Here is a 115343-nt window from a genome sequence, read left to right as displayed (position 1 = left end):
GTAGGTGGCGTGAAGGTAATGGAGACCAGTGCAGATTTGGCACTGTTGCTCGCGGTAGTCTCCAGCTTTCGCGACCGGGTATTGCCGCAGGATTTAATTGTGTTTGGAGAAGTGGGTTTATCGGGAGAAATTCGCCCGGTACCCAGTGGTCACGAGCGTTTGCGCGAGGCCGCCAAACATGGTTTCAAACGTGCCATAGTGCCGTTTGCCAATGCCCCGCGTGATAAACAGTTGGGTATAGAGGTGGTGGCGGTAAAAAATTTGCAGGAAGCTTTAGCGGCGCTGTAAGGCTACAGCGCGCGCCTTATTACTCGTGGCCGTTTTCAATTAAGGTGATGAGTTCGTATAACAACGTCTTATCGGCCGGCGTATCCGGCTGAAATTCAAAGCCGAGAATATGTTCGCGCACATGTACTATGCGGCCATGCAAATCCAATCGCTTTTTATTTGACGTAACCAAATTCAAATTTTCCAAATCAATATGTACGCGCAGTGCATCGCCTTTTTGCAGAAGGTGTTCATCCAGCAGCGCAAGGCGTGCTCCGCTTTCGGATAAGTCCAACACATGGGCTTCCCAGGTTTTGGTGGAGTACTGCAAGTCAGCATAGGCACGCAAGGGAAAGCGCGGGAATCGGCGTTTGTCCTCGTCAGTTAAATCGCTGGTTTCCAGGTCATTAGGCATCATGGTTATGATTTCCTTCAGTCATAGTTAACGGGGCGCAGAATTAATAATCGCTGATTAATTCAGACAGCTCGCGCTCGGCAGCTGTTGCGTCACCCAAATTCAGTTCGATCAGGCGGCGCAAGTGGCTTACGCTGTCGATGTCAATCGAACTGCAGACCAACCCTGTCTGCTGGTGATGTTGATGCGCTACAGTGACCGACATAGCAATGGTTGTATTGTCGGACAGTAATATTTTTACCAGCGCCGGTTCACTTGTGGATACTTCCTTGGGAAGTGGTTGCTGCAGCAATAATCCTTTGAGTGAAATATCCAGCAAGGTGGCGCGCCAGTGGAAATCGCCTTGCGCTAATTCGACATGGGCATCAAATAGAATACGACTGAATTTTCGGCGTTCACTGGCAGAGGTGGGTGTTGATTGTATGTTAGAGCTTGGTTGATCGTTCATAAATAATTAATCGGCAGGGCATGGATATGCACTAGAGTCTAGCTCCCGCTCGCCAAATCGCCATTTTTTTGTCGCTGCTAATTGTTAATTTCTGTACTCAATTGCTTCGCTTGCCAAGCGCCACCTATAATTTCGCAGCAATAACCAACAAATAGATAACGGATTGATTTTTATGACTGAATTTCGCATTGGTATCGACTTGGGCGGGACTAAAACAGAAGTGATCCTGCTCAATGGCGATAGTCAGGAGCTGTTTCGTACACGCATCCCCACAGTGCGCGATGATTACCCCGCGACCCTGCGCGATATAGCCGGTTTAGTGGCGCAAGCTGAAGCAGCCGCAGGTCAGAACCATTTGCCGGTGGGCATTGGTATTCCCGGCACTGTTTCGCGTAAAACCGGTTTTGTCAAAAATGCCAACTCCACTTGGCTCAATGGTAAGCCGTTCCAAAAAGACCTGTCTGCTTTTTTACAGCGCGATGTCAAAGTCACTAACGATGCGAATTGCCTTGCCGTATCCGAGGCGACTGACGGCGCCGGGCGTGGTTACGATCTGGTATTTGCCGGTATTCTCGGCACGGGTTGTGGTGCCGGTCTCGCCTTTAAGGGGGCTCCGATTGTCGGCCCCAACGGCGTTGCTGGTGAGTGGGGGCACAACCCCTTGCCCTGGACTAGCGAGGCCGAATTAAATGCACGCCCCTGTTATTGCGGTAAGGCGGGTTGTATGGAGACGTTTTTATCCGGCACCGGTTTATGTCGCTCTTATCATGTTGCGGGTGGAGAAAAAATCAAAGGCCATGAAATTGTCGAGCGCGCGGCGCAAGGTGAAACCATGGCGCAGCAGGTATTGGCAAATTATTACGATCAACTTGCACGCGGCTTGGCAACCATTATCAATACGCTTGATCCGGATGTGATTGTGCTCGGTGGCGGGGCATCCAATATCGCAGCAATTTATACCGAAGTACCCAAGCGATTGCCGAAATACGTATTTGGCGGTGAATGCGATACACCTTTAGTAGCTGCAATCCACGGTGATTCTAGCGGTGTGCGCGGTGCTGCTTGGTTGAATCCACTTTAAGATGAAACTATTTGCAGTGTTTCAACTGATTGATTTTCCTCTTGCCGGTTTTAAAAGCGCGCTGTGCGAAAAAGTTGCGTCTAAAAAGCCCATCCAGTTTGCGATGGGCTTTTTGTTGTCGATTTTATCGAGCCTGGTTTATTCACAAACAACGCTCACCGCACTCACAACCCCAATAGCACCGCAGCGAATTGCTTCACTCAACATTTGCATCGATCAATTACTCTGGGAGCTCGTGCCCCACGAACGATTGGTATCAATCAGTTATCTCACCGCCGACCCCATCTGGTCGCCAATTGCCGAACAAGTCAAAGGCATGCCAGTGAACCACGGTTTGGCTGAAGAAATTGTGCCACTTAAACCCGATGTCATCTTTGCGGGCGAGTTTGATGCGCCCACCGCGATAGAGTTATTAAAAAAGCTGAATCTGCGCGTTGAACGTTTGCCTTTACCGCGCACGCTGGGGGATATCAATACTCAAATTTTGCAATTGGCTGAATTGGTTGGCACGAACGAAAAAGCGCAACAGATGGTGAACAACATCGACCGGCAGGTTGCCGCTTTACAAACGGTCAATAACGGAAAAACACCACTCACGGCTTTTTGGTATTCGGCTAATGGTGTTGTGATTGGCGATGGCACTTTGGAGCACGAATTAATGCAACTCGCCGGTTTGCGTAACCTGGCCGCAGAGCGCGGCATGTTTGGTTTTAATCAGCTTGATCTGGAATTACTGCTCAGTGCCAAACCGCAAATTTTAATTGTGGAGCGGGGCAGTGACGATGCTTATTCACTTGCGCGTGAATATCTTTCACACCCTGCATTGCAGCATGCTGATTTTAACGTGGTCACCTTGCCGGCAGGGTTATCGGGGTGCGCGGCCACTGTGATCAGTGATGTGGCCGCCCAATTAAAAAATTCTCTGGCGAAATAAATTACTTAACAGGTATTCACCTTTGCAGACCAAAATCTCATTTACATCCTTAACCTGCTTGCTGGTACTGGCTACTGCAATTGCATCGGTAATGGCGCTCAACACGGGCCTTGCCGATATTGACGTCATCAAAGGCTTGCAGGATTTTTTAAACGGCGAACAAACCCTCGCGGCAAATGTGGTTGGGCAAATTCGCTTGCCGCGGTTGATTCTCGCGTTGGTGATTGGTGCAACCTTGGGAATGTCGGGCGCTGCTATGCAGGGTTTGTTGCGCAATCCGCTGGCTGATCCTGGGGTATTGGGGGTGACCAGTGGCGCTGCTTTTGGTGCTATTTGTACTTTGTATTTTGGTGTGGCGGCCAGTGCCTGGTATTGGTTGCCGGGTGCGGCGATTGTCGGTGCGTTATTTACCTTATTTATGGTGTATGTGCTCGCCGGTTTGCACAGCAGTATGCTCGCGTTAATCCTTGCGGGTACGGCCATGAGTTCGATTATGGTGGCTTTGATTGCTGTGACTTTAAATTTTGCGCCCAGTTTGTACGCCATGCAGGAAATTGTATTTTGGCTATTGGGTTCGCTTGCGAATCGCCATTTTGATCACGTAAGTATCGCCCTACCACTCGCGCTGATTGGTTGGGTGATGATGCTCAGCCGCAGCCGTTTTTTAGACGCGCTCAGTTTGGGTGAAGACAGCGCACGTTCGCTCGGTTTTAATAATCATCGCGAGCGCGGAATTTTATTGTTGGGTATTTCTATCGCAGTTGGTGCCTGTGTGGCAGTGAGTGGCGCGATTGGTTTTATTGGTTTGGTCATTCCGCACTTGTTGCGACCGTTTGTGGGTTATCGCCCTGGCCGCTTAATGCTGGCCAGTGCTCTCGGGGGTGCTTTGTTATTAGTGCTGGCCGATATTCTGGTGCGTCAGTTTGACAGTGCGCGCGAATTAAAAATTGGTGTGGTGACCTCCTTAATCGGCGCACCGTTTTTTCTGTTACTTATTTTAAAAACCCGTTCACGGTGGGCCTGATATGAATCCGCTACCCGGCACACAACCTAACGCACAACTTAGTACAGAACAGGTCTGCCTCAAACGCGATGGCAATTCAATTTTGGTGGATGCCAGTGTGCAGCTTCATGCTGGCGAATTTGTGGGTTTAATCGGCCCCAACGGTGCCGGTAAAAGTTCACTGCTACGCGTAATGGCCGGATTGCAACAACCGGATACCGGCACAGTGAGTTTGGCCATCGCCGGCGAAACATCACTGCAACCGCTTGCGAAAATTCCAGCACGTGAGCGCGCACAAATTCTTGCCTATTTGCCTCAACAGGAAACACCGGCCTGGCCGCTGCAGGTAGAGCATTTGGTCGGGCTCGGGCGCGCGCCTTGGCACAAACCCATGAGTGGAAAATCAACGCGTGATAAAAGTGCCATTGAACATGCGTTACAGATAACGGAATTGACGGATTTTCGTCAGCGTATCGTCACCACATTGTCTGGCGGTGAATTGCAGCGCACACTGCTTGCGCGTGTATTTGCCGGTGAGCCCAAAATTATTTTGGCCGATGAACCTATCGCGGCGCTCGATCCTTATCACCAGTTGCATATGATGGAATTACTGGCCGAACATTCACAGCAGGGCGGTACGGTGTTTGCCGCACTCCATGACTTAAGTTTAGCGGCACGTTTTTGTTCACGCCTGGTGCTCATGCACCATGGGAAAATGGTTGCGGACGGTGAACCGATACAAGTGCTTACCACAGAAAATTTGCAACAGGTTTATGGCATTAGCGCCTATGTGGATTGCCGTGAAGATGGTGTAGTTATAGTCCCGCGTAAGCGGGTGTTTTAAATATAGCTTCGCGCAGGCGAGTTTTTTAATTCCTATTTGGAAGTCGTGGGTTGAAAGGGCTTGCGAAATTATTGTTGCGACAATCGGAGACATGGATGTCGACGGTTAGCCTACAGGGACGTATTTACGGCGTGTCGCAACAATAATTTCGGAAGACCTGAAACAGGCCCCTTGCTTATGGAACGCAAAAAAATGAAAGCAGGATTTTTAAAATTTATTGTCAACAGCTGGCCGCCATTATTTTTTGCTGGCATTAAAGTCACCTACCTCGCGGCTGATTACCGCGAAGCTCACGTCACGTTAAAATTGCGCTGGTACAACCGCAATTATGTGGGCGTGCAATATGGCGGTAGCTTAATGTCCATGACTGATCCCTGGTATATGTTGCTGTTGATGCACAATCTGGGCAGCAATTATTTTGTGTGGGACAAACACGCGGAAATAGATTACGTCGCCCCGGGTAAAACCCATGTGCACGCCCATTTTAAAATCAGCGACGAAACTCTGGCGGAGATTCGTGAAAAAACGGCCAATGGTGAAAAATATATTCCTGAGTTCAGTGTGGATATTCTCGACGATCACGACAAACTCGTCGCCCGTGTTAAACGCCGCGTCTACATAAAGTTAAAACCGCGTGCGCGCGCGAATTAAAACCCTGTTCACACGCCCAGCAAACGATCCAGTTCATTTCCCTTTTATTTGGTAATTCTTATGCTCAATGTCGCACTTTGTTCTTATGGTATGTCAGGCAAGGTTTTCCACGCGCCGCTTATCGCCGCCGAGCCAGGCTTGAACCTGCACACGATTTTGCAGCGCAGTGAACCTACCGCACTGGCAGATTACCCACAGGTTAATATCGCCAAAACCTTTGAAGAAATAATCGCCAATCCCGTTATTGATTTAGTAGTAGTGAATACTCCCAATGAATTGCACTACCCAATGACCAAAGCCGCGCTGCTTGCCGGTAAACATGTAGTGGTGGAAAAACCCTTTACCCTGAGTTTGGATGAAGGCAATGAATTAATTGCATTGGCACAGCAACAGCAAAAAATTCTCTCGGTGTTTCAAAATAAACGTTTGGAAAGCGATCACCTGGATGCGCAGAAAATTATCGCGTCGGGTGCGCTGGGCCGCATTGTGGAAGTGGAATGGCATTACGATCGCTACCGCACCAACATCACCCACAAAAAATGGAAAGAAGACAAACTGCCAGGCTCCGGTACCTGGTTCGATTTAGGTATACACATGGTAGATTCCATGCTTTGCTTGTTTGGCAAGCCGGGCGCCGTGTATGCGGACATGCGCAGCTTGCGCCGCGCGGAAGGTTCTACCGATTATTTTAATGTTTGTTTTCACTACGACGACATGCGCGTACTGCTGCGCTCCAATACTTTTGTTAGCGAAAAAGGCGCAACCGTTTCCATTCATGGCGATAAAGGTTCATTCCTGAAGTTCGGGCAGGATGTGCAAGAAGGTCAGCTCATGCAGGGTGTTATTCCCGGAAAGTCTGGTTGGGCACAACCCGGTGACGATAACTACAGTGTGCAACATACCCATCACCACGGCGAAACAAAACGCCAGGTTGTAGCGGGTGAGCGTGGCTGTTATGAAAAATATTATAGAAATATTGTGGAGGCGATTTTAGATAAGGCGCCGCTGCTGTTTTTACCGGAGCAATCATTGCTCGGTGTGGAGCTGTTGTTGGCGGGGGAGGAAAGCGCGCGCAACGGGGTGCTTATTTATTTGACCAGCGACTCTCAGCAGAGAAAAAGTTATGACCCAAGATATCTCCCGTAACGCCAATCGGTTTGTTATTTTCAGTGTCTTTTTTTCGGCGCGTGCCTATTACCCGGTATTGGCGATTTTATTTATCGACCTGGGTTTAACACTCGATCAATTTGTGATGCTCAATTTAATTTGGGCGCTGACGATTTTTTTATTTGAAGTTCCCTCTGGCGCATTGGCAGATACGATTGGGCGACGCAGGTTATTAATTGCCGCTTCAGTGTTAATGATCGTGGAGATGCTTTGTTTGTTATTCGCGCCGCGCGATGCAGGGCTGCTGTTATTGGTGTTTTGCATTATCAATCGCATTTGCTCCGGGTTGTCGGAAGCTTGCGCGAGCGGGGCAGATGAGGCGCTGGCTTACGATTCGTTACCGGCAGAAAATCGTGCTCATGCCTGGGATCACTTATTGGCTAAAGTAATGCGCTGGCGTTCGCTGGGTTTTGTGGTCGCAATGATTGTGGGTGGTTTGCTCTACGATGCCCAAGCAGTAAATTTACTGCTACCAGCGGCATGGCATATAGATTCAACCATCGCGCACCGCCTGCCGGTTATTTTGGTGTTGTTACAGGCGCTGGTATGTTTGGTTATTACCCTGCGCATGGTGGAACCTCACCACTCTGCGGCGGGTTCACCGCTCGCTCATGCGTTTAAACTCACGGTAGATACCGCGCGTTGGGTTTTTACTAATCCCAAAACTCTGGTGGTGATTTTAGTGGGCGTAGCGCTTGATTCCATTGTGCGCAATTTTGCGACCATCAACAGCAGCTACTATCGTCTGATTGAATTACCTGAATGGACCTACGGTTTTTTTGGTGCAGCTTTAGGTGTGCTGGGTTGGTTTGTGCCGGGCATTGCCAAGCGGTTAAATGCGCGTTTTTCCCTGCTCACCAATTTGGGGCTTATTGCACTGCTGACGCTAATTGGTTTGCTGGCATTGGTGCCTGCATGGCGTATTTATGGGGTGGTTCCGGCGCTGTTGCTGATGACCACAATGGGCTTGCTTGGGTTTACTGTCAGCCGTGTATTGCATCAGGAGGCTGACTCTGCGCGCCGTGCAACAGTACTGTCGGTAAAAGGGCTGATTTTTAACCTGGGGTATGGTTTGTTTAGCCTGGGTTTTTCATTGCTGCTTGCCAGTTTCCCTGCTACACCTGAGGGAATGGCACTGCGCAATGCGCTGTTATGGCAGGCGCCACTCTTTGCGCTGCTCATTGGAGCCCTGTTGATTTGGGCCTTTTATCGCCTACGCGCCAAGCCAGGTTTACGGGGTGATGATCGTTAATCCCCGAAGCTTTTGGCGTAAAAATCATTAAGGTGTCGGATAAATTTACAGTTTTGATGATTTGCGTGCCAAATTAAAACTGAAATTCTTTAAGAATCATTGTGTTGTGTTTGATATTTATTTTGGCATATTTCATGCTTTGGTTGTGACAAGTGTGGATTGTGTCACATTTTAAAATCAAATTTTAAGGAGACCGCCGTGTTGCAGTCATTGATCAAGTCTGGAGTTGTTGTTGCAGTAGCAAGTTTGTGGAGCCTGGTAGCTTCAGCGGGAAGCATTACCTGCGGTAATCAATATCGTACCGCTACCCTGACCTCGGCCGAATTGTGCGAAGTGGGTTCCGGCAATACCAAAGAATCTGATATTGAGAGTTATTTTGGCGGTGACTGGGATCACCTGGGTGGTGTTGCCGGTGCAAACGGTACTGGCGGCAGCTTGAACTCTGGTTTTTTAACGGTGACCCTGCTGTCAGGTACTTGGGGCAGTGGTGGCCCAATCTCTGGTACTTGGGCTATCGATGAAGATTTCTGGACTGTGTACGGCAAAGCGGCGCTGTCTATTCATGTTGGTAATGGTAAATACGATCCAGACCATTTCGCCTGGTCAATCAGTGAAGGTAATACCTCCGGTACCTGGTCTTATGAAAAGCTCAGTGGTAATGGCGGTGGTTTGTCGAATATGCATTTGTGGGGTTCAGGCGAGCCTGCGATACAAGTATCAGAAGCAAACATCGGCGTATTGTTGATGTTGGGTTTACTGTCTATGTTTGTTGCACGTCGTCGCGTGTAATTAAACCGGAAGTAAAAAAACCGCAGTTACCGCTGCGGTTTTTTTTGCGCTGAATTTAGTGATTCCAGATTAGCGGCGGGATTGCAGCAGTTTGTTTAACCCGTAAACACTTGCACTCCACAGTGTAATCAGCAGGGCTACCAACAGCAGGGCGATAAAAGCAAAAATATCCGGTGCTTTCATCAAGGTAGTCATCAGCGATTCTTCATAATAAAAAAACCACTGGTGCCCTTCGGGAAAAACTTGCACATGCAGCCAATAGAACACGGCGGTGGGGCCGATCAGCACTATTGCCAGTGCAATTACCAAGGTGGCCGCTAAAAAACCTAACAGGATATGTTTGCTGGCAGGTGGCACCAGTCTCTGCCAATAGGTCAGTGCGATTAACCCCAGCCACATAAACAGACAGCTCACGCCGGTTGCATAAAACACATCAATTAAATTAGCGACATCTTGCAGGTGCACAACTTCTGCCTCGTGCATCAGTGGCGTTGTTTGCCCGCTCGGCAATGGGTAGCGAATATCTCCCAAGCCTTTACCGCTGTTTTGCACTGCATCAGTAATTTCACCAAACAGGCGCCAGTGGTCTGCGGGCGTGGTGGATTCAAACTGCTGTTTGTAGCGATTCTGCGGAGCATATTCGGCAATATGCTGATCCAGATTTAATAGTGTGTAGCCCGCTGGATACGCAAAATGAAACTGTGCCAGCAAATGCCAACTGACCAGCGCCAGCGCGATTAATTGGCAGGTAAAAAATAGCGGCCACAATAAAAAGTGTTGTAGTTGTTTCATCTATTTACGCATCCGGTTTTTGTAAAACACAGGGGCTATTTTTTGTAAAACACAAAGACTATTTTTGTAAAACACAGGTGCTATCAGGTCAACAATTTTTCCAGCGTGCGCTCATAAATCCCCGTGAGTTTATTTAAATCATCGGCGCTAATACATTCGTTTACTTTGTGGATAGTGGCGTTGATTGGCCCCAGCTCCACTACTTGCGCGCCGGTAGGGGCGATAAAACGGCCATCGGAGGTGCCGCCGGAGGTTGAGAGTTCTGCATCCAAACCAGTTTCGATTTTGATCGCATCCACCACCGCATTGACCAAATCACCGCGCGGTGTCAGGAACGGCTGGCCGCTCAGTATCCATTGCAGGTCATAGGTAAGCTGGTGTTTGTTTAAAATCATCTCCGTGCGCTCGCGCAGTATTTGGTCAGTGAGTTCGGTAGAAAAACGGAAATTGAATACCACTTCCACTTCACCGGGAATCACGTTAGTCGCACCGGTGCCGCCATTAATATTGGAAACTTGGAAGCTGGTGGCGGGGAAAAATTCGTTGCCGTTATCCCAATGTGCGCCAGCCAACTCCGCCAATGCCGGCGCCAGTTTATGAATCGGGTTGTCGGCCAGGTGCGGGTAGGCCACATGCCCTTGAATGCCTTTCACTTTTAAAATTGCACCGAGCGAACCGCGACGGCCATTTTTAATCACATCACCAACGTGTGCAGTACTTGAGGGCTCGCCCACAATGCACCAGGTGATTTTGGTATTGTGCGCTTCCAGCCACTCCACCACTTTTACCGTGCCGTTGATGGACGGGCCTTCTTCGTCGCTGGTAATTAAAAAGGCGATACGGCCTTTATGATCGGGATATTTGGCGATGAAATTTTCGCAGGCCACCACCATACAGGCGAGTGAACCTTTCATATCGGCCGCGCCGCGCCCGTGCAGCATGCCGTCGATAATTTGTGGTTCAAAAGGCGGATTATTCCAGTTGGCTTCGGGGCCGGTAGGCACTACATCGGTATGGCCTGCAAACGCCAAAATCGGGCCGCTCGCGCCGTCGCTGCCCTCGCGAATACTCCAAAAATTATCCACCTCACCAAAACGCAAACGCTCGGTTTTAAAGCCAATCGCTTCAAGGCGTTGAATCATCATTTCCTGGCAGCCATCGTCCTCTGGTGTTACCGAACGGCAGCGAATTAAATCAGTAGCAAGTTGCAATGTGGGTGTTAAGGCAGAAGTCATGGCGATATCCAGAAAGAAGAGGCCGCAAAATAAGATGCGATTAAAGATGGCGCCGATTCTACAGGTTTGCGACGGGTGGCTCTAGCAAGGCAGGTTTAATGGCGGGCAGAAAAAAGCCCTCCAGTGGAGGGCTGTGCGGGTTTAGCTGGCTTTGTTATTGATACTGATGCGTTTACTTTCACTCGGTGGCAGCGCTTTGCGCGGAATAGTGATCTCCAGCAAACCGTGATTCATGGACGCGCTTATCTCGTCCTGGTTGCAATCCTCTGGCAGGGTGAGTACACGCTGAAAACTGCCAAAAGAACGCTCCATCCGGTAGTAGTGTTTATCGCTGGATTCTTTTTCCTCTTTTTTCTCACCGCGAATAGTGAGCACACCTTTATTGATTTCCAGATTGATGTCCTTCTCGGTCAAGCCGGGTGCCTCCAGGCTGATCTGGTAACTCTTGTCATCGCTTGCAACATTTAATTTGGCCTGAAACCCGGTGATGTTAAATAACCCATCTTTTGGCCAGCGGTTGTTGAGCGATGGCATATTAAAATCGCGAAAGGTTGCATCAAATAAGCGATCAATTTCCCGTTGCAAACGCAGCATGGGATGGCTGCCGGTGGTGTTGTCTTTTTCTTCATTACTGACACTGGTTGTAGCGGGCGCTTGTTGCCCCGCATCTTCATGTTTAAACCAGTTCCAGGGGTTGAGTTGCAATCTGTTCATAAGCACCTCCTGTTGTGGTGAATCATCGGTAGTTAAGTGCGCTGACATAACTGTCAGTAACAGCCTAGCGCCAATGACCCGCTGCACATTTGTGTTGGATCAAATAGCGCGGTTAATTATTAACTAAGGCTGGAATTGCCTGACTTCAAGCCATGTTGCTAGATGCTTTTTCTATAAAAATAAATGCCAACATAAATTTGTTTTATTAACCTGTGCCTATCCTTTTTTATGGGTTTTTCATGGTCATTAAATTTTTTTATCTGGTGCCTTGAACTTTATTTATGGTGTCCTTATCTAAGGCCGCAGCTTCGTTAGCTACGATTGTTTTGTGGGAATAATCCCGTTACTGAGGAAAAAACAATGTATAACGCGAACCTTATTCATAACGCGGTTATCCAACTCTCGCTTTTGTTTTTTGCGCGCTTCTGGCGCCCCCCGCCCATATTTCTTGCGGTTTAACGCACTGTATTTCTAACTGAATTCTTGTTGTTATCTTTCGTCCATTAATCTGGAGGCTTTTATGCTGGCAGTGTCAAAACTCAAGCGAGCCTACGGCGATTTTGTGGCGGCCGATGAGGTCAGTTTTACTATCGCCAAAGGTGAAATCGTAGGTTTGCTTGGCCACAATGGGGCAGGCAAAACTACCGTCATGAAAATGTTAAGCGGTTATTTGGAGCCCAGTGCAGGAACCATTCAGTTTCAGGGGCTGGCTCTGGCGGATAATCTCAAAACCTTGCAGCGTAAAATTGGTTATTTGCCAGAAAATTTACCGATTTACCCTGAAATGTCGGTGGCCGCTTATTTGGATTACGCGGCCGAGCTTAAAGGTTTGCAGGGCGCGGAAAAACAGCGCGACATAAAGCGAGTGATTGACGCGACTGACATAAAAAATAAATTGCTGGCGCCCATTGCCAGTTTGTCGCGCGGTTACAAACAGCGCGTGGGGGTAGCACAAGCATTGCTCGGTCGTCCCGCACTGTTAATTCTGGATGAACCCACCAACGGCCTGGACCCACAGCAAACCCTGCAAATGCGTGAGTTAATTCGCACTATTGCGCAGGAGGCGACAGTTATTTTATCCACCCACATTATGCAAGAAGTGGATGCCTTGTGTGACCGCGTATTGATGATGCGCGCGGGGCGTTTGGTATTGGATGAAAAATTGTCGGAGTTGCGCCGCGCCCGCTCCTTGTTACTCACCACCAATCAATCCGGTGCTGAACTGGAGCCAGTGCTGCGCTGTGTAACTGGCGTAAAAACAATTGAAACTCTCGGTAAAAATGCACATGGCGAGCAGCTGCGTATTCACTTGGGCGATGCCGCTGACGTGCAAGCCACTACGGCTGCGCTGGCGCGTTTAGTATTGGAAAACAACGCGGAGTTATACCAGCTGCAACCCGAAACCCGCGACCTGGAAAGCCTGTTCCGCGATATCAACAATGCCACGCTGAGCGCGAAAGAAACGCAGGAGGTTGATCGTGCTGCCTAACACTACGATTACAAAAATTGCCAAAAAAGAAATCGGTTTATTTTTTTCCTCGCCGATCGCCTATTTATTTTTAGCCGCTTTTGCGGCTGTCAGTTTATTTGCGTTTTTTTGGGGAGAAGCTTTTTTTGCCCGCAATATTGCCGATGTACGCCCGCTGTTCGAATGGATGCCGCTGCTGCTGATTTTTTTGTGCAGCACTATCACCATGCGTTTATGGAGTGAGGAACGCCGCAGCGGCACGCTTGAGCATGTACTTACCCAACCCGTGCCGCTGTGGCATTTTGTGGTGGGTAAATTTTTGGGCTGCATGGTGTTGTTGGTGATTGCACTGGCGATCACTTTGCCGCTCCCCATTACTGTTGCAGTGCTGGGCGATTTGGATTGGGGGCCGGTAGCAGCGGGTTATGTGGCAACCTTACTGTTGGGTGCTGCTTACTTGAGTATGGGTTTGTTTGTATCTGCGCGCAGCGATAATCAAATAGTCAGTTTGATTAGCACCGTGGCACTCTGCGGGTTTTTTTATTTGTTGGGCAGCAGTGCAATTACCAATTTTATGGGCAATAGCGCCGCCGAATATTTACGTTTGCTGGCTACCGGTGCGCGTTTTGATTCTATCGCCCGTGGGGTGATTGATCTGCGCGATTTGTATTTTTATATCAGCCTGGTGTTGGTGTTTCTCGCCTTAAATACCTACGCTTTGGAGCGCGAACGCTGGGCGGCCACCGGCAACAAAACCCATCATGGTCGCTGGCGTTCTGTTACCGCGCTGTTGTTGATTAATGCCTTGGCAGCCAATCTCTGGCTCGGCCAAATTAATAGCCTGCGTATTGACACCACTCGCGGCAATCAATATTCCATTTCTACTGCAACCGAACACTATTTGCAGCAACTGCAAGAACCCTTGTTACTGCGCGGATATTTCAGCGGCAAAACCCATCCGCTGTTATCACCGCTGGTGCCGCAGCTGCGCGACTTGATGAAAGAATATGAAGTGGAAGGCAAGGGGTTAGTGCGCGTGGAATTTGTAGACCCGGTAACTGACCCGGAGTTGGAGCAAGAGGCGAATCAGAAATATGCCATTCAACCCGTGCCCTTCCAAATTTCGGATCGCTACCAAGCTTCGCTGGTAAATTCCTATTTCAACGTATTGGTCCAGTATGGCGATGAATATCAAGTGCTGGGCTTTCGCGATTTAATTGAAGTAAAAAGTGCTGGCGAAACCGATTTGGATGTGCAATTGCGCAACCCCGAACACGATTTAACCCGCGCGATTAAAAAAGTGCTGCATTCTTATCAAGCGGGCGGCAATTTGTTTGACACAGTAAAAGGCGAGCTGCGTTTTACTGCCTATGTGTCAGCGGATAATCGCCTGCCTGAGGCGCTTAAAAACTTTAAGGATCTGGTTAGTGCTGAGGTGAATAAACAACGCGAAAAATCGGGCGAGCGTTTGCAGTTGGAGTTTCTCGACCCGGATGCTAATGGCGGTGAATTGGGGCAGCGCATCGCTCAGGATTATGGTTTTAATCCTCTGGCGACCAGTTTGCTCAGCAATGAACGTTTTTATTTTTACATGACCTTGGCGCAGGGTGAGCAGTTGGTGCAGATCCCGCTGGATGATATGAGTGCGGCAAGTTTTGAGCGCAACTTTAACGCCGCCCTGAAACGATTCGCTTCAGGTTTCACCAAAACCGTAGCGCTGGTGACTCCAGCGGCGGATATGGGCGGCTACTATGGTGCTCCGGCGGGGCCGCAATTTAATCAGCTGCAGGAATTTCTCGGTGCAGAATTAAATGTGCAACGCGAGGATTTGTCCGACGGCAGTGTGAGCGGTGAGGCGGATGTATTATTGCTCGCAGCCCCCAAAGAATTGGGCGAAAAAGAATTGTTCGCGGTGGATCAATTCCTTATGCAAGGTGGCACGGTAATTATGGCCAGCTCGCCCTACAGCGCCTCGGTCAGCCAGCGCAGTTTGAGTTTGCAAAAACACAACAGTGGTGTGCAGCAATGGCTTGCCCATCACGGTATTCGCATGGAAGAAAAGTTGGTGATGGATAAACAAAACTTGCCTTTCCCAATTCCCGTGAGCCGCAATCTGGGTGGTTTCAGTGTGCAGGAAATGCGTATGGTGGATTACCCTTATTTTGTGGATGTGCGTGGGCAAGGTTTGAATGCGGAGAACCCTATCACCAGTGGTTTGCCACAGGCGAGTCTTGCATGGGCTTCACCTATCGCGCTGGATGCTGACAAAAATCAGCAGCGCCGAATTACCGAATTGCTACGCAGTTCGGACAGCGCATGGCTGAGTGGCGATATGAATATAGTGCCGCAAGTCAACAGCGATGGTTTGTCACGCTTTATTCCCGTGGGCGAACAAAAATCCCATTTGTTGGGTGTGATTAGTCAGGGCCGTTTTGATTCTTTTTTTGCCGGAAAAAATTCGCCCTTGCTGGTCAATACAAACGCAAACACAAACGCTGATGCAACCGCGGCAGGAGCCTCCGAGGCTAAGGCAAATAATGGCGATGCGGCTTTATCTACTACGCAAACAGTGAGCAGTGTTATTCAACACTCTCCGGAATCTGCACGCATTATTTTATTCGGCTCCAATGATTTCCTGAGCGATGCCGTCATCAATATGACGGGTATGGCCACCGGTGGGCAGTATCTTAATTCGGTGCAATTGCTTGCCAATACGGTGGATTGGGCGCTAGAGGATGAAGGGCTGGTAAGTATTCGCGCGCGCGGCAATTTCAACCGCACTCTGCCCGCTATGGAACAAACAAGCCAAGCTTTTTGGGAGTATTTAAATTACGCATTAGCGCTGGGTGCGCTGTTGTTGGTGGGGCTGGTGCAGCGTCAGTTTAAACGTCGTCGCGAACAACAGTACCAGCAGTGGCTGGCGAACTAATCACACTCACTATTGACCAGAAAGAGGTGAATAATGAACCAAGCAGTAACCATTAATGTTGCCCGGAGTAATAGGGTAGAAACCATGCGGGATATGGAGCGCTGGCAACAACGCCTGTGGCTCTTGTTGGTGATTCAAGTGTTATTGGTGGTGGGAGTTTATGCCTATCAACAGAACTCCCGTGCAACACCAACGGCGGTACCCTTGTTGCCAGTGTCTACCCACTTGATTAATCGCATTGAAATCGCTGATGCGACAACTAGTGTGCACCTGAATAAACAAGCGAATCGCTGGCAACTCACGCAGTCGTCCTTACCGGTAGACAATGAAAAAATCACCGCATTGTTGGAAAAGTTAAACGGATTGCGGTTGACCTGGCCGGTTGCCAATACCGCATCCAGCCACGAGCGGTTTGAAGTAGGCGAACAAAAATTCCAGCGCAAATTGCGCCTTTATGAAGGTGATAAATTGCAGGCGGAATTTTATTTAGGTAGTTCACCTGGTTTCAAAAAAGTGCATTTGCGCCGTGCGGGTGATAATCAGGTCTACAGCGTTGCGCTCAGCACTATGGATGCAACCACCAGTGGTGATGATTGGTTGAATAAACAACTGCTCACCACTACCAATCCAGTCAACATCAAAGGGCGTGATTACGAGCTGCAAAAGCAAGGTGAAAACTGGCAATTAGTTGGTGAAACCGGCGTGTCATTAAACACCGAAAAAGTCACGGCCTTGGTGAAGGCGTTGGCTAGTTTGCAGGTGCAGTCTGTGGTGCAAGAAGCACCGAAGGGCGAGCCCATTACTCTCGCGGTAAAAAGTGCAGAAGGCAATTGGCAGTATGACTTTATCAAGACCGACGCTGGGCATGTTGTTAAACGCAGTGATCGCGAGCAATACTTTTCACTGAGTCAGTATGAGTATGAACGTATCGCTCAGGTCGCGCGTGAAAGTTTATTGGCGCCGGCGACTGCCACGCAGACAAGTCCGACAACCTCAAACTCTGCCGCGACCAATCCGGTAGAGGCTGTTGTGCAAGAAGCGACTAAAGGTTTGTTAGGGAATTGATCTAACTAAAAACAAACAGCCCGGCATATGCCGGGCTGTTGCTATTTGTATCTATGTTTCTAGCTATCGTTATTTTGCTTTTCGTTCAACGGTGCTTAACCCGCCAAACCAACATAAACTTCATGTACATCGTCGTCGTTATCAATCGCGGCGAGGAATGCTTCAACTTCTGCCAACGCTTCATCGCTCAAGCTGACGGGGTTTTTAGGTTTGTAACCCAGCTTGGCAGATACCACCGTAAAACCGTGGTCGGGCAGGGCTTTTTGCACTAAATCCAAATCGGTTAAATCGGTGTAAAAAGTGACGGTGCCGTCTTCATCCAATTCAAAATCCTGTGCGCCTGCTTCAATCGCCGCCATTTCTGCGTCGGCATCGGCGTTGGCAGCTGTGGCTTCGATAATGCCCAGGTGATCAAAATCCCAGGACACTGAACCGGAAGTACCCAACTGGCCTTTGCGGAATAAACCGCGAATATTGGAGATGGTGCGGTTGACGTTGTCGGTAAGGCATTCAACGATCACGGGCACCTGATGCGGTGCGTAACCTTCATAGGTGACTTTTTCGTAGCTGGCGGCGCCGTCGAGTTGGCCCGAGCCTTTTTTAATCGCGCGCTCCAATGTCTCGCGTGTCATTGAGGCTTTTTTGGCTTGGACGATAGCGAGGCGTAGGCGCGGGTTCATATCCGGGTCTGCACCCGAGCGTGCTGCGATCATAATTTCTTTGGTGAGTTTGGTAAAAATTTTACCTTTTGCGCTCGCAGCTTCTTCTTTATGTTTTGCTTTCCATTGTGCGCCCATGATTATCGCCTCGTTGTTTGCACAAACCCATTGTGCCTGGTTTATCGGTAGGGGCAGCTGCTTGCTGCGCCCGTTGAATGTAAATTATTTTGTATTCATCAGGGCACAATAAATTGCGCCCGAACCAATCAAATTAATTGGCGTGCAATGCAGTATTTAATTGCAACGCACTTTTATTGGTAACCACTTCCACGCGGCCCGTGATGGAATTGCGGCGGAATACCAAATCATTCACACCGGCAAGTTCGCGCGCTTTGATAGTTTTTACTTCGTTGCCCGCATCGTCCAATACCACCACTTTAGTTCCAGCGGTAATATAAAGGCCAGATTCTACTTTGCAGCGATCGCCCAGTGGAATACCAATACCGGCGTTAGCGCCAATCAATGACTCTTTACCAACAGAAATGACAATGTTCCCGCCGCCCGACAAGGTGCCCATGGTGGAGCTACCGCCGCCCAAATCCGAACCGGCACCGACAAATACACCGGCAGAAATACGGCCTTCAATCATCGCCGGGCCTTCAGTGCCCGCATTAAAGTTAACGAAACCTTCGTGCATGATGGTGGTGCCTTCGCCCAAGTATGCGCCTAAACGTACCCGCGCCGTGTGCGCAACACGTACACCTTTAGGCACAACGTAGTTGGTCATTTTGGGGAATTTATCCACGCAGGATACTTCCAGTTCTTCGCCATTTAAACGCGCCTGCAATTGACGTGCAGGTAATTCGTTTACATCGATCGCACCTTGATTAGTCCAGGCAACATTGGGCAGTACGCCAAAAATTCCGGCGAGTACGGTGTTGTGTGGTTTCACCAATCGGTGCGACAACAAATGCAATTTCAAATAGCCTTCAGGAACCGATGTGGGGTTGGTATCGGTTGCGAGCAGTGTGGCGACCAATGGACGTTTGCTTGTCGCCAGTGATTTTGCCAGCTCGGCTTGCGCGCTGTCGCCAGCAATGGTGAGTGCTTGGGCGATTTCATTGGCTTGATTGGTGGACAGTGCAATCGCTTGATTGCCATCGGTATAACCCACAATGGTGGCAATCGCGCGCGCAACTGCTTCTGACGGTGCGAGTACTGGCTGTGCATAAAACACTTCCAGCCATTCACCTTTTGCGTTCTGTGTGCCTATACCTAAACCGAGTGCGTAGAGTTGAGTCATGTTTTTTTCCTGACAATAGTGCAAATAATTAATTAAAAATGGCGCCGTATTCGGTGTCTTTAAAACCGACGTGTTTTTGTTTGCCGGTATCGAGCAATGGGCGTTTTATCAATGTCGGGTTGGCACTGATCACCTTTGCTGCAGTGGCTTCACTAAAATTATTTTTGATTGCATCGTCTAATTCTTTCCACGTAGTACTGCGTTTATTCACCAGTGCATCCAAACCGATTTCAGCAATCCAGGTTTCTACTTGTGCGCTGGTTAAACCATCGGCACGGAAGTCGTGAAAGCGGTAATCTACTTTATGTTGTTCAAGCCAGCTACGGGCTTTTTTGACGGTGTCGCAGTTTTTAATGCCGTATAAGGTGGTCATATTCTTTCGTCGTGTGAAGAAGGTTATGGTTTCAAAACAATTTTTGGTTTCTTGCGTTGCGGATAACAGGTTCTGCAAATATCGCATACTGTGCCATCACAACCGCGTGCGGAGCAAAACTCGCGCCCGTAATAAATGATTTGTAAATGCAATGCGTTCCAGCTGCTTTGGGGAAAAAGACGTTTTAAATCTTTTTCGGTTTGCACCACATTTTTACCGTTGGTTAAACCCCAACGCTGCGCGAGGCGGTGAATGTGGGTATCTACCGCAAATGCGGGTACACCAAATGCCTGGCTCATCACTACGCTCGCCGTTTTATGGCCTACACCTGGCAAGCGCTCCAGTGCCGCCCAATCCTGTGGCACCTGACCATTATGTTCTTCCACCAGCATTTTGGATAACACCGAAATCGCTTTGGATTTTTGCGGTGATAATCCACAGGGGCGAATAATTTCCTGAATTTTTTCAACGGGCACTTTGGCCATGTTGTATGGATTATCTGCCAACTCAAACAAGGCGGGCGTAACAGTATTAACCCGTTCGTCTGTGCACTGGGCGGACAGAAGAACTGCGATGAGCAATGTATAGGCATCTTTGTGATGCAAAGGTATTGGCGGGTTAGGATAAAGGCTTTGCAATCGCTGCAAAATAAATTCAACCCGCGCGCTTTTGCTTAAGTTTTTTAACACTTCACTCATAGCGATTTTACAAAAGCTTTGATTCGTTCGGCCGCTTCAATGCATTCCGCTAAAGGCGCAACCAAGGCGAGGCGCACATAATATTCGCCGGGGTTCATGCCATCGGTTTCGCGCGCTAAATAACTGCCGGGCAAGGTAGTTACCTTTTGTTGGGCAAACAATTGTTGTGCAAACAATTCACCTTTAATGGGCGTTTTTGGCCAGAGGTAAAAACTCGCATCCGGTTTTTGTACTTCCAGGCAACCATCAAGCACTTTTAATACCGCATCAAATTTTGCACGGTAGGCATCCCGGTTGGCGATTACGTGTTGCTCATCCTGCCATGCGGCCACACTGGCAAGTTGTGTTGGCACTGGCATAGCGCAACCGTGGTAGGTGCGATAGAGCAAAAACTTTTCCAGAATTTTGGCATCGCCACCCACAAAACCAGAGCGCAACCCCGGCAGGTTAGAGCGTTTGGATAGGCTGTGAAAAACTACGCAGCGGGCAAAATCATCGCGGCCGAGCTCTGCACAGGCTTGCAGTAATCCAACGGGGGGATTTTGTTCATCAAAATATAATTCTGAGTAACATTCGTCGGAGGCGATAACAAAATCGTATTGGTCGGCAAGTGCAATCAATTCTTTGAATTGCGCAGAGCTCATTACCGCGCCGGTTGGGTTGCCCGGTGAACAAATAAATAATAATTGGCAGCGCTCCCATATTGATGCGGGGACGGCGGCAAAATCCGGAATAAAATTATTGTCTGGTGTGCAGTTTAAAAAATAAGGTTCTGCACCGGAGAGAATCGCTGCACCTTCGTAAATTTGATAGAAAGGGTTGGGCGATACTATTAACGGATTGGTTTTGCTGCGATCAATAATCGCTTGTGCAAAGGCAAATAACGCTTCCCGTGTACCGTTTACCGGCAGCACATGATTCTCTGCAGTAAAACTACCAGCGTTGAGTTGAAAACGTTTGGTCGCCCAATTGGCGATTGCTGTGCGTAATTCTGGCAAGCCTTTGGTGGTTGGATAATTCGATAATTTAGGTAAATTATTAACGAGAGTATCCAATACAAACGCCGGCGGCTCGTGTTTGGGTTCACCGATGGATAGCATAATATCGGTTAGTTCGCGCGGTGCAGATACGGCCGCTTTAAGTGCTGCTAATTTTTCAAAAGGGTATGGATGAAGCTGGTTTAAATCCGGGTTCATAGTTAAATCAACAATAATTAGTGTTTATCAACGCGCTTATCGAGTTGCTCGCGAATTTCTTGCTGCAGTTTTTCGCACAGTGCAACATCGCCCAAGGGTTTTCCATCGTTATCAGCAATGAAAAAAATGTCCTCTACTCGCTCACCCAGGGTGGCGATTTTGGCATTGAGCAGTTGAATGTCGTAATCCATAAAGATTCGCCCTATGCACGCAAGCAAGCCCGGTCTGTCGGGGCTTATAACTTCCAATACGCTGCAATTGCGAATGGTATCGGTACTGAGTGAAGTGCGGGTGGGTGATGCAAAGTATTTCAGGCGGCGCGGTGTGCGGCGGCCAATAACATCGCGGTAGTTATCCACCAAACTCAATTCTTCCATCAACCCCTGCTGGATTTTTTTAAGTAGGGTTTGATTGTTACCGAGTGGTTCGCCGTTTTCATTGAGCACAAAAAAGGTATCTATGGTGTAACCGGATTTTGAGCTGTAAATCTTGGCGTCTTGAATGCTGAGGTTTAATAAGCTCAGCGCCGTTGCAGCTGCGACAAATACATTTTTCTGGTTTTTGCTATACACAAAAATTTGTGTGGCACCAGCCAACTCTTTGCTGGTGGTTTTTTTAATCAAAATTAAAGGCTTGTCATCGGTGCGTGCCGCAATCGCCTCGGTATGCCAGGCAATATCGGTAAAGTTTTCGCGTAGAAAATAGTCCTCATCCATATCGCCCCACAGGGCAATGACTTGTTCTTTGCTTAAGCCCTTGCGCGCCAGTTTACGAATCGCGGCCTGCTGGGTTTCCTCAATCAAATCGTGTTTATCGACAGTGTTTTCCAAACCACGACGCAAGGCGCGGCGGGTATCCAGATATAAATTGCGCATTAAACTCGCGCGCCAGGTATTCCACAATTCTTTGTTGGTGCCGTTAATGTCAGCCACCGTGAGGCAATAAAGGTAATCAAGGTGTAACTGATCGCCCACGGTGAGGGCAAAATTATGAATAATATCCGGGTCTGAAATGTCCTGCTTTTGTGACACTTGCGACATCAGCAAATGTTTTTCCACCAGCCAGCAGATCAAGCGGGTTTCGCGCGGTGAAATACCGTGGCGGGTACAGAACTCTTCTGCATCCACCGCACCCAGTGTGGAGTGATCGCCACCGCGGCCTTTGCCAATATCGTGATACAAGCCTGCAATATACAGCAGCTCCAATTTTGGCAGGCGCGTCATAATCGTTGCGGCAACCGGAAAATCTTCTTTCGCGGATGGCAACAAAAAGTTACACATGTTTTGCACTACTTTTAGCGTGTGTGCATCCACTGTGTAGATATGAAATAAATCGTGCTGCATTTGACCGGTTACTTGACCAAACTCCGGTAAATACAAACCGAGAATGCCGTAGCGCGACATCCGCTTTAGTTGTTCAACCAAACCTGCAGGGTGTTGCAATAGTTTGATAAATAATTGGGTGTTTTTGGGGTTGCTGCGGAATTGGTCATCAATAAGATAGCGACTCTCGCGAATCCAGCGGATAGTAGAGGCGCGCACCCCCTGAATCTGTGGGTTTTGTGCCATAAGCACAAATATTTCTAATAAGGCAGACGGGTTTTCTTCAAATACGTAGGTGTGCGTTGCCTCGATAAAATTATCGCGCAATTGAAAGCGTTCATTGATAGAAACAACATTTTTGGTTTTGCCTTTTTGTAGAATCGCTTCCGACAAAAATTGCAGCACTACGTCATTTAATTCGCGCAGGGCAAGTACAGTGCGATAGTACTTGTGCATGAACTGTTCTACTGCCAGCCCTTCGTGGTTGTCGGTGTAGCCAAACAGTTTGGCAATTTCCCGTTGGTAATCAAATAGCAGTCGCTCTTCCGGGCGTTTCGCTACCATATGCAATGCATAACGCACGCGCCATAAATATTCTTCGCCGGAATTGATAAGTGAAAATTCTTCGTCGGTAAAAAAACCTTTACCTTCCAGTTGTTTGATGGTGCGTACACCAAAGTAACGTTTGGTCACCCAATTAATAGTTTGGATGTCGCGCAGCCCACCGGGCGCATTTTTGATATTGGGTTCCAGGTTGTATTCGGTGTCGTTATATTTCTTGTGGCGATCCAGTTGTTCTTGATATTTTGCACTGAAAAAATCTTCAATCGGCCAGATTTTATCGGGCGCGGCTTCTTTCATTAATTCGTGACGCAGTGATGCATCTCCCACCAGCGTACGCGACTCCATGATGTTGGTGGCGACGGTAATGTCGGTGCGAGCTATATCAATCGTTTGTTTGACAGTGCGCACGCTGCTGCCAATTTCCAAGCCTATATCCCACAGCAGTGTGAGAAATTTTTCGATATTTCCTTTGCAGCTTTCAAATACATCCGGGTGATGCAAAATCAATAGATCGATATCGGAACCTGGGTGCAGTTCACCACGGCCATAACCGCCAACTGCTTCCAGGCTGATACGCGCGGGCCAGCGGAATTGGTGCCAGGCGTAGTGCAATACGCAATCAATAAACAGTGCGCGTTCATACACCAAACTGCGAATATCTTCGCCCTCAATAAAACGGCGGTTGGCTTGGGTGCTTGCTGCATTAATTGCGTCCTTGAAGACGCCAATGATAGGTTTTTCTGTTAACGCGCGGCGAAAGCGGCTCTGGTCAAAAAAGAATAGCGGCCGCTCGAAGTAGGGGACTTCCTCCATGGATACCGGGGTATCCATCGGGATGGATTCTGCACTATCGCTGCCAGAGGTATCCGTTTGGGGAGATTTGTTAAAAACGCGCGCGATAAAATCAGAAATGCTCATAAATTAAAATACTTCGCCGGTACGTGCGGTAAAAACCTCGACACCATTGCTGGTGACTACCATGGTGTGTTCCCACTGCGCCGAGAGTCGGCCGTCTTTTGTTTCCACTGTCCAGCCATCGCTTTTTAATTTGGTGTGGGGTTTGCCCGCGTTAATCATGGGTTCGATGGTGAAGCACATGCCTTCTTTTAATTCCATACCGGTATCAGGGCGACCATAGTGCAGGATTTGCGGATCTTCATGAAAAACCTTGCCTATGCCATGGCCACAGTATTCGCGTACTACCGAGTAATAATTCGCTTCAGCATGCTGTTGGATAACGTGCCCAATATCACCCAAACGGCAGCCAGGCTTAACCAGTTTAATGGCTTTGTACATGCATTCCTGGGTGACTTGTACCAACCGCTCCGCGTGGGGGGCAGGAGTGCCCACAAAATACATGGCACTGGTATCGCCGTGATAGCCCTCGTGGATCACTGTCACATCGATATTGATGATATCGCCTGACTTGAGCACTTTTTTCTCGGAGGGAATGCCGTGGCAAATCACCTGATTGACAGAGGTGCAAATGGATTTGGGAAAGCCGCGGTAGCCAAGGCAAGCGGGAATAGCTTTTTGTACATTCACTATGTGGTCGTGACAGATCTTGTCCAGCTCGGCGGTAGTTACGCCGGGTTGTACGTACTGGCCAATCATTTCCAATACTTCGGCGGCCATGCGACCAGCAATGCGCATTTTGGCGATTTCTTCGGGGGTTTTGATAGTAACTGACATGAATTCAGGGTATCCCGGCGGGTGAATAAAAGTTGCGGCATTCTAAACGATTCTGAACCGCTTTGACCAAGATCAATCCTTTATTGGCTCTATAGCTGCTGCTTCTATTATGCGCGTACTGGGTATAGCACCTGAAAAGTAAAGTTGGGCGGTGTAAAACCGCCCTGCGGAGGTGGGCTATTTGGTGAGGTAATGGAGGCCGCGAGCGCGAACCTGGGTCAGTGCGTGAATGACACCGCGCAACTCTGCCAAGCCTTTCATTCGCCCGGCGTAAGAGTAACCGGGATTGATGCCAGGCTTGCCAATTTCATCGCCCATTAGATGGCCGTGGTCTGGGCGCATGGCGATTGCAGGGAGTTTGCTACCTTGCTGTTGGCGACGGCTTTCCTCTTCTAAGAGCGCATCTATCAGGCCGACCATATCGTTATCGCCATCCAAATGATCAGACTCATAGAAGGAGCCATCGTCTTCACGTTTAATGTTGCGCAAGTGTACAAAGTAGATGCGCTCGCCAAACTCCTGCGCCATGGAGACCAGATCATTATCGCAGCGTGCACCATAAGAGCCGGCGCAGAGTGTTAATCCATTCGATGGGCTGGGCACGGCCTTGAGCAAGGCGCGAGCGTCATCGGCGGTAGAGACAACCCGGGGTAATCCGAACAACGAAAATGGTGGGTCATCCGGGTGGATGCACATGCGCACGCCCGCTTCTTCAGCGACGGGGATAATCTCGCGCAGGAAGGCAAACAGGTTGGCGCGCATACCTTCATCGCCCATCTTGATGAAGAGATCGATAGCGGCGCGAATCCCATCGCGATCATAAGAGCCCTCACCGCCCGGCAAGCCGGCAATGATATTTTTTTCCAGCAGTGCTTGCTCTTCGCTGCTCATGGCATCAAGGCGAGCCTTGGCTTTGGTGAGTACCTCGGGCTGATAGTCCTGTTCGGCACCGGGGCGCTGTAGGATATAAACATCATAGGCTGCGAAATCGCTCATCTCAAAACGCAGTGCGCGGGCGTTGTTGGGCAGGGTGTAGTTGAGGTTGGTGCGGGTCCAATCGACGACCGGCATAAAGTTGTAGCAAACATCGTAAACACCGGCTGCACCCACATTGCGAATGGACTGCTTGTAGTTGTCGATGTATTGCTGGTAGTTACCAGTGCGGGTCTTGATATCGTTGTGGAGGGGGATGCTTTCGATAACAGCCCATTCAAGCCCTTGATCTTCAATGACTTTTTTGCGTTCTAAAACTTCCTCAAGGGGCCATACGGCACCTGTGGGTATGTGGTGTAAGGAGGTGACAATGCCCGTTGCGCCTGCTTGTGCAATGCTTTGCAGGCTTACGGTATCTTTGGGGCCGAACCAGCGCCAAGTCTCTTTCATGGTGGTCTCGCTACTAGAGTGGGTTCATCTAAGATTAATGCGACTAGTATACAAGTTGGATAATGCTTGGCCTAGTGGATTTGCCAGATTTTCTCGACAGGGTGCGTTCTGAAGCTCGATTTACTTTCTGGTTTATTATGTCTGTTGTTTGTGATATAAAGCGCGCCTCTTTTTGCTGGGAATAGTCTCAAGCACAAAGAAAATCCGTTTTTAAATGTAATTTACCAACGTCACATATATACCGACACGCAAAACCTGGGTGCCCAATGTTCGTTTTATAGCGTTCATGATGGTTGGTTAGCGGGGTATATAGAGGCCTAACCCAGTAGGAATACTAAAATGCCACAAGTAAGCATGCGCGATATGTTATCTGCCGGTGTCCACTTCGGTCACCAAACCCGTTACTGGAACCCAAAGATGGGCAAATACATCTTCGGTGCGCGTAACAAGATTCACATTATTAACCTTGAGCACACTGTGCCTGCGTTCAACGAAGCTTTGGCTTTGATTCAACAAATGGCCTCTCAAAAGAAAAAGATTCTGTTTGTTGGTACCAAGCGCGCGGCGCAAAAGACCATCAAAGAAGAAGCAATCCGTGCTGGCCAGCCGTTTGTTAGTCATCGCTGGTTGGGTGGTATGCTCACCAACTACAAAACCATCCGCGCATCTATCCGTCGCTTGCAAGAGCTGACTACCCAGAGCGAAGATGGTACTTTTGCCAAATTGACCAAAAAAGAAGCTCTGATGCGCACCCGTGACATGGAGAAGCTTGAGCGTTCAATTGGCGGTATTAAAAACATCGCTGGTTTGCCTGATGCCATGTTTGTAATCGATGTGGATCACGAGCGTATTGCAATTCAGGAAGCCAACAAGTTGGGTATCCCTGTTATCGGTATCGTGGATACCAACAGCAACCCTGAAGGTGTTGACTACGTAATTCCAGGTAACGACGACGCCATTCGCGCGATCAAGTTGTATGTATCTGCAATTGCTGACGCTTGTTTGGATGGTGCTAAATCTGCTTCTGCAGTACCAAACAAAGATGAATACGTAGCTGCCGAAGGTGCTGCTGAGTAATCTCGCGAAGTAATCAAACGACCATAAAACTCTGTTAGCTTGCATTCAAGCGCAGAGTTGTCGGAAGAGGGGGCTTTGCCCCCTTTTTTCAAATTTGAATTCGAACATTTATTGAGGACACATCCATGACAGCTGTTACTCCTGCTTTGGTAAAAGAACTGCGCGACCGCACTGGTTTGGGCATGATGGAATGTAAAAAAGCGTTGGGCGAAGCCAATGGTGATATTGAATTGGCCATTGAAAACCTGCGTAAGGTTTCCGGTTTGAAGGCGGCCAAAAAAGAAGGTCGCACGGCGGCAGATGGCGTTGTTGCTGTGAAAGTGGCTCCGGATAACAGCTACGGTGTTGTTATTGAAGTTAACTCTGAGACTGACTTTGTGGCGCGTGATGCTGGCTTCCTGGCTTTTGTAAATAGCGTATTGGATAAGGCATTCACCACCAAGCAAACCGATGTAGCGGTTGTTATGGCGGGTGAGTTGGAATCTGCGCGTGAAGCTTTGGTGCAAAAAATCGGCGAAAAAATCAGCGTTCGTCGCATTAGTTTGGTTGAAGGTGGTGTTGTTGGTGGTTACCTGCACTTGAACAACCGTATTGCGGTGTTGGTTCAGTTGGAAGGTGGCAATGAAGAGACCGCTAAAGACGTTGCTATGCACGTGGCTGCTGTTAACCCGCAAGTGGTTAGCTCTGACCAAATGCCAGCTGACGTGGTGGAGAAAGAAAAAGAAATCATCCGTGCTCAGCCAGATATGGCTGGCAAGCCAGCTGAAATCGTTGAGAAAATGATTGTTGGTCGTATCAGCAAGTTCCTGAAAGAAGCTAGCTTGGTTGATCAGGCTTTTGTTAAGAATCCTGAGCAAACTATTGCTCAGTTCGCTAAGGCAGCTGGTGCAACTGTTAAGAGCTTTGTGCGTCTGGAAGTGGGCGAGGGTATCGAAGTTGCTGTTGTAGACTTTGCTGCTGAAGTTGCTGCTCAAGTAGCTGCTAGCAAGGCGTAATTCATCGCCTGATAAGGTGCTGGGTGACACGAAAAAGAGGCCGGGTGGCAACACCCGGCCTCTTTTTTTCTGTTACACTGCACCAATTTTTCGGCCCTCCGACAGGTGTGGGCATTCGCGGCTAACTCATTGTTTTGGAGAGCATTTATGTCCAGCCCCAGAGATAAAAAGTACAAGCGTATTTTATTGAAGCTCAGCGGTGAAGAGCTGATGGGTACAGAAGGGTTTGGTATCGATCCTAAAGTGCTCGACAAGATGGCCCTGGAAATTGGCCAGCTGGTCGGCATAGGTGTACAGGTAGGTTTGGTGATTGGTGGTGGCAATCTGTTTCGCGGCGCTGCCTTAAGTGCTGCCGGTCTCGATCGAGTAACGGGCGATCACATGGGTATGCTGGCTACAGTGATGAATGCATTAGCCATGCGCGATGCGCTTGAGCGTTCAAATATATCTTCCCGCGTTATGTCAGCGATTCCAATGAGTGGAGTGGTTGAACACTATGACCGCCGTCGCGCAGTTCGTTTCTTGAATTCGGGCGAGGTCGTTATTTTCTCTGCCGGTACTGGCAATCCCTTTTTTACTACTGATTCTGCTGCCTGTTTGCGCGGTATTGAAGTTGATGCGGATATAGTGCTCAAGGCAACCAAAGTTGATGGCGTCTACTCTGCAGATCCTAAAAAAGATCCGACCGCGACCAAGTATGACCGTCTCTCTTATGACGAGGTGCTCGACAAAAAATTGGGTGTAATGGATTTGACGGCGATTTGTTTGTGCCGCGAGCACGACATGCCGGTGCGCGTATTCCGTATGAATAAAGCAGGTGCGTTGTTGAATATTGTGGTTGGCAGCAACGAAGGTACTTTGATTGAAGAGGATAAATCATGATTAATGATATTAAAAAAGACGCCGAAGCGCGTATGAAAAAAGCGGTTGAAGCATTGTCGAACAACTTCAACAAGATTCGCACTGGCCGCGCACACCCAAGCTTGTTGGATGGTATTACTGTGGATTATTACGGTACGCCTACCCCTTTGAGCCAAGTAGCAAATATCAATATTGACGATGCGCGCACCTTGTCGGTGAGTCCGTGGGAGCGCAATTTAGTCCCTGCCATTGAAAAAGCGATTATGAAATCGGATTTAGGTTTGAATCCTTCGACGAACAATGGTCTGATTCGTATTCCTTTGCCGATGTTGACTGAAGAAACACGCAAAAACTTTATCAAGCAGGCGCGTGCCGAGGCCGAGAATGGCCGCGTTGCTGTGCGCAATGTGCGCCGCGATGTATTGGGTGATGTGAAAGCTTTGCTGAAAGACAAGGCGATCGGTGAGGATGATGATCGTCGCGCACAGGATGAAATTCAGAAAATTACCGACAAATACATCGCTGAAGTTGATAAAGCGCTGGCAGCCAAAGAAGTTGATTTGATGGCTGTGTAATCTGCATCATCCGGCAAGTCACTTTCGCAAGGGAGTGGCTTTGCCTCCCGCACTACTACTAGATAATTTCATTAAAAAAACTAAAAACGGGTTGTCGGTGAGAATCCGATGCTGGCCTGTCGCTGGGAGAGTACGCGTGACTGATAATAGTCTTCGCCACGTGGCGATTATTATGGATGGCAATAACCGCTGGGCAAAACAGCGCGGTATGGCGGGAGTTTCTGGCCATAAAGTGGGAGTTGAGCGTATTCGCGATGTTATGGCCGCCTGTCAGGATCAGGGCGTTGAAGTGCTCACCGTATTTGCATTTAGCAGTGAAAATTGGCGCCGCCCACCGCTGGAAGTAGAGGCGCTTATGTCGCTCTTCCATCTCTATTTAAAAAATGAAGCCAAAGCACTTAAGAAAAAAGGGGTTGCCTTGCGTGTCATTGGCAATCGGGAGCGCTTTAGTCCTGCCATTCAAAAAGCTATCGCTGCCGCTGAGGAGCTTACTGCTGGTGGTAAAACAACACTGGTTATCGCCGCTGACTATGGTGGTCGTTGGGATATCGCCCAGGCAGCGCAAAAACTGGCGCAACAGGCAGTTAATGGACAGTTGGATGTGGCATCTATCGATGAGTCGGCATTAGGTGCCCAAACCTGTCTTGCCGAGTTGCCACCCTTGGATTTATTGATTCGCACAGGAGGGGAGGTGCGTATTAGCAATTTCCTTCTGTGGCAATGTGCCTATGCAGAACTTTATTTCAGCGACAAGCTTTGGCCTGATTTTGACGGCGATGAGTTAAAGAAAGCGATTGCGAATTTCTACGAACGTCAGCGTCGTTTTGGTATGACCGGCGATCAGATTGAGGCGGGTGCACTTAATGCTTAAGCAGCGGGTAATCACAGCGTTAGTTTTGGCGATAATTTTTATAGCCGCTTTGTTTGGTTTGCCTGCTGGTTATTTTTCCTTTTTTGTCGGCGCTATTGTATTGATTGGTGCTTGGGAATGGGCCTGTCTCGCTGGGTTCCCCACGCGCTGGCAGCGCGCATTGTACGCACTCTTTATTTTAGTCGTTCTGTTGGTGGCCTCTTTTTATCTGGGGTTTGAGGGCGAGGCTAGCCCCAATCTGGATGCAGATGCGATCCGTGAATTACTGATTGCTGGTTGTATTTGGTGGGCAATCGCACTTTTGCTGGTGCAGGGTTATCCCTCCAGTGCTTTGTTATGGGGGCACAAAATTTTACGCCTGTTGATGGGGTTATTGGTACTTATTCCCACTTGGGTGGCTTTGGTGTATGTACGCCAACAAGAGGCTGGTGCCTGGCTGGTCTTGTTATTAATGCTCATTGTCGCCATGGCTGATAGTGGCGGTTACTTTGCTGGAAAGCGTTTTGGTAAGCATAAGTTAGCATCTGCCGTTAGCCCCGGCAAAACCTGGGAAGGCTTTGCCGGGGGATTTATCGCTAATTGTGTTTTGGCTCTGATGCTGAGTTTAACTCTGGAGCTAAGCCTGTTGTTGATGTTGGTGCTTGTGGTTCCTACCAGTCTGGTTTCTGTGTTGGGCGATCTTTTGGAGAGCATGTTAAAGCGCCAAGCCGGCATCAAAGATAGCGGCACCATTTTGCCTGGTCACGGCGGCATTCTTGATCGCGTAGATGGTGTCACGGCAGCTGCTCCGGTATTTGCTCTGGCACTGCTTGCAAGCGGCGCCTTTTCTGCGACGGCGGGGCTCTAGCTTATGCAGTTGGCGGTTCAACAGATTACTGTTTTGGGCGCGACCGGCTCTATTGGTGTTAGCACCTTGGATGTTATTGCGCGTCACCCGGAGCGCTATAAAGTTTTTGCATTAACGGCAGATCGACGTTGGCAGTTACTCGCTACCCAATGTTTGCAGCATCAGCCGCGTTATGCCGTATTAAATGATGTAGATGCTGCCGCTGAGCTGGCACGTGAACTACGTCATCAAGGCTGCAAGACAGAAGTCTTACAGGGATTGGCAGCGTTGGAGGCGGTTGCTGCCCATGAACAGGTTGATGCAGTTATGGCGGCTATTGTTGGTGCGGCAGGTTTGTTACCAACATTGGCGGCGGTTAAAGCAGGCAAAAAAGTGTTGCTGGCTAATAAAGAAGCATTGGTAATGGCTGGTGGTTTGTTTACCCAAGCCGTTAGTAAAAGTGGGGCGGTATTGTTGCCCATTGATAGTGAGCATAATGCGATCTTTCAGTGCTTGCCAAATCATCGCAGCGATTATCTTGCTGGCGGTCTGGCTTCCAGCGGTGTTCGTAAAATTCTGCTCACCGCCTCTGGTGGCCCCTTCCGTAATACCCCGCTTGGCGATCTACCAAAAGTAACTCCAGAACAGGCCTGCGCTCATCCAAATTGGAGCATGGGGCAAAAAATTTCGGTGGATTCAGCCAGTATGATGAATAAAGGGCTTGAGCTGATTGAGGCCTGTTGGCTTTTCAATGCTCGCCCTCAACAGGTGCAAGTGGTTATCCATCCACAGAGTGTGATTCACTCGATGGTTGAGTATATTGATGGTTCCGTGCTCGCCCAATTGGGCAATCCGGATATGCGTACCCCTATAGCTCATGCCTTGGCTTGGCCGGAGCGTATAGAGTCCGGCGTGACAAGTCTCGATATTATCGCAACGGCGCGCCTTGATTTTAGTGCGCCTGACCTTCAGCGTTTTCCTTGTTTGCGTTTGGCGCAGGATGCTGCCGATGTTTCGGGTACAGCACCTGCACTGCTAAATGCCGCGAATGAAATTGCTGTTGCTGCATTTCTTGCCCGCCAAATTCGCTTTGATCAAATCGCTCAAGTTATAGATCATGTGCTTGCGCGCCTGGCAGTGGTTGAACCAACCAGCTTGGAACAGGTTCAAAATGCAGATGCCGAGGCTCGCGCTTTGGCTAATCAATTGATCAAGAGCTGGTAATGATTAATCCGGGGCAGTGCTTATGTCGTTGATTCAGACAATAATTTCATTCGTTGTCGCCTTGTTGATTCTGGTTTCTATCCATGAGTTTGGGCACTTTTATGTGGCTCGTCGTTGCGGTGTGAAAGTTCTGCGTTTTTCCATTGGTTTTGGCAAGGTGCTTTGGTCTTGGCGCGATAAACAGGGCACAGAGTATGCGTTGGCCGCATTGCCTCTGGGTGGATACGTAAAAATGCTCGATGAGCGCGAAGCGCCAGTATCGGCGGAAGAGCGTTCCATGGCGTTTAATAATAAAAGTGTCTGGCAGCGCATTGCTATTGTTGCGGCAGGCCCTGGGGCTAACTTTCTGTTGGCCATACTCTTGTTTTGGGTGCTTTTGCTGCAAGGTCAGCGCGATTTAATTCCCCAAATTGGGGCTGTAGAGCGCGGTTCAATCGCCGAGCAGGCAGGGCTTGAAGCAGGCCAGGAGATTATTGCTATCGATAATATTCCCACACCCACGTGGCAGGCTCTCAACAAGGCGCTGCTCAATCGGTTGGGGGAAACAGGATCTATTCGTTTCAAGGTGGCTTACCCTGACTCGCACTTTACTTATGAGTCAGAAGGGCGGTTGGTTGATTGGCTGAGGGATTCAGCGGATCCCGATCCGGTTGCAGGTTTGGGGATTACGCTGTATCTGCCCAAAATTACTCCAATTGTTGGCGAAGTAGTGGCTGGGGGGGTAGCTGAGGCTGCGGGTTTTCTGCCGGGTGATAAGCTGATTTCTGCCGATGATATTGTTATTGATGATTGGCAGTTATGGGTGGATTACGTCCGGCGTCATCCTGGTAAGACAATTTCTGTCGTGATTGAGCGCGATGCCAGAGAGCTAGCGCTTCAGCTTATTCCTGAATCAATCAATGAGTCAGGTGCAGTTGTTGGGCGGGTCGGGCTGGGTGCTCGGGCGGGCTCAATTCCTGAGTCGATGATTCGCTCTTATGAGTATTCCGTGTTCGGTGCATTTGTTGCCGGAGTGAATAAAACCTGGGAAACCTCAGGCTTTGTACTTTTATCAGTCAAAAAATTGATTCTTGGCGAAATTTCCACGAAAAACTTGAGTGGACCGATAACCATTGCTAAGGTGGCGGGCTCTTCAGCCGAGAGCGGTTTGAGGAGTTTTATTGGTTTTGTCGCTCTGCTGAGTGTATTCCTCGCGGTATTTAACCTTTTACCTATCCCAGTATTGGATGGCGGCCACTTATTTTATTACTTTATTGAAGTAATTAAGGGAAAACCGGTGTCCGACAGAGTGCAGATGCTGGGGTATCAGGTTGGACTCTTCTTGGTCATCAGTCTAAGCGTGCTAGCGCTGTATAACGACATCATGCGGCTTTAATCTGGCAGTGTGCCGGGCCGTAACCAACATTCATTTACGATTAGAACAGATTCTATGATGCGAGTTTCAATGCGAGTTTTTGGCTGTTTTCTGGCACTCTTTTTGTCATGCACTGTTTATGCACAGACCTTCCGTGTAAGTGATATCCGTGTGGAGGGGTTGCAGCGTGTGTCTGCAGGCTCTGTCTTCAGTGTACTGCCGATTCGTGTGGGTGATGTACTGACTCAAGCCGATATTCAAAGTGCAACTCGTGAGTTATTCAAGGTTGGCTACTTCTCGGATGTGGAGATCAAGCGCGATGGCGATGTGCTGGTGTTGGTGATTAAAGAGCGTCCCGCAATCAATAAAATTGAGCTTAAAGGTAACAAGGCCATCAAAACTGAAAATTTGATGGATAGCCTTAAGGATAACAACCTCTCCGAAGGACAAATTTTTCAACGCGCTACGCTCGAAGGGATTACACAAGCATTGCAGCGCGAGTATGTGAACCAAGGTCGCTATGGCGCTAGCGTGAACATTGAAATTGAAGATATGCCGCGTAATCAGGTTAAGGTGCTGGTAAATATCGACGAAGGCAGCCCCTCGCGTATCAAACAAATCAATATCGTGGGTAATCATAGTTACAGTGAAGAAGATCTGATTGATCTGTTTGAATTAAAAACCACTGGTATGTGGTCGTGGATATCGGGTAACGATAAATACAATAAAGAAAAATTAAAGGGCGATTTGGAGCGATTGGAGTCTTGGTATTTGGATCGCGGATATCTCAACTTTAAAATTGATTCATCACAAATTTCGTTGAGCACCGACAAAGCCAAAATTTTTATTACTGTAAATATAACCGAAGGCGATATTTACAGAGTGAGCGGTATTGATCTCGCCGGTGATCCTGCTATTGATGAAAACATTATTCGCAGCATGATTCTGGTCAAGAAAGATCAGATATTCTCTCAAATTCTAATGACGACTTCGGAAGAGTATGTAACCAAACGTTTGGGTAATGAGGGCTACACCTTTGCCAAAGTTGAAGGTATGCCGGAGCGAAATGATGCGGATAAAACGGTAAAAATCACGTTTTTTATAGAGCCCGGTAAGCGCGCCTACGTTAATCGTATTAACTTCCGTGGCAACACAAAAACTGTTGATGAAGTATTGCGCCGTGAAATGCGGCAGATGGAAGGTGGCTCCGCAAACTCCGCGCAAATCGAGCACTCAAAAGTGCGTCTGGAGCGGTTGGGCTTCTTTAAAGAGGTAAAGGTAGAGAATAAAGAAGTTCCAGGAACGTCCGACCAGATTGATGTTGAATACACTGTCGAAGAACAGCCGTCCGGTAGTATGGGACTGCAGGTAGGTTATGCTCAATATTCAGGTTTATTGTTCTCCGCCAGTATTCAGCAAAACAACTGGTTCGGTACGGGTAAACAAGTTGGCTTCAGTTTTAGCCATAACCGCTATCAAACTGCGTACAACTTTAATTACAACGACCCTTATTTTACACCTGATGGCGTAAGTCGTGGTTTGAGTTTGTACTACACAAAAAGTGATTACGGCTCATATAACATTACTCCCTATAGCACCAATGTTTATGGCGGTAAAATCAATTTCGGTTACCCTATTTCTGATATCGAGCGCATCGGTTTCGACATAGGTTTGCGTAGCCTGGAAGTGGAGCCTACTAGCTATTCATCGCAAGAAATTATTCGTAGTCCTATTTGGAGTCCTAACTTGGGTTATATAACGCAAGATGAAAACTACGAACTTATGGTGCGTGAGCAATTGGGTTTGGATTACCCAACGGGTAGTTTTGAAATTAAGTCAGTTGATGAAAGTATGTTGGGTACACCCGGCTTTCTGGATGTTTATGGCGATACATTTAACGATGCTCAAGTTAGTATGTATTGGCTGAGGTCTACGCTTAACCGAGGTATTCTTGCTAACCGTGGTGCCTCGCAGCAACTGGGCGTGGAAGTCTCTTTACCGGGCGGTGATTTGCAATATTACAAAGTTAATTACACCGGCCAGATATTCCAACCCCTGACTAGATCCCTTACCTTACGTTTGCATACCCGTATTGGTTATGCCGCTGCTTATGGTGATCTGGATGAATTGCCGTTCTTTGAACATTATTACGCTGGTGGGTTTGGTTCGGTGCGTGGTTTCGAGCGCAATACACTTGGTCCCCGTAGTACTTTTATCCGCGAGGCTATAGTCGCGAATACTGTATGGGATGATTTAAACGGTGACGGTATAGCTCAAGCTAATGAGCAAGGTGCTCCTGCATATGTTCTTTGCAGCGACCCCGATGCGGGCAACTACGTTGCTAATGTGGCATGTGATGAGGGTATTTTGTTATCAAATGCCAATAATAATAATTTGGTCGGCAGGACTCGTGGAGCTTTCGGTGGCAATGTTTTAATTCAAGGCGGTGCGGAAATACTTTTCCCGCTTCCATTTATTAAAGATCAACGCTCACTGCAAACTACGTTCTTTGTTGATGCAGGAAATGTGTTTGATACTCATTGTGGTGCGACACAACTCAACTGCTATGATGTGGATCTTGACCACATTAATGCCTCCGTAGGTCTTGGTTTAACTTGGATTTCAGGATTTGGCCCAATGACATTCAGTATTGCGGAGCCATTTAAGGAAAATGATTATGATCGTACAGAAGTGTTCCAGTTTTCATTGGGACAAACGTTTTAATAATAATTGTTTGGGCTAATAATCTAGAGGAATAAATTGTGACTGTTACACAGAAAATGTTTGCTGTTATTGCTTTGTCTTTGGTTTCATCCGTTTCATTTGCACAAGGCAAAGTAGTTGTTTTGGATCCAACGGGCGCAGTAATGGGAACCACTGCTGCAAAAGCTAAGTTTGATAAACTGCAAAAAAGTGCTGATTTTGCTGCAGCAAAAGCAAAGCTTGATGGCCTTGCGGCCGATATCAAAGCATTACAAACCGAGTATCAAAAAGACGGTATGACATGGAGTGCTGAAAAACGCGCTGAAAGTGAAAAGAAATTGCAAAGCTTGGGTCAGGATTATCAATTTCAGGGTAAGAAACTTCAGGGTGAGCAGCAGGCTTTAATGCAGCAAATCATGCAAGAACTGGGTCCGAAAATGGAAGCCGTAGTAAAACAACTTGTTGAGTCTGAAAACATCAGCATGATTGTTGATGCAAAGTCAGTAATGATGGCCAAACCAGAAAATGATTTGACTCCAAAAGTCACTGAACTCTTGAACAAAGCCAAGTAAGTATCACGAGCATATGTTGAAACGCTCTTATCAATTGCTTGAACTTGCACAGCGCTTGGGCGCTGTTTTGGTTGGTGATCCAAAGCATGAGATAAGAGCCTTGGCTACATTACAAAATGCCGAGGCACATAGCCTTAGTTTTCTTGCCAATCCAGCTTACAAGAAATATTTGAGCTCGACTAAAGCCGGCGCGGTGTTAATTCACCCTGATTTGCAAGACGAGTTCGCGGGTAATAAATTAGTTACTGCTAACCCCTACATTGATTATGCTCGCGCGTCGTCACTATTTTCACCTTTGCGTGCTCCTGCCGTGGGAGTGCATCCATCAGCTGTGATTGGCCGGGATTGTGTTATTGCCGCCGATGTTTCAATCGGTGCCAATGCTGTCATTGGTGATGCTGTGACCTTGTCCCAAGGGGCTGTTATCGGTCCTGGGTGCTATGTAGGTGATGACACCTCTATCGGTAAGAATACCCGCCTGGCGGCTAACGTTAGCATTTATCACGGAGTTGTGATTGGTGACGACTGTATTTTGCACAGCGGTTGTGTAATCGGTGCTGATGGTTTCGGTTTCGCACCCCAGTCAGGCGGATGGCTTAAAATTCACCAGCTGGGTGGCGTAGTTATTGGCAATAATGTCGAGATTGGTGCTTGTACCTGTATTGATCGCGGAGCTTTGGATAATACTTGTATTGGCGATGGAGTGATTATCGATAATCAGGTACAAATTGCTCACAATGTCCGTATTGGCAAAAATACTGCAATTGCAGGTCATTCGGCGATTGCAGGAAGCACTATAATAGGCGCTAATTGCACTATTTCCGGTGCAGTAGCAATTGTCGGGCATATAACTCTGGCCGATAAGGTACATATAACGGCCAGAAGTTTAGTGTCCGCTTCGATCAGTGAAGCTGGTTCTTATTCCTCTGGCACTCCGCTTGCGCAAACTAAAGACTGGCGTAAAAATGCGGCCCGCTTTCGTCAGTTGGATTCATTAGCGACACGCTTAATAAAACTTGAACGCAAATAGCGTACATATAATTTCTATTTATTCCTTGGGGTCTAACCATGATGGATGTTAACGAAATCCGTGAATATCTTCCTCATCGCTATCCATTTTTGCTTGTGGACCGTGTTGTAGAGTTGATTGAAGGTGAATCAATTATTGCCTACAAAAACATTACCGTTAACGAAGAAGTCTTTAATGGTCACTTCCCTCAAAATCCAGTTTTTCCAGGCGTGATGATTCTGGAAGCCATGGCACAAGCATCAGGCATTCTCGGTTTTAAAACCATGAATAAAAAGCCTGAGGATGGATCTATTTATTTGTTTGCTGGTGTTGATGATGTGCGCTTTAAGAGACAGGTTGTTCCGGGTGATCGTTTGCAACTTGAATCACGCGTTATTTCCGAAAAGCGTGGTATATGGAAATTTGAATGTAAGGCAAGCGTTGATGGTGTACTGGCTGCATCGGCAACTATTTTGTGCGCAGATCGTAAAGTCTAGAGCGACTACTATTGAATTTAGCGAGAAAGTATTTTGATAGATCCCTCAGCAATCATTCATCCTAATGCCAAGCTTGCACCTGATGTGCAAGTTGGTCCATGGACAATTATTGGCCCCGACGTAGAAATTGATGAAGGTACTGTAATTGCCTCTCACGTTGTTCTAAAAGGGCCAACAAAAATTGGTAAGCATAATCGTATCTACCAATTTTCCTCGATAGGCGAAGATACGCCTGATTTAAAATACAAAGGTGAACCTACTCGTTTAGTAGTTGGCGATCACAATGTGATTCGCGAAGGTGTCACTATTCATCGTGGTACCATTCAGGATCGCGGTGAAACTACCATTGGTAGTCATAATTTGCTAATGGCATACGTTCATGTTGGTCACGACAGTGTGATTGGTAGTCATTGTATTTTGGTGAATAATGCGGCGCTTGCCGGTCACGTGCATATTGGTGATTGGGCTATTCTCAGTGGGTTTACCCTGGTTCATCAATTTTGCAAGATTGGTGCACATAGCTTCGCTGGAATGGGAAGTGCAATTGGCAAGGATGTTCCAGCGTATGTCATGGTGAACGGAAGCCCCGCAGAAGCAAAAAATATTAATGTCGAGGGGTTGCGTCGTCGCGGTTTTACCAAAGACGATATTGCACTACTAACCAAGGCATACAAAACTATTTATCGTCGAGGTTTAACGCTTGATGAAGCTTTGGCTGAGCTTAATCCGTTAGCAGTTTCTTCACCTGCATTACAAGTGTTAATCGATTCATTGAATGCTTCAACACGCGGCATAGTTCGCTAGCATTTCCTCTTCGCGATTTCCATCGCATCAAGTTTCTACAAACCGGAGGGCTGGGTGTCTGATCACATACACATAGGTATTGTTGTCGGAGAAGCCTCCGGAGATATTCTTGGCGCGGCTTTGATGCAAGAGTTGCGTAAACATTTCCCCAGTGCAGAGTTTTCTGGCATTGGCGGCCCACGGATGTTGGCGCTGGGTTTTCACTCCTATTTTCCGCAGGATCGACTGGCGGTGATGGGGCTAATTGAGCCCTTGAAGCGATTGCCCGAGCTGTTGCGCATACGTAAATTTTTGCGTGAACATTTTATCAAGAATCCGCCGGCCGTATTTATTGGCATAGACTCCCCCGACTTTACGATTCCACTCGAAGCATCGTTAAAAGAAAAAGGCATTAAAACAGTTCACTATGTCAGCCCCTCAGTGTGGGCTTGGCGACAAAAGCGGATTTTTAAAATTGCGCGCTCTGTTGACTTAATGTTGACGCTACTGCCTTTTGAGGCCAAGTTTTATCAAGAGCACAATGTCCCAGTAGAATTTGTCGGCCATCATTTGGCTGATGAAATCCCATTCGTGATTGATAAGTTTGCTGCGCGTAAATCGCTTGGTTTGCCTGAGCAGGGGCGTATTGTTGCGCTCTTGCCGGGAAGCCGTGCGAGTGAGGTAGAGCGCATGGGTAGTCTATTTATGGAGTCGGCGGTCAAATGTCTGGAGCAGGATCCAGGCTTATTATTTGTAATTCCTTCTGCAAGCCCGGATCGCTATCGTCAATTGCATATAGCGCTGAATGATTTTGTTGATTATCCGATTCAATTAATTAATGGGCATTCACATGAAGTGATGGCCGCTGCGGATGTTCTGTTGTTGGCATCAGGGACTGTTGCACTGGAAGCGTTGTTGCTGAAAAAACCGATGGTGGTTGCCTATCGGTTGGCGCCACTGACTTTTAAGATATTGTCCTGGTTAGTTAAAACGCCGTGGATTTCGTTGCCCAATTTGCTCGCACAAAAACTTTTAGTTCCCGAGTTGCTGCAGGAACAAGCAACTCCCGAAACCTTGTCCGCAGCGGTAATGAATTATTTTGACAACCCGGAGCAGGCGATAGCACTTAGCGAAACGTTTGCACAAATGCATATTGAACTCAAACGCGATGCCAGTGCACGAGCTGCTGAAGCGATTGCCAGATTAATTCGCACACCGATAATTTAAAAGGTCTAGCTGTGATTGAGCCATTTATCAGTATTTATAAAGGATATCTTTACGCGGGTTGCGATGAGGTAGGGCGCGGTCCGCTGGCTGGGGATGTCGTTGCCGCTGCTGTTATTCTTGATCCCGCTAAACCGATTGCTGGTTTGGATGATTCTAAAAAGCTGACGGAAAAAAAACGTGAGTTATTGTTTGGGGAAATTCAAGCAAACGCAAAAAGCTGGTGCATTGCGCGCGCGTCAGTTGCAGAGATCGACAGCTTGAATATCCTCCAAGCGAGCTTGCTGGCGATGACTCGTGCTGTGCAAGGGTTACACATAGAGCCGGAGCATGTATTAGTCGATGGAAATAAATTACCTAAATGGAAATATGCGGCAGAAGCTGTTGTTAAGGGTGATAGTCGTGTTGCTGCAATCAGTGCTGCATCGATACTGGCCAAAGTGACACGTGATCGTGAAATGATTGTGCTGGATAAACTTTATCCCGGCTACGGTTTTGCTGACCACAAAGGCTATCCCACCAAAGTTCATATGGATGCGCTGGAGCGTTTGGGGGTTACACCTATTCATCGCGTATCTTATGCTCCGGTCAGAGCCAAGATTGAACAAATAGCGTTATTTTAATTTTCTCTCTTTTACTCGCCTAAGAAAATATTATGCCTGCAGCAAATTTTGTTCACTTGCGTTTACACACAGAGTTTTCGCTAAGCGATAGTTTGGTGCGCATTAAAGCGTTGGTTAAGCGTGTGGCAGAACTAAACATGCCTGCCTGTGCTATTACCGATCAAACCAATTTTTACGGTCTAATCAAGTTTTATAAGGCCGCCCAAAGTGCAGGTGTAAAACCGATTGCCGGTAGCGATTTTTGGATCGCCAGTACTGACAGTGAAGGGAAACCGACATTAATTACTCTGCTCGCCATGAATGATCAGGGTTATAAAAATATTATTGAATTAATTTCACGTGCCTGGCGTCAAGGCCAGCAGCAGGGTGTAGCTTATTTACAGCGCGAATGGCTGAGTGAGTTTAGTGATGGTGTAATTGCATTATCCGGTGGCAAGTTAGGTGATGTGGGTATGGCGCTGCTCGGTGGGCGTGCAGCGCAGGCGCAGGAGTTATTACAGGGATGGATGCAGGATTTTCCCGGGCGTTTTTATTTGGAGTTACAGCGCACAGGTCGTGAGAATGATGAAAATCATTTGCATGCGGCAGTCGCCCTTGCTGCCGAGATGAACTGCCCCGTTGTTGCGACGAATGATGTTCGTTTTTTAAAGGCCAGCGAATTTGAAGTGCATGAGGCGCGAGTGTGCATCAGTGAAGGCCGCACGCTTGATGATCCTCGGCGTGAGCGCCGGTATAGCGATCAGCAGTATTTGCGTTCGGCCGAAGAAATGGCTGAGTTATTCAGTGATATTCCTGAGGCAATCGCCAATACAATTGAAATTGCCAAACGTTGCACCATTACCATCCAAATGGGTAAATACTTTTTACCGGAATACCCAGTGCCGGAAGGCATGACGGAAGCAGAGTTTTTCCGCAAAATTTCCCACGAAGGATTGGATCAGCGGTTGGAGCGCATTCTGGATAAGAGCACCGCAGATTATGCTGAGCGGCGTAAAGTCTATGAAGATCGTTTGAATTTTGAATTGGATATTATTAACCAGATGGGATTCCCTGGTTATTTTCTGATAGTAATGGACTTTATCCAGTGGGCGAAGGATCACGATATCCCGGTCGGACCTGGCCGTGGTTCGGGTGCGGGATCGCTGGTTGCCTACTCATTAAAAATTACTGATCTCGACCCACTTGAATACGATTTGCTGTTCGAGCGGTTTCTAAACCCTGAGCGGGTTTCCATGCCGGACTTCGATATCGATTTTTGCATGGACAATCGCGATAAGGTTATTTCTTACGTGGCCGATAATTATGGTCGCGATGCTGTAAGCCAAATCATTACCTTCGGTACCATGGCTGCAAAAGCGGTAGTGCGTGATGTGGCGCGGGTGCAGGGTAAATCTTACGGCCTTGCCGATAAACTTTCCAAAATGATTCCGCCCACACCGGGTATGACCCTCGCACAGGCATTGGAGGAAGAGCCGCAGCTAAAAGAATTTATTGCAGTTGACGGTGATGCCGGTGAAATTTGGGAGATGGCGGTACAGCTTGAAGGCCTTACGCGCAACGTCGGTAAACATGCCGGTGGTGTAGTTATTGCGCCCACTAAACTCACCGATTTTTCACCGCTTTATTGCGATGAAACCGGCGGTGGTTTGGTAACCCAATTCGACAAAGGTGACGTAGAAGAAGCGGGCTTGGTGAAGTTCGACTTCCTCGGGCTGCGCACGCTCACCATTATCGATTGGGCGCGCATTATGATCGATAAGCAGCGCATCAAAAAAGGCGAAGCACCACTCGATATCAGCGCTATTCCACTCGATGATCCTAAAACCTTTGGTTTATTAAAACGCGCGGAAACCACAGCGGTGTTCCAGTTGGAATCGCGCGGCATGAAAGATCTGATCAAACGTTTGCAGCCAGATAATATTGAAGATTTGATTGCACTGGTGGCGCTATTTCGTCCCGGCCCCCTGGAGTCGGGCATGGTAGATGACTTTATCAACCGTAAACACGGTCGCGCGCAAGTGGCCTATCCCGATGCAAAATTCCAGCACCAGAGTTTAAAACCGGTTCTTGAACCAACTTATGGCGTTATTGTTTACCAGGAACAGGTAATGCAAATTGCGCAGGTACTTGCGGGTTATACACTCGGTGGTGCGGACATGTTGCGCCGTGCAATGGGTAAGAAAAAACCGGAAGAAATGGCCAAGCAGCGCGAAGTATTTGAAAGTGGTGCAAAAAATCAGGGTGTTGACCCAGAGCTCGCAATTAAAATTTTTGATTTGGTGGAAAAATTTGCGGGTTATGGTTTTAACAAATCCCACTCTGCGGCTTACGCGATTGTGTCTTATCAAACAGCTTGGTTAAAAGCTCATTACCCTGCACATTTTATGGCGGCGACTATGTCGTCGGACATGGATAAAACCGATAAGGTCGTTACCTTTATCGAAGAATGTCGCACCATGAAATTAAAATTGTTGCCGCCGGATGTAAACTCCGGTGAGTTTCATTTTACGGTGGATGATGCAGGTCGAATTATTTACGGTTTGGGTGCAATCAAAGGCTTGGGCGAAGGCCCGGTTGAATCCATTATTGCAGCGCGTAATGAAGGTGGTCCGTTTAAAGATTTATTCGATTTTTGTGCGCGTGTTGATCCACGCAAAGTAAACAAGCGCGCCTTGGAAGCCATTATTCGTTCCGGTGCTGCGGATAATCTTGGGCCGACAGCCAATACTCCCCAACATAATATTGATCATGATCGTGCGGTAATGTTTGCGGCAATGAGCGAAGCGGTAAAAACTGCGGAGCAGGCGATGGCCAATACCAATGCTGGCATGATGGATTTATTTGGCGCAGTGATGGCGAGTGATGAAAGTAACTCCGATGTTTATGCGGATTTTCGTCGCGTGCGTACCTGGACTATGAAGGAGCGGTTACACGCAGAAAAAGAAACGCTGGGGTTGTATCTTACTGGTCACCCCATCGATGAATATGAAAGTGAATTAACTCACTTGGTGAGTTCGCGTATTTCTAATCTCAAACCGGAAAAGGGCAGCCAAACTATTTCTGGCTTGGTGATTTCCCAGCGTGTGGTGAAAACCAAGCGCGGCGATAATATGGCGATAGTGACACTTGATGATCGTACCGGGCGTATGGATGTCACCTTATTTGCGGAAGTGTTTAATGCCGCGCGTGATGTATTGTTAAAAGATGGTCTGTTAGTGGTGAGCGGGCAGGTTCGTTACGACGACTTTAGCGGCATGCTAAAAATGAGTGCGGACAATATTCGTTTGTTGTCCGACGTGCGTCAGGAAAAAGTGCGTGAGTTGTGGCTGGAATTGGAATCGGGTCTTCTGCCAGCAAATTTTAGTCGCGACCTAAACGATATTCTCGACCCTTACCGCCAGTCACCCCAGCAGGATGCGCGGTGCGCAATTGTTGTCGATTATATTCGCAGCGATGCGCGAGCCCAGTTGCGTTTTGGCAATGAGTGGAACATACGTCCCGAGGATGAATTGTTACAGCATCTACGCGATGCTTACGGCAGTGCCAAAGTGAAGTTGGTGTATTAATCCCTTAGCTTTGCAAGTTCTTAAAACGAGGCTTGCTAAGTTATTTATGTCTTTCAGCCTGCGATGATCGAACTAGACTAACAACAGAGATAACAAAAAATCTGTGTTAACCAGAGTCTGGAGGGAAATACTATGTCATCAATCCTCGTGAAAGATTACATGCAGTCGAATGCCCAAGCTATACCGGCAGATGCCAGTGTGCGCGACGTTGTTGAGCATTTATTGAAGTGGAACGTAACTGGTGCGCCGGTCGTTGACCAACAGCGGCGGGTTATTGGTTTTGTTTCTGAGCAAGATTGCATTAAGGATATGTTAAATAGTGCTTTCTATGCCGAGGACTCTGACAGCGTGACGCGCATTATGCGGCGCGATGTCCTCAGCGTGACACCGGATGCCAGTATTCTTGAGATCGCGGAAACTATGCTGGGTAATAAACCTAAAAACTACCCGGTTGTAGAGCATGGCAAATTAGTGGGATTAATCAATCGTCGTCAGATTTTGCAGGCATTGACTGATAATAACGGCAGCTATTTTTCTCCCAGACGCGGATCCCCCGAGTTCGCGGTCAATTCCAGCGATATTCAATAAACAGCACGGGCGGGCATTGAACCCGCCCGAGTTGTTTTTATGACGCAGTGAATCCTTTATTAATTTGGTGATGATGCCTTTCAAAAGTGCGCAGTAGTCGTGCCGTTGGTGGCGCGAATATCGCTGCAATTTAGTCTGAAAAGATCGACTAAAGCGCCTATTTCGCGTAAGGTAGCGCCCCAATTGTGCCTGCTTGGGTTATGGTTAAAAAGCCAACAATCTCAGGTAGTTGCACTCCCTCTACACGTCAAAATGGTAGTTTCCTACCCGGAACAAGAGCTTGCTATGAATCTGAATTATCTGGATTTTGAACAGCCCATCGCCGAACTCGAAGGCAAAATTGAAGAGTTACAACTGGTTGGCAATAGTTCTGATGTGAACATCGCCGATGAGATTGCAAAACTGCGCGAGAAGAGCACCAAACTCACCGAGACCATTTATTCCAAGTTAACAGCATGGGATATTGTAAAAGTTGCGCGCCATCCATTGCGCCCTTATACCTCCGATTATATTTCCCGCGTGTTTACCGAGTTTGATGAGCTGCACGGCGATCGTCATTTTGGCGATGACGCGGCCATTATTGGCGGTGTGGCTCGTTTGGACGGCAAGCCGGTAATGGTGATAGGCGAAGAAAAAGGCCGCACCGTACATGAAAAAGTGATGCGCAACTTTGGTATGCCGCGCCCGGAAGGCTACCGCAAAGCCCTGCGTTTGATGGAAATGGCTGAGCGCTTCAAGCTGCCGGTGCTGACCCTGATTGATACTCCCGGCGCCTACCCGGGTATTGACTCGGAAGAGCGTGGTATTTCTGAATCCATCGCGCAAAACCTCGCCGTCATGTCGCGCCTGCGTACGCCCATTATTTGTACCGTGATCGGTGAAGGTTCATCCGGTGGCGCCTTGGCAATTGGTGTGGGCGATCAGCTCAACATGCTGCAATACTCCACTTATTTTGTTATCTCCCCTGAAGGCTGCGCCAATATTATTTGGAAAACTGTTGCCAAGGCACCGGAAGCAGCCCAGGCGATGGGGGTTACCTCTAAAATTTTGCAAGACCTGGGTATTGTGGATGAAACTATTCCCGAGCCGTTAGGTGGTGCTCATCGCAATATGGACGAAATGGCCAGAAAGCTGCAGGAGCGTTTGGTTGCGCAGGTGGATCGTTTGAGTAAAGAGCCAATTGATGCACTATTGGAGCGCCGCTACCAACGCTTGATGAGTTACGGCAACTAAAACGCCGATAAAAAACTCGCTGGAAATAAAAAAACCGCTGATGAGAGTCAGCGGTTTTTTTATTGTTAGCCAAACCTTTAAGGCGCTTGAATATTAGCGCGGTTTATTGGGTTTGCCCGGGCGATTGTTGTTGCTGAAAGTTTTACCGGTAGGTTTTGTTTTAGGTGCTGCTGAGGGCGCCTTGGGTGTGCTGCGTCCATCAACCGGCTTGGTTCTAGGTTTGGGTTGTGCTGCTATTTGGCTATTAAATTTTTTCGCACTTTCAAATTTATCGCCAAAGGCTTTTGCCGCGGGTTTCACCTGAGCCTTAGTACTGGTACCCGCACGCGGTTTTTGTTGCTGTGCACGCGCATGGGGGTTATTGCCGCTGCGCGGTTTGTTGCGTGCTTCGGTTTGTTCATCGGGAATCAGGGCTGATGCACTGCTGCCAATCAGGTGCGGCTTGCGCATGGCGCGCAGGGCTTCGCGAATGATCGGCCAGTTGGCCGGATCGTGGTAGCGCAACAAGGCTTTTTGCAGACGACGCTGTTCCAATCCGCGCGGGATATTAATTTTGCCACTCTTATAGGTCAGTTTTTTGAGTGGATTGCGCTCGCTCACATACATGGCTGTCGCCAATGACATGGGCGATGGATAAAAAGTTTGCACCTGATCCACTTCAAAATTATTTTTCTTTAGCCAGAGCGCCAAGTTGAGCATATCTTCATCGCGGGTACCAGGGTGGGCGGCGATAAAGTAGGGAATCAAAAACTGTTCTTTGCCTGCTTCCTTCGAGAATTTATCAAACATACGTTTGAACTCGTAGTAGCTGCTCATCTTCGGTTTCATCATCTGTGCGAGCACACCGTCTTCAGTGTGTTCCGGTGCGATTTTTAAATAACCGCCCACGTGATGTGTCACCAATTCTTTTACATATTCCGGGTCGAGCACCGCCAGGTCATAACGTAAACCAGAAGCGACAGAGACTTTGTTGACGCCGCGAATTTTGCGCGCCTCGCGGTACAAATTGGTGGTGTGTTTATGGCTGGTGGTTAAGTTTTTACAAATAGTGGGGTACACACAGGACAGGCGACGGCATTTGGAGAGCGTCGGCATATCTTTACAAGTAAGGCGATACATATTTGCGGTGGGGCCACCCAAGTCAGAAATATGGCCGGTAAAACCCGGCACCTTATCGCGGATATCTTCAATTTCTTTGAGGATAGATTCCTGCGAACGGCTCTGGATAATGCGCCCTTCATGTTCGGTGATCGAACAAAAGGTACAGCCGCCAAAACAACCGCGCATGATATTGACCGAGGTTTTAATCATGTCGTAAGCGGGGATTTTTTGTTTGCCGTAAACCGGGTGAGGTACGCGCGCATAGGGTAAATCAAATACACCGTCGAGCTCGTCGGTTTCGAGCGGGATCGGTGGCGGATTAATCCAGACTTCGCGGTTTTCGTGTTTTTGAATCATCGGGCGCGCGTTGTAGGGGTTGGCTTCCTGGTGCAAAACCCGCGAGGCGTGTGCATATAAGGTTGGATCTTTGCGCACTTTGTCGAAAGAGGGCAGGCGCACGTAGACTTTTTCCGCATCCATCATTTCACTGCGGTTTTGCAGCGGCATGGGAATAATGCGAATCGGTTGTGGTTCATTCGGATCGAGTGCTTTTTCGCTTTCGATTCCCTGTGCCGGGCAGCCAATCGTTTTCAATTGCTCTGCAGCTTCCGGATTTAACGCGGCAATTTGTTCTGCCATTTTGTCCGGATCGAGCTGGCGTAAACCGACTTGTGAATTGTTGATATCAGTTTGTGCAGCATCCACAACGGACTTGCTGTTGTGTTGATATTCATAGGGGTTGGGCAATTTATCGATATTGCCCGGCCAGTCGATACGGGTGGAATCAATTTCTGTCCAGCCCGCCGGTGGTTCTTTTTTGATAACCACGGTGCCGCGAATACTATCCAATTCTTTAATGCTTTTGCCTGCCGCGAGCGAGTGGGCAACTTCGGCGAGTGCACGTTCGGCGTTGCCATAGAGCAGAATATCGGCAGTGGCATCAATCAATACCGAGCGGCGCACTTCATTGCTCCAGTAATCATACTGGGCGATACGACGCAAACTGGCCTCTATGCCGCCGAGCACAATCGGCACATCTTTGTAGGCTTCTTTGCAGCGCTGGCTATACACAGTGACGGCGCGGTCGGGGCGTTTGCCACCCATACCACCGGGGGTGTAGGCATCGTCCGAACGCAGGCGTAAATCCGAGGTATAGCGGTTGATCATGGAGTCCATGTTGCCCGCGCTCACACCAAAAAACAGCCTGGGTTTACCCAGCGCTTTAAAGGGTTCGGCGCTTTTCCAATCGGGCTGGGCGATGATGCCCACGCGAAACCCCTGGGATTCCAAAAATCGTCCAATCACCGCCATACCAAAACTGGGGTGATCCACATAAGCATCGCCACACACAATGATAATGTCGCAGCTGTCCCAGCCAAGCTTGTCCATTTCGGCGCGGCTCATCGGCAAAAATGGCGCGGGTTTATAGGTTTTGGCCTGGGCGTGAATGTTAGGTTTGGGGTAGGAGAACAGGTGTTTAGCGGTATTCATAGGGATGCAACAAGGGGGGAATTAAACCAGCCGCTATTGTCCCAGAATCGCGGCTGGCGAGACAGCATTAATTTTGATCGTTTATTGAGGGGCGAGTTTTTGCAGTACTTCTTCGTAGCCACCTTCATTGGTGGCATTGTGAAAACCCATGGCTTGCAGGGTTTCAAGGGCGATGCCGGAGCGGCGACCGGTGCGACAGTAGAGGCGCAGGGTGGCATCTTTATCGGTAGTCACTTCGCTAATACGCGCCGCAATTTCTTCAAACGGTATATGGGCAGCGCCCTGCACGTGGCCGGAGTGAAACTCCTCTGCGGTGCGCACGTCAATCCAGAAGTCATTGGCAAGAATTTGGTTGGACATAATCAGTAGTAAACCTGTGCTAAATAAACGAAAAAGGTGTTGCAGCATAACAAGCTCTCCGCGCAATCTGCCACTAGTGACTGTTATTAGCCTAGGCCACAAATGATTACGCCCGCACAGCGGGCGCAGGTCATTTGTGGGGTGTGTTCAATAATTTGACGAAAAGTCTAGATTATCAAGCGTTCGCCAATAATCTGTCATATTTCCGGCTGAGCATGTCATAAAACTGTTCGCGCACCTGCACTATAGTGTTTTTGAGAGCGGTGATTTGTTCCAGAGAGATATCCTTGCGGCCCATATAGACTTGTTTACGGTAGACGGCGATCTTGGCGCCGTACAAACGCAGGCTGCGCTCCAGATTTTTCTCGCCCAACATCAATAACTTGGCTTCGGCTTCCGCCAGCTTTTTAAATTCATCCACCAATTCGCTATTCACGGCTTCCAACTCGGCGCGACGCGTTTGGGGCCAGCGCTCGCCAAACTGGATGGACTCCACTACCAGTGACGAATATTTGGCGAATATGTGCGTCACCGTGCCCACTTGAGTGGACACTTCTTCCAGAATTTGCAGGCGACGATTGTCTCGTGGGTTATTCATGGTCTGGTGATTGGTTTTGCGCAGCACCACCCAAGCGGTCACCGCGGCAATCAATGCGCCCAAGCCGATTTTTAAGGAAGTATCAGTGATTTGTAAAAACAGTTCGTTATCCATAGTGCAGTGCCCCTCTGTCAGAAAATCGACGGTTTTGGTTCGTTAGCAGAGGAATTGCAATATGTAGGCCAGCGCGTTATCGATTTATCGCAGGGGTTTTAGCAGCGGCTCCAGGCCATTGAGGCGGATTTCATACATCAAGCCCAGTAGTTGGCCGAGTTTGCCTTTGGGCATGCCCTCCCGTGCCATCCACATAAGATAGTGTTCCGGGATGTCAGCAATCACATGACCAGCGTATTTGCCGTAGGGCATGGGAGTTGTCACCAGCTCTTTGAGCAGCTGCGGGTCAAAAGGGAATTCATCCATCTCAACCACCGGCCAGCTTCACAGTAAAGCCGCGTTTTTCCAATTCGGCTTTGAGTTTGTCGCGCTGGTCGCCTTGGATTTCAATGACGCCATCTTTTAATGAGCCGCCCACACCACAGGTGACTTTTAAGGCTTTTGCCAAGTCTTTGAGTTTGTTTTCATCCAGCGGAACACCGGTGATGGTGGTAACCCCTTTGCCATTGCGCCCGGCTGTTTCGCGGCGAATGCGCACTATGCCGTCACCTTGTGGGGTCTTGGCGACAGGTTTTTCTTCTTTGATGCGGCCGGTCTCGGTGGAATAGACAAGGCGGGAATTTTTGTCTTTAGTCATGGCGATGGTGATTCCTGGACAAGAGTCTGACAATTCTAACGCCACCGGCTGCTAGAATGCGCGCCATATTGAGCGTACAACCTATTTATAAACAGAGAGTGACTATGCAGATTCAGGGTCAATGGGCCGAACCTTGGCAGCCACTGGTGCATGCTTTTGCCGCCAACTTTACCCGGGGCGAGGAGGGAGCAGGCCTGGCGTTGGTGCACCGCGGCGAGTTAGTGGTAAATATCTGGGCCGGCCAACACAGCAATAAGCTGGCAGGCGTGGTGGCCCAGCCATGGCAAGAGGACACCCTGGTCAATATCTTTTCAGCCGGTAAGGGCTTGGTGGCATTGTGTATTTTGCAGCTGGTCGCCCAGGGTAAATTAGCACTGGATGCCCCGGTGGCAGATTACTGGCCCGAATTTGCCCAGGCTGGTAAAGAGCACATCACCATTCGGCAAGTAATTAGTCATCGCGCCGGGCTGTCGGCTTTCCATCAGCATATTGCCAATGAGCAAATTTTTGACTGGGCGCAAATGACCCAAGCCATTGTCGCCGAATCCAGCTGGTGGGAGCCGGGCAGTGCCCAGGGTTACTCGCCGTTTATCTACGGTTGGATTTTGGGTGAGCTGGTGCGCCGTGTGAGTGGTTATGCCAGTTTTAACTCGTATTTTCAGGCGCAGGTGGCTGAACCCTTGGGGATCAGCTGTCATTTTGGTGTGCCCGAAAACCAACTGGATAAGATCGCCGATACCGGCCCGCTCAAGCGCCCATTGGGTTCCCCTGCCACCGCAAGCGGCGCCGATAGCATTATGCTCGGCAAAATCATGAAGGCTGACCCGCGTGGAGTCACCAATCGCGCTTTTTCCAATCCGATCAGTTTGATGACCGCTACCAATTCGCGCGACTGGCGCAGTGCACAAATTCCGGCGGCCGGTGCGCACGCCAATGCCCCTGCGTTGGCGCGTATTTATGGTGCTTTAGCCAATGGCGGTAGCCTGCTTGGTGATACAGCCTTGCCTTTGTGTTGGGCGGAGCAGACCTTTGCGCAGGATCAGGTCCTGGGTTTGCCCCTGCGTTTCAGCCATGGGTTTATGCTGTCGCAGCATGATCGCCCTGACTGTCGCTACGGGCGTGGTTCCCGCGCCTTTGGGCACCCGGGGGCAGGTGGTTGTGTGGGTTTTGCCGACCCGGATTACCAACTGGGTTTTGGCTATGTTACCCATCGTATGGGGCAGAGTTTATTGATCGATGAGCGCGCGGTGTCGTTGATCGATGCCGCCTATCAACTGCTGGAGCACAACAATGTCTGACCTTGAAGAACAATTAATTGACGTTCAAACCCGTGTCGCCTACCAGGAAGATACCTTGGCGCAGTTGAATGAAGTGATTACGCGCCAGGACGCTGAAATAATCCAGCTTAAACAGCAGTTGCGTTTGATTGCACAACGCCTCGATGAACTGAGCACTAACCCGGCGCAAGGCGATACAGAAATGGCAGATGAGCGACCACCGCATTATTAATCCCAAACAGGTTTGATCTTGTGAGTGGTTGCCCGCAGGAAAACTTGATAGAACTTTGGCGCTAAAATCATCTTATTGTCGCGCAACTTCTCATTATTGTTAATAAGTGTGATTTGACGCTTTGTTTCCTGTACGAGCTAAAAAATAGTTGTCTACACTTTGCTGTCGATAGGTGTTTTTTAGATAACAGGGGCGAATTCATTCACCATGCACCACCATTCCACTCCATCGGGTAATCCGGCGCTTTTTTTGTCGGCGCATCCCGCACTTGATAACGGCCTGGATGTCGCCACAAGTGCTCCCTGGAGTATGAATGTGGCGAGTGGTGAGTTGCGTGTTAGCGCGCAAAAAGTTGATTCGCTCGCCGCTTTTTTTTCACCCCTTCATCGCGTAACTGACCTGTTAAACCACTTTCGCAAAGCCGACCGGTATCTTTTTCTGCAAGCGTTTAATGCCGACCCGCTGGATCAAGACTATGATCGGTTGCGTTCGTGCGATGTGCGTCTTTTCGGTATAAGTGGTGAACCGCTAGTGCGTTTTGTGGGGCGCCTGCGTCAACCTGACTTCGAAGCCCCCGACGCTAAAGAACAGGGGCGGTTTTTTGAGGGCGTAATTGTTGCGGCGCAACACTGGTTGGCCAAACCCAGCGATGAATATGCACTGCAATTTTTATCAAGCTTGTTTGCCGATAGCCCCATTCCCAGTTTCATCACCGATAAGCAGGGTGTGATTGTTAATATCAATGAATCCTGTGAGCGACTGTTTCATCTCTCCCATCGTCAAGCTGAGCAGGCTGCTGGCTTCTATTCAATCCTTCGTGACAAACAATTAAACAGCGACCCTGAACTTGCTGCTGCGGTGCAGGCGGTATACCACCAAGGCAAACCACAAACGTTAGAGATGAGCTACTCTCTGGGGAATATTCATCGCAGCCGTTTTATTTGTGATAAGCAGATTCATTTTCGTGTGAGTTTTGTGCCTATTCCAGATCGCCAAGGCAAGGTTGCCCAAGTGTTAGTGCAACTGCAGGACTTGTCCCGTGAGAAAAGTGCGCGCGATGCTTTGCAGGAGAGTGAAGCGAGTTACAAAGCCTTTATCACCAATAGCTCTGAGGCCATTTGGTGTTACGACATGCAGCCGCCTGTGGCGATTGATACCGAATATGAACAGCAAGTAAAACAAATCGCACACAACGCACGTTTGGTAGAGGCTAATAAGGTATTGGTCAACATGCTCGGTGTGGATTCGCTCGACGATATTCTCGGCACAGGCTTGATTGATAGTGGCTCAACAAACTATGTGTTTGATATTCATTTTTTTGTAAAAAATAATTACGTGATGGTGGATCACGACATTATTCGCCAGGATGCACGCGGTAAAAGTTTCTATTTTCAAATTTGCTGTACAGGCATTGTTGAACGCGGCCAGTTAAAGCGAGTGTGGGGAACCACCAAAGATATTACCGCCCGCCGCCGCTATGAAGAAAAACTGCGCTACCAGTCCTACCATGATTCTCTCACTGCATTGCCCAACCGCGAAAAACTTTATGCTGATATGCAAGCCTGTTTTGAGCAGCGCAGTGCTGAACAAATCAGCGCACTATTATTAATTGATCTGGATCGATTCAAGGAAATTAACGATACCTTGGGCCACAATGTGGGCGATCATTTATTGCAGTTAATTGGTCCGCGCCTGGCCAATGAAATGGCAGAAATTCCCGGCACCGTAGCGCGCTTGGGGGGCGATGAATTTGCGGTGTTTTTGCCCCGTATTCGCAGCACACATCAAGCGGTGGTGTTTGGGCACAGATTATTGGATGCGCTCTCGCAAGAGTTCGATCTGGAGGGTTTTACCGCGCAGATCTCGGCGAGTATTGGCATCGCAATATCGCCCCAGCAGGCGCAAGATCAGCATACGCTGATGCGCTATGCCGATATCGCTATGTATTACGCCAAAAGCCAAATGCTCGGCTTGGCAATTTACAGTGCGGAATACGATCCCCATTCAACCAAGCGTCTGTCTATTATCAGCGAATTGGGGCGAGCCATTCGCGAAAATCAACTGTGTCTGTATTATCAACCAAAAATTCTGTTGGATGAAAAACGCTGTTACGGCTTTGAAGCGTTGATTCGTTGGATTCACCCTGAGCTGGGGTTTGTGCCGCCAGCAGATTTTATTCCCATGGCAGAGTTGACCACTTTGATCCATCAGCTCACTGCATGGGTATTAGAAAAGGCAATATCCCAGTGCCGCACTTGGCAGGATCAAGGAATGTCGCTGAGTATTGCAGTGAATCTCTCGGCACGTAATCTAATGGATGACAATATTCCCAAGTTGGTGGAGCGGCTGTTGATTAAATATCAGCTGCCCGCCGCGCGCTTGGAATTGGAAATCACTGAAAGTTCGATCATGACTGATCCTGCGCGGGCATTGCGCAATTTAGATGCTTTACATGCGCTTGGTGTGCATTTAGCTATTGATGATTTTGGTACGGGTTATTCGTCGTTGGCTTATTTGAAACGGCTACCGGTACAGACCCTGAAAATTGATAGTTCGTTTGTGCGCAGCATGCTTGAAGATTTACAAGATGAGTTAATCGTTAATTCAACTATTCACTTGGCCCACAATTTGGGGCTAATGGTTGTGGCTGAGGGAGTTGAGAACGAGGCGCTGTTGAATCGCTTAAGTGAAATGGGGTGCGACGAAGCTCAGGGGTTTTTTATCGGTAAGCCTATGTCAGTTATCAATACAAATGAATGGCTGGTCGAATCGGGTTGGGTTAAGCAGCCGCAATAATTGCGGCTGTTTTGCAATCAACGATAAAAAACCTAAGTGTTAATTTAGAAGCCTTGCTGCTGCATTTGCGCTTCAACATATTTCAGCCGCTCTTCAAGCAGTGCAGTGCGGTAGCCATTTCCTTGCGTTAGTTTTAAGGCATTGCGCAATTGGATTTGGGCTCGATCATAAACTCCATTCAAAATAAAATATTCAGCGCGCGCTTCATGCACACCTAAAATATTGCCTGCTAAACCGTTCACTTCTGCCAACAAATACCACACATAGTCATCGTTGCTGCGCTTGCGCGAATAGCGATCAAGAATGTCGGCACACTGTTGGTAAATTCCCGCTTTCATCAAGGCTTCGGCGTGGCGAATAATCAGTGGATGGCTGTTGGGATGTTTCTGTAGCTGGTTCTCAATGATTTCCAGTCCTGCTTTGTAGCGCTCTGCGGCGACTTCGATATCGGCGCGCATGATTTGATAAGTGATGCGTTCCGGTTCTTTTTGCAGCAGTGGTGCCAGGGCTTCGCGCGCTGCATCAAACTGGCTCGATCTGGTCAGTGCCAGTGCCCAGCCATAACGGCTGGCATCGGGATAAGTTGATTCCCTATCCAATTCACTTTTAAACATCCGCGCGGCAATTTGGGGAGTTTCCTCTGCATCTACACGTACCCGGCTGCGCATAAGTTGGAACTCCAAGTCATCCTCCGCAGGCTTGCGTGCGTATTGCATGGCGCGGTTGCGGGCGTCGGCCACCCGGGTTTCACTCACCGGGTGAGTTAGCAGGTATTCGGGGGGGCGGCGATTAAGACGGTTGGCACGCACCATTTCTTCAAACATATCCGCTGCTGCATGGGGGTCGAGGCCGGCTTGAATCATGGTTTGCATGCCTATGCGGTCTGCCTCTTGCTCATTTTGACGGCTAAATGCGAGCGATGCCTGCTGTGCTGCAGCCTGGGTGCCCATAATCGCGGCTACGCCAGCATCGCTATTACTGTTCGCGGCGAGCACTAAGCCCGCGAGCATGCCTGCCAGCATTGGCATCATCATATTTTTTTGTTGTTCCAGGCGGCGTGCATAGTGGCGCTGGCTTAGGTGTCCCATTTCATGGGCAAGTACCGCCGCTAACTGGTTTTCGGTTTTGGCATAGTTGAGTAGCCCCGTATGTACCCCAATGATGTTACCGGGCACTGCAAATGCATTGAGGGTGTTGTTTTGTGCCACAACCAGATCAATGCGTTTATCATCCAACTGGCTATGTGGGAGGAGGCGAGCAAAAAGTTGCTCAAGGTAATCAATAATCAGCGGGTCCGATGAAGTAGGTACCTGGCTGCGATAAGCCCTGAGCCAGCGTTGACCAAGAATCTTCTCTTGCACCGGTGAGATCATGATTGAACTGGTATCACCCAGATTCGGTAGTTCAATCTCGGCATGGCTCGCAAAAGGATTAATAAGCAGGCTGGAAACCAGTAAGGATGCCACTCCAAGCGGCGCGAGCAAGCGCTTGGCAGTCAAGGTAAGGATGCGTTTTAAAAGCGTGGACACGGTAAATATCGGCTCCCGAAGTCGATGGCATGAGTGTTTGAAGCAGACAAAAAATAGGGCGCAACTCTAGCCTTTTTGGCGCGTAAAGAATAGGTTAGCAACCCTTTGAGACCTTCTTTAGGGCGGCTGGTTCGTTGTTAGGTAGAAATTGTTGTTTGAAACGCCGTTTTTAATGCGACATTCCTGAATTTGTCTTGGCCATCTTTGATGTGTATGGGGATGCTCCGAATATGAGTAACTCACTTTGAATGACTCACTTGATTGTTTTATTCTGCCGGTAAATGTTGAATTGGATGCCAAGGGGCTGCGTTGCCCCATGCCGTTATTAAAAGCCAAGCAGGCACTACGCGACTTGAAACCCGCAGAAGTGTTGAGAGTGTTGGCTACCGATGCTGGCTCAGTGCGCGACTTTCAGGCCTATGCCAATATCAGTGGCATTGAGTTGCTGGGGCATGAGGCGCGCGATGGTGTCTACTGTTATTTGCTGAGAAAACCACTTGTATCACCGCCTTGAAAGCCAAGTGGATGAGTTAATCACATATGATCCGTCCGCATTGTCTTGCTGGAGCGATCATGGTACGGCACCCAGAAATCTGGCTGCCTACGAATGCTGAAGTGAGTTTGTTATGCCGATATTGCCTTATCAAATGAATCCGCGAACGTGCCTGGTGCTGCTTACGGCGCTTGCCTTTGCTTTGGCAAGCTCGTTGCTCCTTGCGCAGCAAGAGGATCTACCCAAAGCCGGCTATAGTCCGCTTGCCATAGTTAAAAGCGAAAATGACAAGCGCGACTATCGTTACCTGATATTGGAAAACCAATTGCGGGTGCTATTGATTTCTGACCCCACCACTGAAAAAGCTGCGGCGGCCCTCGATATTCAAGTGGGAGCCAATCAAAACCCGGTTGATCGCACAGGACTTGCACACTTTCTTGAGCACATGCTGTTTCTGGGGACTGAAAAGTATCCCCAAGCCGGTGAGTACCAAGAATTTATCTCCCAACATGGTGGCCGCTATAACGCATTTACGGCGGCCGAAAATACCAACTATTTTTTTGAAATCGACAAAGATCAGTTAGCGCCAGCGCTGGATCGATTTTCCCAGTTTTTTGTAGCGCCGTTATTTTCCGCCGAATACGTAGAGCGCGAGCGCAATGCCGTGCATTCGGAATACATGGCCAAGTTGAAAGATGATGCGCGCCGTGAATGGGATGTTTATCGCGAATTGATGAATCCTGCGCACCCAGGTGCGAAGTTTTCGGTAGGTAATTTGACAACATTGGCTGATCGCGAAAATAATCCGGTGCGCGATGACATGATCCGTTTTTACGAGCAACACTATTCGTCGCATTTGATGAGTTTGGTGGTGCTTGGCCCAGAGCCCCTCAATAACCTTGAGGCAATGGTGCGCGATAGATTCAGTAGTGTTGCCAAACGCGATATCAATATTGAAGCAGCGTATCCACCGCTATTTGATCCATCAGGCTTGCCTGCAAGCCTTGAAATCAAACCGGAAAAAGAACTGCGCCAACTCACCTTTAACTTTCCTATTCCCAATCCCGACCAGTTTTATCGCAAAAAACCTTATGCCTACATAGCGCATCTGCTCGGACATGAAGGCCGTGGCAGTTTGTTGTCGTTATTAAAACGCTTGGGCTGGGCAGAAGGTGTGTATGCAGGAACCAGTTTGCATAGCCGCAGCGATGCCGTCTTTCAATTGAGTATTCAATTAACCCCACAGGGTGTTCGCGCGCGCGATCAGATAGTGTCACTGGTTTTTCATTCCATCGAACAACTCAAAGTGCGCGGTGCATCCTCCTGGCGCTACGGCGAATTACAACAGCTGGCTGATTTGGATTTTCATTATCAGGAAAAGCGGGCGCCAATGGAGACTGTTAGTGCATTCGCTCAAAAGATGGGTCAGTACGAGCCGCGTGATATTTTGCGTGGCGATTATATCTACGCTGATTTTGATGCAAATTTAATTGAAAAAAGCCTGTCATTTTTAAATAGCCAAAATCTACTATTGGTCTTGGTAGCTCCTGATGTCGAACCCTATCGTGTTTCAAAACTCTATTCAGCGCCATTCTCATTGCGGGCGCAAATCCCCGAAATTCTTGAATTAAAGCCTACTGTACGACAAGAATTATTCCTGCCAGAAAAAAACCTGTTTATACCCAAGCGTCTTTCAGTAAAAGCGGGCTCAATGCTTGAACAGCGCGGTGTAGTTCAAGATGTGCGTCCCAAGATTATTTATCGCAATTCCAATATGCGTGTCTGGTTTTCACAGGACCGGGAATTTAAACAGCCGCGCGCGCAAATTAACCTGCGTATTAAGTCACCATTAGTGGCTGCCAATGCAGAGGGGGCGGCACAAGCACAATTGTTTGCAGCATTAATTGTTGATCAATTAAATGAGTTTGCTTATCCCGCTAGTTTGGCGGGTATTGATTTTACGCTCACTGCCAACGGGCGCGGCTATGACTTGGGTATATTCGGTTATTCAGGTCGGCAGGGTATGTTGATGAATAAAATTATAACGGCGATAAATGCAGGGCGATTTAAAGAAGAGCGTTTTCTATTGCTGAAAGAAAATTTGCTGCGCAGTTGGCGCAACAAAAATAAAGACATGCCTTATCAAGTTCTTGCGCAGCAAATTGCCGCGCTGCAACTGGAACCATCCTGGTCTAATGCTGAGCTTATTGATGCGTTAGAGCGTAAAAGCTATGAGCAATTTAATCAATTTGTCACTCGGCAATTAATTGATGCAACGGCAGATGGATTATTTTATGGCAACTATTTCCGTGCGGAAGCCTTGAAGCTGGCCGTATTGGTTGAGCATGAGTTATTAAACCGTCGCGCTGGGAGAGAAGTGTCGCCAGTGGTTCAGTTGATGCTGCCGGAGGATTCCGCAAAACCATGGCTCTACACTCACTCGCTTGATCACAGCGATCGTGTTGTTGAGTTATTTATTCAAAGTCCTTCTGCCTCAGCGGTGGATGCCGCGCATATGATGTTAATCCGGCAGTTGCTTCAGCCAGCGTTTTATCATCAATTAAGAACTGAAAAACAATTAGGTTATATCGTGGGTGTGCTTCCCGCCCCATTGCTGGATCTTGAAAATAGTTTGTTCGTTGTGCAATCGCCCTCTTCGAATGAAGTGGAGATTATGGCGCAGATAGATCTGTTTTTAGATGAACAGGCTTCTATGCTGGCTGATAATTTTGCGATGAATCAGCAGTCTTTAATTAAAAAGTTGCAAGAGCCTGCGCGTTCACTCAAGGAGCAATCTGAGCGTTACTGGGCTTCGATTACAACCTATGACGAAACTTTTATGCGCCGCGATTTATTGGCAGAAGCTGTCGCTGCAATCACTGTTGATTCGCTTAATGAATTTTACGCAAGAGTCTTTCTGAATAAAAACAGACGCCTCTGGCTCACCTCAATAGTATTTGACCAGCGCGATAATTTTTCTGAAATTCAGAGTCTGCCTGCTTACAAAAAACAAATGAATAGAACAGTGATGCCATAATCGGGAATGTTATTTTTTGGGGCGCTCAATGGCGGATGTGCTGCATTTTTGTGCGTTATTTGTTGTGCTTTTAGCCCTAAAAATTATCATTTTTTTTACTGTTTATTGCTTGGTGAAATACAAACCTTAGGTAATAATGCGTTCCCTGTTTTGAGTGCGTGTTTTTCATGGCTTTGTGTTATGAACAGCGCTCGGTGCAGCGATCTGTGCACTAAAGTTGTGCCCCTCCAGAGTGTTACCGTGTTGGCTAGGGCTGGTAAAAAATTCACACTTATGCAAGAATTCGTGGATTTTTTACACAAGTAAAAGGAATGTTCCTCCTGTAACTCCATGATATTACAGCACTTTTTACTTTGTGCCTGTTTTTGCATGAAGCCCAGATCCAAATTCCTGTATTAGATACTACTGCTACATGATGTGCGTTATTGCGCATAGCTGAGGAGATTTGAATGCAACAAGATATCAATGCCATTGAAACAAAAGAGTGGCTAGACGCCCTTCGGTCAGTTGTTCGTCATGCGGGAAAAGATCGCGCCGCAGAAATATTAAAATCCCTGTCCGAGTCTGCTGTCAGTCATGGCATTGAGCAGCCTTCTTCCATCAAAACCCCCTATATAAATACTATCCCTGTAGAGAAAGAAATTAAGTCTCCGGGTGATTACGCCATGGAGCGTAAAATTCGTTCAATTATTCGCTGGAATGCCATGGCGATGGTGATGAAAGCGAACGATAACGATGAAGGCTTGGGTGGTCACATTGCATCCTTTGCATCCTCTGCAACCTTATATGACGTAGGTTTCAATCATTTTTTCCGCGGTAACGATGGCGATACTCCGGGCGATTTGATTTACTTTCAGGGGCATGTTTCCCCGGGTATGTATGCTCGCTCTTTTGTTGAAGGCCGTTTGAGCGAGAGTCATCTGGACAACTTCCGCCGTGAAGTGAATGGTGGCGGTTTATCTTCTTATCCCCACCCATGGCTGATGCCGGATTACTGGCAGTTCCCTACTGTATCTATGGGCCTTGGCCCAATCAAAGCGATTTATCAAGCTCGCTTTAACCGCTACATGGAAGCGCGCAGTTTAATTCCTGTTACTGATCGCAAGGTATGGGCATTCCTGGGTGATGGCGAATGTGATGAGCCGGAAAGCTTGGGCGCTATCTCACTGGCAACACGTGAGAAACTGGACAATCTGATTTTTGTCATCAACTGTAACCTGCAGCGCTTGGATGGTCCCGTGCGCGGTAACAGTAAAATCGTACAAGAATTGGAAGGTGTTTTCCGCGGCGCTGGCTGGAACGTAATCAAGGTTCTGTGGGGACGTGGTTGGGACGAACTGCTTGCTAAAGACAAAACTGGTTTGTTGCAGAAACGCATGGACGAAGTTGTCGATGGCGAAATGCAAAACTACAAAGCCAACGGCGGCGCTTACACTCGTGAACATTTCTTTGGTAAGTATCCTGAATTGCTGGAGTTGGTCAAAGACATGACCGATGACCAGATTATGGCTTTGGCTCGTGGTGGTCATGATAGTCATAAGGTATACAACGCTTACCATCAAGCAATTAATACCAAAGGCAAACCAACCGTTATTCTGGCTCAAACCGTAAAAGGCTACGGTATGGGTACTTCCGGTGAGGCGATTAATAAAACTCACTCGGTAAAAGCACTTGATATTGAAAGTCTGAAAAAATTCCGTGACCGTTTTGAATTGCCCATTAGCGACGAAGATCTGCCGAAGTTGCCGTACTATCGCCCGGCAGAAGACAGTCCTGAAATGCAATACATGAAGAGCCGCCGCAAAGAACTTAAAGGTTTTGTGCCTTCACGTAATGCCAGTTTTGACCCCTTGCTGGTGCCAGCGTTGGATGCCTTTGCTGCCCAGTTGAAGTCTACTGGCGAGCGTGAAATTTCCACCACCATGAGCTTTGTGCGTATTCTTTCATCGCTGGTGAAAGACAAAAATATTGGCAAACAAATCGTACCTATAGTACCGGACGAAGCGCGTACTTTTGGTATGGAAGGGATGTTTAAAACCATCGGTATTTATTCATCCGAAGGTCAAAAATACACCCCACATGATGCTGGCCAAATGATGTCCTATCACGAATCGGCTACCGGTCAAATTCTGGAAGAGGGCATTAACGAAGCAGGTTCTATGGCTTCCTGGATTGCTGCAGCAACGGCTTACAGTAACTACAAAAAGCCGATGATTCCATTCTATATTTATTACTCCATGTTTGGTTTCCAACGTATTGGTGATTTGGCGTGGGCTGCTGGTGATTCTCAAGCACGCGGCTTCTTGATGGGCGCTACTGCTGGTCGTACTACTTTGAATGGTGAAGGTTTGCAGCATCAGGATGGCCATAGCCATGTATTTGCTAACACCATCCCTAACTGCCGTTCTTATGATCCTACCTACGCTTATGAATTAGCGGTGATCATTCAGGATGGTATGAAACGCATGTATCACGACAATGAAAATGTCTTCTATTACATTTCGTTGATGAATGAAAACTATCAACACCCCGATATGCCCGAAGGTGCGGAAGACGGCATCATTAAAGGTATTTATCAATTGGAGAAGGGCGTTGGTAAAGCCAAAAACCGCGTTCAATTGATGGGTGCTGGTACCATTTTGCGTGAAGTGCGTTTTGCTGCAGAAATCCTGCGTAGCGAATTTGATGTGGAAGCGGATGTGTGGAGTGTAACCAGTGTGAATGAACTGACCCGCGATGGTCAGCGCGCGACTCGCTGGAATATGCTGAACCCAGCAGCTGCACAGCGTAAACCCTATATCACCCAGGTATTGGAAGGCGCTGAAGGCCCATTCATTATCTCTACCGACAACTTGAAAACCTACTCCGAGCAGCTGCGTGCCTACATTCCAGGTCACTACACCGTGCTGGGCACTGAAGGTTTTGGTCGCAGTGATACTCGCACTCAATTACGTCACTTCTTTGAAGTTAACCGTTATTTTGTGGTGATTGCTGCACTCAAGTCCTTGGCTGACCAAGGCAAGATTAAGGCTGATGTTGTTGCTAAAGCCATCAAGAAGTTTGGTATTGATCCAGAAAAAGCGGATCCGATGAGCGTATAAAACCATCGCCCTCTCACAAAGAGGGCGATGTTGTTTGTATTCGTCAAAAACATTTTATCGAATGTAGAAATAACCGATTAGTGAGGAACTACAGTGGCAATTCAAACTATTAAAGTGCCTGATATTGGCGGCGCAGAAGGCGTTGAAGTAATTGAAATCTCCGTAAAGGTGGGTGATGTTATCGCCGAAGGTGATTCAATTGTCGTGCTTGAAACCGACAAGGCTTCAATGGAAATCCCGGCCGATAAAGCAGGCAAGGTTGTCGCTATTAAAGTGAATCTTGGCGATAAAGTATCGCAAGATAGTTTATTGCTCGAAGTAGAAGCAGAAGGTGCCAGTGAAGCGGCGCCAGCTCCGCAAGCTGCTCCTGTTGCCGCTGCAGTAGCGCCAGTATCAGCACCTGTTGCGGCAGCAACCAGTGCCGAAGTGCCAATGGTTGTGCCTGATATCGGTGGTGCCGAAGGCGTGGAAGTTATCGAAATTTCTGTAAAAGTGGGTGATGAGGTTGCCGCAGGCGATTCATTGATCGTGCTTGAGACTGACAAAGCTTCGATGGAAATACCGGCTGAAGCCGCTGGTAAAATTGTGAGTCTTGCCGTCAAGGTTGGCGATAAAGTATCTCAAGGTGCTGTGATTGGTGTGTTGGCTACTACTGGTGGTGCACCTGCTGTGGCTGCTGTGCCCGTAAAGGCTGAGCCTGCCCCTGTCGCGGCGGCTGCCCCTGCTCCTAAAGCAGAAGTAGCGAAGGCTGTTGCACCGGCTATTGATGTTGAGCAAACCGGTGATGTGTACGCCGGTCCCGCTGTGCGCAAGTTGGCTCGCCAACTGGGTGTCGATATGGGCAAAGTGTCTGGCACTGGTCCTCGTGGTCGTTTATTGAAAGATGACGTTCGCGCTTACGTAAAACCGATTGTTGTTGCCGCTCAATCTGGCGCTCCAATGGGTGGTGGTTCAGGTATTCCGCGTGTTCCAGCGGTTGATTTCTCCAAATTTGGCGAAATCGAAACCATCAAAATGAGTAAAGTGAAAAAAATCACTGCGGACAATATGACCCGCAACTGGTTAAACGTTCCTCATGTTACCCAGTGGGACGATGCGGACATCACTGACTTGGAAGCTTTCCGCAATGGTTTGAAAGCTGAAGCGGAAAAACGCGGCAGCAAACTGACTCCATTGCCTTTCATTATGAAAGCTTGTGCTGCTGCGTTGGTTGCAGAGCCAAGTTTCAATGTATCTTTGCATCACGATGGCGAAAGTATCGTGCAGAAAAAATACGTGCACATTGGTATCGCGGTAGATACTCCTAACGGCTTGATGGTTCCTGTTATCCGTAACGTGGACAAAAAAGGGCTGTGGGAATTAACTGACGAAATCAATGCGATTGCGAAAAAAGCCCGTGATGGCAAGTTGTTGCCCGCTGATATGCAAGGTGGTTGTTTCACTATTTCCAGCCTTGGTGCTGCGGGTGGTAATGGTTTTACCCCGATTGTGAACGCGCCTGAAGTTGCTATTCTTGGTGTGTCTCGCGCGCAAATGAAACCAGTGTGGAATGGTAAAGAGTTTATTCCACGTAATATGCTGCCGCTGTCGTTGTCTTATGACCACCGTGCGATTAACGGTGCAGATGCCGGCCGCTTCTTTACTTATTTGACAGCTGTAATAGCGGATGTAAGACGTTTGTTGTTGTAATCATCAATATAGATGGTTTACAAAAAGGGTCAGCAATTGCTGACCCTTTTTGTTTTAATGTTGTGATTTAAAAAATATAAAAAGTCGGCATTTCTCGGTCATTTAATTTCCTCTTGCGAGCGATAATACGATGAACCAATTCCTGAAAATGATTAGTTGTGCTGTTCTATTTGTGTTTTTAGGCTGTCAAACGATTACTCAAGTTGATGACCCGAGCAATACTTACACCCCTGAAACCACCTATCAAAAGCTCGCCGCTGATTATCCTTTTATCACCATTGCCCGCCGGGATGTGCCTGATTCTGTCGTTGAAATAAAAAATATAACCTATGTTCGCTATGGCAAGCGCGCCTTGCAGCTGGATTTATATTTACCTGAATCTTCTATTACTCATTTAAAACCTGGTGTTGTATTTGTTCATGGTGGTGGCTGGCGCTCAGGCTATCGTACTAATTTCACACCTATGGCAATTGGCCTTGCACAGCGTGGTTATGTGACGGCGACAATAAGTTACCGTTTGGCAGGTGAGGCAAAATATCCTGCCGCAATCCACGATGTAAAAGCTGCCATTCGTTGGTTGCGCAGTAATGCCAAAAAATATGGTGTCAATCCTCAGCAGATTGCGGTGGCCGGCGGTTCTGCTGGTGGGCAAATTGCCAGTTTAACGGGCGTGACCAACGGACTTGAAAAATTTGATCCGCAATTGCATCGCTCGCGCATATCAAGTGATGTTCAGGCAATTATTAATATCGATGGTCTCTCTGACTTTACCTCGGAAGCGGCACGACTGCATGAGGATGATCCGCGTAAAAATCCTTCAGCGGCAGGTTTTTGGTTTGGTGGGCGCTACGCAGAAAAAACAGACTTGTGGTATGAGGCTTCGCCTACATTTTATGTCAACAAAAATACACCACCGATTTTATTTTTAATCAGCGCACAACCACGGTTTAGTGTTGGGCATGAAGAGATGATCGAAAAAATGAAACCGTTTGGAATTGCTTATCAGGTTTCAAAAATTCCAGACTCACCACACTCCTTCTGGTTGTTCGACCCATGGTTACAGCCATCTATAAACATTGCCGAGCAGTTTTTGAATCAGCAGTTCAAAATAATGCGTAGCGATAGTGCCCGGTAATTGTGTAGTCGAATAACATGTCTTCCAGTTCAGGGCCTGCACCTATGTTGTGGACAATTAGGGGGCGAAGGTCATCGCTGGAATGTTGGTCTGTCACAATGCCAATATGCGGCAAGTTCCCGGGTAGCATCCAGGTAACCAGATCGCCCGCCTGATAATCGTGCGGTTTAAGTGATATAGCTAATTTTTTGCCATGTCGCGTAAAGAAAGTTTGCAGGTTGGGCACGCGGCGATGATCGATATTGGTATCGGTTTTGGTTTGATTCCAATTGCGTCTTGCAGGGTAAAGCGAAAAATTACTGCGCATATCTTCATGCACTAATTGTTGCAGGTCTATGCCGAGCTTTCGATAAGCGCGAATGATTACATCAGTGCAGACCCCAAACTCTGCAGGCACATCGCCCATCGGGTAAGCGATTTTAAAATAGGTGCCATTGTAAGTAACGGCTGTCGCCGTTTGTGCAAGTGCTGCATCGATTAATTTACGGGTGTTGCTCTTTGGGTCGATAATGTTTTCTGCGAGGCAATATTCTGCTATGCAAAAAATTACCAGGCTCAGGATTGAGAGTGATAATTTGGTCATGATCTAGCCCTTTATTTTTAACTATCGTTATTGCTGGTGTTGCCTCGCGCTTTTATTTTCCAGAAAAGTAAACTGGAAAACCAAGAGCAATATCTTGTCAGTATAAATATTATTGCGAGACCTAAAGCTACACCGGTGGTGTTGGCGATAATGTCTGCAATGCTAAATGTGCGCGGTGGATTAAAATGCTGTGCAATTTCTATGGCGATGGAATAAAGAATTAGTACCACTGCTTGTTGCCACCCTGGCCAGTAAGGCCGGGCAAAATTAATAGAGATGGCTGCAACAGCATAGCCTGCAAAGTGCATCAACAAATCATTGAATACCGGAACGGAATTTTCAGGGTGAGGGGTTAACCCAAGATAGGTATAGATCACCAAAAGAAGATAAAACTGAATAACACATAAAAAACGCCACGCCATCTCTTGCACCATTTATTCGCCGCGGAAGGCCATGAGCATAACAGGTTGTTTTTTATGGAGCGATTGCTCGCGCCAATCGCTGTTTGGTATTACTTAATGAGCGGTACCATGGGTTCGGCAGCGTACAAGTCTTGTGGAGTATTGATATTGAAAAATGGGTCGTAGTCAATCGCACTAAACGAGACTTCTACGGGATTTTGTGCGCTCATCCAATCTTGCAAGCGAGGCATTTCATCGCTTTGTAGTTGTTGCTCCATGGGCTTGATTAATGAAGCGTGCCATAGTGCAAAGGTGGGGTGCCTGCGTGCGAGTGAGGAGGCTATTGCTAACTGTGAATGAGACTGATTGACGGCTTCTAATAGCGTTGATACCAAATCGGAGGGGAAAAACGGCGTATCGGAAGCGAAACTGACCAGCCATTCTGCATCGGGATTATCTTTATGCATCCATTGGAGGGCTGCATGAATACCCGCCAGGGGACCGCGATTGTTTGGAAATACGTCCGGCACTACGGGCAGGCGAGTGCGGGCAAAGCGCAAGCTATTGCCGTTGGCATTGAGCAGTAATTTTTTAACTTGTGGTTGTGCTCTTTCAATGGTGCGCTGCAATAGGGTTTTACCTGCCAGAGGGAGCAGGCATTTGTCGCCACCGCCCATACGGCGGGCCAAGCCTCCTGCCAGAATCACACCTACAACCGACTCAATATTACTCATAAGGTTTTTACTGCTTCAGAATCTCTATGTTGGATTAGCTGGGGGCGGAGCGCTTTTGGCGCATTAATCATCATTGTTGCCTATCCCATAGTGTAGCTGCTGCCCCGAGCCATCACCACGATTTTTACAGTAACAGGCATTTTTATGGCAATTCATTTGGTAATTAGCTTGGTTTTATATATTGCTTTTGTTGTGAGTTGTATTTCGAACGCGTGGCTTTACCCAAACTGCCAGCCTGTTCGTACCAAGTAGTTCTGGGCAAAATTGCTTTTCTCGGTGTGCAAAGTAGTATGCACACCCATTATGTTTATAGGGGGCTGTATGGAACTTAAACTCGAAGACTTTCGTCGCGAATATACACAAGGTGGTTTGGACAGGGCTGATTTGGCTGACAACCCGCTGGAACAATTCGGGCGGTGGATGGAGCAAACTATTAAATCCGGTATCCCTGATCCTAACGCCATGACAGTTGCAACAGTTGATGCCAGTGGTCAACCGTCACAGCGCATTGTGTTGCTTAAACATTTGGATGAAAAAGGGTTTGTGTTTTATACCAATCTCAACAGCCGTAAAGCGCAAGAATTGAAACAAAATCCCAAAGTTAGCCTGCATTTCCCTTGGTTCTTTTTGGAGCGACAAGTGAAGGTGTGCGGCACTGCTGAGCCATTATCAACTGCTGAAGTGCTCAAGTATTTTGTCTCGCGCCCGCGCGAAAGCCAGTTAGGGGCTTGGGCATCACAGCAAAGCCGCCCGATTTCATCGCGCGCGTTGTTAATGCAGCAGTTTGAGTCGATGAAGAACAAGTTTGCCAAAGGCGAAATTCCCGTGCCGGATTTCTGGGGTGGGTTCAGAGTCAAGCCACATCAGATCGAATTCTGGCAAGGTGGATCGCATCGGTTACACGACCGATTTCAATACACTTTGCAGGCAGATGGTACCTGGTCGATTGATCGCCTGGAGCCTTAGGTGGAAATGCGCTACGTAGCATTAACAGGATTTGGCGAAGCCAGTAATTTGCAATTGGCGCAGATGGCTATACCCGAACCGAAACCTGACGAGGTCTTGATAAAGGTTTATGCAGCGGGAGTTAATCGTCCGGACATTTTGCAGCGCCAAGGCTTGTACCCTGCGCCCGAAAACGCGTCACCAATATTAGGGCTGGAAGTGGCTGGCGAAATTGTCGCGTGTGGAGTGAATGTGAAACGTTGGCAGTTAGGCGATAACGTTTGCGCCTTGGTGGATGGTGGCGGTTATGCCGACTACGCGCTCGCACCAGCCGCGCAATGTTTGCCTATGCCCGCAGATTATTCATACGTTCAGGCAGCGGCTCTACCGGAAACATTTTTTACCGTATGGCATAACCTTTTTCAGCGTGCACATTTGCAAGCGGGCGAAACCTTGTTGATTCATGGCGGTGCCAGCGGTATCGGTGTTGCTGCAATCCAAATCGCGCGTGCGTTTGAAATTAACATCATTGCGACAGCGGGGTCGGCTGCAAAATGTGCGGCAATTGAGCGGTTAGGCGCACAAGCGATTAATTATCGCGAGCGTGATTTTGTCGCCGAGGTTAAACAGCTCACGCAGGGGTTGGGCGCCAATGTAATTTTGGATATGGTAGGTGGTGATTATATCCAGCGCAATTTTTCAGCGGCTGCTAAGGATGGGCGCATTGTGAACATTGCTTTTTTAAATGGCAGTAAAACAATGGTCGATTTTATGCCGCTGATGCTCAAACGCTTAACACTCACCGGTTCAACTCTGCGCGCGCAACCTGCTGCAGTTAAAGCAAATATCGCCGCTGAATTGGAATTGAACATTTGGCCGCTGGTGAAAGCTAAAACCATTAGTCCATTGATTGATTCCGTATTTGCTTTGAGTGATGTCGCGGCAGCGCATCGTCATATGGAATCTAATCAGCACATCGGCAAAATTATTTTGGACATGGCACCGATCAATGACTGAATCTATAAATAGCTCAACAATTAACTCCGGAAATAACCCACTCAATAGCACAGCCAATAAAAAACGCCCACTCGATGGCGTGCGCATTATTGAAGTTGGCCAATTAATAGCTGGTCCTTTTGCGGGCTGCATGCTCGGTTATTTTGGTGCGGAAGTTATTAAAATCGAACCGCCGGAGGGCGATGCAATTCGCAATTGGCGTGTGCTGGATAATGGTACGTCGTTTTGGTGGCGCAGTATCGGCCGCAATAAAAAAAGTATCACGCTCGATTTAAAACACGTCGAAGGTCAAAAAATTGCGCGCCAATTAATGGATAGTGCCGATGTGGTTATCGAAAATTTTCGCCCGGGGGTGATGGAATCCTGGGGGCTTGGGCCGGAGGTGTTAAAACGATCCAATCCCCGGTTAATTTACGCGCGTATCTCCGGTTACGGTCAAACTGGACCTTATGCCACAAAACCGGGTTTTGCATCCGTGTGTGAAGGCATGAGTGGCTTTCGCTATGTGAATGGTTTTCCCGATCAAGCGCCGGTGCGCCCCAATTTAAGTATTGGCGATACCATTTCTGGTATTCATGCTGCGCTCGGTATTGCGCTCGCACTGCTGGAGCGTAATAACAGTGGCGAGGGGCAGGTGGTCGATGTGGCGCTCTATGAATCCATGTTTAATTTGATGGAGGCAGTAGTGCCGGAATTTTCGGGGGCGGGTGTGATTCGCGAACCCTCGGGCACTACCGTCACGGGCATAGTGCCGACCAATACTTATCGCTGCAAAAATGGCAAATATGTGGTGATTGGCGGTAATGGCGATTCTATTTTCCAGCGCTTGATGCAGGTGGCGGGGCATCCGGAAATGGCCAGTGACCCACGTATGGCCAACAATGCCGGGCGCGTGCAGCACGAATTGGAAATTGATAATGCGCTCGCCGCTTGGTGCATGAGTAAAGATGCCGATGAGATTCTGCAACTGCTTGAGCAAGCGCGTGTACCGGCGGGCCCGATTTATAATGTGAAAGATATGTTTGCCGATCCACATTTTGTGGCGCGCGGTATGTTCGAACAGGTGGAGATTAATGGTAAACCGTTGCAGTTGCCTGCCATTGCGCCGCGACTTACACAAACACCGGGCGCTACCGATTGGCCGGGTGGGGAAATTGGCAGCCACACCCAGGATATTTTGCAAACACTGTTGGGCTTTTCGCCGGAACGAATCGCACAATTAAAATCGGCTGGCGTTATTTGAGATGGCCGCAAGGCCAGGGGTAAATTTATGTCACTGCAATCAGGCTTGTATCGTCATTACAAAGGCAAAGATTATTTTGTATTTCAAGTGGCGCATCACAGTGAAACGCGCGAGCCGTTAGTTTTTTATCGCTGTCTCTATGGTGACTATTCGTGGTGGGTCCGCCCCCTTGCGATGTTTACCGAAACAGTTGAGTTGGCAGGTGAAACAATTCCTCGCTTTCGTTTTTTGCGTGTGCTGGGTGAATCTGAAATGGTACATTTTTTAGCCCCGCAAATGGAATATGAGCAATCGTGAATAATCCTGATTCGGTGGAAAGTACAGCATCCGTTTTTTCGGAGCAGGACAAGCATTGGATGGATTATGCTTTTCAACTCGCTGCGCAAGGCGAAAAATTAGGTGAGGTGCCTGTGGGTGCTGTTATAGTGTGTGGCGAAAAAGTATTGGGGGAAGGGTTTAATCAACCTATCACCAGTCACGACCCCACTGCTCATGCGGAAATAATTGCCCTGCGTCAAGCGGCACAACAGGTGCAGAATTACCGTTTGGTTGGCGCGAGTATTTACGTCACCTTGGAGCCGTGCACTATGTGCGTTGGCGCGTTGGTACATGCGCGTATTGCGCGATTGGTGTTTGGTACCACAGAGCCAAAAGCGGGGGCGGTAGTCAGTAAGTCACAATTGCTGGATAACGATTATTTTAACCATCGCGTGAATTATGCTGGCGGGTTAATGGCGCAAGAATGTCAGCATCAATTAAGTGAATTTTTTGCGCTGCGTCGCGAGCAGAAGCGACAAGAAAAAGTGAAGCGGCAAGAAGCGCAGGGCGACCAAGGAAAACACGCGTAGTTGAAAAAGTAGGATTTGGAAATAAACGGTAGGATTGGAAATAAAACGCAAAGTGTAAAAATTTAGTCTGTAAAAATAAGTAGGGGCCGCAAGCGGCCCCGTACAGATACTATCCCTTAGTAGAAGTAGTCAATTTGCTCGACATTCCCTTCGATTCCCTGACCGCCTTTCCTCCTGCGCTAGCGCAATCCCTTGATGTCTCCTGACATCGCGTCCCTAACAGGTGGGCGCATCCATTGACCTTTCCTGGCCAGATCACATCATTGTCTACTTCCTTGATGTGATCATTATGCTTGCGCGCAGGCTGGCAGAATAGTCGCTAAACTCCGTATCTTTTGTGAGACATTGACTACAGGGTATAACTAAAATCGCTGTTGACTCATTACTTAATAACTTTATAGCAGGGAATATAGGCTCTACCGGGTAGTTTCATCCGGCTATCCCGCGCAAAAGACTCTAGTAGCTCATCCACAGGGTGCATAATTTCCGGATCGCCATGAAGCTCAAAATGGCCGAACTTCTCAATCGCACAAATGCCTTCCTCTTTCACATTGCCCGCTACTATGCCCGAAAACGCCCGGCGTAAGTTTGCAGCCAATTGGTTTACCGGTTGATTTTTGTGAAGTTCCAGATTACGCATGTTCTCGTGAGTGGGAATAAACGGCTGCTGTAAATCGGGGCTTATTTTGAGTTGCCAATTAAAATAGTAGGCATCATCACTTTGCTTGCGGAACTCGCGCACTTTTTTAATACCCTCTTTCATTTCACGTGCGACTGCTTCTGGGTCATTTACGATAATTTTGTAATGGGATTGCGCTTCAGTGCCCAAGGTGTCACCAATAAAGCGGTCGATATGTGCAAAATAATCTGCCGAGCTTGCCGGGCCGGTAAATACCAGCGGAAAGGGGATATCCTTATTGTCGGGATGCAAAAGAATGCCCAGAATATAGAGGATTTCTTCTGTAGTTCCTGCGCCACCAGGGAACACAATAATGCCATGGCCAAGACGCACAAATGCCTCAAGCCGTTTTTCAATATCCGGCATGATGGTAAGTTGATTAACAATTGGATTGGGTGCTTCAGCGGCGATAATTCCAGGCTCGGTAATACCAATGTAACGACCATTGGGCATGCGTTGTTTGGCGTGACCAATGGTGGCGCCTTTCATGGGGCCTTTCATGGCGCCAGGACCGCAGCCAGTACAAATATCCAGGCTACGTAAGCCTAATTGATAACCAATTTCTTTGGTGTATTCATATTCAATGCGATTGATGGAATGACCGCCCCAGCATACGACCAAATTTGGATCCAGGCCGGGTTTTAGTAAATTGGCGTTGCGCAGCATATGAAAAACGGCGTCGGTGATACCTTCTGAACTTTCCAAATTAAACTTTGGATTGCCATTAATTTCATCGTTGGTGTAAATCACATCGCGCAATACGGTAAACAGGTGCTCGCTAATACCGCGAATCATTTTGTCATCCACAAACGCATTGGCGGGTGCGTTTTTAACGGCGAGTTTTATGCCGCGTTCCTGCTGCACAATACTGATTTCAAAGTCTTTGTAGCGCTCTAATAATTCTTTGCCGTCATCCAGGTCATTGCCGGTATTGAGTACCGCAAGTGAGCAGTTGCGAAATAATTTGTAGAGTCCACTTTGACTGGAGTCTAATAATTTCGCGACCTCTATTTTGGACAGCACATTCAGTTGGTCGATGGGTGATATCAACGCATCAACCGTTTTATAAACGCCTGGCTCTGTCAAAATAGGTTGATTGGGGTTGAGGTTGCTCATAGTGTTCCTTAGCATCGGTGATGCGGTTGCTCGGAGTAATTAAGTAGTCTTGTTTTTTGTGACTGGTGTTTTAAGTGTAGTGCTAATTTACGCAGATTGTATTGGCTTGGTCTTGTATGCCCAATCAATAATTCTCGTTATGATGCTTTGTGTATGTTTTTTGATCTGCTTTTTTAATAAATGAGATGGTTATGGATTATTTACCCTGCGTAGAAATTGAAACCGGCAAGTTGCCGGTATCCGCAAGTGTCATTTGGTTGCACGGGTTGGGGGCGGATGGTCATGATTTTGCGCCTTTGGTGCCAGAATTGAATTTGCCAGAAAGTCTCTCTGTTCGTTTTATCTTTCCTCATGCGCCCGAAATTCCGGTAACTATCAATGGTGGTTACATCATGCCGGCTTGGTACGATATTCTGGAAATGAATTTGGAGCGCAAAATTGACGAGCAACAGTTATTAATTAGTGCGGCAGCTGTGCAGGCATTAATTGCGCGCGAGCAGGCGCGAGGTATTCAATCAGCGCGCATTATTCTGGCGGGTTTTTCACAGGGTGGGGCGGTGGTTTATCAGGCGGGGTTAAGTTTTGAGCAGCCTCTGGCTGGCCTGCTGGTTATGTCCAGTTATCTTGCTACTCAGGCAAGTTTGCAAATAGCGCCAGCCAATCATCGCACTCCAATTTTGATTCAACACGGGAGTCGCGATGGTGTTGTGCCGGAGCTATTGGGGCAGCGCGCTTTTCGTTTTCTTAGCGATAAAGATTGTCAGGTGAGTTATGAGACCTATGCGATGGAGCACACGCTTTGTGCTGAGCAAATACTCTCCATTTCCAACTGGCTGCAATGTTTACTTCGTCAATAATTATTCCGTTAAGCAGGCGGGATCAAAAGTATAAACACCATCCAGCCAATCGATGATTTCCTTGGCGAAGGGATTGCGGGGGAACTGACCATAACGCTGGCGCAATATCAATCGCTCGTGTTGATCCAGATTTTTTAATCCGCGCTCTTGCAGTGTATGCACATCTTCTGTCAGTTGTTGTGCCAACTCAGCGCCGCAGAGTTGCTCACAAATAAGATGGAATGCATTTTGTGCGGAATAATCCTGTGCTTGTTGGTACGCGATTGGCAGGCTGGCTAACGGAATTTTTGACAGCCAGGCTTGATTCATTGGGTTGACTGCATGGCCTGATAATTTTCCTTCGAGCTGGCTGTGCGATTGGTCGAATGCGCGCAGTTGCAATACGTTGGATTTGGCGGCGCCATCATTCACTGGGTAGTTGTCCCATAAAAATGGTTTGCGACCGATCAGCTCCTCGACTTGCAATAGATGCTCGTGGGTGTAGCTGGGCGAGCAAACTTTTTCCCCTGTCCAAAACATATCAATAGTGCTATCGAGTTGCCGGGCAAATGTTTGCCAATAATTAGCGGGCATTTTGCCAAAGACTTTTTCCAACACCGGATCAAAGCTGTAGTAGGTGGGGCAAAAGATAATGCGCTGGGCGCTACTGAGTGCGGCTGCTTCATGAGCAATATCAATTTGAATTTCCGCTAACCCGGGAATATCGCCGCGCATATCATCAAATAAAATACAGAGAATATCGGGTTGTAGATCGTTGAGTTGTTGGATACGCCGTTTGAGTTGTTGCCGTTGATCGCGCGAGTTATCCAGATAAATTTCATGAGGGCTTAGCCCCACGCCAAATTCAATTTTCGCCTCACTATAAATGTGGCGCAGCGCGACCAGTTTTTCCTTTGTTTCTGTTGGCCAATCCTGCTGCCATTGTGTGCGCAGAAATTTGTCACTTTTTGGTGCATAAATATAAAAGTCATAGTGATGCTGTACGAGAAACTCTGCATAGCTGGTGCGATCTTCCCACTGCCATTCGCGTCCAAAAAAACCTTCAATAATGCCAAGAGGTGTAGCGCGGCTTTTATTCGTTTGCATCGGTGCTCGCCTGTTTGCTGATGAGAAACGTGTTGCTGTTGTGAATTTTTTAAAGCGATATAGGTGTAAATTTGTTGAGTTTTTTACTGCTTTTTATGGTGTTGGTTTCTTCTAGGGGAATGTAACAGTGCGATAATTCTTTGTCGCTATTAGATACTGATTTCTGAAGTGTACTTCGTACATTGCCAAGGGTGGCGTCAATTGACACTATAAGCCCATCTGCCTATCATAGCGGCCTTTTTGCGCTGGGCAATTTTACGTTTTTTTCAACGGTATTTGGCACAATTCACTTGCTGTTCTGTTGTGTTATATCGACGAATATTTCTCGCGGGTTGTTGCTTTCATATTTGAATTGCTTTTTAACGCCGATCTCTAGGATGGCCTGTGTGCTGACGGGTTAATAATAGGAAGCGTATCATTTCAATTCCGTGCGTTAATCTTACATGCCTGGATTAAATCGGTAATGGCCAATATGCGGAAGGTTCCTCCGCCACAGAGGCAAAACGGTATTCGACCTGAGCTTCTCACTACTAGAATTGGAACCAGATTAAAAATCAACCGCCTGTATTTTTAGGTACATCACCTATACAACATAGTTTGTGGAGTAGAAATGACCAAGCCTGACACGCGTCCTACCGACTTACCTTCCTGGAAAGTACTTGAAGCCCATGCGGCGCAAATGAAAAGTCGCCACCTTAAAGAATTATTTGCCGCTGATGATCAGCGCTTTGAAAAGTTCTCCCTGCAGCTCTCTCCCTTCTTGTTCGATTACTCCAAAAACCTGATTACCGATGAAACCAAAGCGGGGCTCTTGGCCTTGGCACAGGAATCTGGTGTTGAAACGTGGCGCAGCAAGATGTTTGCTGCCGAACACATCAATGCCACGGAAGATCGCGCTGTGATGCATGTGGCTTTGCGTGATAAGTCTGCAAACCCGATTCTTATTGATGGTGCTGATGCGCGCCCGGCGGTAAATGCGGAATTGGAGCGTATGCGTAAGCTGAGTGAAAAGCTGCGTTCAGGCGGGTGGGTGGGTTATACCGGTAAAACCATCACCGATATCGTGAGTATTGGTATTGGTGGCTCAAACCTTGGTCCGCTGATGGTATGTGAAGCGCTGAAAGCTTATAGCGATAAACAATTCAACATGCACTTCGTGTCCAATATTGATGGTGTTCAGATCGCAGAAGTGTTGGCCGGTTTGAACCCTGAAACCACCTTATTTGTTATCTCCTCCAAAACCTTTACCACCCAGGAAACCATGACCAATGCACGTACTGCAGAGCAGTGGTTTATGGCGGCGGCGGGCGATAAGTCGGCTATTGCCAAGCACTTCGTGGCGGTATCGACCAACCGTAAATTAGTTACTGCTTTCGGTATTGCGGAAGAAAATATTTTTGATATGTGGGATTGGGTTGGCGGGCGTTTCTCGCTCTGGTCGGCAATCGGTTTACCGATAGTATTGTCCCTTGGTTACGACGTATTTGATGAGCTGCTGCAAGGCGCTTATGAAATGGATCAACATTTTCAAAGCGCACCTCTGGCAGAAAACGCCCCTGTCATGTTGGCGTTAGTGGGAATCTGGAATCGCAATTTCCTCGGCTATCCTGCGCATGCGCTGCTGCCTTACGATCAATGTTTACATCGCTTCCCTGCTTATATGCAGCAGGCGGAGATGGAAAGTAATGGTAAGTCGGTTAACTGGGCAGGCGAACAAATTACCTACGGCAGTGTGCCGCTGGTGTGGGGTGAGGTTGGTATTAATGGTCAGCATGCGTTCTATCAAATGCTGCATCAGGGCACCGATATTATCCCTGCTGACTTTATCGGTTCGATTGCACCAACCGTTGCGGTTGAAGGTCATCACGATGCTTTAATGGCTAACTTCTTTGCGCAAACCCAGGCCTTAATGCTGGGGATTGACGCCAATCAGGTGCGCCGTGAGTTGGCAGCAAAAGGCGTGAGTGCCGAGCGTATTGAAGAGATCGTGGAGCACAAGGTGCATCGCGGTAATCGCCCCAGCAATACCCTGTTGTTGAACAAGGTTGACGCCCGTTCACTGGGTGCTTTGATCGCGCTTTATGAGCATAAAATCTTCGTTCAAGGTATTATCTGGCGCATTCACTCCTTTGATCAGTGGGGGGTTGAGCTGGGTAAAGTATTGGCGGCAGCGATTCAACCAGAGTTAGATCTCAATAAAGCAACCAATGCGGCGCACGATTCTTCTACCCGCAACCTGATTGACTGTTACAAGCGTGCCAAAACAGCTCAATAAGCTGGGTGCGGAAAAATACAGACACGCCGGGCTATGTACCCGGCGCATCCATAGGCAAACCACGATGTTTGCAATAGGTACGGCCCCATAGAGCAATGGTATTCACATGACTGAAGTGTTAAGCACAGACCCGCGACTTGTCGAAATCACCGAGCGTATCATCGCTAGAAGCCGAGATACCCGTGCCGCCTACCTGGCGCGCGTAAATAAATTCCGCAATAAAGGTCCTGCGCGGCATCACTTGGGTTGTGCAAACCTTGCGCATGGTTTTGCGGCGTGCAATAGCGACGATAAAGCTGCCTTGGCTGAAGGGCAGGCGGCGAATATCGGTGTGGTGAACTCCTACAATGAGATGCTCTCTGCACACGTTCCCTATGGCGAGTACCTTGAACCTATTAAGGCTGCCGCTAAAGAAATGGGCATGACAGCGCAAATGGCAGGTGGTGTTCCCGCCATGTGCGATGGCGTCACGCAGGGCTTTCCGGGTATGGAAATGTCGCTATTTAGCCGTGATGTGATCGCAATGAGTACAGCCATTGCGCTATCGCACGACATGTTCGATGCCGCTGTTTGCCTCGGCGTGTGCGACAAGATTGTTCCCGGGTTGATGATAGGCGCGCTGTCGTTTGGTCAGTTGCCAATTATTTTTATCCCTGCTGGGCCTATGACGCCCGGCTTGTCCAATGCCGAAAAAGCCAAGGCGCGCCAATTGTTTGCCGAAGGTAAGGTTGGGCGTAAAGAGTTGCTGGCCGCGGAGAGCGCTTCTTATCACAGTGCGGGAACCTGTACTTTTTATGGCACCGCCAATACGAATCAAATGTTGATGGAAATTATGGGGATGCATTTACCCGGCAGTACTTTCATCAACCCTTATACGCCATTGCGCGATGCCTTGACGCGTGTGTCAGTCCATCAGTTAGCAAGAATTACCCGTGATACCCCAGTAACTTTGGCTGAAATTGTCACCGAAAAATCGATTGTTAATGGCATTGTCGGTCTCATGGCGACTGGCGGCTCCACCAATCATGCGATGCACATAGTTGCCATCGCCCGAGCTGCTGGTGTACAAATTAACTGGCAGGATTTGTCTGACATTTCGGATATAATTCCGCTCCTATGTCGGATCTACCCTAATGGTTTGGCTGATGTAAACCGCTTTCAGGCTGTTGGCGGTATGGGTTATTTAATCCGTGAGCTGCGTGCTGCGGGCCTATTGCATGACGATGTTAAAACCATCATGGGTGAGGGCGGCTTAGCGGCCTACACCAAAGAACCATTCCTGGAGAATGGTGAAATTGTGTGGCGTGATGCGGTTTCTGAAAGCCTGGATGATTCGGTTTTGCGCCCGGTTAGCAAGCCTTTTGCTCCTGAGGGTGGCATGAGATTGTTGAAGGGTAATATTGGCCGTTCAGTGATTAAAATCTCAGCGGTTAAGCCGGATCATCGCAAAGTAGTTGCTCCGGCAATTGTGTTTCACAGTCAGGATGAATTGCAGTCGGCCTTCAAACGTGGTGACTTGGAAAAAGATTTTATCGCCGTTGTGCGTTTCCAAGGGCCAAAAGCTTGTGGTATGCCAGAACTTCACAAGCTCACTCCACCGTTAGGTGTGCTGCAGGATCGTGGTTTCAAAGTGGCATTGTTGACCGATGGTCGCATGTCCGGGGCGTCTGGTAAAATTCCGGCTGCGATACACATGACCCCAGAGGCCTTGGATAATGGCCCAATTGCGCTGATTCGCGATGGGGATATGATTGAGTTGGATGCTGAGACGGGCACCTTGCAGTTGCTGGTCAGTGAGGAAGAGTTGAATTCCCGTCAGCCTGCCCAATGTGATTTGTCAGCAGTTCACTATGGTATGGGGCGCGAGTTATTTGCGCCGTTGCGTGCCACAGTGGGTCTCGCTGAAGAAGGAGCTACTGTATTTAACTGGTAAGTAGTTAAATTCCGGACCCCGAACTGTCGTTCGGGGTCTTCGTTTTTAGAAAGTAAATCCACTGTCAAGTTTCACAAACAGGATTACCCCTCATGCTCGAAGCGTTTGATTTTGTTATTTTTGGAGGCGCTGGCGACTTGGCTCTGCGCAAGTTGATCCCTGGGTTGTACCGCGCTCATCGCGAAGGCTCTTTGCCTGCCAATGCGCGCATCATCCCCACTTGCCGCAATACCCAGATGGTTGCTGAGTACAAAGACAAAGTGCGCGCGGCCGCAGAAAAACACTTGAATGCCGATGAGTTTGTCGCTGCCGATTGGGATGATTTCGCACAGCGTCTTTTCCCTGTGTTTGTCGATATTGGTACCAAAGATGAGCATTGGGACGCGCTGGCTCAGTTGTTAGACAGCGGCGGTAATGCTGCGCGCGTGTTTTATCTTTCTACCCCGCCATCAGTATTCAGTATTTGCTGCAAGCATTTGCATGAGTCTGGCCTGATCACTGCTAATGCGCGTGTTGTGGTTGAAAAGCCCTTGGGCTACGACGCTAAAACAGCTGAAGAAATTAACAGCCAGATCGCAGAATACTTCAGTGAAGATGCTATTTTCCGTATCGATCACTATCTCGGCAAAGAGACAGTTCAAAATCTGTTGGCACTGCGTTTTGCTAACGGCATGTTTGAGCATTTGTGGGATGCAAAATCGATTGATCATGTACAGATCAGTATTTCTGAGACTGTAGGTCTGGAAGGGCGTGCAAGTTTTTACGACGGCGCGGGCGCGCTGCGCGATATGGTGCAAAACCATATCCTTCAATTGCTGTGTTTGGTGGCTATGGAGTCACCTAACAAAATGACTGCTGAGCGTATTCGCGCTGAAAAACTCAAAGTGTTGGAAAGCTTGCGTCCACTTACTGGCAATACCGTTAAATACAATACCGTGCGCGGTCAGTATGTGGCGGGTGAGATGGCCGGCAAGATGGTTCCCGGCTATCTTGAAGAGTTGGGTCAGCCAAGTAATACCGAAACGTTTGTCGCTATTCGTGCTTATATCGATAACTCACGCTGGGCCAACGTACCTTTTTACCTGCGTACCGGTAAACGCATGAAGCAGCGTTTCGCGGAAATTGTCATCCAATATAAAGATGTCGCTCACCGCGTATACCCAGAGTCTGCCGGTGCGGCAACACCAAACCGCTTGATTATTCGCCTTCAGCCGGAGGAGAGCATCAAGATCATCATGGTGTCCAAAGATCTGGAAAAACATGAGACGCATCTGCGTCCCGTCGTGCTCAACCTGAACTTTGCTGATACCTATAAAGACTTCTATTCAGATGCTTACAAGCGCTTGATGCTTGATGCGGCGGCTGGTGATGCCAGCTTGTTTATTCACCGTGCCGAAGTCGATGCAGCCTGGTCGTGGATTGATCCAATAATTGAAGCTTGGCAGCGCCCTGAGAATAAACCACATGGCTATATGGCTGGCAGCTGGGGACCACAAGCCTCTGCACAGTTAATGGCCAGTGATCGTCGTCGCTGGTTCTCGATCGATGAAGTTCTCTCGGGAGCAGATCAGGAATGGTAAGCGAGCGTTTATTTGACAGTCGCGCAGAGATGATCGCTGCGCTGCAGGCAGAATGTGAAACTGCACTGCGCGACGCGATTGAAGATCGCGGTGAAGCAACTTTTATGGTGTCCGGTGGCAGTACGCCTGAACCGCTGTACAAAGCCTTGAGCAATTCCGATCTGGATTGGGAATCTGTTTACGTCGCCTTGGTTGATGAACGCTGGGTGGATTTTGCGCACGATAAAAGCAATGAAGCTTTTACCGTAAAACACCTGATCCAGAATAAAGCCGCCGCGGCCAATCTGGTCGGTATGAAAAATTCAGCGGAAACTGCTGCTGAGGGTTTGGATGACTGCGAAAGCGCGTATCAGCAATTGGCGCAACCCTTTGATGTGACTATTTTGGGGATGGGTTCTGACGGCCATACCGCTTCATTGTTCCCGCATGCACAGGGATTGGATGAGGCATTGAATCTGGAATCTGAGCAGCTGTGTGCGGCGATTATCGCCAAGCAAAGCGAAGTAACCGGTGCAATTACCGAGCGCATGACCTTGACGTTGGCTGGGTTGCTGCGCTCCAAAACCTTGGTGTTGTTGCTGACTGGCGATGAAAAATTGGCAGTATTGCGTGCAGCCCAGGCGGGTACCGATATAAAAGAAATGCCGATTCGCGCTGTGTTGCAACAGCAAAAAGTGCCGGTTGTGGTTTATTGGGCGCCTTGATTTTTACCGAATTCCGAACTGATCTGCAGTAGGTTTTTTTAGGGCAGATTATTCTTTCGAACTTTTTTGAACAACGAGGGACATACAGTGGCTTTAACTATCGATCAAATTGTCAGAGTAGCGCCAGTCGTACCCGTTATGGTGGTAGAGCGCATTGAAGATGCTGTGCCCTTGGCCAGAGCGCTTTATAACGGTGGCTTGAAAGTGTTGGAAATTACCCTGCGTACCCCCTGTGCACTGGATGCCATCAGCGCCATGGTGGAAGACTTGCCCGATGACGCGGTAATTGGTGCTGGCACTATTATTACCCCGGCAGACTTAGAAAAAGCGGTAAAAGCCGGTTCAACCTTTTTGGTGAGCCCTGGCACTACACCGGCGCTGATCGAAGCGGCTAAAGCTTGTCCGGTTCCGCTGTTGGCCGGTGTTGCAACACCAACCGAGGCAATGAATCTCTACGTTCAAGGTTTTACCCATCAAAAGTTCTTTCCGGCTGAAGCAGCGGGCGGTGTGCCGATGTTGAAGTCAATTGCCGGTCCTTTGCCGCAAATTACTTTCTGCCCAACGGGTGGTATTGATTTGGCTAAAGCACCAAGCTATCTGGCCCTGCCCAACGTGCATTGCGTAGGCGGTACTTGGATGGCGCCTAAAGAATTGATGAAAGCCGGACGCTGGGATGAAATCGAGCGCCTTGCGCGTGAAGCAGCAAGCCTGCCACGTGGTTAAAACCTGGAGGCAGCTGCTTGTGCTTGCTGCGCCTAATGAATACAAGAAACGGGCGTATTAAGCGCCGGAAAAGGGCGCAGCAAACGGCGCCTCTACAGCAAAAATCAATGAACAAATTATTCAGGAGAATGTAATGATTAGAGTGGCAATTAACGGTTACGGTCGTATCGGTCGCAATGTACTGCGTGCCTTGTATGAATCAGGCAAGCGCAGCCAAATCCAGATCGTTGGTATCAACGACTTGGGTGATGCTCACCTCAATGCCCATCTCACCAAATACGATTCTGTTCATGGCGGATTTAACGGCACCGTTAAATTTGAAGGCGATACCATGTTCGTTAACGGCGATGCTATCCGTATTACTTCCGAGCGCGATCCTGCCAAGTTGCCCTGGGGCGAATTGAATGTGGATGTGGTGTACGAATGTACCGGTATTTTCACCAGCAAAGAAAAAGCCGGTTTGCATTTGGCTGCTGGCGCCAAGAAAGTCATCATCTCTGCTCCTGGTACCGATGTTGATGCAACCGTGGTATTCGGTGTAAACGACAAAGTATTAAAAGCCACTGACACCATTATCTCTAACGCCTCTTGCACGACTAACTGCTTGGCACCGGTTGCTAAAGTGTTGAACGATAACTTCACAATCGTGCAAGGCTCTATGACCACCATTCACTCTTATACCAATGATCAGGTGTTGTCTGACGTATTCCACAAAGATATCTATCGTGCGCGTTCAGCTACCCAATCAATGATCCCCACTACCACTGGCGCTGCAAAAGCGGTTGGTTTGGTATTGCCGGAATTGAAAGGCAAAATGGATGGTATTTCAGTGCGCGTTCCTACCATCAACGTATCCTTGGTTGACCTGAACGTATTGGTAGAAAAAGACGTAAGCGTTGAAGCCATTAACGCTGCGATGAAAAAAGCCGCTGAAACAGAAATGCCAGGTGTTTTGGCATTCGTTGATGAGCCGCTGGTTTCAATCGATTTTAACCACAATCCGCACTCTTCCAACTATGACTCACTGCAAACCAAAGTGTATGGCAAGTGGGTGAAAGTATTGGCTTGGTACGATAACGAATGGGGTTTTTCAAACCGCATGTTGGATAACACCATTGCATTGATGAACGCCAAATAAGAGAGTCAGTTATGTTAAGACGTACCAAGATTGTCAGTACCCTCGGCCCGGCCTCTGAATCGCCGGAAGTACTTGAGAAGCTTATTCTGGCGGGTGTGAATGTTGTGCGGTTGAACTTTTCACACGGCTCTCCAGAGGATCATAAGCGTCGCGCGGAAACTGTTCGTGCATTGGCGGCGAAACACAATCGTTTTGTGGCCGTATTGGGTGATCTGCAAGGCCCCAAAATTCGCGTTGCGCGTTTTGCAGAAGGTAAAATTTATCTGAAAGTGGGTGATAAGTTTGTTCTGGATGCAACGCTTGAGCGCGATGCTGGCAATCAGGATCAAGTTGGTATCGACTATAAAGAGTTGCCCAACGACTGTAAGCCTGGTGATGTGCTCTTGTTGGATGATGGTCGTGTAGTGCTGCAGGTCGACAAAATCGAAGGCCCGCGTATTTATACCACCACCAAAGTGGCCGGTCCTTTATCGAACAATAAAGGTATTAACCGTCAAGGTGGTGGTTTAACTGCGCCGGCGCTGACAGAAAAAGACATTGCCGATATCAAGACTGCCGCTGAAATTGATGTGGATTATTTGGCGGTATCTTTTCCACGTTCCGCTGAAGATATGCATTTCGCGCGTAAGCTGATGCTTGAGGCCGGTGGTCGTGCGGGATTGGTTTCCAAAGTTGAGCGTGCAGAAGCAGTTGCCGATGATGAAACCCTCGATGGCATTATCATGGCGAGCGATGCAGTGATGGTCGCGCGTGGCGACTTGGGTGTTGAAATTGGTGATGCTGCCTTGATTGGTGTGCAAAAACGCATCATCGCCCGCTCACGTGCGTTGAATAAAGTGGTAATCACGGCGACTCAGATGATGGAGTCAATGATCAACAGCCCATTGCCTACCCGTGCAGAAGTATTCGACGTTGCCAACGCTGTGCTTGATGGCACTGACGCAGTAATGTTGTCTGCTGAAACTGCTGCTGGTAGTTTTCCAGTGGAAACTGTAGAGGCAATGGTGCGTATCATTCTCGGCGCCGAGAAGCATCCAACGGCGAGTTTTGACAACTATCGTATGGATCAGGCTTTTAGCACTGTTGATGAATCAATTGCCTTGGCTTCAATGTTTACCGCCAACCACCTTGATGGCGTGAAAGCAATTATCTCTTTCACCGAATCAGGTAGTACCCCGCGTTTGATGTCTCGTGTAGGTTCACAGCTGCCAATTTTTGCTTTCTCTCGTCATGTGGGGACTCAGCGTAAAATGGCGTTATATCGTGGTGTTCAACCAATCGCTTTCGACACGGACAGTACCCCTTGTGCGCAAGATTTTGCTCGCGCCATTGGTCTGCTTAAGGCGCAAGGAGAATTGGTGAACGGTGATTTGGTGATAGTCTCCAGCGGTGATACTAACTTGCTGGGCGGTACCAACACGATGAAGATCCTGCGTGTAGAAGACAAGTCTGTCTAAAACAGTGGTCTCTTAAAAACGGCAGCCTGGCTGCCGTTTTTTTTGTCCGTTATTTGTTGTTATGAGTAGTTGCCATGAAGCGCAGGTTTTTTGTGTTTTTGTTGTTTTCCCTGGTGAGCATTCATGCCTTTGGGCTCGAGTTGCGTGGCAGCTGGCAACAGGGTGGGGTTATTGTCGGTAAGGTGCCGGATGGTAGTCAGATTGAATATCGCGGAAAGAAATTGCAACTTTCTTCCCTGCGGGAGTTTGTCATTGGTTTGGGGCGGGATGCCCCCGATTATGCAACGCTAGTAGTAATTGATGCACAGGGCGGCCGCACTGAGCATAAGTTTGCCGTAAAGCAACGTAGTTACAACATTCAGAGGGTGACAGGAGTACCGCAACAGACGGTGGAGCCTGATCCCGAGCAAGTCGCGCGCGCGCGCCGCGAAGCACAAATGGCTGCTGATGCACGCAAAGGTAATTTGCCATTGCGGTTTTTTGCTCAGGAATTTGTATGGCCTTTGGTTGGCCCCATCACCGGCGTATACGGTAGTCAGCGTGTATACAATGGCGTCCCCAACTCCCCCCATTACGGTGTGGACATCGCGCGTCCAGTCGGCACTGTCGTAAATGCGCCTGTAGGCGGGGTAGTCACACTTGTACATCCGGATATGTTTTTTTCAGGCGGGACTCTGATTATCGATCATGGGCATGGCTTGTCCTCCACCTTTATTCACTTGAGCGAAATTTTGGTAAAAAAGGGTGATGAAATAGTTCAAGGTCAAGCCATCGCCAAGGTAGGTAAAACTGGCCGCGCAACAGGCCCGCATTTGGATTGGCGGATGAATTGGTTTGAGGAGCGTGTTGATCCACAGTTGTTGGTTGGCGCGATGCCGAGCCAGTAGTTGTCTGGTTGGTTATTTAAATCCCAAATTCCCGCGATAGCCAAGAGGCTCTAGAGACAGGGCTGCAAAAGGCAGTGTAAGATACCGCCCCCTGCAGTGCTAATCGCGGCCTAAGATCATGATAGATAAAAAATTACTCAGTATTTTGGTGTGTCCTGTGAGTAAAGGCGAGCTTGAGTATAAGCCGGAACAGCAGGAGTTGATTTGTTGGCAGAGCGGGTTGGCATACCCCATTCGCGATGGTATCCCTGTGATGCTGGAGCATGAAGCGCGCAAGTTAGGCGCGGAAGAGATTGAACAGCATCGCGCTTGATTAAGCAGGCGCGATCTTAGAAATTTGAACATCTAGTGGATGCATTATGAAGAGCGCTGAAATTCGCAACGCCTTTTTGAAGTACTTTGAAAGTAAAGGTCACACTATTGTTGCTAGCAGTTCGCTGGTTCCTGAAAACGACCCTACGCTGTTGTTTACCAATGCGGGTATGAATCAATTCAAAGACGTATTCCTTGGGGGCGACAAGCGCTCTTACAATCGTGCTACCAGTTCCCAGCGCTGTGTACGCGCAGGTGGTAAACACAACGACCTGGAAAATGTTGGCTATACCGCACGTCACCACACTTTCTTTGAAATGCTAGGTAATTTCAGCTTTGGCGATTACTTCAAACACGATGCTATTCGCTACGCATGGGAATTCCTCACCGCAAAAGATTGGCTCAATATCCCCGCCGAAAAACTCTGGGTAACTGTCTATGCTTCAGACGATGAAGCTTACGATATTTGGAATAAAGACGTTGGTGTACCCGCAGAGCGCATCATTCGCATTGGTGATAATAAAGGCGCGCCCTACGCATCTGATAACTTCTGGGCGATGGGTGATACCGGTCCTTGTGGTCCTTGCACTGAAATTTTCTACGATCATGGCGCGGATATCTGGGGTGGTCCACCGGGTTCACCTGAGGAGGACGGCGATCGCTACATTGAAATCTGGAACAATGTGTTCATGCAGTTTAACCGCACTGCGGACGGTGTTTTGCATCCGCTGCCAGCGCCATCGGTCGATACCGGTATGGGCTTGGAACGTATTTCAGCGGTGATGCAGCATGTGCATTCCAACTACGAAATCGACCTGTTTCAACATCTGTTACAAGCAGCGGCCGATGCCACCGGCAACCACGACATGGAAAACAAATCCCTGCGTGTGATTGCTGACCATATCCGCTCCTGTTCATTCCTGATTAGCGATGGTGTTGTGCCCTCTAATGAAGGCCGCGGTTATGTGCTGCGTCGCATCATTCGCCGCGCTATTCGCCACGGCAACCAACTCGGCCAAAAGCAACCTTTCTTCCATAAGCTGGCCAAGGCATTAGCGGAAGTAATGGGTGATGCATACCCCGAGTTGTATAAGAATCAGGCGCAAATTGAGCGTGTGTTGTTGCAAGAAGAAGAGCAGTTTGAAAAGACACTCGACAAAGGTATTGCTGTTCTCGAAGACGCTTTGGGCAAACTCTCGGGTACCGAAGTGCCCGGTAAAGTCGTTTTCACTCTTTATGATACCTATGGCTTCCCGGTTGATTTGACGGCTGATATCGCCCGCGAACGCGGCTTGACCATTGATCAGGAAGGTTATGAAGCCGCTATGGCTGAACAGCGCGCCCGCGCTCGCGCAGCGGGTAGTTTTAAAGTGGATTACAACGCTGCCGGCCTTGATTTACCGGCGAGTGAATTCCTCGGCTACAGCTCTTTGGCAGAGCAAGGCAAGGTGCTCGCACTGGTCAAAGATGGGAAAAAAGTTGAGCGGTTGGTTGAAGGTGACGATGGTGCGGTAGTGCTTGATCGTACACCTTTCTACGCTGAATCTGGTGGTCAAGCAGGTGATTGCGGCTATTTGGAACTGGGAACTAATCGCCTTGAAGTGCGCGACTGTCAAAAACAGGGTGCATCGCATTTACATCTGGTTCGTGTGCTACAGGGGGCAATATCGGTTGGCGACAGCGTTGTTGCCAAAGTTGATGCCAGTGTGCGCCAAGCGACCGCATTGAATCACTCGGCAACACATCTCATGCATGCTGCTTTACGTAAGGTACTGGGCGAGCACGTGACGCAAAAAGGTTCATTGGTAGATTCTGAACGCCTACGATTTGACTTTTCACATTTTGAAGCTGTGACTGCTGATCAATTAAAAGCCATCGAAACCTTGGTAAATGATCAAATTCGCGCCAATTCTGTAGTTGCCACTGATCTTTGCGATATGGAAGCTGCCAAAGCCAGAGGCGCTATGGCACTGTTTGGCGAAAAATACGGCGATACTGTGCGTGTACTGACTATGGGGGATGGTTTCTCTGTTGAGTTGTGCGGCGGTACCCACGTAAATCGCACTGGTGATATAGGTTTGTTTCGCATTACATCTGAGTCTGGTGTGGCGGCAGGTGTGCGTCGTATTGAAGCGATCACCGGTGCCAAGGCGCTGGCGTTGTTTGACCAGGTTGAAGCCTTGGTGGATGGCGCAGGCCGCAGTCTTAAGGCGAATCGCGACTCGTTAATTGAAAAGCTTGAAGCACTGGTTGCGCAAAACCGCAAATTGGAAAAAGACTTGGCAGGTCTTAAAACCAAATTGGCGACCGCTGGCAGTGGTGATGTACTCACGCAAGCGATAGATGTTGCAGGTATTAAAGTACTTGCCTTGAATCTTGATGGTGCTGATGCCAAATCCCTTCGTGACACGGCGGATCAGTTTAAAAATAAGTTGGGCTCTGCGGTGGTGCTTTTAGCTGCTGTTGAGGATGGCAAGGTTTCACTGATTGCCGGTGTAACCCAGGACATAACCGCAAAAGTAAAAGCGGGGGATCTGATGGGCTATGTGGCGGGCCAAATAGGTGGCAAGGGTGGCGGCCGGCCGGATATGGCGCAAGGTGGTGGTACTGATGTTGCCGCACTCGATGCTGCATTAGCTTCGGTAGTGCCATGGGTTAGTGACCGACTTGCTTAATACTTGTACGGTACGGGTGTGGAAAGGCTATTAATCGGTTTTTATCACCCATTTGGGTTAACTTTTGTCGCAATCTGGTGTTTAATTGGCGCCTTTTTCGTGATTTAGTTAGTAAATATTAGCAATCGTCAATTGATAGAAGGATAGGCTGTAATGAGCTTATTGGTTCAGAAATACGGTGGCACCTCTGTTGGCTCCATTGAGCGTATTGAGCAAGTTGCTGACAAAGTAGCTGGTTTCCGTGCGCAGGGGCACGATATGGTAGTGGTGCTGTCTGCAATGAGTGGCGAAACCAATCGTTTGATTGGTTTGGCTCAGCAAGTGCAAGCAACACCCGATCCGCGTGAGTTGGATGTGTTGGTTTCAACCGGGGAGCAGGTAACTATTGCTCTGCTTTGTATGGCACTCAAAAAGCGCGGAGTTGATGCTCGTTCATACACTGGTTCACAGGTTAGAATTCTTACCGACAATGCCCACACCAAGGCGCGAATTCAGTCAATTGATGAAGAAAACATGCGTGCTGACCTCAGTGCTGGTCGTGTAGTGGTAGTTGCTGGATTCCAGGGTGTAGATGAGCAGGGCAATATCACAACTTTGGGTCGTGGAGGTTCAGACACGACTGGCGTAGCTTTGGCTGCAGCGCTTAAAGCCGACGAATGTCAAATCTATACCGATGTGGACGGCGTATACACTACCGACCCTCGTGTTTGTGAGCGCGCGCGTCGCTTGGAAAAAATTACCTTTGAAGAAATGCTGGAAATGGCTAGTCAAGGCTCTAAAGTGCTGCAAATCCGCTCTGTAGAGTTTGCTGGTAAATATAAAGTGCCACTGCGCGTGCTGCACAGTTTCAAAGAAGGCCCTGGAACCCTGATTACCCTCGACGAGGAAGATTCAACTATGGAACAACCTATTGTTTCCGGTATCGCATTCAACCGTGATGAAGCTAAAGTAACTGTTGCTGGTGTACCTGATACTCCGGGCGTAGCGGCAAAAATTCTTGCACCAATCGGTGCCGCAAATATAGAAGTTGATGTTATTGTGCAGAATGTGTCTGCGGATGGCACCACTGATTTGACTTTTACTGTCCATAAAAATGACATGAATAAAGCAGTCTCTGTGTTAGAAGCGGTTGCCAAAGATATAGGTGCCCGTGAAGTTCGCAGTGATGATCAGGTTGCTAAAGTGTCAATTGTTGGTGTAGGTATGCGTTCTCATGCTGGCGTTGCATCGAAAATGTTTACGGCTTTAGCGGAAGATCGTATTAATATTCAAATGATCACAACATCTGAAATTAAAATTTCTGTGATCATTGATGAGCGTTACTTGGAGTTGGCTGTGCGTAGTTTGCACACCGCTTTTGGTTTGGATGCCGAACCGTCAGAAGGCCGTGTAAGGGGCTAAGTCTTCTAATTGCGACGGTTTAGTTAAGGTGTGTGCGTTGTGTTTCTGTTTGTGATTGTGGCAAATAGAAAAATGTTAGGGTTTTCTTCCCTTTCGTGAAAAGTAGACGATACTTAGATCCAGGCACTTGGTTGTCAGGACGCGACAGGGGGTGTTCGGGGGGCGATGGTGGCAAGGGGTGCCTAAATCGTACTCTTACAGGATGAGTGAAGGAGATTAAAGATGTTAATTTTAACTCGCCGTATTGGCGAAACCTTGATGGTAGGTGACGAAGTTACCGTTACTGTTTTAGGTGTAAAGGGCAACCAGGTTCGTATTGGTGTCAACGCTCCTAAAGATATTGCAGTTCATCGCGAAGAAATTTATCAGCGTATTCAGCGCGAAAAGCAAAATCAAGAAGAACAAGACGATTAAAATTTTAGTTTCGTTTTGTTGTTTGGCGCTTTTCAATTACGCGGCGGCATGAGAGATCATCCGCCGCGTAGCTGTTTATTGTGTTTCGTTTTTTATTCTATGGAATATTTACGCCGCGTTTGAAGACAAAGAAATCACTATTTTATTTCGTAATTTTTAATTCAAGACTTTGATTTTTAGAGATTTATGGTATTATGCCGCACCTGCTGAGACGGAGCCTGCTTCGCTTCAGTAGATGTGGAGAAGTGGCCGAGTGGCCGAAGGCACTCCCCTGCTAAGGGAGCATACCTCAAAAGGGTATCGGGGGTTCGACTCCCCCCTTCTCCGCCATTGAATTCAAACAAAAAGCCCAATTGAAAGATTGGGCTTTTTGTTTTTCTAAGGTTTAAAAATTATTTTGTAGGTTGTTGTTCAATGCAGCGATGCCCAGCGTGACTTAAGACAACACAAAAAAGTTCCAACAAAAAAGCCGATGTTTTTGCATCGGCTTTTTTGTTTATTTACGCTGGCACTTTTTATAGTGCACTGATTTTTTGGATTTGTTCGCGCAATTTTTCCACCGCAATTTTATGTTCTGCAACACGGTTGCGCTCATTCGCAACCACGTCAGCGGGTGCTTTTGCTACAAATGCCTCATTGTTCAGTTTGATTTCAGTTCGTTCTATATCCTGAATCAACTTGGTGCTTTCTTTGGTGAGGCGAGCGATTTCAGCATCTTTATCAATCAGTCCTGCCATGGGCACCAGTATTTCCATTTGCCCTACCAATGTAGTGGCAGACATGGGTTCGGCATCACCCGCATTTAGCCAGGTAACGCTTTCCAGTGATGCCAGTTTTTTGAGGAACTGCTGGTTGTTCTGCAGGCGCTGTTGATCTTCATTGGTGCCATTTTTAAACAGCACAGGCAAATCTTTTGCGGGGGAAATATTCATTTCGCCGCGAATATTGCGCACACCTAAAATCACGGCTTGCAGCCACTCAACATCATTCAGTGCCTGTTGATTGATTTTGCTGTCATCGGCTTGGGGGTAGGGGGCATGCATAATGAAATCGCCCGTAACACCAGCAAGCGGTTTTATTTTTTGCCAAATTTCTTCGGTGATAAATGGCATAAGCGGATGCGCTAAGCGCAGAATGGTTTCGAGCACACGAATCAAGGTGCGGCGTGTGCCTTTTTTCTGCTCCGCAGAAGCATCCGCGTTCCAGATTACCGGTTTGGATAATTCGAGATACCAATCGCAGTATTCATTCCAGATAAATTCATAAATGGCCTGTGCGGCCAAATCCAGGCGATAGTTATCCAGATGTTCCGCAACGGATTTTTCTGCCAATTGTAATTTGCTAATAATCCAGCGATCGGCAACTGATAATTCGAAATCAGTTGCGCCATCTTGCCCGCAATCTTGTTCATCGCAGTGCATTAGTACATAGCGGGTGGCATTCCAGATTTTGTTGCAGAAGTTGCGATAGCCTTCTACACGACCCATATCAAATTTAATATCGCGGCCGGTTGATGCAAGTGAGCAGAAGGTAAAGCGCAACGCATCAGTGCCGTAAGCTTGAATACCCTCCGGAAATTCTTTACGGGTTTGTTTTTCGATTTTGGCGGCATCTTTGGGGTTCATCAAGCCAGTAGTGCGTTTTTGCACCAGGGTTTCCAAGTCAATGCCATCAATAATGTCGAGTGGATCGAGCACGTTGCCCTTGGACTTGGACATTTTTTGGCCTTGGCCATCGCGCACTAAACCGTGCACATAAACGGTTTTGAACGGAATTTGCGGCGTGCCGTCTTCATGTTTCACCAAATGCATGGTGAGCATAATCATGCGCGCAACCCAGAAGAAAATAATATCGAAACCGGTCACCAACAAATCAGTCGGATGGAATTTTTTCAAAAATTCCGTTTGCTCTGGCCAGCCGAGTGTTGAGAAAGTCCATAAGCCTGAACTGAACCAGGTATCCAATACATCTTCGTCCTGATTCAGTGTTACATCAGCACCAAGATTATATTTGCTACGTACTTCAGCTTCATTGCGACCAACGTAAACTTTGCCGCTTGCGTCATACCATGCTGGGATACGGTGGCCCCACCACAATTGCCGACTGATACACCAATCCTGAATATCGCGCATCCAGGAGAAGTACATATTTTCGTATTGTTTTGGTACAAACTGGATGCGACCATCTTCAACGGCTGCGATTGCAGGTTCTGCCAATGGCTTGGTGCTCACGTACCATTGGTCAGTCAGCCAAGGCTCGATCACCACGCCAGAGCGATCACCGCGTGGTACTTTCAAACCGTGATCGTCAATTTTTTCCAACAATTCAGCTGCTTCAAATGCAGCGACAACTTGTTTGCGCGCTTCATAGCGATCAAGCCCGGCGTATTGGGCGGGCAGGGTGCCGTTGAGTTGGGTGTTGAGCGTGCCATCTAAATTAAAAATTTGTGCAGTCGCTAAAACGGCAGCATTTTTATCGAGCACATTGATTAACGGCAAGTTGTGGCGTTTGCCCACCTCATAGTCATTAAAATCGTGTGCGGGAGTAATTTTTACGCAGCCGGTACCAAATTCGCGGTCAACGTAATCATCGGCAACGATTGGAATCAAACGATTAACTAATGGCAGCAGGACAAATTTACCGATCAGCGATTTATAGCGCTCATCTTCAGGGTGAACCGCAACAGCGCTGTCGCCCAACATGGTTTCAGGGCGAGTGGTAGCGACGACTAAATAGTTTTTACCATCCGCCGTGGTTGCACCATCGGCTAGCGGATAACGCAGATTCCACAACGAACCTTTTTCATCGTGGTTTTCCACTTCCAGATCAGAAATAGCGGTGTGCAGTTTAGGGTCCCAATTGACCAAGCGTTTGCCGCGATAAATTAGGCCGTCTTCAAACAAGCGCACAAAGGCTTCCTGTACTGCCGTCGATAGTCCATCATCCATAGTAAAGCGCTCGCGGCTCCAATCCACTGATGAACCCAAACGGCGAATTTGACGGGTGATAGTGCCGCCCGATTGTTCTTTCCACTCCCAGACTTTTTCCAGAAATTTTTCGCGTCCCAAATCGTGACGGCTTACACCTTGTGCAGCCAGTTGACGCTCAACCACCATTTGGGTGGCAATACCGGCGTGGTCAGTACCCACTTGCCACAGGGTGTCATCGCCCTTCATGCGGCGATAGCGAATCAATGCATCCATCACTGCGTTATTAAAACCATGGCCCATATGCAAGCTACCGGTCACATTTGGCGGTGGGATCATAATGCAGTAGGGGTTGCCTTCGCCGGCTGGTTTGAAACAGCCTTTCTCTTCCCAGGTTTGATACCACTGGCGTTCAATAGCATGGGGTTCGTAGGTCTTTTCCATAGCGATATTGGCTCTCTCGGTCTGTCGCTAACACGTTTATGTCAACGAAAATGGCTAAAAATTTGGCTGCGATTATAGCCTTTTAGCTGCCTGAGTCCCACCAAAACCCGGTTTATTTGGCGGATACCCAGAGCAGTGATGGTGTAATATGGCGCGCACTTTTACAGCTCGATGCGGATAAATTTATGGCAGAAACAATTGTTAATGAAGCAATAGACGCGGTCATTATGTGGGTCGATGGCGCTGATCCAATCCACGCTGAAAAGCTGAATAATTACCTGGCGTCCGTTGGTAGTACCAGACCTGCCGCTGCGAGCAAAACGCGCTTTCACAATGCAGGCGAGATAGATTATTGCGTTACATCGTTACTGAAATTTGCCCCTTGGTTGCAGACTATTTATATAGTCACTGACAATCAGCGGCCAGCGCTTATGGATAAAATTAAAGGGAGTATTTTTGAGCATAAGGTAAAGGTTATCGATCACTCAGTAATATTTGCTGGTCATGAGGACTGTTTGCCGAGCTTCAATAGCATGGCGATTAGCAGTTTGCTGTGGCGCATTCCAGGCTTGGCTGAGCAATTTATTTATTTTAATGATGATTTTGTAATTGTCCGCCCTGTGACTCCTGGTGATTTCTTTAAGAATGGTAAGGTAGTTCTTCGTGGGCGCTGGAAAAGATTAAGTGCTTCTATTCCGGGGAATCAGGTCTTCAAAACACTGCGCAATTTGTTGGGCGCGAACCGTAAAAAAAATCGTATTAGTTTTTGGGGGTTACAGCAGCAGTGTGCTGAGCTTATTGGTTTTAAAAAACACTACTTCCGTCTTCCTCATGTACCCCACCCATGGAAAAAATCGAGTTGGGAACAGTTGTTTTTACAATTTCCCGACGCTATGTTGAAAAATATTAAAGCGCATCTGCGCGTGCCGGATCAGTTTGTTCCGGAGGGATTGTGTTCCCATTTTCATTTGAAAAATAGTCTTGCCGAGGTTAAAAGCTCAGCTGCAAATATGCAACTTAAGCCTTCCGATCAATCCCTGTGGCGAATCAAGATGAAGTTACATGGCGCGGAGCGCAACCAAAATATTGTTTTCGCATGTGTGCAAAGCATTGAAACTGCTTCAGAAGAAAAGCAGCAGTTAATTTTTGATTGGCTGGATAGACGGGTGGGAAAACTAGAGGATTTGTTGTTGTAGTTTTAGTGTTTTGGTTGAAAATTTTTTGGTGTGGTAAGGAAGAGCCCGGCCACACCAGACAAGTATCTCGTCTAATTGCTATCCATCACGGATGTTTTAGGTTTTTGCATAAATAAATTGGTGCGGCAGAAATGGTAGCCGTTGTTAATGGCTTACCATTGCGATCCAATATTTTTTCATAGTCAATGCTGCTCGGGATCTTTGTTGTAGTGTTGTCAGATGTCCAAGCCACAACAATTTTTTTGTCGTCAGCATCAAATTCAAGTGCATATATATTATTGGGGGTCGTTAACTTTCTAGTGAAAGTTGCGTTACCAATAAGTTTCAAAAGTTGTACTAGTGCGTGAAATGCCGGGCGAGGAGTGAAATTGTCGCGATCATCAACCAACCCGTAGCCGTGCGCAGAAAGTCTCCACCAAAACACTTGTTCAACGTGTCCAGAGCATAGAGTAATTAAATAATAACGTAGCATGTAATTTGCGTAGTCATCATCATTCTCCCCCGGTTGTTCGCGCCGCCATTTGGGCGTTTCATAGGGGCAGCCAATCGGCGACCAAATTCCAGTATGTTTTACCGGCCAGTTTACTTCCGACACGATTATTTTATCTGCGCAGCGGTCCGACCATTGTGCCAAGGCCTTGAGTAGTGCTGATTTTTCCAGCGTTGAAAATTTATGTCCCTGTGTACTTTCGGGTGCGCCGCGTCTATCAACATAAAGTAAATGTGAAAGTGCTGCCAGTGGTTGACCTTTCGGATGAGTGCCTAGTGCAGCAATAACCGGTAAATATTCAAAATCGATACACGCTGGCCCTACAAGGTGAATGTGTGGAAAACGCTGCTGTAGTTCCAGTGCGGGTTCCATTAATTGTTGATATTCATCACTGCTCCAAATGCCCCATTTCACACGATTACTTGCATGGGTAATTTCAATATGCGCAACCTTATCGCCAACACTTTCAACAATTAGCGTTAAAAATGCTTTCCATGAATCTGGCTGCAATAATGCTTGTCGGTCTTGTAATACCGCGAGCATAACCTCAACACCTTTGCCGTGCAGTTGTTTCACTAAGGCAATGGTGCGGTTCCATTCGATAGTGGTTTCGTGGTGACAAAAGCGAAGTAGCACTGGTGGATTACCCATTTGCTCAAGCAGTGCAAGTTCTGTCTCTATATAGTCAGGGTGCGGATGCAGGGCGATACCAATTCGCCCTTTCATATCAACTGGTACGTTATAGCTTTGTGCTAATAATTTTTGATATCGCTTATATATGCTTGGTGCGGCGCACAAACCTTGCCACATCATGGATAACATATAGCGCCAGTTGCGATAGGCATGTTTTTCTTTTCGGCCGGGCACAATCATGGGCTGCGCGGACTTTTCATCCCATAACCAAATGTCTTGCACGGGTGGATAAATGGGTTTGCTCTTGGGTAGTTTTTTACTTTTCCAATGACGAATAGGGTGTCGCCATTTTCCGCTGCGGCGGTGGTTCCAAAAACGATCCCGTGCTTTTTGTTCCAACTTATCAAAATCAGCAGGGAAATCCTGATGATTGTTATAAATGGTTTTAAATATTTTCAGGTAAGCGCCGGGTAGGGCGATACGGGCTAAATCAAATGCGCGTTGTTGAAGTGTTAGCGGTGTATTTGAATATTTAGCTCTATTCAAATCAATAAACTGTGGCTGAAGCCATGCGTCGCACTCACTGCGAGGCAACAAAATATTCTGATTCCCCATATCACCGTGCATAAACCCAGCATCGTGCATAGCGCGAATAGCGGGTGCTACTACATGGAGTAAATCCATCAATGGTGCGTTATTGCGTTGGTTGTAATAAATATCGGAAAGGGCATCGCGGAAACTAATGCCTGGTTCGAATAAACAAACATAATAACTTTCAAGCAAACGCTTGCCATCCCAGCGCTCAAGCCAAGCAATGGGGGCAGGTGTATTTATTCCATTGCTTTGCAAAAAACGCGCTGCATCATAGGAGCGTTTTGCCTTGGAGCCCTTGCGCCAATCATGCCAGTCCTTAAGCCAGTTTTGGCGTTTGAATACTTTGATAGTGATGTCGATGGGTTGTTTATTAACGAATAGCTGGGTTTTTACAACATAATCCGGGCCATTGGAGAGACGTTGTGTCAGTGGATTATTTAAGAGTGCAGAAATATTGCTGAGCTGTGCAATTACCTCGGGTGACTGAAATGCGGTTGTTAGTTCGCTTTGGTAACTGCCAATAGGTTCTGTCATAAAATTTTATTTTGGTATTGGCTGAAATTATCGGCCTTGAATTTGATAGTGATCGCAAATGGCTTGCCATTGTTCATAGTTACCATTTTCGCGCACATTGGTGTGTTTGAGTGATACTTTTTGCGAGCCAGCAATGGGGGTAGGTTTTTGCCCTGGTTGTTGTGATCGCTGTGTAATAGTGCCGTTTAAATATGACATGGCTTTAAACCAAAGATCATCGGCGCGTGGTGCCAAAGCCAAATAGAGATCTGCACGTGTAACATCGGGGTGTAATACTCCGGGTGGGTAGAGCACTCCGCCATAACCAATAGGCATCATCCAGGGCGAGCTTACACCTGGCTCTATCTGTGTTTTCCATTGATCATAATTTAATAGTGCACCCTGATTGTTATAGGCGATCATTCTGCATTCATGCGCAATAATTCGATCAGGGTAGATTAAGTGATCCTTATAGAGTCGCTGCAGCCAACTGGGGTTGTACATCAGGTCATCATCGCAGGTGACAATAATTTTTTCGGGATACAGCGTCAAACTGTGGACTAATTTGCGATGCGAGCAAGTCATATCCACATAGTGAATTTCAAAAATATCGCTGACAAGCATAGTTAAACTGGATGGAATTTTTGATTCCAAATCCTTGTGCAGCCACAGCAGAATTTTTTCGGCCAGATGGGTCTGGGCTAAAAGACTGCGGATAACGAGATGAAGAGTATCAAGGCGTGAAGGAATTGACGTTAATGAAACAATTACCGGTATTCTAGGCTGTTGTGGGCTGACCAGCTGTTTTTTGGGCAAACGTTTGAGTTTCCACGCTGTCCAGAGTGAACCTGGCAGTTCCTTGAGCTTCATTTTGTGCTGTTCTCCGTTACCGCTGTTTTCACTATGCCGTTCTCCGCCCAAAACCGCCCCGTACGTTTTACCTCATTACGGATCGCATAATTTTTTTTCCAGGTTTCGGGATTGTCGTAAGCGCGTGGGTGATCCAGGTGTAGACAGTTCACGCTGTAACGCACTTGTTTGCCTTTGAGGCCATGGTTGTACAAGCGTTCACCCAGTTCGCGATCCAGTCCGCCGTACTGCATATCTTCATTAAAACCATTGCAGGCTTTTATATCGGCGGTCCACGTGGAGCTGTTCATGCCATTCCAGGTGGCTTTGGTTGGAGTGATGGCATTGAGAATGGCTTTCAGGGTTTTATTTTTTATCAGTTTCCATAGTTTATGACTGCTGGGTTGACCTGCGGTTTTGAGCCAGTCGAGATTAAAAATGACGCCGCTCGCAATGTCTGCTTCGCTAATTTTTTCCGAGACGGGGGTGGTGAGTTTGACGTAGCCACCTGATAAAAAATAACCCGGTTGCGCCAGCGATTCATGCAGGCTGATAAAGTCTGGTTCGGGTATGCAATCGCCATCGGTGAAAATTAAATAATCACATTCGGTTTGTGCTATGGCTTTATTGAGTATTTGGCATTTTTGAAAACCTTTGTCTTCATGCCACACATGCTCGATACGCAATTTGCCACGCGCTTTAAAAAACTCGATAACATCACGCGTAGGTTGCCCTGATCCATCATCGGCAATAATTACCGTGAAATCACTGTGACGTTGGGCTTCATAGCCAAACAGTACATTTTTAAGCCATTTGGGTTGATTGTAGGTGGTTATGACTACGCCAATTTTTTTCGGTTTCATTGGATGTTCCGGTGCTTTGATGTATGCGCCTATTTAACTTTCAGAAAGCGCGACATGTGTTCAATCGTACCTGCTAATACTTCCGGCGGTAATTCCCGATCATCGATCGAGTCATAATTTTGATCAACCGCATCTATTCCACCCAGCGGATTAATCAGGAACAGGTGGCCATCATACAGTATTGCTCTATCTGTCCATGACTCCATTAATAATCCACGATCATTGCCGGGTAAGTTAAACAATGAATAACCTGTTGAGTAGTCAGTGGTTGGATTTGCACAGCCAAAAGCTTCCGTTAGCAGCGTCGGTATCAGGTCTTCATGAGAGCTTAGCGTATTCGTAGCCATGGGTTCGCGCCCTGGCCAGAGTAGCATCAACGGAACCTTGGTTTGCCACAGGCTAAAGTTACTGTTATGGCCCCAGTAGTTCTTGCCCATTTCATTAAATTCCTGACCGTGGTCACTGGTGATAATGACCAAGGTATTGTCCAGGCGTTGTGTTCGTGCAAGTTCTTCCATGATGTTTTGAATCAGGCTATCAACATAATGCGCCGTTGTTTTATACAGATTCAGGAAGGGAACGGGGTCATAATCGTTATTCAGTTCCAGGTAGTTTACTTGCTCAAGCATTGGCTCAATACGATGTGGATAGTTTTCAGGAATAGAAAAACCATGCGGCGCATCAAAAAATAAAAAGCCAAAAAAGGGTTTGTCGGATGGTAGTTGTTGTAAATCCGTGATGAATCGCTGGGTAATATCCAGATCATTCTCCGCACTGGATTTACCATTTCCCTGCTGTAACTGATTGCGTAGCGATGAAAAAATAGTGCGATCAAATTCGGGGAATGTGAGCGTACTACTGCCATAAATAAAATGCTGATAACCATTTTCAGTGGTCAGGTCGAATAATGCGCTGCCTTTTTCTGCTGCCAGAATGGGCTTCCAATAGCTCCCGGAAATGCCGTACATCATACTGAACAGCCCGTAGCGGGTTGCATTGCTCGTGCTGTAATGGTTATCAAATACTTGCGCTTGATTACGCAATTTGAAACTGTTTGGCATTACCTCGGCAGTGAGTTGATCAGCGCGCAGTGAGTCCACCACCAGCATAAGAATATTCAAGGGCTTTTGCGTATTGCACTGCAGAGGGTTGCGTGGATATTGCAATCCGTCTGCGGTGTCGGGCAGATTGTGGCCTTCCGTACTTTGCACAACTTCAAAACCCATTTTTTCCAAGGATGAGCGCATGGTCGTTGTTGGCATCCAGGGGATATATCGGTTTTGTGCCGTAATCTGATTCCAGCCAAACGCATCCGCGCAGCCACTCAGTAATTGCAGCACAATATAACTTGTTAGAAAAAAACCAACATGGTGACGATTGGTAAACTGATGAAACTGTGAAAGTTTACGGCTCAGTAGCAGTAGCAGTGTTTGTCCAAAAATGAGGCCCAATAGTAGTGCACCTACCGATAACCACATGGACCAGGAGAAAGCGATATTTTCCAGCAGTGCACCGCTGAACAGTAAATTCAACACCATTCCGTTTAAATGGAAATGATAAAGGCTAAACACCTTTACATTGGTGATGATAATTAACTGTGCAATGGTAAATAGTGTCATTGCAAATGCAGCATAATATTTTTGCGAACGCAGAACATAAGCGAGCGCGATGGTAAGCAGGACAACTAAAAAAGAAAGCACTGAAAATTGAAGTAGCATACCCAGCACAAGGTAAAGTTGGCTGCTCAGGGAATCGGGCCATTGGCTATGGGTCAGGGTGATGCCGGTCATAACCAGTGCATTCAGTATGGCGAATGCTGCTAGCCAGCGACGGGAGTTTCGATAAGTTGCAGTGCCCTCAGGGTGAGACAAATACATGGTGTGTTCTCTTAATGCAGAATTAATTAGTGCAGAATTAACAAGGCGGTAATTTTTTTTGCAGTGCTAGCCAGACTTGCCCAGCGTTTATTCCCGCCATACATGCGGGGGTATTGCGGCTATTTTCCGGCAGCCATTTACATTGGCGTTTATGGCAAGGCATGCAGTCCAGAGCTTCGCTTAATTGCAGATTGTGTGTGTGGTCGCCGATTAAGCCCACCTTCGTTGGCGATGTTGCCCCGTAGAGTGCGATGGTGGGGGTTTCCAGTGCGCCCGCTAAATGTGAAAACCCCGTATCCAGACCAATTACGCCGGCAGCCTCCACTAACTTTTCTGCGATAGTCGTAATCGACAAGCGTTGAGGTGGGCGTGTGGCTTTTGGACAGGCGTTAATAATTTCATCGGCGATCGCCTGCTCATCGCTGCTACCCCAAATAATTTCCACCGAAAAACCTGCATCAATGGCGATTTGTGTCAGCGCTTGCCATTCACTGGTGGCCCAAAGTTTAGTAACCCAACTGGTGCCGATAATAAAAATCAATTTACGCGGATTCTTTTGAATGTGCGTAAAATTTTGGTTAATGCCAAAGTTTAATTGTAACTCGGGCGTATAACCTAATGCCTTGCCAACCAATTGGCGAGTTCGCTCTACCGCGTGTTGGTTTTTATCGACTACATGAGTTCGTTTATAAAACCAGTGGGTGATGGGCTCGCGCGCCGAATCTTTATCGTAGCCATCAATACCTTTTCCCAGGGCACATTTGGCGATGACTGCACTTTTTAATAAACCCTGTGCGTCGATGACATAGTCGTAATTTTCGCTGCGCAAGGTTTTGCGCCAGGCTTTAAATTCCTGCCAGCTTTGTTTGTCGCGCTGTTTAACCCAGCGGCGTAAATGAATGGGAATAGCCTTGCGTACCTGCGGATGCCATTCCACAATTTCTTTAAAACTGTCTTCCACCACCCAATCAATTTCGGCGTTGGGGAACTGTTTGTTAATGTCGCTGATCGCAGGGAAGGTGTGGAAGATATCGCCCATGGAGGACATTTTGACGAGCAGTATGCGCATGGGCGAATTCTTCATTCAATAATTAAAACCAGGGCGATTTATTGATAGTCTTTGTAGGATTTTTCTTCGATTAATTCCGAACCAAAGGCGAGATTAATATCTTTTTTTACCTTGGCGCGTTTATCGTTGGTGACATAAACAGCGCGGGCGAGTTGGATAAATTTATCACTGAAGTCTTTTGCATATTCACAATCGCGAATATCGTCTTCAATTACCCAGAGTTCCTGATTGATATCTTTCAGTGCTTGTTTGAGCGGTGCCAGTTTGGCTTGGCCAGCTGCATCGAGCAGTTGGTTCACCTTGGCGTTAAGAATGTTCAACTCATGAGTCACATTTTTCAGTTTGGTGGCATCGCCGATGTTCACGGCTTTGATTTCCAGAATGGTGATTTTGTCGATTAGTTCGCCAAGGGAAATAGGGGCTTCAATCAGCATGGTTGCGTTCTCTGAGGGTAATTTTTTGTGGCGGGGATTCTAGCAAATCACGGCGGCTGTGGCGAATGAACAAATCCCTCCCCAGCCCTTCTTTTAATAAGGGAAGGGGTTTAGTTCCTCCTTTCTTTTAAGAAAGGGAGAGGCAGGGAGGGGGATTAGGGCATTCGGGAGGGGCGTTAGTTCTTTTGGTAGTGATACGCGTAATAAACCACCGGAATTACCACCAGGGTCAGCACAGTCGATACCAGTAAACCGAAAATCAGCGATACCGCCAAACCGCCAAAAATCGGGTCATCCACTATAAAGAAGCCGCCCATCATGGCTGCCAGCGCGGTCAGGCCAATGGGCAGGGCGCGTACAGCAGCGGCACTGATGGTCGCGTCCTCCAGCGATTTACCGCTGCGTACCTCTTGCTGGATAAAGTCCACCAGCAGGATTGAGTTGCGCACGATAATCCCGGCCAGCGCAATCATGCCGATCATACTGGGTGCAGTGAATTGTTGGCCGAGCAGGGCGTGGCCGGGCATGATGCCGATAATGGTGAGCGGAATTGGTGCCATGATGATCAGCGGCACTGAGTAACTTTTGAACATGCCCACCACCAGCAAATAAATCATGACCAGACCGACGGAGTAGGCGATGCCCATATCGCGAAAAGTATCCAGCGTCACCTGCAGCTCGCCGTCCCATTTCAGGCTCCAATTGACCGGATTGTCTGGCTGTGAATTTAAAAATTGGTCGATAACTTGCTCATCTACTGGTGTCTCTTCGATGCGTTTATAAATCGCGGCTAAACCGTAGAGTGGGCTGTCGGTTTCACCGGCGACATCGCCCAGTACATAAACCACCGGCAACAAATCTTTGTGGTGAATGGTTTGTTGGCGTTGGCTTTCGATGACCTGAGTGACCTCGCTAAGTGCGATTAAATTGCCGTCGCGCGCACGGATTTTTATTGCCAACACGCGTTCGAGACTGTCTTTCTCACCTGCAGGCAATTCGAGCCGAATGGGCAGGGCAACTTTTGCATTAGCAGTGTGTAGGTAAGAAGCATCTTCACCCGCGAGTGCAGTGTTGATGGCATTGGCGATGCTGGTTTGATCCACACCCAAACGCGCGGCGCGGGCGCGATCCACCGCAATTAACCAACGGGTTTGCGGTGCTTCAATAGTATCGTCCACATCGACAACATCGGGTGTTGCTTCAAATGCGGCACGCACCTGCTTGGCGACATCGAGCTGGCGTTGATAATTCATGCCGTAGACTTCCGCCACCAGTGGCGATAACACGGGCGGGCCTGGCGGGACTTCAACCACTTTAATGTTCGCGTTCATGGTTTTGCCAACATCCGCAATTAATTCGCGCGCAGCGAGGGCAATATCGTGGCTTTTGCGGTGGCGTAAATGTTTGTCCACCAAGTTAACTTGAATCTCACCCATATGTGGCGCGCGGCGCAAATAATTTTGCCGCACCAAACCATTAAAATTAATTGGCGCCGAGGTGCCCGCATACAATTGATAGTCAGTGACTTCGGGAATGGTTTCCAATTTATCGGCGAGTGCTTGTAACACTTTCTGGGTATTTTCCAACGGTGTGCCTTCAGGCATATCCACCACAATCTGGAATTCACTTTTGTTATCAAAGGGCAGCATTTTTAACATCACGGCTTGCACGACCACTAAACCAATCGATGCCGCAATTAATGCGAGAATCCCACCCAGCAACCACAGGCGCGCTTTTTTCCCGGCCTCGCGTTTTAATAGCGGGCTCATAATACGTATAAAAAATGGCAGGAATTTGTTGCCGTGGGGTTCATGTGCATTCGCACTGGTATTAACACTGCCGTGATCAACATGCGCAAATAAACGGCGATATAACCAGGGCGTAAACATAAAGGCGACGGCAAGGGAAATTAGCATGCCGGTCGACGCATTAATCGGAATGGGTAACATGTAAGGGCCCATTAATCCCGTCACAAATGCCATGGGTAGCAGCGCGGCAATCACGGTAAAGGTGGCCAAAATAGTCGGGCCGCCCACTTCATCGACTGCAAGTGGAATGGCTTCATTGAGCGATAATTTCCCCTGGCTCATATGGCGATGAATATTTTCCACCACCACAATCGCGTCATCCACCAAAATACCGATGGAAAAAATTAACGCAAACAGTGATACGCGGTTGAGCGTAAAGCCCCATGCCCATGAGGCAAATAGTGTGATCGCGAGTGTAACTATGACTGCTGCACCTACAACAACAGCCTCGCGTTTTCCCAAGGCAATCAGCACAAGAATAATGACTGAAAGAGTGGCGAAAATTAATTTTTTAATCAGCGTTTGCGCTTTGTCTTCTGCCGTCGCGCCGTAGTTGCGCGTTACATTCACATTGATTGCATCCGGCACACTCACACCGCGTAATTGCTCGACCCGTTCAATGGCTTGCCCGGCTACATCCACAGCATTTTCGCCCGGCTTTTTGGCGATGGATAAGGTAATGGCGGGATAACGACCGCTATTTTTTCCATCTGTGGTGGTCGATGCAGAACCAAAACCATGAGTGACATATTGCGTGGGTTGATCAGCACCTAAACTCACTTGTGCAACATCGCGCAAAAATACGGGAGCGTCTTGGTAAACACCCACCACTAGATCTGCTACTTCTTCTGGCGTTAATAAAAAATCCCCGGCTTGCACCAGCATTTCGCGGTTATCGCTTACCAATGAACCAGCGGCGTGGGATGTGTTAGCGGCGCCGAGCGCATGGCGTAAATCATCCAGCGCTAAACCAAACGCGGCCATACGCTCCGGGTCAAATAATACCCGCACGACTTTATCGGAGCCGCCGAGAATATCGATATCGCGCGTGCCAGGTACACGCTGCAATTGTGTTTGTAATTCGCGTGCAACACTCAATAAATCACTATTGGTAGTTGCATCATTTTGGCTCCATAAGGTCAGTGCGACTATGGGTACATCATCAATCCCTTTGGGTTTAATGAGCGGTTGGCCTACACCGAGATTGCGCGGCAGCCAATCGCTGTTGGCATAAAACGCATTGTATAAACGCACTATTGCATCGGTGCGCGGCTGGCCGACTTCAAAACGTACGGTGAGGCTCGCCATGCCGAGTGAAGAATTGGAATAAATATGTTCGACGCCTTCAATTTCTGAAACGATTTGCTCGGCGGGATTGGTCACCAGCGCTTCCACTTCTTCCGGTGTTGCGCCAGGGAAGGGGATAAACACATTGGCAAAGGTCACATTAATTTGTGGCTCTTCTTCGCGCGGTGTTACCAGTACCGCAAAAATACCGAGTAGCAATCCGGTGAGTGCCAGTAGCGGGGTAATTTCCGTGGTTAAGAATGCGCGTGCGATGCGACCGGAAACGCCGAGCGATTGCTGAGTGCTTTTGGGTTCCATAGCTTATTGCTCCGCAGTGTGCAGATTTTTATAAGCATTCGCAGCAGCGATTGGATCAGCAGCAATTGTTTCACCAGCGTTTGCACCAGCGAGGATGGGGTAGTCTTTATTACTGGTAAGCGATCCCAAGTTGAGTTGACGAAATTCCAGCCCTTTTTCTTTTATCACATAAACGCCGCTCACTTCGCCGCGTTTGCTAATGGCGCTCGCCGGAATTAATAACTGTTCTTGCTCGCCAGTGACAAATCCAATTTTCACAAAAGTGCCGGGGAATAGTTGATGATCACCTTCGGGTAGATTCACCAATACTTTAAACGAGTGGGTTTGTGGATCAGCACTGGGGGGAATACGCAGGGCGCTAGTTTCCAGAATTTTGCCGTCTGCCAAATAAATACGCGCTTTTTTATATTTGCGCACTGGGCCTATGTGTTGCTGCGGAATATCCACCTGCGCGCGCAATTGCTCCAGCGATAAACCGGTCATCAGTGCTTTACCCGGAACAACCGTTTCACCCACATTGACGGCGCGGCTGACGACTATGCCTGCATAGGGGGCATAGATGGCGGTGTATGCAAGGTTTTGTTCGGCTTCGCGTAAATTGGCTTCAGCCGATTTAAAGACTGCTTCACTTTTATCAAAATCAGCTTTGGCGATTAATTTTTTTGCGAGCATTTCCTGCATGCGCGTGTATTGCGCCTGGGCTTCGGTAAATTGTGCTTTGGCGCTGGCGGCCCGCGCTTGTTGTTCGGTGTCGGTAAAACGAATAATCAAATCGCCTTTGACAACATAGTCGCCCACATCCACGGGAATTTCCACAATGCGGCCAGAGGTTTGGGCCGACACAGTGGCTTGGTTGATCGCTTCAATTACACCATCGTATTTCACTTCCTGTGCAGTCGTTTGTAGTTGCAGCTGAATGCTGGCGAGTTCTGGTATTTTTTTCGGCGCGGCAGGGGCGGGCGAATCTTTGCTGCAGGCGGATAAAAAGATAACACCAGTTAGTGCAAGTATTAATGCGAAACTCATACGTGTGCTATTCATAGTGACTCCTTAAAAAATCCGTATTAGTTTTTACCGCAGGCGCGATTTGCCGGTACGGCTATGTCCATTAATTTAGGATTAGGTAATTGCAGGTTGTTCATGAGGTCCACATAAGCCGCAACGTCTTTGACTTGCAGGCGCGGGTTGTGCGCTTTTTCTTCGCCGATGGTGCTGCGTGTCCAGCCTTTGTAGTCGTGGCCGGGGTAAACCCAGGTGTTGTCGGGCAGGTTTAAAAGTGTTTGAAAAATGCTGTCATATTGAGCGCGCGCATCGCCGTTTTGAAAATCGGTGCGGCCAGTGCCGCGAATTAACAGTGTGTCGCCGGTAAATAAATACTGCTCGCTGCCATCGATTAAATGATAGGTGTAGGAGTCGTCAGTATGGCCGGGGGTGTGCAGCGCAGTGAGGGTTAATTCGCCCACTGCAATTTTTTCGCCGTCGCGCAAGGCGTGGGAAACACAGGCCGAGTGCGCCTCTTCGCCGAGCAGGGTGGTGCAGTCGGTTAAATCGCGCAGGGCGCCGGCGGCGGTAATGTGATCGGCGTGGGTATGGGTGTCCAGTGCATAAACCAGGGTTAAATCCAATTCCTGCAGCAGTTGCACATATTTGGGCAGCTCTTCTTTTACTGTATCTATTAACGCCGCCTTGCGGGTTGTTTCGCAGGCGATGAGATAGGTATAAGTGCTGGACTCTCGTTCAAATAATTGGCGAAAAATCATAGGTGCCTCACAAGTGTAATAGTTGCCACAATCAACAAACTCAGCGCAAATATTTTTTGCAGTAATACATTGGCAATTTTATGGCTGATGGTTTGGCCGATGATCATGCCAATCACGCCGCCCGCAGCGACGAGTATCAACCAGTCCCAATGTTGTGCTTCACTCATCACCAAGTGGCTGATAAAACCTGAGCTGCTGATCAGCGCAATAATTAACAGCGATGTACTCACCGCTTGCGCCATGCTCACCGCACTCAGTGCCAGCAGCAGCGGCACAATTAAAAACCCGCCGCCCACACCAAACAGACCCGATAAAACCCCAACCACTAAACCGCCGATCAGCAAACCACTCACACAGCGTGGGCGCAATTCAAATTGGCCGGTGGGATTGAGATTGCACAGGTGATCCGGGCTGGGTGTGTTGGCAAAATTGCCAGCGCGAACGACCAATGCCGCCTGTGGATTTTTTTGCGCATTTATCCACATGCGCAGCGCAATAATGGCAGCGAGTAAGCTGAAGCCGCTAATTAACCATAGCTCACTGAGCTGCAGGCCCAGCCATTTACCCATTGGTGCGGTTAGTGCGCCGCTAATTGCCAAAATCAAACCAGGCTTCCACAGTACACTCGGTGTGCTACGCGAAAATCTATTGCGCAAACTGGCATAAATGGTCGTGACGGCAACTGCACCCAATGAAATACCCGTGGCATCGGCCATGGACATATCGCCGAGTAATAGCAGAAGTGGCACGGCAAACACCGAACCACCTGCGCCGGTGAGACCAAGAATCAAGCCAATTAATAGCCCGATGAATAGCAGCATTTATTTGTTCCAGGGCGCTTTGGCGATCAACATACCCATCGGACAAATATCGGTCACACCGGCAAAGACCAGCCCCGCGCCGACAAACGCCGACAAACCATAAAACGCCGGGTTAAACCAAGTGCCCAATACCGCGCCGGTGATCACTAATAAACCGGCGGCGATACGCACCTGGCGCTCCAGTGGAATCACTTTTTTCCCCTGTGCGGCCAGCGGAATATTGGATTGTTTGACCGCATTCATGCCGCCTTCAATAACCACCAGTTCGGCGTCGAGCTTGCCTTTTAACTGATCCGCCGCCATTTCGGCGCGTTTGCCGCCCTGGCACAGCAGATAAACGACCTTGCCATCTTTACCGCTTTTGGCGATCTCGGCTTGCAGGCGTTCGGGGGTTAAATCATGCAGGGGAATATGCAGGCAGTCGGGCAGGCCTGCCGCTTTTACCTCGGCGGCGGTGCGCACATCCAAAATGCACATGTCGACAGTTTTGTTGGCCATTAAATCAACCGGGTGAATACGTTGGTGGCTCATGGTCATACCTCGTGGCTGTAATGAATCAAGATGGATCAGTAGGGCAGTAAATGGATTGCAGCACGGCGATAACTTGTGTCGCTTCGTTGCCCTCCAGCCGGTAGTAAACGGTCTGCGCTTCTTTGCGTGTGCTGACCAATCCGGCTTCGCGCAAACTGGCTAAATGTTGCGAGAGGGCAGATTGGCTCAACGGCACCCTTTCGTTTAATTCGCCGACAGACATTTCACCGCCAATCAATGTGCACATAATCATCAAGCGGTTTTCATTGGCCAGCGCCTTGAGCAGGCCCGCTGCCGCTTGGGCGTGGCTTTGCATATCGGAAAGGCGGCTCAGGTTGATCTGGGGGGCGTTCATGGAAGATCCTCGGTTGTCATGAAAATAGTTTATTAGTATTTATTAAATTAGCAATATCTAATTTAGTTATTTTTAATTTTGTTTCCTGATTTTGCTTAAGGCGGTTGAGTCGCGGCCTTGGGATAACGCAATCGACCAACACATGGGTTTGGCTTGTGCTGGATCAAAAAAGAGAAATGTTGTTTTTGATGACAGCGCAACTGCGCCATTCTGGGCTAGGCTGAGAGTACAAAACTGGGCTTGAACAAAAGTGGGGTAGCTGTGGAGCGGTGGAAAAAAATTCATGGGCTTGGGCGCTTGCGCCATGAGTTCCTTGATCAAATTTGGCGCCACCTCGCTTGGTTGACTCTCATTCTGATCCCCCTGTCGTTATTTCGTATCAAATTTACTGGCTGGTTACCGCTCTACGGGGTGCACCTTGGGCTTGCCACGGCGGTGGTGTTGATTGCGTTTTATCGCCAGCGCTTACCCATTCGCTATAAAGCTCCTCTGTTGATCGGAGTGTTTTGGATGGTAGGGGTGAGCGGGGTATTCAATTTTGGTTTGGCCTCTGCCGGGCTCTGGTGGTTGATGATGGGCGCGGTGGTGAGTGGTGCGGTCTATTCCCTGCGCCACGGTATTGTGATGGGTATCGCCGTGTTGTTGGTGCTGCTGTTATTCATGCTTGCGTTTGCGACAGGGCTGTTGGAGCCACGGGCCGACCTAAATCGCTACAACGCTCACCCGGCTGCCTGGGTAAATATGGTTGTGGGAACGGCGCTGTGTATTGCGGTGGTGGTGCGCTCAATTGTTCTTTATCACCATTCACTGGTGCGCGAAACGGAGCATCGTTTTCAGCAGTGGGTGGAGGACATGCCCACCGCTATGCTGGTGCTGGATAGCGATGCGCAGGTGTCTTTTGCCAATAGTCGCGCGCGCGACATCTTGGGTTACTCCAGTAGCTTGAACTACTCAGAGCGCATAGTGCTGAACCACTTGGGGCATTTTTATCGCGCGGGCACCGATACGCCTTATCCCCTGGACGAACTGCCGCCAATCCGCGCGCTCAAGGGGGAGCCGGCGATGGTTGACGATGTGGATCTGGTGGTTGATGGCCGCCGCACCAGTTTGCAGATATGGGGTAAACCCGGTGTGGATTGGCGCGGCAATACCCGTTTTGCCATTACCACGCTGGAGGATATTACCGAGCGCCGCCGTGCGGAAACTATGAAAAGTGAGTTTGTGGCCACGGTCAGTCACGAATTGCGTACACCGCTTACCTCTATTCGCGGTTCATTGGGGTTGTTGAAATCCAACGCGCTGGGTGAACTGCCGGAGAAAATGCAGTCGGTAGTGAATATCGCCAGCACTAATACTGACCGTTTACTGCTGTTGATTAATGACATTCTGGATATGCAGAAAATCGCCACAGGGCATATGAGCTTTAGCATAGTCCCCGTCAAAATCATGCCTTTGCTGATGCGTTTAAAGGATGAGTTGAGCGCTTATGCCCATCAGTTTGGCGTTAGCTATTTTATTAGTGAAGGCGTGGCAGAACAGGAGGCGGTGTTGGGGGATGAGAACCGGCTCATTCAGGCACTGGGTAATTTAATGTCCAATGCCGCCAAGTTTTCACCGTCCGGCGCCAGCGTCACCCTGGCGGTGAGGCTGACCGATGATGCGCACCTGTGTATTTCAGTGCGCGATCAGGGGCTGGGTATACCGGAGGATTTCAAAGCCCATATTTTTGAACCTTTTAGTCAGGCCGATACCTCCAGCAAGCGCAATAAAGGGGGCACCGGCTTGGGCTTGGCCATCACCAAAGACCTGATTGAACGGCAGCAGGGCAGTATTCATTTTGTCAGCGAGCCGGGCGAAGGCACCTGCTTTTATGTCACCTTGCCCCGCGCGTTGGGCGGGGTAGCTGCATTGCCTCCATCAACTCCCCTGAAAGAAATGTAAAGCTTGCCGGGCGGGGTTGATCCGCGAGTTTCTTTGGCGCGTAGAACAACCTATCTATTACAACAGGTAATGATCATGGCTGGTTCTTATAACGTGGTTTTAGTCTTCGCCTCCTACTGTGTGGCGGTCATCGCCTCTTACACCGCTATTTATTTTGGTACCCGGGTATTCAGCTTGAGCGGTGGTTCGCGCCGTTTCTGGTTGGGCATGGGGGCTCTGTGTTTGGGTAGCGGTATTTGGTCTATGCATTTTGTGGGCATGAGTGCTTACACCATGCCGATGCATATGCACATGACGTTCAGTGCGACTTTAACCCTGCTCTCCTGGATTCCCGCCGTGCTGGCCTCGGCCCTCGCTCTTTATGTTATTACCCTTTCCAAGGTCTCCCTAAAAACTATCGCCTCCAGCGCCTTGATTATGGGCGCGGGTATTTTTGCTATGCATTATGGCGGCATGTACGCCATGCAAATGCACCCCGGTATTGAATACAACACCTTGTTGGTGATCCTTTCGGGAGTGATTGCGGTTGTCGCTTCCGGCGCAGCGCTGGTGATTTGCCGCAAGGTGCGCGATGTTCCCCCGCAGTATGCCCTGCTGACCAAAGTGGTGGCAGCGCTGGTGATGGGTGCGGCAATCTGCGGTATGCACTACACCGGCATGGCGGCGGCGACTTATCCCGAAGGTGCAACGTCACACCCGGATAATTTGCTGCGCGGCGATTGGATGGGCGTTCCCACGGCGATTGCGGCGAGTATTTTGTTGCTGTTGGCGATTTACTCCGCCTACACCGATTTCCGCGCCATGGAGCGCGCCCGCCAGGAGGAGCGCACGCGCAACGAGGCGGCGCGTCAAACCGCCTTTTATGATTCCATCACCGGTTTGGCTAACCGCTCTTTTTTGGAGGCCAAGGTATTGGAAAAACTCACAGTAACCACTGCTGACACCACACCCGCGCCATTCATGTTGGTCTATTTTGAGCTGACCGATTATCGCGAGTTGTGGCAGCGTTACGGTGAACCCTATGCCCAGGCACTTACCCAATACGTAGTGGCCGAGTTACAAGCGCAACTGCCCACTGCTGAACTTATCGCCCGTTACAGTGGCAACAGTTACATGGCGATTCTGCCCTCCAACAACCGGCAGATGATCCAGACATTGTTACAACGTGTATCCAGGCGTTTCAGTGCCACTGTCACCATCAATGGCCAGCCAACTATTTGTAATTGGGGTTTTGGTTACAGTGAGTACCCGGCATCCGGCACCAATAGCCGAAACCTGATCCGCGCTGCCCAGCGTATCCGCAAACTATCGATGGAGGCGGGTGGTGAGTTGCAGCTGGAGCTGATGTGACCGGCTTCGCGTTGTGTGCAGATTTATTTTTCGCAGGTTTATTGGTGCGCCAGGTTCGCCTGGCGATGGTTTAGTCATACGTCCCATTTTTATCCAAACCCTTGTGGCACAAGGGCTTCAAGTGCCGGTATCTATTGAAGGTTTTGCTTGTGGCCGCTGTTGAGCGGCAGCCAGAGGTTCGACTTTTCTCTCCCTTTGCAGATTAAAACACCTTCCGCTGTTCACTTTTTAAACCCATCAGAGTGGGACGACAGCCACTTTTACCCCTCGTAAACTCCTTTCCGACTGGCAACTCCACGCCGTTTCGGGCCTGCCAGCCGCTATCTAACAATAACGACAGACAACGAGGAAACATCAGATGCGAATTATGCAATTCGGTCGGCGGATGCTATTGGCGCTAGTCGCGCTCAGCAGCGTCTCCGCCATAGCGCAAACCATCAATATCAACCCCGTATCGGCCACTGGCAGCACCAGCCTGCAACCGGCCAGCTATGCCATCGACAACATCGGCACCACGCGCTGGGAATCCAATCACGGTGTATCACCCAGCTCGCTCACTCTGGATTTAGGCCAGGTCTACAACCTGTCGCAGGTGGTGATTTTGTGGGAGGCCGCCAATGCCGAGCGCTATGAAATTCTCGGCTCCAATAACAACTCTACCTGGACGCAACTGGCCCTGCGTACCGGCGGCACTTTCGGCAACCGTACCGACACTGTGCTGCTTGCGGGCAGCTATCGCTACGTGCGGATGAACGCCATCACCCGCAGCGCTGGCAATAACTGGGGCTACTCGATTTTTGAGATGGATGTGTTTGGCGCCGTGCCGGTCGCTTCATCCAGTTCATCTGCCGCGCACAGCTCATCCGGCAGTTGCGCGCTTGGCTGCGTGACCACCCTGAATAGCACCACCATGCGCGCGACGGTTACCGGCGGCGATGTGGTGGATATCCATTACACCGTCAACGGCGGCGCCCAGCAAAACGTGCGGATGAACCTCGCCAACGGTGTATGGACATACGACATCGGCGGCTTGTCGGCGGGCGCTGTAGTGCGCGCCAACTTCACCATTATCAAAAATGGTGCGGGGCAGGATACCGAGTGGAAGAATTACACCCTGGGCGCCGGGTCTTCCAGCCTACCCAGTTCATCGCGTTCAAGCAGTTCTGTTCCCTCCAGTGTCGCGCCCAGTTCATCACGCCCCAGCAGCAGTTCTGTCGCCCCGCCCAGTTCCAGTTCGGTAGCCAGCAGTGCACCACTGGGCAATATAGTGCCGCTGTATAACAACACCACGGCGCTGGAACCGGTGATCAAGTTTGATCGCGGTGACGCACTGGTCACCCGTATTGCCGACCGCGCGCGCGATCGCCATGCCAAGGAAAACCATTTCCAAGCCTACGATCACTACCTCACCTTTTATTGGGAGCAGCGCACGGCAGCTATTGAGATTGTGGATTACGTCGCCAAAGGCGGTACCACAGTGCGCATGAACGTAGTCACCCAAGGCCGTTTGGATGACCTGCAAGCGGAGAACCGCTGGTTCTACATCGGCATGAATACCCTCGCCGAATACTGCGGCAACGGGGTGATGAACCGCATTAACGACTTTAACTACTGGAAGGAAGCCAGCTGGAACTGCCGCGAGAATCGCCCCATTCAAATTGGCGACCGTTTGGAATTTGAACTCAGCCAATTCCTCGACAAAAACAGCGTGATTCGCGGCCGCGACAACTATTACGGCACCACCTATTTGTACATAGTCGGGCAGGGCATAGTGCCCTGGGATGTGACCGACAAGGTTCCGTTTGTGGGCGGTGTTTATAAGCAGCGCGATTCCATGCCCATGCCGGTCAATGCCCGTTT

Annotated in this window: 97 protein-coding genes and 1 tRNA gene (2 of these 98 only partly in view); 61 read left to right on the top strand and 37 right to left on the bottom strand. The window is 48.5% G+C overall.

Translation table 11 applies throughout. The annotated features are described in order from the left end of the window. Positions 1–288 carry the final stretch of a DNA repair protein RadA gene (gene radA / locus O59_RS12040; RefSeq protein ID WP_007643030.1) on the top strand. It extends 1083 nt beyond the left edge of the window, so the window shows 288 of its 1371 coding nt (coding positions 1084–1371); its start codon lies off the left edge, out of view; it ends in the stop codon at positions 286–288. A gap of 19 nt (positions 289–307) precedes the next feature. On the opposite strand, the gene O59_RS12035 is transcribed toward radA, so the two are convergent. Together O59_RS12035 and O59_RS12030 are read right to left on the bottom strand one after the other, a co-directional pair. After that, complete coding sequence (locus O59_RS12035; protein WP_007643028.1) at positions 308–685, bottom strand: PilZ domain-containing protein; 378 nt, start codon at positions 683–685, stop codon at positions 308–310. A 40-nt stretch (positions 686–725) separates the two neighbouring features. Further along, positions 726–1130 carry a PilZ domain-containing protein gene (locus tag O59_RS12030; protein WP_007643026.1) on the bottom strand — a complete coding sequence of 135 codons (405 nt, stop codon included), beginning with the start codon at positions 1128–1130 and terminating at the stop codon, positions 726–728. A 172-nt stretch (positions 1131–1302) separates the two neighbouring features. Here O59_RS12030 and O59_RS12025 point away from each other — a divergent pair, with 172 nt between their 5' ends. From O59_RS12025 to O59_RS11990, 8 genes are all read left to right on the top strand, one after another. Next, positions 1303–2211, top strand: coding sequence for an ROK family protein (locus O59_RS12025; RefSeq protein ID WP_007643024.1), 909 nt, complete (start codon positions 1303–1305; stop codon positions 2209–2211). Position 2212: 1 nt separating this feature from the next. Continuing rightward, positions 2213–3145, top strand: a complete 933-nt coding sequence (locus tag O59_RS12020) for an ABC transporter substrate-binding protein (protein ID WP_007643022.1) — start codon at positions 2213–2215, stop codon at positions 3143–3145. Positions 3146–3167: 22 nt separating this feature from the next. Then, positions 3168–4169, top strand: a complete 1002-nt coding sequence (locus O59_RS12015; RefSeq protein ID WP_050977057.1) for an iron ABC transporter permease — start codon at positions 3168–3170, stop codon at positions 4167–4169. Between the two features lies 1 nt (position 4170). Continuing rightward, the gene (locus O59_RS12010) at positions 4171–4992 is read left to right on the top strand and encodes an ABC transporter ATP-binding protein (protein WP_007643019.1); all 822 of its coding nucleotides are present in this window, start codon (positions 4171–4173) and stop codon (positions 4990–4992) included. A 177-nt stretch (positions 4993–5169) separates the two neighbouring features. Continuing rightward, positions 5170–5643, top strand: coding sequence for a DUF4442 domain-containing protein (locus O59_RS12005; RefSeq protein ID WP_007643018.1), 474 nt, complete (start codon positions 5170–5172; stop codon positions 5641–5643). 60 nt (positions 5644–5703) lie between these two features. After that, the gene (locus O59_RS12000) at positions 5704–6789 is read left to right on the top strand and encodes a Gfo/Idh/MocA family oxidoreductase (RefSeq protein WP_007643016.1); all 1086 of its coding nucleotides are present in this window, start codon (positions 5704–5706) and stop codon (positions 6787–6789) included. Beyond that, a complete protein-coding gene (locus tag O59_RS11995) occupies positions 6767–8062 on the top strand; it encodes an MFS transporter (RefSeq protein WP_007643014.1) in 1296 nt (431 codons plus the stop codon). The genes O59_RS12000 and O59_RS11995 overlap by 23 nt, the downstream gene beginning before the upstream one ends. A 198-nt stretch (positions 8063–8260) precedes the next feature. Beyond that, positions 8261–8851 (top strand): hypothetical protein, encoded by a 591-nt coding sequence (locus O59_RS11990; protein WP_007643012.1) that lies wholly within the window; start codon positions 8261–8263, stop codon positions 8849–8851. Positions 8852–8920: 69 nt separating this feature from the next. On the opposite strand, the gene O59_RS11985 is transcribed toward O59_RS11990, so the two are convergent. The 3 genes from O59_RS11985 to O59_RS11975 form a co-directional block, all read right to left on the bottom strand. Further along, on the bottom strand, positions 8921–9643 hold the full coding sequence (locus O59_RS11985) for a DUF1461 domain-containing protein (RefSeq protein ID WP_007643010.1): 723 nt from the start codon (positions 9641–9643) through the stop codon (positions 8921–8923). Positions 9644–9726: 83 nt separating this feature from the next. Then, positions 9727–10878, bottom strand: a complete 1152-nt coding sequence (dapE, locus tag O59_RS11980) for a succinyl-diaminopimelate desuccinylase (protein ID WP_007643008.1) — start codon at positions 10876–10878, stop codon at positions 9727–9729. Positions 10879–11019: 141 nt separating this feature from the next. Beyond that, positions 11020–11592: an Hsp20/alpha crystallin family protein gene (locus O59_RS11975; RefSeq protein WP_040392299.1), complete on the bottom strand. Its 573-nt coding sequence runs from the start codon at positions 11590–11592 to the stop codon at positions 11020–11022. A 520-nt stretch (positions 11593–12112) separates the two neighbouring features. On the opposite strand from O59_RS11975, the gene O59_RS11970 reads away from it, so the two are divergent. The 3 genes from O59_RS11970 to O59_RS11960 are packed head-to-tail and all read left to right on the top strand — an operon-like array spanning position 12113 to position 17054. Next, positions 12113–13081, top strand: coding sequence for an ABC transporter ATP-binding protein (locus O59_RS11970; RefSeq protein ID WP_007643003.1), 969 nt, complete (start codon positions 12113–12115; stop codon positions 13079–13081). Continuing rightward, positions 13071–15989, top strand: a complete 2919-nt coding sequence (locus O59_RS11965; protein WP_007643001.1) for a Gldg family protein — start codon at positions 13071–13073, stop codon at positions 15987–15989. The genes O59_RS11970 and O59_RS11965 overlap by 11 nt, the downstream gene beginning before the upstream one ends. Positions 15990–16022: 33 nt before the next feature. After that, positions 16023–17054: a DUF4340 domain-containing protein gene (locus O59_RS11960; protein ID WP_007643000.1), complete on the top strand. Its 1032-nt coding sequence runs from the start codon at positions 16023–16025 to the stop codon at positions 17052–17054. 95 nt (positions 17055–17149) lie between these two features. Here the strand turns inward: O59_RS11960 and O59_RS11955 are convergent, their stop codons facing one another. From O59_RS11955 to uxuA, 8 genes are all read right to left on the bottom strand, one after another. After that, a complete protein-coding gene (locus O59_RS11955; protein WP_007642999.1) occupies positions 17150–17851 on the bottom strand; it encodes a YebC/PmpR family DNA-binding transcriptional regulator in 702 nt (233 codons plus the stop codon). 133 nt (positions 17852–17984) lie between these two features. Continuing rightward, complete coding sequence (gene dapD / locus O59_RS11950; protein ID WP_040392296.1) at positions 17985–19016, bottom strand: 2,3,4,5-tetrahydropyridine-2,6-dicarboxylate N-succinyltransferase; 1032 nt, start codon at positions 19014–19016, stop codon at positions 17985–17987. Between the two features lie 28 nt (positions 19017–19044). Continuing rightward, positions 19045–19389 carry an ArsC family reductase gene (locus O59_RS11945; RefSeq protein WP_007642996.1) on the bottom strand — a complete coding sequence of 115 codons (345 nt, stop codon included), beginning with the start codon at positions 19387–19389 and terminating at the stop codon, positions 19045–19047. A 23-nt stretch (positions 19390–19412) separates the two neighbouring features. Then, positions 19413–20087: an endonuclease III gene (gene nth, locus O59_RS11940; protein WP_007642995.1), complete on the bottom strand. Its 675-nt coding sequence runs from the start codon at positions 20085–20087 to the stop codon at positions 19413–19415. Further along, positions 20084–21283, bottom strand: a complete 1200-nt coding sequence (dapC, locus tag O59_RS11935) for a succinyldiaminopimelate transaminase (RefSeq protein ID WP_007642994.1) — start codon at positions 21281–21283, stop codon at positions 20084–20086. Before dapC ends, nth begins: the two co-directional genes overlap by 4 nt. A gap of 17 nt (positions 21284–21300) precedes the next feature. Continuing rightward, on the bottom strand, positions 21301–24000 hold the full coding sequence (locus O59_RS11930; protein ID WP_040392508.1) for a [protein-PII] uridylyltransferase: 2700 nt from the start codon (positions 23998–24000) through the stop codon (positions 21301–21303). A gap of 90 nt (positions 24001–24090) precedes the next feature. Next, on the bottom strand, positions 24091–24861 hold the full coding sequence (map, locus tag O59_RS11925; protein WP_007642992.1) for a type I methionyl aminopeptidase: 771 nt from the start codon (positions 24859–24861) through the stop codon (positions 24091–24093). Between the two features lie 177 nt (positions 24862–25038). Further along, positions 25039–26244: a mannonate dehydratase gene (uxuA, locus tag O59_RS11920; protein WP_007642991.1), complete on the bottom strand. Its 1206-nt coding sequence runs from the start codon at positions 26242–26244 to the stop codon at positions 25039–25041. A gap of 339 nt (positions 26245–26583) precedes the next feature. Here uxuA and rpsB point away from each other — a divergent pair, with 339 nt between their 5' ends. The 18 genes from rpsB to O59_RS11830 all read left to right on the top strand — a co-directional run bounded on the left by rpsB (position 26584) and on the right by O59_RS11830 (position 46825). Then, positions 26584–27321, top strand: coding sequence for a 30S ribosomal protein S2 (gene rpsB / locus O59_RS11915; RefSeq protein WP_040392294.1), 738 nt, complete (start codon positions 26584–26586; stop codon positions 27319–27321). A 125-nt stretch (positions 27322–27446) separates the two neighbouring features. Further along, positions 27447–28316, top strand: coding sequence for a translation elongation factor Ts (gene tsf / locus O59_RS11910; protein ID WP_007642987.1), 870 nt, complete (start codon positions 27447–27449; stop codon positions 28314–28316). Positions 28317–28463: 147 nt separating this feature from the next. After that, positions 28464–29198, top strand: coding sequence for a UMP kinase (gene pyrH / locus O59_RS11905; protein ID WP_040392292.1), 735 nt, complete (start codon positions 28464–28466; stop codon positions 29196–29198). Continuing rightward, positions 29195–29752, top strand: coding sequence for a ribosome recycling factor (frr, locus tag O59_RS11900; protein ID WP_007642982.1), 558 nt, complete (start codon positions 29195–29197; stop codon positions 29750–29752). The genes pyrH and frr overlap by 4 nt, the downstream gene beginning before the upstream one ends. 136 nt (positions 29753–29888) lie before the next feature. Further along, positions 29889–30623 (top strand): polyprenyl diphosphate synthase, encoded by a 735-nt coding sequence (uppS, locus tag O59_RS11895; RefSeq protein ID WP_040392289.1) that lies wholly within the window; start codon positions 29889–29891, stop codon positions 30621–30623. Then, positions 30616–31470 carry a phosphatidate cytidylyltransferase gene (locus O59_RS11890; protein ID WP_007642978.1) on the top strand — a complete coding sequence of 285 codons (855 nt, stop codon included), beginning with the start codon at positions 30616–30618 and terminating at the stop codon, positions 31468–31470. Before uppS ends, O59_RS11890 begins: the two co-directional genes overlap by 8 nt. 3 nt (positions 31471–31473) lie before the next feature. Continuing rightward, positions 31474–32673 (top strand): 1-deoxy-D-xylulose-5-phosphate reductoisomerase, encoded by a 1200-nt coding sequence (gene ispC, locus O59_RS11885; protein WP_007642976.1) that lies wholly within the window; start codon positions 31474–31476, stop codon positions 32671–32673. A gap of 22 nt (positions 32674–32695) precedes the next feature. Continuing rightward, complete coding sequence (gene rseP / locus O59_RS11880) at positions 32696–34048, top strand: RIP metalloprotease RseP (RefSeq protein WP_007642974.1); 1353 nt, start codon at positions 32696–32698, stop codon at positions 34046–34048. Positions 34049–34117: 69 nt separating this feature from the next. Next, a complete protein-coding gene (gene bamA / locus O59_RS11875) occupies positions 34118–36751 on the top strand; it encodes an outer membrane protein assembly factor BamA (RefSeq protein ID WP_007642972.1) in 2634 nt (877 codons plus the stop codon). A gap of 38 nt (positions 36752–36789) precedes the next feature. Continuing rightward, positions 36790–37302: an OmpH family outer membrane protein gene (locus O59_RS11870; protein ID WP_225318309.1), complete on the top strand. Its 513-nt coding sequence runs from the start codon at positions 36790–36792 to the stop codon at positions 37300–37302. Positions 37303–37315: 13 nt separating this feature from the next. Next, a complete protein-coding gene (gene lpxD / locus O59_RS11865; protein ID WP_007642970.1) occupies positions 37316–38332 on the top strand; it encodes a UDP-3-O-(3-hydroxymyristoyl)glucosamine N-acyltransferase in 1017 nt (338 codons plus the stop codon). A gap of 38 nt (positions 38333–38370) precedes the next feature. Then, positions 38371–38808, top strand: a complete 438-nt coding sequence (gene fabZ, locus O59_RS11860; protein ID WP_007642969.1) for a 3-hydroxyacyl-ACP dehydratase FabZ — start codon at positions 38371–38373, stop codon at positions 38806–38808. A gap of 33 nt (positions 38809–38841) precedes the next feature. Then, complete coding sequence (lpxA, locus tag O59_RS11855; protein WP_007642968.1) at positions 38842–39612, top strand: acyl-ACP--UDP-N-acetylglucosamine O-acyltransferase; 771 nt, start codon at positions 38842–38844, stop codon at positions 39610–39612. 54 nt (positions 39613–39666) lie between these two features. Then, complete coding sequence (gene lpxB, locus O59_RS11850; protein ID WP_040392287.1) at positions 39667–40818, top strand: lipid-A-disaccharide synthase; 1152 nt, start codon at positions 39667–39669, stop codon at positions 40816–40818. A gap of 14 nt (positions 40819–40832) precedes the next feature. Then, positions 40833–41438, top strand: a complete 606-nt coding sequence (rnhB, locus tag O59_RS11845; RefSeq protein WP_040392506.1) for a ribonuclease HII — start codon at positions 40833–40835, stop codon at positions 41436–41438. A 32-nt stretch (positions 41439–41470) separates the two neighbouring features. Beyond that, positions 41471–45004 carry a DNA polymerase III subunit alpha gene (gene dnaE, locus O59_RS11840; RefSeq protein ID WP_007642964.1) on the top strand — a complete coding sequence of 1178 codons (3534 nt, stop codon included), beginning with the start codon at positions 41471–41473 and terminating at the stop codon, positions 45002–45004. A gap of 132 nt (positions 45005–45136) precedes the next feature. After that, a complete protein-coding gene (locus tag O59_RS11835; protein WP_040392283.1) occupies positions 45137–45592 on the top strand; it encodes a CBS domain-containing protein in 456 nt (151 codons plus the stop codon). Between the two features lie 285 nt (positions 45593–45877). Then, positions 45878–46825: an acetyl-CoA carboxylase carboxyltransferase subunit alpha gene (locus tag O59_RS11830; RefSeq protein ID WP_040392282.1), complete on the top strand. Its 948-nt coding sequence runs from the start codon at positions 45878–45880 to the stop codon at positions 46823–46825. Between the two features lie 93 nt (positions 46826–46918). Here the strand turns inward: O59_RS11830 and O59_RS11825 are convergent, their stop codons facing one another. The 5 genes from O59_RS11825 to yciH all read right to left on the bottom strand — a co-directional run bounded on the left by O59_RS11825 (position 46919) and on the right by yciH (position 51126). After that, positions 46919–49417: a YgiQ family radical SAM protein gene (locus O59_RS11825; RefSeq protein ID WP_007642961.1), complete on the bottom strand. Its 2499-nt coding sequence runs from the start codon at positions 49415–49417 to the stop codon at positions 46919–46921. Between the two features lie 81 nt (positions 49418–49498). Continuing rightward, positions 49499–49825: a rhodanese-like domain-containing protein gene (locus O59_RS11820; protein WP_007642960.1), complete on the bottom strand. Its 327-nt coding sequence runs from the start codon at positions 49823–49825 to the stop codon at positions 49499–49501. A gap of 127 nt (positions 49826–49952) precedes the next feature. Next, positions 49953–50489: a hypothetical protein gene (locus tag O59_RS11815; protein WP_007642959.1), complete on the bottom strand. Its 537-nt coding sequence runs from the start codon at positions 50487–50489 to the stop codon at positions 49953–49955. A gap of 84 nt (positions 50490–50573) precedes the next feature. After that, on the bottom strand, positions 50574–50795 hold the full coding sequence (locus O59_RS11810; protein WP_007642958.1) for a DUF3820 family protein: 222 nt from the start codon (positions 50793–50795) through the stop codon (positions 50574–50576). A gap of 1 nt (position 50796) precedes the next feature. Next, positions 50797–51126: a stress response translation initiation inhibitor YciH gene (yciH, locus tag O59_RS11805; protein ID WP_007642957.1), complete on the bottom strand. Its 330-nt coding sequence runs from the start codon at positions 51124–51126 to the stop codon at positions 50797–50799. A 104-nt stretch (positions 51127–51230) separates the two neighbouring features. Between yciH and O59_RS11800 the strand changes: the two genes are divergently transcribed. The 3 genes from O59_RS11800 (at position 51231) to O59_RS11790 (ending at position 55431) form a co-directional block, all read left to right on the top strand. Then, on the top strand, positions 51231–52424 hold the full coding sequence (locus O59_RS11800) for an EstA family serine hydrolase (RefSeq protein ID WP_040392499.1): 1194 nt from the start codon (positions 51231–51233) through the stop codon (positions 52422–52424). After that, positions 52417–52635, top strand: a complete 219-nt coding sequence (locus tag O59_RS11795; protein WP_007642955.1) for a SlyX family protein — start codon at positions 52417–52419, stop codon at positions 52633–52635. The genes O59_RS11800 and O59_RS11795 overlap by 8 nt, the downstream gene beginning before the upstream one ends. A 207-nt stretch (positions 52636–52842) precedes the next feature. After that, entirely contained in the window at positions 52843–55431 is a 2589-nt protein-coding gene (locus O59_RS11790; protein WP_007642954.1) for a bifunctional diguanylate cyclase/phosphodiesterase, read from the top strand. A gap of 44 nt (positions 55432–55475) precedes the next feature. Here the strand turns inward: O59_RS11790 and O59_RS11785 are convergent, their stop codons facing one another. Next, the gene (locus O59_RS11785) at positions 55476–56960 is read right to left on the bottom strand and encodes a M48 family metalloprotease (RefSeq protein WP_007642953.1); all 1485 of its coding nucleotides are present in this window, start codon (positions 56958–56960) and stop codon (positions 55476–55478) included. A 244-nt stretch (positions 56961–57204) separates the two neighbouring features. On the opposite strand from O59_RS11785, the gene O59_RS11780 reads away from it, so the two are divergent. The 5 genes from O59_RS11780 (at position 57205) to O59_RS11760 (ending at position 66415) form a co-directional block, all read left to right on the top strand. After that, entirely contained in the window at positions 57205–57474 is a 270-nt protein-coding gene (locus O59_RS11780) for a sulfurtransferase TusA family protein (RefSeq protein WP_007642952.1), read from the top strand. A 112-nt stretch (positions 57475–57586) separates the two neighbouring features. Next, the gene (locus tag O59_RS11775; RefSeq protein WP_157152561.1) at positions 57587–60490 is read left to right on the top strand and encodes an insulinase family protein; all 2904 of its coding nucleotides are present in this window, start codon (positions 57587–57589) and stop codon (positions 60488–60490) included. A 449-nt stretch (positions 60491–60939) separates the two neighbouring features. Next, positions 60940–63591, top strand: a complete 2652-nt coding sequence (gene aceE / locus O59_RS11770; protein ID WP_007642943.1) for a pyruvate dehydrogenase (acetyl-transferring), homodimeric type — start codon at positions 60940–60942, stop codon at positions 63589–63591. A gap of 93 nt (positions 63592–63684) precedes the next feature. Then, positions 63685–65280: a dihydrolipoyllysine-residue acetyltransferase gene (gene aceF / locus O59_RS11765; RefSeq protein WP_007642941.1), complete on the top strand. Its 1596-nt coding sequence runs from the start codon at positions 63685–63687 to the stop codon at positions 65278–65280. A 352-nt stretch (positions 65281–65632) separates the two neighbouring features. After that, entirely contained in the window at positions 65633–66415 is a 783-nt protein-coding gene (locus O59_RS11760; protein WP_232283080.1) for an alpha/beta hydrolase, read from the top strand. On the opposite strand, the gene O59_RS11755 is transcribed toward O59_RS11760, so the two are convergent. From O59_RS11755 to mobA, 3 genes are all read right to left on the bottom strand, one after another. After that, positions 66384–66998: a DUF1287 domain-containing protein gene (locus tag O59_RS11755; RefSeq protein ID WP_007642938.1), complete on the bottom strand. Its 615-nt coding sequence runs from the start codon at positions 66996–66998 to the stop codon at positions 66384–66386. The two genes, O59_RS11760 and O59_RS11755, sit on opposite strands and share 32 nt — an antisense overlap. Positions 66999–67015: 17 nt before the next feature. Continuing rightward, positions 67016–67432, bottom strand: coding sequence for a VanZ family protein (locus tag O59_RS11750; RefSeq protein ID WP_007642937.1), 417 nt, complete (start codon positions 67430–67432; stop codon positions 67016–67018). Between the two features lie 77 nt (positions 67433–67509). Further along, positions 67510–68133, bottom strand: a complete 624-nt coding sequence (gene mobA, locus O59_RS11745; RefSeq protein ID WP_007642936.1) for a molybdenum cofactor guanylyltransferase MobA — start codon at positions 68131–68133, stop codon at positions 67510–67512. Between the two features lie 321 nt (positions 68134–68454). Here mobA and pdxH point away from each other — a divergent pair, with 321 nt between their 5' ends. Genes pdxH through tadA form a run of 5 tightly spaced genes read left to right on the top strand, consistent with a single transcriptional unit; the run spans position 68455 to position 72186 of the window. Then, on the top strand, positions 68455–69099 hold the full coding sequence (gene pdxH / locus O59_RS11740; protein WP_007642935.1) for a pyridoxamine 5'-phosphate oxidase: 645 nt from the start codon (positions 68455–68457) through the stop codon (positions 69097–69099). A gap of 6 nt (positions 69100–69105) precedes the next feature. Beyond that, on the top strand, positions 69106–70095 hold the full coding sequence (locus O59_RS11735; RefSeq protein WP_040392494.1) for an NAD(P)H-quinone oxidoreductase: 990 nt from the start codon (positions 69106–69108) through the stop codon (positions 70093–70095). Then, positions 70088–71338, top strand: a complete 1251-nt coding sequence (locus O59_RS11730) for a CaiB/BaiF CoA-transferase family protein (protein ID WP_007642933.1) — start codon at positions 70088–70090, stop codon at positions 71336–71338. Before O59_RS11735 ends, O59_RS11730 begins: the two co-directional genes overlap by 8 nt. Before the next feature lie 27 nt (positions 71339–71365). Then, positions 71366–71635, top strand: a complete 270-nt coding sequence (locus O59_RS11725) for a DUF1653 domain-containing protein (RefSeq protein ID WP_007642930.1) — start codon at positions 71366–71368, stop codon at positions 71633–71635. Continuing rightward, complete coding sequence (gene tadA / locus O59_RS11720; protein ID WP_007642929.1) at positions 71632–72186, top strand: tRNA adenosine(34) deaminase TadA; 555 nt, start codon at positions 71632–71634, stop codon at positions 72184–72186. Before O59_RS11725 ends, tadA begins: the two co-directional genes overlap by 4 nt. A 382-nt stretch (positions 72187–72568) precedes the next feature. Here the strand turns inward: tadA and ppnN are convergent, their stop codons facing one another. Beyond that, the gene (ppnN, locus tag O59_RS11715; protein ID WP_007642926.1) at positions 72569–73981 is read right to left on the bottom strand and encodes a nucleotide 5'-monophosphate nucleosidase PpnN; all 1413 of its coding nucleotides are present in this window, start codon (positions 73979–73981) and stop codon (positions 72569–72571) included. Positions 73982–74172: 191 nt separating this feature from the next. Here ppnN and O59_RS11710 point away from each other — a divergent pair, with 191 nt between their 5' ends. Further along, a complete protein-coding gene (locus O59_RS11710) occupies positions 74173–74838 on the top strand; it encodes an alpha/beta hydrolase (protein ID WP_040392279.1) in 666 nt (221 codons plus the stop codon). Here the strand turns inward: O59_RS11710 and O59_RS11705 are convergent, their stop codons facing one another. Then, positions 74839–75924, bottom strand: coding sequence for a beta-N-acetylglucosaminidase domain-containing protein (locus tag O59_RS11705; RefSeq protein WP_007642924.1), 1086 nt, complete (start codon positions 75922–75924; stop codon positions 74839–74841). 610 nt (positions 75925–76534) lie between these two features. On the opposite strand from O59_RS11705, the gene pgi reads away from it, so the two are divergent. The 13 genes from pgi (at position 76535) to O59_RS11640 (ending at position 91753) form a co-directional block, all read left to right on the top strand. Further along, positions 76535–78199, top strand: a complete 1665-nt coding sequence (gene pgi / locus O59_RS11700; RefSeq protein WP_007642922.1) for a glucose-6-phosphate isomerase — start codon at positions 76535–76537, stop codon at positions 78197–78199. A gap of 106 nt (positions 78200–78305) precedes the next feature. Beyond that, entirely contained in the window at positions 78306–80132 is a 1827-nt protein-coding gene (gene edd, locus O59_RS11695) for a phosphogluconate dehydratase (RefSeq protein ID WP_007642921.1), read from the top strand. 92 nt (positions 80133–80224) lie between these two features. Beyond that, positions 80225–81712 carry a glucose-6-phosphate dehydrogenase gene (gene zwf / locus O59_RS11690; protein WP_007642920.1) on the top strand — a complete coding sequence of 496 codons (1488 nt, stop codon included), beginning with the start codon at positions 80225–80227 and terminating at the stop codon, positions 81710–81712. Continuing rightward, complete coding sequence (gene pgl, locus O59_RS11685; protein WP_007642917.1) at positions 81706–82416, top strand: 6-phosphogluconolactonase; 711 nt, start codon at positions 81706–81708, stop codon at positions 82414–82416. The genes zwf and pgl overlap by 7 nt, the downstream gene beginning before the upstream one ends. An 87-nt stretch (positions 82417–82503) precedes the next feature. Further along, complete coding sequence (gene eda / locus O59_RS11680; RefSeq protein ID WP_007642915.1) at positions 82504–83139, top strand: bifunctional 4-hydroxy-2-oxoglutarate aldolase/2-dehydro-3-deoxy-phosphogluconate aldolase; 636 nt, start codon at positions 82504–82506, stop codon at positions 83137–83139. 133 nt (positions 83140–83272) lie between these two features. After that, the gene (gene gap / locus O59_RS11675; RefSeq protein ID WP_040392276.1) at positions 83273–84277 is read left to right on the top strand and encodes a type I glyceraldehyde-3-phosphate dehydrogenase; all 1005 of its coding nucleotides are present in this window, start codon (positions 83273–83275) and stop codon (positions 84275–84277) included. Positions 84278–84288: 11 nt separating this feature from the next. Beyond that, on the top strand, positions 84289–85734 hold the full coding sequence (gene pyk, locus O59_RS11670; protein WP_007642912.1) for a pyruvate kinase: 1446 nt from the start codon (positions 84289–84291) through the stop codon (positions 85732–85734). Positions 85735–85808: 74 nt separating this feature from the next. Next, positions 85809–86621 carry a M23 family metallopeptidase gene (locus O59_RS11665; protein ID WP_007642911.1) on the top strand — a complete coding sequence of 271 codons (813 nt, stop codon included), beginning with the start codon at positions 85809–85811 and terminating at the stop codon, positions 86619–86621. Positions 86622–86739: 118 nt separating this feature from the next. After that, on the top strand, positions 86740–86934 hold the full coding sequence (locus tag O59_RS11660) for a Trm112 family protein (protein ID WP_007642910.1): 195 nt from the start codon (positions 86740–86742) through the stop codon (positions 86932–86934). Positions 86935–86980: 46 nt separating this feature from the next. Then, positions 86981–89608 (top strand): alanine--tRNA ligase, encoded by a 2628-nt coding sequence (alaS, locus tag O59_RS11655; RefSeq protein WP_007642909.1) that lies wholly within the window; start codon positions 86981–86983, stop codon positions 89606–89608. 153 nt (positions 89609–89761) lie between these two features. After that, the gene (locus O59_RS11650; RefSeq protein ID WP_007642908.1) at positions 89762–91009 is read left to right on the top strand and encodes an aspartate kinase; all 1248 of its coding nucleotides are present in this window, start codon (positions 89762–89764) and stop codon (positions 91007–91009) included. 222 nt (positions 91010–91231) lie between these two features. Beyond that, the gene (gene csrA / locus O59_RS11645) at positions 91232–91423 is read left to right on the top strand and encodes a carbon storage regulator CsrA (RefSeq protein WP_007642906.1); all 192 of its coding nucleotides are present in this window, start codon (positions 91232–91234) and stop codon (positions 91421–91423) included. Positions 91424–91662: 239 nt separating this feature from the next. Beyond that, a tRNA-Ser gene (locus O59_RS11640) sits at positions 91663–91753 on the top strand. Positions 91754–91938: 185 nt separating this feature from the next. Here the strand turns inward: O59_RS11640 and O59_RS11635 are convergent. Beyond that, on the bottom strand, positions 91939–94794 hold the full coding sequence (locus O59_RS11635) for a valine--tRNA ligase (RefSeq protein WP_007642904.1): 2856 nt from the start codon (positions 94792–94794) through the stop codon (positions 91939–91941). A 185-nt stretch (positions 94795–94979) separates the two neighbouring features. Here O59_RS11635 and O59_RS11630 point away from each other — a divergent pair, with 185 nt between their 5' ends. Next, positions 94980–95990 (top strand): Stealth CR1 domain-containing protein, encoded by a 1011-nt coding sequence (locus tag O59_RS11630; RefSeq protein ID WP_040392483.1) that lies wholly within the window; start codon positions 94980–94982, stop codon positions 95988–95990. An 85-nt stretch (positions 95991–96075) separates the two neighbouring features. On the opposite strand, the gene O59_RS11625 is transcribed toward O59_RS11630, so the two are convergent. The 12 genes from O59_RS11625 to O59_RS11570 form a co-directional block, all read right to left on the bottom strand. Further along, positions 96076–98241 (bottom strand): lipopolysaccharide kinase InaA family protein, encoded by a 2166-nt coding sequence (locus O59_RS11625; RefSeq protein WP_007642900.1) that lies wholly within the window; start codon positions 98239–98241, stop codon positions 96076–96078. A 27-nt stretch (positions 98242–98268) separates the two neighbouring features. Beyond that, positions 98269–99090, bottom strand: a complete 822-nt coding sequence (locus O59_RS11620; RefSeq protein ID WP_007642899.1) for a hypothetical protein — start codon at positions 99088–99090, stop codon at positions 98269–98271. Then, a complete protein-coding gene (locus tag O59_RS11615; protein ID WP_007642895.1) occupies positions 99087–99932 on the bottom strand; it encodes a glycosyltransferase family 2 protein in 846 nt (281 codons plus the stop codon). The genes O59_RS11620 and O59_RS11615 overlap by 4 nt, the downstream gene beginning before the upstream one ends. A gap of 29 nt (positions 99933–99961) precedes the next feature. Continuing rightward, entirely contained in the window at positions 99962–101809 is a 1848-nt protein-coding gene (locus O59_RS11610) for a sulfatase-like hydrolase/transferase (protein ID WP_007642894.1), read from the bottom strand. 37 nt (positions 101810–101846) lie between these two features. After that, positions 101847–102878: a lipopolysaccharide heptosyltransferase I gene (gene waaC, locus O59_RS11605; protein WP_040392272.1), complete on the bottom strand. Its 1032-nt coding sequence runs from the start codon at positions 102876–102878 to the stop codon at positions 101847–101849. Between the two features lie 38 nt (positions 102879–102916). Beyond that, entirely contained in the window at positions 102917–103312 is a 396-nt protein-coding gene (locus O59_RS11600) for a DUF6165 family protein (protein ID WP_007642892.1), read from the bottom strand. Positions 103313–103488: 176 nt separating this feature from the next. Further along, entirely contained in the window at positions 103489–106725 is a 3237-nt protein-coding gene (locus tag O59_RS11595) for an efflux RND transporter permease subunit (protein ID WP_007642891.1), read from the bottom strand. Positions 106726–106728: 3 nt separating this feature from the next. Beyond that, positions 106729–107766: an efflux RND transporter periplasmic adaptor subunit gene (locus O59_RS11590; protein ID WP_040392269.1), complete on the bottom strand. Its 1038-nt coding sequence runs from the start codon at positions 107764–107766 to the stop codon at positions 106729–106731. Between the two features lie 23 nt (positions 107767–107789). Then, positions 107790–108485, bottom strand: coding sequence for an MBL fold metallo-hydrolase (locus O59_RS11585; RefSeq protein WP_007642876.1), 696 nt, complete (start codon positions 108483–108485; stop codon positions 107790–107792). After that, complete coding sequence (locus tag O59_RS11580; protein ID WP_007642874.1) at positions 108482–109306, bottom strand: sulfite exporter TauE/SafE family protein; 825 nt, start codon at positions 109304–109306, stop codon at positions 108482–108484. The genes O59_RS11585 and O59_RS11580 overlap by 4 nt, the downstream gene beginning before the upstream one ends. Further along, positions 109307–109837 carry a rhodanese-like domain-containing protein gene (locus O59_RS11575; RefSeq protein ID WP_040392267.1) on the bottom strand — a complete coding sequence of 177 codons (531 nt, stop codon included), beginning with the start codon at positions 109835–109837 and terminating at the stop codon, positions 109307–109309. A 25-nt stretch (positions 109838–109862) separates the two neighbouring features. Then, positions 109863–110192: a metalloregulator ArsR/SmtB family transcription factor gene (locus tag O59_RS11570; protein WP_007642869.1), complete on the bottom strand. Its 330-nt coding sequence runs from the start codon at positions 110190–110192 to the stop codon at positions 109863–109865. Positions 110193–110453: 261 nt separating this feature from the next. On the opposite strand from O59_RS11570, the gene O59_RS21050 reads away from it, so the two are divergent. The 3 genes from O59_RS21050 to O59_RS11550 form a co-directional block, all read left to right on the top strand. Further along, positions 110454–112133 (top strand): cell wall metabolism sensor histidine kinase WalK, encoded by a 1680-nt coding sequence (locus O59_RS21050; protein WP_007642866.1) that lies wholly within the window; start codon positions 110454–110456, stop codon positions 112131–112133. A gap of 75 nt (positions 112134–112208) precedes the next feature. Continuing rightward, positions 112209–113483 (top strand): MHYT domain-containing protein, encoded by a 1275-nt coding sequence (locus O59_RS11555; RefSeq protein ID WP_050977054.1) that lies wholly within the window; start codon positions 112209–112211, stop codon positions 113481–113483. 358 nt (positions 113484–113841) lie between these two features. Then, positions 113842–115343, top strand: the 5' portion of a protein-coding gene (locus O59_RS11550; protein WP_157152560.1) for a di-heme oxidoredictase family protein. It continues 1315 nt past the right edge of the window; only the first 1502 of its 2817 coding nucleotides appear in the window; the start codon lies at positions 113842–113844; its stop codon lies off the right edge, out of view.

Source organism: Cellvibrio sp. BR, from assembly GCF_000263355.1.
Taxonomy (GTDB): Bacteria; Pseudomonadota; Gammaproteobacteria; order Pseudomonadales; family Cellvibrionaceae; genus Cellvibrio.
Note: the sequence above shows the minus strand (reverse complement) of the source record. Positions and strands in the feature narration are given on the sequence as shown.

Excerpts from the sequence above, each read along its gene's own strand:
- O59_RS12035 (WP_007643028.1), bottom strand. The coding sequence starts at position 685 with ATGATGCCTAATGACCTGGAAACCAGCGATTTAACTGACGAGGACAAA.
- O59_RS12030 (WP_007643026.1), bottom strand. The coding sequence starts at position 1,130 with ATGAACGATCAACCAAGCTCTAACATACAATCAACACCCACCTCTGCC.
- O59_RS12025 (WP_007643024.1), top strand. The coding sequence starts at position 1,303 with ATGACTGAATTTCGCATTGGTATCGACTTGGGCGGGACTAAAACAGAA.
- O59_RS12020 (WP_007643022.1), top strand. The coding sequence starts at position 2,213 with ATGAAACTATTTGCAGTGTTTCAACTGATTGATTTTCCTCTTGCCGGT.
- O59_RS12010 (WP_007643019.1), top strand. The coding sequence starts at position 4,171 with ATGAATCCGCTACCCGGCACACAACCTAACGCACAACTTAGTACAGAA.
- O59_RS12005 (WP_007643018.1), top strand. The coding sequence starts at position 5,170 with ATGGAACGCAAAAAAATGAAAGCAGGATTTTTAAAATTTATTGTCAAC.
- O59_RS12000 (WP_007643016.1), top strand. The coding sequence starts at position 5,704 with ATGCTCAATGTCGCACTTTGTTCTTATGGTATGTCAGGCAAGGTTTTC.
- O59_RS11995 (WP_007643014.1), top strand. The coding sequence starts at position 6,767 with ATGACCCAAGATATCTCCCGTAACGCCAATCGGTTTGTTATTTTCAGT.
- O59_RS11985 (WP_007643010.1), bottom strand. The coding sequence starts at position 9,643 with ATGAAACAACTACAACACTTTTTATTGTGGCCGCTATTTTTTACCTGC.
- dapE (WP_007643008.1), bottom strand. The coding sequence starts at position 10,878 with ATGACTTCTGCCTTAACACCCACATTGCAACTTGCTACTGATTTAATT.
- O59_RS11975 (WP_040392299.1), bottom strand. The coding sequence starts at position 11,592 with ATGAACAGATTGCAACTCAACCCCTGGAACTGGTTTAAACATGAAGAT.
- O59_RS11970 (WP_007643003.1), top strand. The coding sequence starts at position 12,113 with ATGCTGGCAGTGTCAAAACTCAAGCGAGCCTACGGCGATTTTGTGGCG.
- O59_RS11960 (WP_007643000.1), top strand. The coding sequence starts at position 16,023 with ATGAACCAAGCAGTAACCATTAATGTTGCCCGGAGTAATAGGGTAGAA.
- O59_RS11955 (WP_007642999.1), bottom strand. The coding sequence starts at position 17,851 with ATGGGCGCACAATGGAAAGCAAAACATAAAGAAGAAGCTGCGAGCGCA.
- dapD (WP_040392296.1), bottom strand. The coding sequence starts at position 19,016 with ATGACTCAACTCTACGCACTCGGTTTAGGTATAGGCACACAGAACGCA.
- O59_RS11945 (WP_007642996.1), bottom strand. The coding sequence starts at position 19,389 with ATGACCACCTTATACGGCATTAAAAACTGCGACACCGTCAAAAAAGCC.
- nth (WP_007642995.1), bottom strand. The coding sequence starts at position 20,087 with ATGAGTGAAGTGTTAAAAAACTTAAGCAAAAGCGCGCGGGTTGAATTT.
- dapC (WP_007642994.1), bottom strand. The coding sequence starts at position 21,283 with ATGAACCCGGATTTAAACCAGCTTCATCCATACCCTTTTGAAAAATTA.
- O59_RS11930 (WP_040392508.1), bottom strand. The coding sequence starts at position 24,000 with ATGGATACCCCGGTATCCATGGAGGAAGTCCCCTACTTCGAGCGGCCG.
- map (WP_007642992.1), bottom strand. The coding sequence starts at position 24,861 with ATGTCAGTTACTATCAAAACCCCCGAAGAAATCGCCAAAATGCGCATT.
- uxuA (WP_007642991.1), bottom strand. The coding sequence starts at position 26,244 with ATGAAAGAGACTTGGCGCTGGTTCGGCCCCAAAGATACCGTAAGCCTG.
- rpsB (WP_040392294.1), top strand. The coding sequence starts at position 26,584 with ATGCCACAAGTAAGCATGCGCGATATGTTATCTGCCGGTGTCCACTTC.
- tsf (WP_007642987.1), top strand. The coding sequence starts at position 27,447 with ATGACAGCTGTTACTCCTGCTTTGGTAAAAGAACTGCGCGACCGCACT.
- pyrH (WP_040392292.1), top strand. The coding sequence starts at position 28,464 with ATGTCCAGCCCCAGAGATAAAAAGTACAAGCGTATTTTATTGAAGCTC.
- frr (WP_007642982.1), top strand. The coding sequence starts at position 29,195 with ATGATTAATGATATTAAAAAAGACGCCGAAGCGCGTATGAAAAAAGCG.
- O59_RS11890 (WP_007642978.1), top strand. The coding sequence starts at position 30,616 with ATGCTTAAGCAGCGGGTAATCACAGCGTTAGTTTTGGCGATAATTTTT.
- ispC (WP_007642976.1), top strand. The coding sequence starts at position 31,474 with ATGCAGTTGGCGGTTCAACAGATTACTGTTTTGGGCGCGACCGGCTCT.
- rseP (WP_007642974.1), top strand. The coding sequence starts at position 32,696 with ATGTCGTTGATTCAGACAATAATTTCATTCGTTGTCGCCTTGTTGATT.
- bamA (WP_007642972.1), top strand. The coding sequence starts at position 34,118 with ATGCGAGTTTTTGGCTGTTTTCTGGCACTCTTTTTGTCATGCACTGTT.
- lpxD (WP_007642970.1), top strand. The coding sequence starts at position 37,316 with ATGTTGAAACGCTCTTATCAATTGCTTGAACTTGCACAGCGCTTGGGC.
- fabZ (WP_007642969.1), top strand. The coding sequence starts at position 38,371 with ATGATGGATGTTAACGAAATCCGTGAATATCTTCCTCATCGCTATCCA.
- dnaE (WP_007642964.1), top strand. The coding sequence starts at position 41,471 with ATGCCTGCAGCAAATTTTGTTCACTTGCGTTTACACACAGAGTTTTCG.
- O59_RS11835 (WP_040392283.1), top strand. The coding sequence starts at position 45,137 with ATGTCATCAATCCTCGTGAAAGATTACATGCAGTCGAATGCCCAAGCT.
- O59_RS11830 (WP_040392282.1), top strand. The coding sequence starts at position 45,878 with ATGAATCTGAATTATCTGGATTTTGAACAGCCCATCGCCGAACTCGAA.
- O59_RS11825 (WP_007642961.1), bottom strand. The coding sequence starts at position 49,417 with ATGAATACCGCTAAACACCTGTTCTCCTACCCCAAACCTAACATTCAC.
- O59_RS11820 (WP_007642960.1), bottom strand. The coding sequence starts at position 49,825 with ATGCTGCAACACCTTTTTCGTTTATTTAGCACAGGTTTACTACTGATT.
- O59_RS11815 (WP_007642959.1), bottom strand. The coding sequence starts at position 50,489 with ATGGATAACGAACTGTTTTTACAAATCACTGATACTTCCTTAAAAATC.
- O59_RS11810 (WP_007642958.1), bottom strand. The coding sequence starts at position 50,795 with ATGGATGAATTCCCTTTTGACCCGCAGCTGCTCAAAGAGCTGGTGACA.
- yciH (WP_007642957.1), bottom strand. The coding sequence starts at position 51,126 with ATGACTAAAGACAAAAATTCCCGCCTTGTCTATTCCACCGAGACCGGC.
- O59_RS11800 (WP_040392499.1), top strand. The coding sequence starts at position 51,231 with ATGCAGATTCAGGGTCAATGGGCCGAACCTTGGCAGCCACTGGTGCAT.
- O59_RS11795 (WP_007642955.1), top strand. The coding sequence starts at position 52,417 with ATGTCTGACCTTGAAGAACAATTAATTGACGTTCAAACCCGTGTCGCC.
- O59_RS11790 (WP_007642954.1), top strand. The coding sequence starts at position 52,843 with ATGCACCACCATTCCACTCCATCGGGTAATCCGGCGCTTTTTTTGTCG.
- O59_RS11775 (WP_157152561.1), top strand. The coding sequence starts at position 57,587 with ATGCCGATATTGCCTTATCAAATGAATCCGCGAACGTGCCTGGTGCTG.
- aceE (WP_007642943.1), top strand. The coding sequence starts at position 60,940 with ATGCAACAAGATATCAATGCCATTGAAACAAAAGAGTGGCTAGACGCC.
- O59_RS11755 (WP_007642938.1), bottom strand. The coding sequence starts at position 66,998 with ATGACCAAATTATCACTCTCAATCCTGAGCCTGGTAATTTTTTGCATA.
- O59_RS11750 (WP_007642937.1), bottom strand. The coding sequence starts at position 67,432 with ATGGTGCAAGAGATGGCGTGGCGTTTTTTATGTGTTATTCAGTTTTAT.
- mobA (WP_007642936.1), bottom strand. The coding sequence starts at position 68,133 with ATGAGTAATATTGAGTCGGTTGTAGGTGTGATTCTGGCAGGAGGCTTG.
- pdxH (WP_007642935.1), top strand. The coding sequence starts at position 68,455 with ATGGAACTTAAACTCGAAGACTTTCGTCGCGAATATACACAAGGTGGT.
- O59_RS11735 (WP_040392494.1), top strand. The coding sequence starts at position 69,106 with ATGCGCTACGTAGCATTAACAGGATTTGGCGAAGCCAGTAATTTGCAA.
- O59_RS11730 (WP_007642933.1), top strand. The coding sequence starts at position 70,088 with ATGACTGAATCTATAAATAGCTCAACAATTAACTCCGGAAATAACCCA.
- O59_RS11725 (WP_007642930.1), top strand. The coding sequence starts at position 71,366 with ATGTCACTGCAATCAGGCTTGTATCGTCATTACAAAGGCAAAGATTAT.
- ppnN (WP_007642926.1), bottom strand. The coding sequence starts at position 73,981 with ATGAGCAACCTCAACCCCAATCAACCTATTTTGACAGAGCCAGGCGTT.
- O59_RS11710 (WP_040392279.1), top strand. The coding sequence starts at position 74,173 with ATGGATTATTTACCCTGCGTAGAAATTGAAACCGGCAAGTTGCCGGTA.
- O59_RS11705 (WP_007642924.1), bottom strand. The coding sequence starts at position 75,924 with ATGCAAACGAATAAAAGCCGCGCTACACCTCTTGGCATTATTGAAGGT.
- pgi (WP_007642922.1), top strand. The coding sequence starts at position 76,535 with ATGACCAAGCCTGACACGCGTCCTACCGACTTACCTTCCTGGAAAGTA.
- edd (WP_007642921.1), top strand. The coding sequence starts at position 78,306 with ATGACTGAAGTGTTAAGCACAGACCCGCGACTTGTCGAAATCACCGAG.
- zwf (WP_007642920.1), top strand. The coding sequence starts at position 80,225 with ATGCTCGAAGCGTTTGATTTTGTTATTTTTGGAGGCGCTGGCGACTTG.
- pgl (WP_007642917.1), top strand. The coding sequence starts at position 81,706 with ATGGTAAGCGAGCGTTTATTTGACAGTCGCGCAGAGATGATCGCTGCG.
- gap (WP_040392276.1), top strand. The coding sequence starts at position 83,273 with ATGATTAGAGTGGCAATTAACGGTTACGGTCGTATCGGTCGCAATGTA.
- pyk (WP_007642912.1), top strand. The coding sequence starts at position 84,289 with ATGTTAAGACGTACCAAGATTGTCAGTACCCTCGGCCCGGCCTCTGAA.
- O59_RS11665 (WP_007642911.1), top strand. The coding sequence starts at position 85,809 with ATGAAGCGCAGGTTTTTTGTGTTTTTGTTGTTTTCCCTGGTGAGCATT.
- O59_RS11660 (WP_007642910.1), top strand. The coding sequence starts at position 86,740 with ATGATAGATAAAAAATTACTCAGTATTTTGGTGTGTCCTGTGAGTAAA.
- alaS (WP_007642909.1), top strand. The coding sequence starts at position 86,981 with ATGAAGAGCGCTGAAATTCGCAACGCCTTTTTGAAGTACTTTGAAAGT.
- O59_RS11650 (WP_007642908.1), top strand. The coding sequence starts at position 89,762 with ATGAGCTTATTGGTTCAGAAATACGGTGGCACCTCTGTTGGCTCCATT.
- csrA (WP_007642906.1), top strand. The coding sequence starts at position 91,232 with ATGTTAATTTTAACTCGCCGTATTGGCGAAACCTTGATGGTAGGTGAC.
- O59_RS11635 (WP_007642904.1), bottom strand. The coding sequence starts at position 94,794 with ATGGAAAAGACCTACGAACCCCATGCTATTGAACGCCAGTGGTATCAA.
- O59_RS11630 (WP_040392483.1), top strand. The coding sequence starts at position 94,980 with ATGGCAGAAACAATTGTTAATGAAGCAATAGACGCGGTCATTATGTGG.
- O59_RS11625 (WP_007642900.1), bottom strand. The coding sequence starts at position 98,241 with ATGACAGAACCTATTGGCAGTTACCAAAGCGAACTAACAACCGCATTT.
- O59_RS11620 (WP_007642899.1), bottom strand. The coding sequence starts at position 99,090 with ATGAAGCTCAAGGAACTGCCAGGTTCACTCTGGACAGCGTGGAAACTC.
- O59_RS11615 (WP_007642895.1), bottom strand. The coding sequence starts at position 99,932 with ATGAAACCGAAAAAAATTGGCGTAGTCATAACCACCTACAATCAACCC.
- O59_RS11610 (WP_007642894.1), bottom strand. The coding sequence starts at position 101,809 with ATGTATTTGTCTCACCCTGAGGGCACTGCAACTTATCGAAACTCCCGT.
- waaC (WP_040392272.1), bottom strand. The coding sequence starts at position 102,878 with ATGCGCATACTGCTCGTCAAAATGTCCTCCATGGGCGATATCTTCCAC.
- O59_RS11600 (WP_007642892.1), bottom strand. The coding sequence starts at position 103,312 with ATGCTGATTGAAGCCCCTATTTCCCTTGGCGAACTAATCGACAAAATC.
- O59_RS11595 (WP_007642891.1), bottom strand. The coding sequence starts at position 106,725 with ATGGAACCCAAAAGCACTCAGCAATCGCTCGGCGTTTCCGGTCGCATC.
- O59_RS11590 (WP_040392269.1), bottom strand. The coding sequence starts at position 107,766 with ATGAATAGCACACGTATGAGTTTCGCATTAATACTTGCACTAACTGGT.
- O59_RS11585 (WP_007642876.1), bottom strand. The coding sequence starts at position 108,485 with ATGATTTTTCGCCAATTATTTGAACGAGAGTCCAGCACTTATACCTAT.
- O59_RS11580 (WP_007642874.1), bottom strand. The coding sequence starts at position 109,306 with ATGCTGCTATTCATCGGGCTATTAATTGGCTTGATTCTTGGTCTCACC.
- O59_RS11575 (WP_040392267.1), bottom strand. The coding sequence starts at position 109,837 with ATGAGCCACCAACGTATTCACCCGGTTGATTTAATGGCCAACAAAACT.
- O59_RS11570 (WP_007642869.1), bottom strand. The coding sequence starts at position 110,192 with ATGAACGCCCCCCAGATCAACCTGAGCCGCCTTTCCGATATGCAAAGC.
- O59_RS11555 (WP_050977054.1), top strand. The coding sequence starts at position 112,209 with ATGGCTGGTTCTTATAACGTGGTTTTAGTCTTCGCCTCCTACTGTGTG.